Below are 114417 nucleotides of genomic sequence, written 5' to 3'. Positions count from 1 at the left end.
CCTGGCCAGTGCCGCCACGCCTTCGAGGTCGACGACGCGCAGCAGCGGGTTGGTCGGCGTCTCGACCCACAGCATCTTCGTCTCCGGCCGGATTGCCGCCTCGACGGCGGCGAGGTCGGTGAGGTCGACGAACGTCACCTGTAGCCCCGCCGAACGCTTGCGCACCCGCTCGAGCAGCCGGAACGTGCCGCCATAGATGTCGTCGGTGGCGACGATATGCGCGCCGCTGTCGAGCAGCTCGAACACCGTGCCGATCGCCGCCAGCCCGGAAGCGAAGGCGAAGCCGGCTGAACCGCTTTCAAGGTCGGCGATGGCGCGCTCGAAGGCGAAGCGCGTCGGGTTCTGGCTGCGGGCGTACTCAAAGCCCTTGTGCACGCCCGGGCTCTGCTGGCCATAGGTCGAGGTGGCGTAGATCGGCACCATGACCGCGCCGGTCGTCGGATCATGGCTCTGGCCGCCATGGATGGTGCGCGTCGAAAATGCCAGCCGGTTCTTTTGCGTCGTCATTTTGTCCGCCTGAGATGGTTGATGAGGTCGACCCGGGTGATCAGCCCGACGAATTCGTCACCGTCGAACACGATGGCCACTTCGTTCCGGTCGAAGATCGGCAGCAGGGCGTCGAGCGTCTGGTTGGCCTGCAGCGTGTGCAGGTCCTTGGTCATGGCAGTGGAAACGGGTGCGTTGAAGCGGTTCCAGCGGCCGTCATAAAGGCCTTCCACCTTGGACAGGATGTCGCCCTCGTCGATGATGCCGACAAGCTTGCCCTCCTCGAGGACGGGCAGTTGCGACACGTCCCCGCGCCGCATCCGCCCATAGGCTGTCAGCAAATTGTCGCCGGGACCGACGAACACCGTGCCGCCCTCGCGGTGCGAGCGGGCCACCAGGTCGCTGAGGTCGCCGTGCTGCTCGCGCTCGTCGAGGCCCTGTTCGGCCAGCCAGAAGTCGTCGAACACCTTGGACAGGTACTTGTTGCCGCTGTCGCAGACGAAGGTCACCACCCGTTTCGGCGTCTTTTGCTCGCGGCAGTAGCGCAGGGCGGCCGAAAGCAGCGTGCCCGACGACGAGCCGGCGAGGATGCCTTCCTTGGCGAGCAGGTCGCGCACCGCCAGCATGCTCGCCTTGTCGTTGACCGAATAGGCCTTCTTGACCAGCGACAGGTCGCAGTTCGGCGGCACGAAATCCTCGCCGATGCCTTCGACCGTCCAACTGCCGGCCTCCTCCATCTTGCCGGTCTTGACCAGCGGCGCCAACACCGAGCCGACAGGGTCGGCCAGAACCATTTCTGTCTTCGGCGATACCTTGGCGAAGAACCGCCCAAGCCCGGTCAGCGTGCCGCCGGAGCCGACGCCGACCACCACCGCTTCGACATCGCCTTTTAGCTGATCCCAGATCTCGGGGCCGGTGGTGGCCTCGTGCGCTTCCGGGTTGGCCGGATTGGCGAACTGGTTGACGTAGAACGAGCCGGGGATCTCGGCGGCGATCTTCTCGGCCATGTCCTGGTAATATTCGGCGTGGCCCTTGCCGACATCCGAGCGCGTCAGCCGGACCTCGGCGCCGAGCGCGCGCAGGTGCTGGATCTTCTCGCGGCTCATCTTGTCGGGCACGACAAGGATGATGCGATAACCCTTGGGGATGCCGACCTGCGCCAGGCCGAGACCCGTATTCCCGGCGGTCGCCTCGACGATGGTGCCGCCGCGCCTGAGCCTGCCGTCGCGCTCGGCCGCCGCGATCATCGACAGCGCGATGCGGTCCTTGATCGAGCCGCCGGGGTTCTGGCTCTCCAGCTTGATGAACAGCCGGCACGGGCCGGTGTCGAAACGCTTGAGCTCGACGACCGGCGTGTTGCCGATCAAATCGAGCACAGACCTGAAAGGCGGATGCAGGCGGCTCATGGCGGCGTCTCCCTCGTGCAGGTTGCCGGAACATATCGCATCTGGCCGGTCGGTTCATCCGCCGGTCCTCACTGGCCGCATTTACCGGCGGGGACCCAGGCGAACAAAGGCAAGCGATTTCGTTTCCGGTCTGTGCCTGAGAAGGAAATTCCTAAGGGGTGGCGAAGTTCCCTTTCGATGGCAAAGCGTTTTCGACGCAATTCTCCTGATTGCGCTGGATCGATGGGCGACGCCCGGCCGGGTCTTGCCGGCAGCTTGCGCGGCAAAAGAAAAAGGCCCGCAGTGCGGGTCTTTTGTTGTCCATTCGTGGCAGCTTACTCGAAGTTGCCGAGGTCGCGCACGGCACCGCGATCGGCCGAGGTGGCGAAGGCGGCGTACGCCTTCAGCGCCTTGGTCACCTTGCGCTTGCGCACTTCCATAGGCTTCCAGCCCTTGGCATCCTGCTTGGCGCGGCGAGCGCGACCTACAATGCGTGGCTACTGGTCTGAGGCTCGGCGTGGAATGGCATGGGCGAGGCAGTCGTCGGCCAGATCGACGCGATAAGGAAGATCACGCCGACTACCATCAAGGCCAATGAGGTTAGTGCGGTATGCGCAAAGACCTTCGGCGCCTTGTGGCTTCGGATGGTTCGCCAGGAAAGTTCACCCAAGGTAATCTTTTTGTGCAAGAAGTCCCGATGGTTTTTCTGCCACTCGCCTTGCCGAAAATAGGCGGTGTCCGTCTGCATTATCTTGAGGACGGCAACAAGCAAGAAGCTGAGCGTCAGGAGTACGGCTGAAATGATCACCAGAAGACTGATCTTCTCGGTCGAATTCGCAAAAAGGGTGGCAATGATTGCGAGGGCGCCACTTGAAGAAAGTGTCAGGAATTGCTCCGCGCGCCGCTCGTATTCTTCGACCCGCTCGCCCAGCTTCAGATCTAGCTCGGTGACGACATCCGCAACGGTCTTGCCCTCGTAATATTGATCCTCTGACAGACGTTCTGCTTCCGGCCTTTGAACGTATTCCGCGAGGTATACGGAACGGTTGCGGGCCCGTTTTGCTGAGTTGTAGAGCGGAATAAGGTTCAAGATTGGAATGTAGATAGACAAGACGTCCCCCTCAGGTGTCTTGCCCGACTGTGCCATCGGCGAAATGTAACTACAAGATGAACTGGTATATCCTGAGAACTGAGCTCGCGAGCGCGAGATGAGTATCTCTATGGGAGTTTTGCTTCTCCTTTAGCCGCTAAGCGGCTTTGACGACATACGCTTGATCGCCGTCCTCAGCGCGTCACTGCACTTCTGGCGCGGCCACAAGAGCCAGCTGTTCTCCTTGAATACCATGATGTGCAGCCAGATCCCCCACTGCAATGGGTCTGTCTCGCAGCGGTTTTCCAAAATCCTGTGACGGTTCGTGTAGCCTTCTCCCAAATGAAAAGGGCCCGCGATGCGGGCCCTTTGTTTTGGTCGTCCATTCGTGGCAGCTTACTCGAAGTCGCCAAGGTCGCGCACAGCACCCCGGTCGGCCGAGGTGGCGAAGGCCGCGTAAGCCTTCAGCGCCTTGGTCACCTTGCGCTTGCGCACTTCGACCGGCTTCCAGCCCTTGGCGTCCTGCTCGGTGCGGCGGGCGGCCAGCTCGGCCTCGTCGACGCGCAGGCTGATCGTGCGGTTGGGGATGTCGATGTCGATGAGGTCGCCTTCGCGCACCAGCCCGATCGTGCCGCCGTTTGCCGCTTCAGGCGAAACGTGGCCGATCGACAGGCCCGAAGTGCCGCCCGAGAAGCGGCCGTCGGTCAACAGCGCGCAGGCTTTGCCCAGGCCCTTCGACTTGAGGTAGCTGGTCGGGTAGAGCATTTCCTGCATGCCGGGGCCGCCCTTCGGGCCCTCGTAGCGGATGACCACCACGTCGCCGGCCTTGACCTCGTTGGCGAGGATCGCCTTGACCGAGGCGTCCTGGCTTTCGAACACGCGGGCCGGGCCGGAGAATTTCAGGATCGACTCGTCGACGCCGGCGGTCTTCACCACGCAGCCGTCGCGCGCGATGTTGCCCTTGAGTATGGCCAGGCCGCCATCCTTGGAGAAGGCATGTTCGGCCGAGCGGATGACGCCGTTTTCGCGGTCGAGGTCGAGATCGTCCCAGCGCCGGTCCTGGCTAAAAGCTGTCTGGGTCGGCACGCCGCCGGGAGCCGCGAGGTAGAAGTCGCGCACCGCCTGGCTCTTGGTCCGCGAGGTGTCCCAATGATCGATGGCTTCGCCGATCGTCGCCGTGTGCACCGTCGGCAGGTCGCGGTTGAGCAGGCCGGCTTTGTCGAGCTGGCCGAGGATGGCAAAAATGCCGCCGGCGCGGTGCACGTCTTCCATGTGCACGTCGGCCTTGGCGGGCGCGACCTTGCACAGCACCGGCACCTTGCGCGACAGCGCGTCGATGTCGTCCTGGTCGAAGTCGATCTCGCCTTCATGGGCCGTTGCCAGGATGTGCAGCACGGTGTTGGTCGACCCACCCATGGCGATGTCGAGAGCCATGGCGTTTTCGAATGCGCCCTTCGAGGCGATCGAGCGCGGCAGCACGCTCTCGTCGTCCTGCTCGTAGTAGCGCTGGGCGAGGTCGACGATCAGGTGTCCCGCCTCGACGAACAGGCGCTTGCGGTCGGCATGGGTTGCCAGCGTCGAGCCGTTGCCTGGCAGCGACAGGCCGAGCGCCTCGGTCAGGCAGTTCATCGAATTGGCAGTGAACATGCCCGAGCACGAGCCGCAGGTCGGGCAGGCCGAACGCTCGATGATCTTGACGTCTTCGTCCGAAACCTTGTCGTCGGCGGCAGCGACCATCGCGTCCACCAGGTCGAGCGCGACGTTCTTGCCGCCGAGCACCACCTTGCCGGCTTCCATCGGGCCGCCGGAGACGAACACCGCCGGGATGTTGAGGCGCATCGCGGCTATCAGCATGCCGGGCGTGATCTTGTCGCAGTTGGAGATGCAGACCATGGCGTCGGCGCAGTGCGCGTTGACCATGTATTCGACGCTGTCGGCGATGATCTCGCGGCTCGGCAGCGAATAGAGCATGCCGTCATGGCCCATGGCGATGCCGTCGTCGACGGCAATGGTGTTGAATTCCTTGGCCACGCCGCCGGCCGCCTCGATCTCGCGGGCGACCAGCTGACCGAGGTCCTTGAGGTGCACATGACCCGGCACGAACTGGGTGAAGGAGTTTACCACGGCAATGATCGGCTTGCCGAAATCGGTGTCTTTCATGCCGGTGGCGCGCCAAAGGCCACGCGCGCCCGCCATGTTGCGGCCGTGGGTGGTGGTGCGCGAACGATAAGCAGGCATGGGGGCTCTCTCATACAATAGATGGCTAACAGTGGGATTGAGCCACTATCGCCCCTGCGTCAACCATTTTTCGCCTGACTGGGCGCCTGGCATGACGACAGCGGGCAGCTGCCATGCATTTCGTGCAGCCCAGACGCGATTTCAACCCTTGGAATTGGCCAATTTCCGGCCCTTGCGGCCGCGCCTCAGTTCGGCCACGCCCACCGTCAGGCCCATTGCCAGCGCCATGGTGGCGGCGAGCGAGCGGAAGCCGCCGAAATCGGCTTCGGCCACCTCGAACCACACTTTGGCGAACTGCGCCAGGGGCGAGAACGCGCTGTCGGTGATGGCGATGACGGGCACGTTGTTGGCCGACAGGATTCGCGCTTCCTCGACGGTTGCCGAGGCATAGGGCGAGAAGCTGATGGCGATCACCGCGTCCTTCGACGAGGCAAACGAGATGATCTCCGGGCTGAGCCCGGAGGCGGATTCGATCAGCTGGCTGCGCACGCCGAGCTTGCCCAGCGCATAGGCGATGTAGCTGGCGACGGGATAGGAGCGCCGGCGCGCCAGGATGTAGATCGTCTCGGCGCCGTTGAGCAGATCGACGGCACGGTCCAGCGTCTCGTCGTCGAGATTGCGCGACATCACGTCGAGCGACTTGCTGGCGGCAGCGAGGAACCCGTCGACGATGCGGCGGTTGGAGGTGCCGTCGTCGGCGTCGCCGCGCACCACGGTCAGCCGCTCCTCATAGGAGGTCGTGCGCTCGCGCAGCCGTTCGCGGAAAACCTGCTGCAGGCTGGTGAAGCCGTCATAGCCGAGATGCTGGGCAAAGCGGATCAGCGTCGACGGCTGCACCCCGGCGGAGCTTGCGATGCTGGCGGCGGTGCCGAAGGCGATCTCGTCGGGATTGTCGAGCGAATAGGCCGCAACCTGGGCGATGCGCTTGGGCAGGCTATCCCTCCGGTCGAGGATCAGCCCCCTCAGCGCCTCGAAGTCGCGCGGCAGTGCCTCCGAAACAGTGTCCGCCATGTCGTCCATTCCGCCTCCGCCTATTCCACCATAGCGCCGGGGCGACCGGCTGTCCAAATAAAATGAACTGTATGTTCCATTTTTGCCAGAATTCGACTATTCAGTCCATAGGTCGCAATGCCCTATTCTATAAACCGGGAGAGCGTGAAGTGACAGGTGTAGGACTTATCGGAACCGGCTTCATGGGCAAGTGCCATGCGCTGGCGTGGAATTCGGTGCGCACGGTGTTCGGCGACGTCGACAAGGTCAGGCTCGTCCATCTCGGCGAGGCCAACGCCGACCTCGCCGCCCAGCGCGCTTCCGAGCTCGGTTTCGAGAAATCCTCGGGCGACTGGCGCACTGTTGTCGCCGACCCCGAGGTCGATGTCATCTCGCTGACCACACCCAACCAGTTCCACCCGGAGATGGCCATTGCCATCCTCGATGCCGGCAAGCACCTGTGGTGCGAAAAGCCGATGGCGCCGACGCTGGCCGAGGCCGAGGCCATGGCCGCCGCCGCGCGCAAGTCGGGCAAGGTGGCCGTGCTCGGCTACAACTATATCCAGAGCCCGGCAATCCGCCACATCCGCCAAATGCTCGACGAAAAGCTCATCGGCGAGGTCAACCATCTCCGCGTCGAGATGGACGAGGACTTCATGGCCGATCCCGACGCGCCGTTCTTCTGGAAGCACGAGGCGACTTCGGGCTACGGCGCCCTCGACGATTTCGCCGTTCACCCGCTGTCGCTGATTTCAGCGCTGTTCGGCCGGGTCGGCAGCGTCATGTGCGACATGGCAAAACCCTATCCCAACCGCCAGGTCTCGGGCGGCGGTCGTCGCGCTGTCGAGACCTACGACATCGCCTCCAGCCTGATCCATCTCGAAAACGGCGTCTCCGGCACGCTTCTGGTCAATCGTTCGGCCTGGGGCCGCAAGGGTCGCATCCAGGTGCAGATCTTCGGCTCCAGGGGCTCGATGGTCTTCGACCAGGAGCGCTTCAACGAGATCCAGCTTTATGTCACCTCCGACCGGCCGACCGAGCAGGGCTTTCGCACCATCCTCGCCGCCCCCGTGCATGCGCCCTACGAAAAGTTCATCCCCGCACCCGGCCATGGGCTGGGCTTCAACGACCTCAAGACCATCGAGTGCCGCGAACTGCTTGCCCGCATCGCCGGCGCGCGCGCCCGCGTCATCGACTTCGACGAGGGCCTGGAGATCGAGCGCACGGTGCACGCCATGGCGCAGTCGTTTGCGGAGCAGAAGTGGGTGAAGGTGAGGTAGGGGCAGGCTCTCCAGCTTGGGTTCCTCGCCCCCACGCAGTGGGGGAGAGGTGTCACGGCAAAGCCGTGACGGAGAGGGGCGTTTCAGCGTGCACCACGTCGCCGAGCGGCTTCCATCCACCCCATCTGCACCACATAAAACGCCAGCAATATCGCGGCGTTGAGCTCGAGCACCTCCTCGACGGCGGAAAGCGCGCGCGACGACGTCGCGATGTCGATGATCTGCGCCAGCCCGATAAAGCCGACATGCAGCAACAGCAGCACGTGGCCGGAGAGCCATGTCGTGGCTCCGGTCATGTTGCGCGCCATATGGCGCAAGGCAAGCAGTACAGCCCCGCCAGATAGCAACAGCAGCAGTGCGACCAGCAGCAAGGCAAGTCCGTGGCTGACGTCACCCAGCAGGCGGTAGGCGAGGATCAAAAGGTCATGGAAGCCGTCGAGCTGCCCGCCGCCATGAAGCGGCAGTGGCTGGAAGCCGAACAGGCGCGCGCCGAAGCTGGTCTCGTCAAGCAGTTCGGCAAGTCCGAGCAGGCCGGCCAGTATCACCGGGATGCTTGGTCCGCGCAGGAGCACCGATGCCCCGGCGCCAAGCACGACGGCAGCCAGGAACATCACGGTCCCCATTTCGACGATGCCGTCTTCCCGCAGCAGCAGGTGGCGGATGCCGGGCGCGAGGATCGCTGCAAGGGCTGCGGCCACGGTCACGACGCCGACAAGCGCCAGCGCCATGACGAGGAAGCGGAGCTGGCTGCTCCGGCGCAGGTCCGGTGCTGCGCCGGCAAATATCGGATATGCAAATTCTGCCACGGACCCCTCCTGTCGCAAGACCGTCACGCAAGCGTCACGGTAAGCTTCATTCCGGCGAAGCAAGGGCAAGGCCGATCACTCTTGGCGACCGTCTGTGACGGATGCTTGCGCATGCGGCTTGTCCCTCCTGCGCCCGTCGCCGGGGCAGCGATGTTGCGTCGTCCGTCCGGTAGCTGATATTGCCGGCCTGCCGCCCATGCGGCGCAAAAGGCCGGAACGTAACTGATGACCAAGCTCCCCGACCTGCCGGTGACGGCGGTGCTGCCGCAACTTGCCGAGGCGCTCACGTCCGGAAACAGCGCCGTGCTGGTCGCTCCGCCCGGCGCCGGCAAGACCACGCTTGTGCCGCTGGCGCTGCTCGACGCGCCCTGGCGCGGCGATGGCAAGATCATCCTGCTCGAACCGCGCCGGCTTGCCGCCCGGGCCGCCGCGCGGCGCATGGCCTCGTTGCTCGGCGAGGAGCCGGGTGCAACGGTCGGCTACGCCATGCGCATGGAAAACAAGGTCAGCGCGAAGACAAGGATCCTCGTCGTCACCGAGGGCGTGCTGGCCCGCATGATCCTCGACGATCCCGAACTGCCCGGCGTGTCAGCCGTGCTGTTCGACGAGTTCCACGAGCGTTCGCTCGACGGCGATTTCGGCCTCGCGCTGGCGCTCGACGTGCAGGGCGCCCTTCGCCCCGACCTCAGGCTGATCGTCATGTCTGCGACGCTCGACGGCGCCCGCGTGTCCAAGCTGCTCGACGGTGCTGCGTTCATTGAAAGTCAAGGTCGCAGCTTCCCCGTCGACATCCGCTATGACGAACGCCCGGCCGGCACGGCCATCGAGGACGCCATGGCCAAGGCGATCCGCTCGGCCCTTGCCGATGAGCCCGGTAGCGTGCTCGCCTTCCTGCCTGGCCAGCGCGAGATCGAGCGCACCGCCGAACGCCTCGACGGCCGCGTCGGCGCCGACACTGACATCGTGCCGCTCTATGGCATGCTCGACGGCAAGGCGCAGGACGCGGCGATCAAGCCGGCGCCATCGGGTCGCCGCAAGGTGGTGCTGGCGACGTCAATCGCCGAGACTTCGATCACCATCGACGGCGTCCGCGTCGTCATCGATTCCGGCCTGTCGCGGCAGCCCAGATACGAGCCGGCGAGCGGACTGACCCGGCTGGAGACGGTACGTGCCTCGCGTGCCGCCGCCGACCAGCGCGCCGGCCGCGCCGGCCGCACCAGCCCCGGCGTTGCCGTACGCCTGTGGCGCGCCGAGCAGACCGCGGCACTGCCCGCCTTTTCGCCGCCCGAGATCCTTGAGGCCGACTTGTCCGGCTTCCTGCTCGACTGTGCCGCCTTCGGTGTCGCCGACCCGATCACGCTGGCCTTCCTCGATCCGCCGCCAGCACCGGCCTTGGCCGAGGCGAAGGCACTTCTTGTCGAGCTCGACGCCATCGACGCCGATGGCCGCCTGACCGCGTCAGGCCAGGCGATGAGAAAACTGGCGCTGCCTGTGCGCCTCGCCCACATGGTCGCCGAAGCGGCGCATCAGGGTGCAGCGCTTGAGGCGGCACAGCTCGCCGTGCTGATGACCGAACGCGGTCTTGGCGGCGACAGCGCCGATCTTGAACGTCGCCTGCAGCGCTTCCGCAACGAGCGCTCGCCGCGCGCCAATGCCGCAAAACAGCTGGCGGAGCGGCTGGCGCGGCAGGCTTTACCCTCCCCCTTGTGGGGAGGGTCGACCCGCGAAGCGGGGCGGGGTGGGGGTGAGGGCGGAAAGTCTACCCCCACCCCGGACCTGCGGTCCGACCCTCCCCACAAGGGGGAGGGTGAGAGCGTCGGCGCCCTTCTCATCCTCGCCTGGCCCGACCGCGTCGCCAAGGCGCGCGGCGAGCGCGGCCGTTTCGTGCTGGCCAATGGCAGCGGCGCGTCGGTCGACGCCGCCGATCCGCTCGCCGGCGAACCCTTTCTCGTTGTCGCCGACCTGCAGGGCAAGGCCCAGAACGCCCGCATCTCGTCGGCCGCAGCGGTGAGCGAGGCCGACATCCGGGACATTCTTGCCAGCCATCTGGAGCGCAAGACCGAAGCCAGTTTCGACAAGGACAAGCGCTCCGTCCGCGTCCGCGAAACCGTCCGCATCGGCGCCGTCACCCTCTCCGAGCGCATGTTGCCGGCGCCGAAGGGCGAGGAAGCCGATCGCGCCATCCTTGAGGCGCTGCGCGCCCACGGGCTCGGCCTGCTCGACTGGGGCAAGGAGGCCGAGACGCTGCGCCAGCGCCTGACCTGGCTGCATCGCGGCTTGGGCGAACCCTGGCCCGACATGTCCGACGAGGCGCTGCTCGACCGCCTCGAGGACTGGTTGTTGCCCTTCCTGCGCGGCGAGGCGTCCTTCGCTCGCATCGGCAATAGTGCACTTCACGGTGGCCTGATGTCGCTCGTCCCGCACGACCTGCAGCGCAAGATCGGTTCGCTTGCGCCGACCCACTTCTCAGCACCTTCGGGCAGCCATGTGCCGATTCGCTACGATGGCGAGTGGCCGGTGCTGGCGGTGCGCGTGCAGGAGCTGTTCGGCATGGACAAGCATCCTTCGATCGCCGGCGGCACGGTGCCGCTCACGCTTGAACTGCTGTCGCCGGCGCATCGGCCGATCCAGACGACGCGCGACCTGCCCGGCTTCTGGCGCGGCTCATGGGCCGATGTGCGCTCCGACATGCGCGGCCGTTACCCCAGGCATGTCTGGCCCGACAACCCGCTGGGGGCTCAGGCCACCGCCCGCGCCAAGCCCAGGGGTACTTAACCCCTTGGCGGCGACCTGCGTCCGGCGCATATAGCGCAGATGAACTCGCTGACCCGCACGCCCGACCTACAGCACAGCCACAGGCTGCGCCTCAACACGCTGATCCGCCTGCGCTGGCTGGCGATCGTCGGCCAGAGCTTCACCGTCGTCATCGTCGCCTACTGGCTGCAGTTCCCGCTGCCGGTCAGCCTGTGTTTCGCGCTGATCGCCAGCTCCGCCTGGCTCAACCTCTTCCTCGCCTTCCGCTACCCGGCGACGCAGCGGCTCAATCCGTTCGCCGCCTTCGGCATTCTCACCTTCGACAGCCTGCAACTCGCCGGGCTGCTGTTCATGACCGGCGGGCTGACCAACCCGTTTTCGCTTCTGATGACTGTCCCCGTCGTCATTTCGGCCACGTCGCTGCCGCTGCGCCTGACCGCGATCCTGGCGGTGTTCGTCATTCTGATGGTCTCGATTCTCGCCTTCTTCCATTTGCCGCTGCCATGGTACGACGGCGTCGAGCTTGCCATGCCGTTCATCTACACGTCGGGTATCTGGATTGCGGTCTGCTGCTCGATCGCATTTACCGCCATGTATGCCTTCCGCGTCGCCGACGAGGCGCGCCTGCTTGCCAACGCGCTCGCCGCCACCGAGCTGGTGCTGCAGCGCGAGCAGCATCTGTCGGCGCTTGACGGTCTTGCCGCTGCCGCCGCGCATGAACTCGGCACGCCGCTCGCCACCATCGCCCTTGTCGCCAAGGAGATGGAGCGCGCGCTCGGCAACGATCCCAAATATGGCGAAGACGTCACCTTGCTGCGCAGCCAGAGCGAACGCTGCCGCGAGATTCTCAAGCGGCTGACCAGCCTGTCGTCGGAGGGCGAACAGCACCTTGCGCGGCTGCCGCTGACCTCTCTCGTCGAGGAGGTCATCGCCCCGCATCGGGATTTCGGCATCTCGATCAAGCTCGAACCCGGCGAGCGCATTGGGCCGGAGCCGGTCGGTCACCGCAATCCGGGCGTCATCTACGGCCTCGGAAACCTGATCGAGAACGCCGTCGATTTCGCCCGCACGCGCGTCACCATCCACTGGAGCTGGAACGACGACGACGTCACCTTCACCATTCTCGACGACGGTCCGGGCTTTCCCGCCGAGATCATCGACCGCATCGGCGAGCCCTATATGTCGACGCGCCAGGGCGCCGAGCCGGGCGGCGGCCTCGGTCTTGGCCTGTTCATCGCCAAAACCCTGCTGGAGCGTTCAGGTGCTGCGATCAGCTTCAGCAATTCGAGCGGACCGGGCGAAGGCGCGGTCGTCGAAGTGTCGTGGCCGCGGTCGATATTCCTCAATCCGGTGCCTGCCGGTTCCACGATGTTCGACATGGCGTGATCGGCACGGTTTGGGGCGCTGGCGCATGTGCGAAGCGCCTTGTCGAACAGTGCGTTTGACGCCGGCCATTGGACATCCGGGCCTAGCACCTATATCTGCTTGGAAAAACGACAAGAACGACTGGGATCAACGATAACAAAGGATCACGCGATGACCACCCAGGACATTGCAGGCGGGCTGCCGGGCGAAGACCATTCACTGTTGCTCGTCGACGACGACAAGCCTTTTCTGACACGTCTGGCGCGCGCCATGGAAAGCCGCGGCTTTGCCGTCGATACCGCCGAGAGCGTCGAGGAAGCCGTATCCAAGGTGCGTGCCAATCCACCGGCCTTTGCAGTGGTCGACATGCGCCTGGGCGACGGCAACGGCCTTGATGTCGTATTGGCCATCCGCGAGCGCCGCGAAGACACCCGCACCGTCATCCTGACCGGCTATGGCAACATCGCAACCGCCGTCACCGCAGTGAAGCTCGGCGCCATCGACTACCTGTCCAAGCCGGCCGATGCCGACGACGTCTACGCCGCGCTGACCAATTCGACGGGCGAGCGCGCCGCGCCGCCGGAAAATCCGATGTCGGCCGACCGTGTCCGCTGGGAGCATATCCAGCGCGTCTACGAGATGTGCGAACGCAACGTTTCCGAGACGGCGCGCCGCCTCAACATGCATCGCCGCACGTTGCAGCGAATCCTCGCCAAGCGGGCGCCGCGATAATCGAATAACGAGTGGCGAACAATGGACGGCGCCTGATCTTCAGGCGCCGTTTTTCGTTCTGCCATTCCTATTCGCTTTCCCCTTCCAGCGCCGGCACCGAAACGCCCGCGAGTTCGGCCGCCAGAAGGCGTGCCGCTCCGGCGCGCGCGATGCGCAGCATCAGTGCCTTGCGGGTGGCTGCCGCCATGCGGTGCTCAGGGGCCTCGCGCATGATCTCGGCGCCATAACCATCGGAGAGAATGAAGCCGCACTCCTCAGGGAAGATCTCGGCCGGCACTTCAGGGTGCGTGGCGAAGAAGAAACGGTCCGAATGCAGCCGGTAGTCGGGCCATTTTCGGTCGACGCGGAAGTCCTCGATCGAGGACTTGATCTCGATGATCCAGATGTCGCCCTGGCGTGTCATCGCCACAAGGTCGGCGCGGCGGCCCGTCGCCAGCGAAATCTCCGGCAGCACATGCGCTCCCATCTGCATCAGCAGACGCTGCACGCCACGCCGCACCAGCATGGCGCGTTCGGATTGGCGACCGTCAATGAGAGGGTTCTGGGCAAGCGGCGAAATGATCGGCATCTGGCGATCATCGCATGGTTTGTTCACGTTTTGAACCCGCTTGTTGGGCCTGCGTTCGAGACTGTCCCAGCAAGCAGGCAAAGAACCGTTGCAGCGAAGGGAACAACGCTAATTGTTACGGTTTTCCTGATAGTATTCGATCGCCCAACTTCCAATGAATTCGGACTGTTCGATACCAGAGCAGATCGCTGCTAAATGCCCCTCCAGCATGTCTACTCTAGGGACGAAAAGCCCTGCGTCTACAGCTTTTACAATCGAAGCGCTGCTTCGTTGTTCGGCAAGCCTATAATATACGTAAGTCGGCTTGTCGATGAAAGGATGCTCACCACCGTTGAACGTGCACGTTGGATCATGCGCTTTGCCGGGTTTGATGGATGTAAGTGATACCAACAGGTGAAACCCATTTTGGCATTGGTTAGTAACGATCACAAACAGGTGCATCCCGACCGGTCCGGACGGAACGAGCAAAGTTCCCCCTTTGTGGGGGATGTAACTCATTTGGCGGCGTTGAGGTATTGGTGAAGGCGACGGTATTCGTGGACTTCCTCAGACAGCGACAAGCTGTCGTCCTTTTTCAGATACCGAAAAACGTCCTCGTGATGAATGGGGCGTGACGACCCATTCGGATCTTGCCACTCCGGAAGGTTCTCTTTTTTGTGGGTCCAATCTCGCAAGGCGTACTTGTCGAGTTTGCCGAACTTTTCCCAAAGAGCCTCCAGCACTTTGACGTCTGCTTTACTGAGATGCTTCAAGCCTTCAGGCTTCGTGCCCGCAACTACCTTAATGTCAAAGCTATCTCGCTTGGCCACGAACTTCGACCAACGTTCATCCTCTAGGTTCCCGTTGATCAGATTGAGCGTGATCGACGCAACGGGGCCGTCCGGCATCGATACGAGCGTGTCATAAAACATCGGCTCGTCGTAGCGAGCCATAAATTCACGTTCCGCAAGGTACACAAGTTTTGAGAGCTTAAGGACGTTGATGCTGCCGCCGGACTTCAATGCCAAATACGCGACGGCTTCCGCAGCCTTGCTTACATCAAAACCAGCGAGTAGCATAAAATTCTCCAATCAGTCACCTTTTTTGCAGTAGCTACGCTAAGCGTAGCTACTATCTTTACCGGCTTGTCAATTAGAAAAATGTTCTACGACTAGCGTTTCAACCCGAAGTGCGGCCATTTGACGACTTACGGGTAGCTTTTCCGAATGTGGTGAGGTTCACCGTCCGCGGACGGCAAACAAACCGGTTCTAGGACTGTAGTCCTATGTTCGTTGATTTTGTCAACCCGAAGTCGACCGCTGGACTATTCCAGACACGTTCCCGTCAGCAGTAGTTCCCGCGCGCGGCCAAAATCCGCTCTTGCCGCCTACCGTTGAATCCATTGATTTTTCCCGCCATGCGTGTTGCCGAAATGCCATAACCCGTCCCTTACATTAACCCGGACGCGGCTTAACGGACACGCGAGGCTTGGCAAGCAAAACCCCTGCCCGGTAAGAATGGTGGCGAAAATGAGGCCGAATCGGTCCGGTCATGGCTCTTGTTTGGGAACACAGCATGCAATTGAAGTCCTTTGCCATCGCCGCTGCCCTGGCGCTTTCCACCGCACTGGCGGGCTGCTCGACCGATGGTGTGTCGCGCATGTTCTCCAACGACTATGGCGCGCGCGTCGATGCAGGCTATCAGCTGCCGGCCATTCCGATCAGCAAGGTGCCGCGCCAGTATCAGCGCCAGGTCGTGCGCTACGAGACCAACGAGCAGCCCGGCACCGTGGTTGTCGATACCGGGCAGAAATTCCTGTACCTGGTCCAGCCCGACGGCAAGGCGATCCGCTACGGTATCGGCGTTGGCCGCGAGGGTTTCGAGTGGCAGGGAACGGCCCGCATCGCCATGAAGCGCGAATGGCCGGTGTGGACCCCGCCGCCGGCGATGGTCAAGCGCCAGCCGGAACTCGCCAAGTGGTCGGGCGGCATGCCCGGCGGCCCCAAGAACGCCCTCGGCGCCCGTGCCCTGTACCTCTACAACAAGGGCGGCGACACCGGCTATCGCCTGCACGGCACGCCGGAATGGAACTCGATCGGCAAGGCCATGTCGTCAGGCTGCATCCGCCTGATGAACCAGGACATCATCGATCTCCACAACCGCGTCGATGTCGGCGCCAAGGTCATTGTGAAATAGCACTGCGGACCGTCCAGGCAACACGGACGACCCAAACGAAAAACCGGGCGCTTTGGCCCGGTTTTTTGTTTTTGCTCAGTGCTTTGAAGAGGTCAGGAAACCTGTTCGACCTGCTGCACCTCGGGCACGAAGTGACGAAGCAGGTTCTGGATGCCGTGCTTCAGCGTCGCCGTCGACGACGGGCAACCGGCGCAGGCGCCCTTCATGTGCAGGAACACGGTGCCGTTTTCGTAGCCGCGGAAGGTGATGTCGCCGCCGTCCTGGGCAACTGCCGGCCGCACGCGCGTGTCGAGCAATTCCTTGATCGTCACCACGATCTCGGCGTCGGCCTTGTCGAAGAATTCGTTCTCGTCGTCGTGGTGCCCACCACCGCCGACTTCCTGGCCAGCCATGACCGGTGCGCCCGACATGAAATGCTCCATGATCGAGCCGAGAATCGCCGGCTTCAGATGCTGCCAGTCGGGACCGTCCTTGCTCACGGTGATGAAATCATAGCCGAAGAACACGCCGGTCACGCCCGGAATGTCGAACAGCCGGCCGGCCAGCGGCGAGGCCGAGCGTGCCGATTCCGCGTCGCGGAAATCGGCCGTGCCCTCGAGCAGCACTTCCTTGCCCGGCAGGAACTTCAGCGTCGCCGGATTTGGGGTCGCTTCGGTCTGGATGAACATGGCGCATCTCCATGCCCGCGCGGGCGGGTCGTTAGTTTGGAATAGTTCTAATTAGGCTCATGACGGCCGACATTCAAGCCGCCGGCGCGCCTCCGCGCCAATATGTTGCGCCCAGTCTATTGGGCCAGGGTCCGTCAGGCCAGGCTGTCGATGTCCTCGTCGGACAGGTTCTGCGGCACGACGGTAACGGGAATCGGGAAGGCCGCGCCCTTGCCGGCAATCGAGGCGACAAGCGGCCCCGGACCTTCCTTGGCGGCGCCCGCCGCCAGCACGAGGATGGCGATGTCCTGGTCTTCCTCGATCAGCTTGTGGATCTCATCGGCGGGGCGGCCTTCGCGCACCACCAGTTCAGGCTCGATGCCCAGCGTCTCGCGCACCTTCGCGGCCTGGTTGTCGAGCGCGGCATTGGCCGCGGCGGTTGCTTCCTCGCGCATGATCTTTTCGACGCCCAGCCAGTGCTGGAAGTCGTCCGGCTCGATGACATAGAGCAGCACAAGCACGCCGTTCGTGCTTCGCGCCCGCTTGGAGGCGTAGGCGACGGCGCGCTCGCACTCCGGCGTATCGTCGATGATCGCCAGAAACTTGCGCCGGTGTCCGGCTTCCTTGCTGAGGCGTTTGGAGACCATGGGCTACCTGTGTTGAGTTGGTCACAATCTGCCACCAGCGCCGGCCGCCCGCAAGCAGCCGACGCCGAGACGGTTTAGTCGCCGAGCAGGCCGATGATGTCGCGCACGTCCTTCATCGTCGTTTCGGCGATGACGCGGGCGCGGTCGCCACCGTCGCGCAGGACCTCGTCGATATAGGCCGGGTCGGCGATCAGCCGGCGCATCTCGCCGGCGATCGGCGCCAGCTTCTCGACCGCGAGGTCGGCAAGTGCTGGCTTGAACACCGAGAACTGCTGGCCGGCAAACTGGCGCAGCACCTCTTCCTTGGTCATGTCGGCGAGGCCGGCATAGATGCCGACGAGGTTTTCCGCCTCAGGGCGTTCCTTGAGGCCTTCGAGCTCGCTCGGCAGCGGTGCCGGGTCGGTCTTGGCCTTGCGGATCTTCTTCGAGATCGTGTCGGCGTCGTCGGTCAGGTTGATGCGCGACAGGTCGGAGGGATCCGACTTCGACATCTTCTTCGAGCCATCGCGCAGCGACATGATGCGCGCCGCCGGCCCGCCGATCAGCGGCTCGGTGATCGGGAAGTAGCCGTTGACCGTCTCTTCGCCCACCTGCATCTCCACGCCGATGCCGAGATCGGCGATACGGGCGGAAAAGTCGTTGTTGAATTTCTGGGCGATGTCGCGCGTCAGCTCCAGATGCTGCTTCTGGTCGTCGCCGACAGGCACATGGGTGGCGCGGTAGAGCAGGATGTCAGCCGCCATCAGGCTCGGATAGGCAAGCAGTCCCAGCGAGGCGTTCTCGCGGTCCTTGCCGGCCTTGTCCTTGAACTGCGTCATCCGGTTCATCCAGCCGATGCGCGCCACGCAATTGAAGATCCATGCCAGCTCGGCGTGCTGCAGCACCCGCGCCTGGTTGAACACGATGTGCTTCTTGGGATCGATGCCGGCGGCCAGGAACGCCGCGGTGATCGAGCGCGTCTGGCTGGCCAGGTCGTCATGGACGAGCTGGGCGGTCAGCGAGTGCAGGTCGACGACGCAGTAGATGCAGTCGTTGGTGTCCTGCAGCGCGACAAACTTGCGGATGGCGCCGAGATAGTTGCCGAGATGGAGATTTCCGGTCGGCTGGACGCCGGAGAAGACGAGGGGTTTGAAGGCGGTCATGATTGATCCCGTGGCTTGTGGAGGGCCGTTTCGCGCGCGGCGAAATGCGAGAGGCGCTTATGAACGATGGCGCCTGGTCGATCAAGTGGTGCGCCAGCTGCGAAGCAGGTTCTCGATGCGCACGCCAAGCCGCTTCCCATGGCTGACAAGGCGAACGAGCACCGGGTCGGTGGGCGCTGTCCATCCCTTGTGCGCCTTGCGGATCGCCTCTTCCAGAGCGAGCCGCAGTGCGACGCTATTGCGGCGCTCGAAAAGGTCGTTCAGTTCGGTGATGCGCTCCTGTGCCGTCCAATCGGTGCGCAACGGCGAGGCGATATGGATGGAAGTGGCTTCCAGTCCCGAGCCGAAGCGCAAGCCTGGTTGGCGCATGAACTTTCGCCACATGAACTGGTCAGTGAAGACATCGGCAGGTGCCGGGCTCCAGCCGACCGGCAGTGCGCGATAAGCGCTCATGCGGTGACCACCAACCGTCAGGCCGAAGAAGGTTTTCTGGCCGTCGCGCACCTTTTGCCAGCAGTCGGGCTCGGCGAAGCTACCGCCGTAAACCACGAACTCGTTTCGGCCATGCACGTTGATCTGCACCATGTGGCCGAAGTCGTATCGCTTCAGCAGTTTGGCCAGGCTTGCAAGATGTCCGCGCAACCAAAGGTCGTCGTCGCCGCAATATGCAACGATCTCGCCGCGCGCTTGCTGCAGGACGACGTGCCTGTGGGCTTCGCCGTGGCGTTGTCCTTTCGGGAAATCGAAATAGCGGATACGCGGATCGTTGCGGGCAAGGTCCTCGACGACGTCGCGCGTCTCGGCCGATGCGCCGTCGCCGACCACGAACAGCTCGAAATCGGAAAAGGTCTGTTCCTGGATGCTCCGGATCGAATAGCCGATCAGGTGCGCATGATTGTGCGTCGGCATCAGCACGGTGGCGAAGGGTTTGTGGCTCACTCGGGCAGCCCTGCCTTGCGCCTGATCTCGCAAACGCGCTCGACAATCAAGGCGCCTTCAGCAACCGAACTCATCGGCGGCGGCCCGCCGCGCAAATGGCGCAGGAAGACTGCGAGTTCTGCCTTGAGCGGCATGTCGTTTTGAAACGGCACCTTGATCTCCGGCGCGTCCAGCTTGTCCGGCGTTCCCTGGCGCAGGATCAGATGATCGTCGAGACTGCCATTCAGCGTGACCGTGCCGCTGGTGCATGCCAGGATCACCGATCGCCGGTTGACCGGATGGTGAGCCGATGTCTCGATGACCACGCGTGGCCCGGCGGTGCGACCGAGCAGGGCGACGAGACCGCTGGATGCGGGACCCAGTCCGTCGGCGAACGCGACATCGACGGGCGGAATGTTGCCCAGAACGTGCAGGCAGATCGACAGGTCATGCGGCAACAGGTTCCAGATCGGGTCGACCTCGTTGTGGGTCATCGACCAGCCGAGCCGGTACAGCCTGAGTCCCAGGACGTCGCCGATCTCGCCGCTTCTTGCATATTGGGCAATGCGTTCGATGCCGGAGTGGTAACGCCACTTGTCCATGACGAAGATGCGATCCGGTGCGGTTCTGGCGAGCAGCTGCGCCGTCGCGAGATCGGATGTCAGCGGCTTTTCGACAAACAGCGGAATGTTGCGCGGCAACAGGCCGAGCAGAACCGCGCCATGGTTGTCGCTTGGGGTGGCCACGACGGCCCCCTCTACCGCGGGAAGCTCGGCCATCGTCGAGACAATGTGGTCGGCGCCATTGGCCATGGCGTTGGCGCGGGACCTCTCGCTTGGGGCCACGCACGTGACCCGGGCGCCGAGCGTTTTCAGGTCGCGCAGGATCAGCTTGCCCCAGCCGCCGCAGCCGATCAGCCCGACATGCGGCTTGTCAGTCACGGCTGGCCCTCAGTTGCTCGCGCACGGTAAGGTACTGCCGCGTCATTTCGGCGGCGCTGCCGGCGGTCGTGTCGCGCGGCGAAAGCGCGGGATCGCGAACCTGCCAGTCGAGGCCGAGGTCGGGATCGTCCCAGCGGCAGCCGATCTCGTCCACCGTGTTCCAGTAGTGCGATACCGAATAGCAAAGGCTGGAAGCTTCGGGGAAATGGAAGCCATGCGCGACACCGGGCGGGATCAGTGCAGCCTGCATCTTCGATCCCTTGAGGGTCACCGTCGTCGCAAGGCCATGCGTCGGCGATTCCGGGCGAACGTCCGAAAGCGCAAGGACGAGCGTGCCTTCGAGGCAAACGAGATAGTCTGAGTGAATCACGTGGACGTGCACGCCGCGCAGCACGTTCGGCTGGCTGCGCACGAAGTTCCACTGCACGGGCTCGATGCCGGATTTCCATTCCTGGCGGAAGATTTCGGTCAGGTTTCCGCGATCGTCGTTGTGGGTCGTCAGGTCGCGAACATCGCATCCTATCGGCAGTCTCATCGTGGATACTTCCCCCTATTGCACTTGGGCACATTCCCGGTGCGTCCGCTTCGCGGCATAAGTCCCTGTATCTGTGCAGGCGATGTCAAAGCAACGCCAAAAAGACACCGTTGGGTCCTCAGGTTTCGGCGGTCACAGGCCGGCTGCCGGCGGCGCGCGCGGCCTTCCTGGCCGGCAGGCCGACCAGCGTCCGGTAGGGCGCGGGCAGCCGGTCCGCAACGATCGCGAAGGCGAGTGACCAGAAGGTGGTGATCGTAACCACCAGGATCAGTTTGATCCAGAGGGGCTGGTTGAACGGAAGTACGTAAAACAGTGCCATCAGCACAAAGGTCTGGTGGACGATGTAAAGCGGAAAGATCTTGGCATTCAGCCAGGCAAGCGTCCTGCTCGGGCGATTGGCGTACAGCGCCCCGAAACCCACACAGGTCAGGATCACGCTCCAGGCGAGCGAAAAGGTCAGCAGCTTGTAGAGCAGCATCGGCATGCCGCCGTGCTCGCCGCCGACGCCGGCCACCTCGTCCATCCAGGCAAAGCGGTAAAGCGCGACGTTGAGCGCCAGCGCCAGTGCCAGGCTCCACCAGCGCCGGGCGACGATGCCGCCGATCACCGCCTGATGGTGCTTGGCGATGAGGAAGCCGAGGCCGAACCAACTGGCCCACGCGGCAAACCAGGCGCCGTCATTGTAGAGCACGTTGGTCGCGCGCGGGAAGAACGGCGACAGCAACAGGTTCAGCACCAGGGGTAACAGCATCAGCAGATAGACCGCTGGCGAGCGCGCGACAAGCTCGAACCGGTTCATGGCCGGCTGCATTCGGGGGGCGGTCACCAGCAGGAAAACGGGGGTGCAGATGACCGTCATGACCAGCAGGTAGGCGACGAACCACATGTGCGCCCACGAGAAATTGCCGGTCGGATAGCGCCCCTCTGTGAAATAGTTGAACACCCAGAACTCGAACAGCGATCCCGAAAAACGGCCATCGTGCATGCGCTCGTACCAGACCTGCGGCACGATGATGACGCACATCGCGAAGATCAGCGGCAGGAAGAGCCGGATGAACCGTCCGCGCAGGAACGCGATGCCACTCTCGGACCGGAATGCAAACCAGGTGCCCATGCCGGAAACGAAAAACAGCAGCGCCAGTCGCCAGCTGCGCGGCGACATCATGACGAGGGACAGCATTTCGCTACGCTCGGCGCTGCTGATCAACCAGTCCAGATCAGGGAAGAAGGCGACCGAGGAATGATAGACGATGAGCAAGGCAAACGCGCTGACCCGCAGCCAGTCGATGTAGTATAGCCGTACGTTTGGCTGCATCGGGCTTGGAGCCCCTGTCACCGCGAACCGCGCAGAACAAGACTTGCTACGGCCCAATATTGAACACGCGGAGCTTTATGGCCGGCAATTCTTAAGATTTCGAAACATCGTGCGTCAGTCGGGCTCTACCGTGCCCGGTGCCGGCTTGGCTCCGCCGCGCCGGACGTTGCGCCGGACCATGCCGAAATCGGCGCCACCGATGCCGAAGGCGACACCGAAATAGATGACCATCGCGCCGAAGACAATAACCGCGAGCGCTGCCGCCTGCGTGTAGAACGGGGCGGCGGAGCCGAGCCATTGGTCGGCACGGCCGGTGGCGTACCACAGCGCGCCCGCCATGACGGCCGTAGCCACCAGCAGTCGGGGAATCCGTCTCAACAGGGCGGCGTCGCGGTTCCAGTGGCCGCGCCAGACCAGCATGCCGAGCAGCATCGCGGCGTTGGCCCAGCCGGCGGCTGCCGCCGCAGCCGCGATGCCTGGCGCGCCCATCGACGGAAACAGCGTCAGCGCCACCGTGATGTTGATGGCGACGGAGATCGCCGCGAAATACATCGGCGTGCGGGTGTCCTCGCGGGCGAAAAAACCGGGCGTGAACGCCTTGATCAGCACGAACGCCGGCAGACCCAGTCCGAAGATGGCGAGGATCGAGGCCACCACGGGCGTGCTGTTCGACGCCGCGAAGGCGCCGCGCTCGTAGAGCACGCGCACGATCGGTTCGGAGATGACGAGCAGGGCCACTGCTGCAGGCAACGTCAGGAACAGCGTGAATTCCACCGACCGGTTCTGCAGATTGGCCGCCTCGATCATGTTGCCCGACTTCAGCGCCCGCGACAGCTCCGGCAACAGCACGATGGCGACGGCCACGCCGACTACCCCAAGCGGCAGCTGGTAGACGCGGTCGGCGAGGTTGAGCGACGAAACCGCGCTCTCCTGACCCGAGGCGATCGCGGTGCCGATCAGCGTGTTGATCTGGGTGATGCCGCCGGTGATCGCGGCGGGCAGGGCGAGCCACAGCAGGCGCTTGACGTTGGGCGTCAGTTTCGGGCGGCGAAAGCCGATCGAGATGCCGGCGTGGCGCACCGCGATCCAGACGATGCCGAGTTGCACGATGCCCGCCGCCAGAACGCCCCAGGCCAGCGCATAGCCGACGGTCAGGCCGTCATGGCCGCGATACCAGGCGTTGGCGAGCACGCCGACCAGGATGATGTTGAGGAAAACCGGCGCGACCGCGGCGGCGAAATAGCGGCGCAGCGAATTCAGCATGCCGCTCATCATCGCCGCCAGCGACATGCAGATCAGGTAGGGGAACATGATCGTGGCAAGTGCCACCGTCAGGTCATATTTCTCGGGGTCGGCGGTGAAGCCCGGCGCCACGACGAACCGCACGATCAGCGGCATCGCCAGTTCCATCACGATGGTCAGCGCCAGCAGCGCCGTGAACAGGACACCGAACACCTCTTCGGAAAACCGCTTGGCGCCCTCGACGCCGTTGGCCTCGATCTCCTTGGCAAACAGCGGCACGAAGGCCGCGTTGAACGCACCCTCGGCGAACAGCCGCCGGAACGTGTTGGGGAACTGGAAGGCGGCATAGAAGGCGTCCGCCACCGGCCCGGTGCCGAGCGCTGCCGCCATCAGCATCTCGCGCGCGAAACCGAGAATGCGGCTCATCAGCGTGCCCGACGCGACCGTCGCGAATTTCTTTACCAGTGACATGGGGCGCGACGATGCCTTGCGGATTTGGGCGGGATAATGGCTGCGGTCATTCGGCTGCCGCCGCCTTTGTTCTGGCGCGTTCGGCGGCCGGACCCTCGAGGGTGGCGATCAGGCGATTGCGGATGTTGTCGAGCCGGGTCGGGTTGTCGATCTTCTGGCCGGTCAGGTCGGTGACGTAGAATGTGTCGATGACCTTTTCGCCAAAGGTCGTGATATGCGCCGAGGCGATGTCGAGCGACAGGTCGGACAACGCACCCGTGATTTCCGAAAGGAAGCCGGGCCGGTCGAGGCCCTCGACCTCGACCACCGAGAACCGGTTGGACAAGGCGTTGCGGATTTCGGCGCGCGGCTGGATGCGGAAGGTCTTCTGGCCGCGTTTGGGCTTGGCGCGCTTGGCGATCATCTCCGGCAGCCAGCTCTTGCCCGAAAGCACGTCCTCGATCAGCTGGCCGACACGCTCGGCGCGCCGGCGTTCGTCCTCGTCGCGGTCGAACTCGCGGGAAATCAGGATGATGTCCAGCGCGCGCCCGTCGGCCGTCGTGAAGATCTGGGCATCGACGATGTTGCCGCCGGCAGCCGCACAGGCCCCCGCAATCACCGACAAGAGCCGCGGATGGTCCTGCGCCAGAACGGTGATTTCGGTCACCGCCTCGAACTCGCGGGTCCTGACCATCGTCGACAGGTGCTTGCCCGCCTCGTCGGCGGCGCGGATGAACTCGGCGTGGCGTTTCTGGTCGTCAAGATCGACCGTCAGCAGGTAGTTGTCGTAGTGCAGCTTGACGTACTTCTTGCGCGTCCGCTCCGGCCAGTCGGCGAGGGCCTCGCTCAGGACCTCGCGCGCCGCAGCCGTCCGCTCGGCCCGCGAGACTTCGGAGAAGCCGCCGGTCAGCAGCAATTCCGTTTCGTAATACAGGGTGCGCAGCAACTGGCCTTTCCAGCCGTTCCAGACGCCTGGCCCGACGCCTCGGATGTCGCAGACGGTCAGGATCAGCAAGAGCTTCAGCCGCTCCACCGACTGCACCACATCGGCGAAATCATCGATGGTCTTGCGGTCGTTGAGGTCGCGCGTCTGCGCCGTCATCGACATGACCAGGTGGTTCTCCACCAGCCAGGCCACCGTCTCGGTGTCGGCCGGCGACAGGCCCATATGCGGGCAGATGCGGCGGGCGATCTTGCCGCCGGCCTCCGAATGGTCTTCCGGGCGGCCCTTGGCGATGTCGTGCAGCAGCACCGCGACGTAGAGCACCTCGCGCTGCTTCTTCAGGCTGCCGATCAGCGAATGGCTGAGCGGGTGGATTTTCTCGCCGTCGCCATGCTCGATCTCCGACAGCACCCCGACGCAGCGCAGCAGATGCTCGTCCACCGTGTAGTGGTGGTACATCGAAAACTGCATCATCGCGACGATCTTGCCGAAGTCTGGGATCAGGCGTCCGAGCAGGCCCGCCTCGTTCATCCGCCGGAGATTGAGCTCGGGACTGCGGTCCGATGTCAGTATGTCGAGGAAGTAGCGATTGGCCTCCTCGTTCCGGCGCAGGGTGCGATCCACCAGCCCCAGCGAACGTGTCAGAAGCTTCAGCGCGTTCGGGTGCAGCTCGAGCCCGTGCCGGTCCGCAAACCAGAACAGCCGCAGCATGTTGACGGGGTCGCGCTCGTACACCTTGACGTCGGCGACATTGATGCGCTGGTTGTCGATGATGAAGTCGCTGGTGCCGGCGAGCTTGCGGCGGCGGCGCGAAAAACCCTGCAGCAGTCCGTGGAAGCCTGGCGCGTCCTTGGCCTGCTCCTCTTCGAGGGCGGCGCAGAAGATGCGCGTCAGGTCGCCCACTTCCTTGGCCACGAGGAAGTAGTCCTTCATGAAGCGCTCGACAGCCGAAAGCCCCGGCTGCGTCGTGTAGCCAAGCCGCTCGGCGATCTCGCGCTGGATGTCGAAATGCAGCCTTTCCTCCGGCTTGCCGGTCAGGAAGTGCATGTGGCAACGCACCGCCCAGAGGAAATCCTCGGCCTCGACGAACTGTCCGTACTCGCCTTGGGTGAAGACGCCCTTGTCGATAAGCTCGGCACCGGTCCGCACGCGGTAGTAATATTTGCCGATCCAAAACAGCGTATGCAGGTCGCGCAGGCCGCCTTTGCCGTCCTTGACGTTCGGCTCGACGAGGTAGCGGCTTTCGCCCGATTTGGCATGGCGGGCGTCACGTTCGGCAAGCTTGGCCTGCACGTATTCGGGGCCGGTGTCCTTGATCAGTTCCCGATCGAAGCGCTCGATCAGCTCGTCGCAGAGCGGCTTCTCGCCCCAGATGAAGCGCGCTTCGAGAATGGCGGTTCGGATGGTGATGTCGCTGCGCGACAGTCTGAGGCACTCGTCGATGTTGCGGGTGGCATGACCGACCTTCAGGCCCATGTCCCACAGCATGTAGAGCATGTATTCGACGATCTGTTCGCCCCACGGCGTCTGCTTGTAGGGCAGCAGGAACAACAGGTCGATGTCCGAGCCCGGCGCCAGCGTGCCGCGGCCATAGCCACCGACGGCGACGATCGCCATGCGCTCGGCCCGCGAGGGGTTCTTGGCGCGATAGACGTGGGTGGCGGCGAAGTCGTAGAGGACGCGGATCACCTCGTCCATCAGATGCGAGATACGGGTCGCGCAGGCCGTCCCGCCCTCGTCTTCCATCAGCATGCCCTCGGCGATCTTCTTGCCGGTGGCGATCCGCTCCTTGAAAAAGGCCAGCGCAGTCGCCCGGATGTCCGGATCGGCGCCGTTGCCGGTGTCGCCTGTCAGCGCGCTGAGGTCGCGCCGCAGCGCGTCCGCGTCGATCAGAAGATTCAGGTTGAGCGCAATATTCGTCATCTGCCCCTGTTGGCCTCGCCCTTGAGGCCGCGTCTATAGCGCGAAAACTCCGGCCTGTCTTCGCGGCGAAATCATCGTCCGGCCGCTGTTTTCGCCCTTGCCCGCGTTTCCGACGATTTGAGGACCTGGTGCCAGAAATCGGCGATGCGGCGTTCATCGAGGTAGGAACGCGTGTGCTCGGTCAGTGGGCTCTGCGCGAAGAACGCCTCGTAGATTGCAGGATCGCGGTCGGCCTTGATTGTACGCCGGACAACGGAGAGCAGCGTCAAGGGCGTCGCCAGCTTGCGGACAATGCGCGACCGCGCCAGCTTGTCGTTGCCAAGCGCAAGTACCCGGCAGATACGGGCTTCGTGGGCGTGCCAGTTGATGTAGCAGCGCTCGTCAAACTGCTCTGCAACCCTGGGATCGCCCCAATAGATCGGAACGCTTCCGGCCTGCATCGCATCGACGATCTTTTCGGTGGTGTATCCGGGGGCCGAACTGTTTTCGAAGGCGATGGTGAACCTGCGTTCCTTTAGGAAGTCGATCTTGGCCTTCCCCGTCGGACCAATCGGCAGGCAGTTGTTCTGCACGCGTCCCGGCGCATCGACACGGCGATAGAGCGACAGAGTCCTGAACAGCCAGCGGCGCAGCTTGGCGCGCTTGTTGCTGTAGATGAAGGCGCAGAAATGTCGGCGCGCAGCCCGTTCGGCCGGCGTCTCGGGAGCCTTCGCAACGAGCGCATGCAGGATTGAATCGCCATGGCCGCCCCAACTCCAGGCGTAGATGGGGTAGCGCATATAGTGGTCGTTGCCGATGTCCGGCTCAAAATCGAAGGCGAGCGCCCATTCGCAGACATCCATCACCGGCGTTGCGTTTTCACCGGTGATGAACACACGTTCGTAGCCGCCAGCCGGCACCATTGGCATGCGCGTTCCCGGAACATTTTCGTGCTTCGGTGCAAACGGGCCGATGAGCACCAGGTCGGCATCTGCCAGCTTGTCGCAGATCGTCACGCTCGACCCGAATACGTTCGCCCAAGGCGCGATCCATCGTTCCATGATGACGTCGGCGGTCATTCCTTCCCAGAAGTGGCAGCAATGCACCTTGATCGCCAGCCTGGCGTTGGACGTCTCGAGATCAGCACTGTTTCTGGTCGTCATCATCCACTGTTACCGAAGGCGGCGGCGTGGAACATCGCAAGCCGCAGAATGTTGAAGAGCTGCATTGAGATGAAGAAACTCAGGCCGGTTAGGGCTTGACCTTCCAGTAGGGGCAATCTGTACGCTCCTCTTTTTTCGCATGGACGGGATTCTGTCAAATGAAGCACAGTGACGACCACACCGACCACCATGCCGGGCATGCCCACGCCAAGCCGGCCGCCGAAGCGGTGGTCCGCGATCCCGTCTGCGGCATGCTGGTCGATCCCCGGGCCGGCAAGCCGACGCTCCAGCATGGCGGCCACCTCTATCACTTCTGCAGCGCTTCGTGCCGTGACAAGTTCCAGGCTGCGCCCGACAGATATGTCAGCGCCAAGGATCCCGTTTGCGGCATGGACGTTGCGCGCGACACGGCTCGGCATTTCCTCAAGTATGAAGGCACCGGCCACTACTTCTGCTCGTCGACCTGCGAGGGCAAGTTCACCGCCGAGCCGGCAAAGTACCTGTCCGGCAAGCCTGCGGTGCAGGCCATGCCGAAGGGCACGCAATACACCTGTCCGATGCACCCCGAGATCATCAGGGACAAGCCCGGCTCCTGCCCGATCTGCGGCATGGCGCTCGAGCCGCTTATGCCGAGCGCCGATGACGGCCCGAACCCCGAACTGGTCGACTTCACGCATCGCTTCTGGGTAAGCGCGGCCCTCTCCATTCCGCTGCTCGTCATCACCATGGGGCCCATGGTCGGCCTGCCCGTACGCGACTGGATCGGCGAGACGACAGCCGTGTGGCTCGAATTTCTGTTGGCAACGCCCGTCGTCCTGTGGGCGGCCTTGCCTTTCTTCCGGCGTGGCTGGGATTCGATCCTCAACCGCAGCCCAAACATGTGGACGCTGATCTCGCTCGGCGTCGGCGCGGCCTATCTCTACAGCGTCGTAGCGGTCCTGCTGCCGGACCTGTTCCCGCACGAGTTCCGCGGCCATGGCGGCTCGGTGCCGGTCTATTTCGAGGCCGCTGCGGTCATCGTGGCGCTGGTCTTCCTCGGCCAGGTGCTGGAACTGAGAGCCCGCGAGCGTACCGGGTCGGCCATTCGCGCGCTTCTCGATCTCGCGCCCAAGACGGCTCGGCGCATTGCCCAGGACGGATCCGAGAGCGATGTCCCGCTCGAACAGGTGGCCAGTGGCGAGCGTTTGCGCATTCGACCCGGCGATGCGGTGCCGGTCGACGGCGTCGTGCTCGAAGGCCGATCCTCGGTCGACGAATCGATGATCACGGGCGAGCCGCTGCCGGTCGAAAAGACCGAGGGCGACAAGCTGACCGGCGGCACGCTCAACAAGAATGGCGCGCTGATCATGCGCGCAGACAAGGTCGGCGCCGACACGGTGCTGTCGCAGATCGTCGACATGGTTGCCAAGGCCCAGCGCAGCCGCGCGCCCATCCAGGGGCTGGCCGACCGCGTCTCGTTCTATTTCGTGCCGACGGTGGTGCTGATCGCCATCGCCGCATTCATCGCCTGGGCGATCTTCGGTCCCGAGCCGAGCATGGTCTATGCCATCGTCTCGGCCGTCTCGGTGCTGATCATCGCCTGTCCCTGCGCGCTGGGCCTCGCCACGCCGATGTCGGTCATGACGGCGACCGGCCGCGGCGCCCAGGCAGGCGTGCTGATCAAGGATGCCGAAGCGCTCGAACGTTTCGCGCGTGTTCGCACCCTCATCGTCGACAAGACCGGCACCCTGACCGAAGGCCGGCCGCAGTTGACCGATGTTGTCACCACAGCGGGCATCTCCGATGACGAGTTGCTGGCCCTCGCGGCCGGTCTGGAAAAGGGTTCCGAGCATCCGCTCGCCGACGCGATCGTCGAAGGCGCCGGCAAGCGCGGCATCGCGGTGCCCGAGGTCCAGCACTTCGAGTCGGTCACCGGCAAGGGCGTCTCCGGCACAGTCTCTGGCCGCAAGGTGGCGCTCGGCAACGCCGCGATGATGACCGATCTCGGCATGGAGCTGGGCGATCTCGCAGCCGGCGCCGACGCGCTGCGCAGCGACGGCAAGACCGCAATGTTCGTCGCCGTCGACGGCAAGCCCGCCGGCATTGTCGCCGTCGCCGATCCGATCAAGGCGACTGCCGCCGAAGCCATCCGGGCGCTGCACGATCTTGGCCTCAAGATCATCATGGCGACCGGCGACAACGAGCGCACCGCCAGGGCCGTGGCCCAGAAGCTCGGCATCGACGAGGTTCGCGCCGACATGCTGCCGGAAAGCAAGAAGGCGCTGGTCGACGAGCTTTGCGCCAGGGGCCAGGGCGTCGCCATGGCCGGCGACGGCGTCAACGATGCGCCCGCCCTTGCAGCCGCCGATGTCGGCATCGCCATGGGCACCGGCGCCGACGTCGCCATGGAAAGTGCCGGCATCACGCTGCTCAAGGGTGACCTGACGGGCATCGTGCGTGCCCGCAAGCTCGCCCAGGCGACCATTGGCAACATCAAGCAGAACCTGTTTTTCGCCTTCGTCTACAACGTTCTGGGTGTCCCGGTCGCCGCAGGCGTTCTATATCCGGTCCTCGGCACGCTTTTGTCGCCGATGATTGCCGCCGCCGCGATGAGCCTGTCGTCGGTGTCGGTCATTGCCAATGCGCTGCGTCTCAGGGCGATCAAGCTGTGAGCGCGCGCCCCCAACAAGGAGCTAATCGATGAACCTGACCAAGAAGTTTGTGCTCGCCTTGATGGCGGCGGGCATGCTGGTTGCAGTGCTGCTCGAGACCGCGCCCGCCCAGACCGACCATAGCGCCCATATGGCGCCGGCGGTGGCAAACAGCGCCGCCACCGAGGCCTACAAGGCTGCGATGGACAAGATGCACGCGGACATGATGGCGGTCGAACATAGCGGCGATGCCGACATCGACTTTGTACGCGGCATGATCCCGCATCATCGGGCTGCCATCGACATGGCCAAGGTCCTGCTCGAGCAGGGCAAGGATCAGGAACTGCGCAAGCTCGCCGTGGAAGTCATCTCCGCGCAGGAGGCTGAAATCAAGCGGATGGAAGCCTGGCTGGCCGCGCATCCGGCCAAGTAACGTGTCGCTGCGTCGGGGCGGTGGCAAACCGCACCCGGCACTGTAAGCTGGCGGCAATCATCGGGAGGCCGCCATGCATGCAACCACAACCCTGCCTTCGGGCGAGCCTGTGCCGGTTCTCGGCCAGGGCACCTGGATGATGGGCGAGGACCGCAGTCGGGCAGCCGATGAGGTGGCAGCCCTCAGGCTGGGGCTCGATCTTGGCGTCACGCTGATCGACACCGCCGAGATGTATGGCAACGGCGGCGCCGAGAAGGTCGTCGGAGAAGCCATCGCGGGGCGCCGCGACGAGGTGTTCCTGGTCTCGAAGGTTCTGCCGTCCAATGCCTCGCGCAATGGCGTCATCCGGGCTTGCGAGGCAAGCCTGAAGCGCATGCACACAGACCGCATCGATCTTTATCTCTTGCACTGGCGCGGCGGTGTGCCGTTGTCCGAGACCATCGCGGTGTTCGAGGAGTTGCGCCAGTCCGGCAAGATCCGGCACTGGGGCGTCAGCAATTTCGACGCCGACGATATGGAGGAAATGGGCCGCCTGTCCAGGGGCAGCAACGCCCAGGCCAATCAGGTGCTCTACAACCTGACCCGGCGCGGTATCGAGTTCGACCTCGCGCCGATGTGCCGCAACGCGGGCATCCCGATCATGGCCTATTCCCCGGTCGAGCAGGGCGCATTGGCCGACAACGCAGGACTTCGCGGCATCGCAGCCCGCCACGACGCCACCGCGGCACAGGTAGCCCTTGCCTGGGTCCTATCCCAGCCCGGCGTCATCGCCATTCCCAAGGCAACACGGCTGGAGCATGTCAGGCAGAACGCCGCTGCGCGTGAAATCAGGCTGGCCCCACAAGACCTGGCCGAGCTCGACCGGCTTTTCCCGGCACCGTCGGACAGGCGTCCGCTGGAAATGATCTGATCGCCAAAAGGCGCCAAAGCTGCAGGCTGGACTTGAAAAATGGACCGGCGTCCGCTGCTATCGACGACAGAATCGAAAACAGGGACACGAAGATGCAGATTGGCCAGAACCCCGGTGGGATCAGCCATGGCGGCGAAAGCTGATGGCCCCGGTGTTTGTCGACCCCGGCAAGGTGCGCGAATTCGAGGACGCCGCGCGGTTCTACGACTGGCTGGCCGGCCACCACGACAAGGCTGACGAGGTCTGGATCAAGATCCACAAGCTTGGCTCGGGCCTGCCCTCGATCACGCCCAAGCAGGCGATCGATGTCGTGCTGTGCTGGGGCTGGATCGACGGCGTGCGCAAGGGCCTGGATGCCAGGAGCTTCCTGCAGCGCTATTCGCCGCGCGGCAAGAAGGGAACCTGGAGCCAGATCAATGTCGACAATGTCGCGCGCCTGATCGCCGAAGGCCGCATGACTGAACACGGGCTCCGCCAGGTGGACGCCGCCAAGGCCGACGGGCGCTGGGACCGCGCCTACAAGTCCGGCAAGGACATGAAGATACCCGACGATCTGCAGGCCGCCATCGACGCCGAGCCGGAGGCCAGGGCAATGCTGGCGAAGCTGAGCGAGCAGAACCGTTTCGCGCTGGCCTTCCGCACCCACAATATGAGGACCGAGGCCGGCCGCAGGAAGAAGATCGAAACCTTCGTCGAGATGCTCAGGCGCGGCGAAACGATCTATCCGCAGCGCGAAAAATAGGCCGCGCTGTTCAGGCCCGGTGGAGCCTGAGCGGCTTGGTCGGCTCGCGCCGGACGATGCCTTGCGCCTCAAGATCGAGTTGCGCTGCCTTCAGCCACCAGCCGGCCTTTTCGCCGCCGGGAAACAGCGCCTCCGGCAACAGCGGCAGCACGCTCGCCTTGGCGTCCGCCACCGTCAGTCCGGGCGCCTTGGCTGGCAGCACCGCAAGCAGCGCATCGCGCATGGCGGTGTACTTGGCCTTGTCGACGCGCACGACATGGCCCGGCGAAATGACGTTCCTGATCTCGATCTTATCGCCTGCCTTGGACATCGGTCCCTCCCTGCACATAGTCGATCCGGGGGCTGCGAAAGCCCATCATGGCCCAGGCCGACAACAACCGCCACATGAACAGGCCGGAATGCCTTGCATAGCTCGGCAGCCCGTCGGAGAACTCGACGCCTGCCCGGCGGTCCGCCGTCATCACCCGCATCTCGACCGGCGGCCGGTCTTGCGGCCGGAACCGCCTTCGGTAGACGGACAGCCAGTGGCCGTTCTTGAATTCGAGAAACATCGGCGCATTGCAGCAGGTGGCCAGCACGCGCCGCGTCGGCGAGCTTGCGGTCAGCCGATGTTCGCGCAACAGGTCCGCCCCGCGCGCGCAGCGCACCCGGTCCTTGCGATAGAGCGCGAAATCTGTGCCCCCGTCGCCTTCGAGCACATCAAGGCCGTCGGCCATGTCCTCGAACAGCTTGCCTGCCTTCTGGCAGCTCGAACAGTGGCATATCGCGCCGATGATCGGATCGCCGCTTGCTTCGAACTCCACCTGTCCGCATTGGCAGGTTGCGCGCCGTATTGCAGTCTCGGAACCAGACATGTCTGCACCTCTGACTTCGGTTCGAGAAATTAGACTGGACCGTCCAGTTTGATTTGTCAAACGCTTCGGCCTATCGTCTTTTTCGGGTTTCGGCCCGAGCCCAAGGAGGAAAGCCCACAATGAGCGGTGCCAGGACACGCCAGCAGCGCACGCGCGACACCATCGTCTCGGCTGCTGCCGGGCTGTTTCTCAGGAATGGCTTCCTCGGCGCCAACATGGACGAGATCGCGGCGGCCGCCGATGTCTCGAAGCAAACGGTCTACGCCCATTTCCACAGCAAGGAGGGGCTGTTCCTCGACGTCGTCAGGGGGCTGACCGGCGTCGCCGGCGACAGGCATCAGGAGCAGGTCGCCGACCCCGAGCCCGAGCGCCCGATCGGCGACTACCTGCTCGAATTCGCCGAACTCCAGCTGACCATCGTCATGACGCCGCGGCTGATGCAGCTCCGCCGCCTGGTCATCGGCGAGGCCGAGCGCTTTCCCGAATTGGGCAGGGCGCTGCACGCGCTCGGGCCGGGGCGGTCGATCGAGCGCCTGTCGCGCGCCTTCGTCCGCTATCGCGAAGCCGGGCAGCTTGTGGCCGGCGACATTCCGGCCGCGGCGTCGTTCTTCAACTGGCTGGTGATGGGCGCCCCGGTCAACGACGCCATGCTCCTCGGCGACGACGCCATCCTGCCCGCCAGCCAAGTCCGCAGCCATGCGGAGGAAAGCGTGCGGATCTTCCTGGCGGCATACGGCACGCGCTAGCTCCGCAAGCTCGCAAAGAACGCCGCGACCTCTTCCGCCCACACCACCGGCACTTCCATCGCGGCGAAGTGGCCGCCACAGGTCAGCTCCGTCCAGCGCACGATGGTGTTGCCTTCCTCGCCATAACCGCCTTCGGTAGACGGACAGCCAGTGGCCGTTCTTGAATTCGAGAAACATCGGCGCATTGCAGCAGGTGGCCAGCACGCGCCGCGTCGGCGAGCTTGCGGTCAGCCGATGTTCGCGCAACAGGTCCGCCCCGGCGGCAACCGCAATCCTGGATTTTCATCGCCATCCCCAAGGCTGTCAGGATCGACCATGTCCGCCAGAACGCCGCCGCGCGTGACATTGCGCTCTGCTTGCGCCGCGCGGGCGCACGCTGGAGATGGTCTGAGCGCTGCGGCGCCCGGCTTTGCGGTCGCCGCAGCGTTGCTGCCTCAGAAACGCTGGCTTGCGCCCAGCTTCGCCCCGACCGACTTGCCGCCCCCGCCCTCGAGGTTGAAGAGCAGCGCCGCGTCGATCGCCCAGCCATTGACGGTTTGCAGCGACAGGCTGGTCGAGGCCGATCCGAACAGGCCCGAGCCGTCGAGGCCGGAGAAGCCGGCCGTCGCGGCGAGCTTCGGCGTGAGTGTCGAGCCGTTTTCCAGCGTGAACGAGCGGGCGATCTCGGCTCCGAGGCTGACGCGCAATTGCTCCTGGGCGAAGCCGTCGAGTTCGATCCGGTCGCCGGCGCCGTTCTCGACCGCATAGTCCTCGACCTTCTCGGAGAAGTAGACCGCCCGCAGCCTTGGCGTCAGCACGGTAACGTCGTCGAGCTGCCATTGCCCGGAGATCGCGGTGTCGAAGAGCCAGCGGGTCGTGTCGAAGCTGCCGTCCCAGAACGGCGTGCCGATGTCGTTGGCCGAGCCGCCAAAAAGCAGGCTGGTGTCCCAGAACACGTCCTTGCCGAGCTCGAAGGAGGCGTAGGGGCCGACCAGCCAGCCATTGCCGGACAGCTCCGCGTCTTCGTCGGTCGGATCGGTCATGCGATCATAGTGGAAGGACAGGCCGACCAGCGCCTTTTCGGAGACCAGATAGTCGGCGCCAAGCGAGACCATGCCGAAGCTGCCCCACTTTCCGTCGTTGTCCTCGCGGCGATGCGCCAGAAACGCGCCGTCGACCCAGATGTTGAACGGCGGCGCGGCCACGTCGCCGCCGTCCGTCTTGCCTTGTGCCGCCTGCATCTGCGCCAGGCTGGTGGCATAGCCAAGGGTCAGGCCGTCGGCCGACGGCGTGAGCCGGGCGCTGGCGGGCGCAGCGGACGTCGCCATGCGGCGGCGCTCCTGCAGGCCGTGCAGCGCGATGGTCGAGGCGATCATGTTCTGGCGCGTCTGGACGAAGCCATGCACCAGAGTGTCGACTTCCTGCGCCACCTCGGCGGCGTCATAGCCGAGTGCATAGGTCACGGTTCCGATGTTGGAGCCGCCGACTGCATTAAACAGGCGGAAACGGACGCGCGCCTGCCCGGAATAGGCCGGGTTGGGCGTGAACTTCAGATACCAGCCGACCGGTGCGACCGGTCCGGAGGCGGCGTAGTCGCCCCAGGTGATCTCGGCCCGGCCGGCATTGGCCGGCTCCACCGAAACCAGTTCGGCACTCTCGAACGGCCCGCCGGTGGCGCCGGCGTCGAGCCGGACATCCGGAGGCGTCGTTCCACCCGCGACCACGACCGTCTGGTCCGGTACCACGGGTTGCCCGGCGGTCACCGCCAGCGAGTAGGCGGCAGCCGCCGTTGCGCCGTTGTCATCGGTGGCCGTGACGGTGAAGCTTGCAGTCTCGACCGTCGTCGGTGTGCCTGAGATGTCGCCAGTCGTGGCATTCAGGGCCAGGCCGTCCGGCAAGGCGCTTGAAGTCACGGCGTAGCTGTAGGGCGCGGTGCCGCCGGAGGTGGAGATCGTCACGCCGGGATAGACGACACCCGTCGTGCCGCCGGCCAAGGCACCATCCGTCGGCGACAGCGTCAGCGCTGGCAGGCTGACCGTCAGCGTGGCTGAATTCGACGTGGCGGCGGGCGTCGCCTGGCCGGTCGCGACGACGCGGTACTGATCGCCATTCATTGCGATGGTGGCGCCGGTGATGGTCAGGATGGCGGTGGTCGCACCGGAATAGCGCGCGCCGTTGCTGATGTCGGTGAAGCCGGAGCCGGTATTCACCTGCCACTGGTAGCCGGTGGCGTTCGAGGCCGTCACGCTGAACGTCGTGTTCGCTCCGGCGACGATGGCGGAGTTCGACGGATGGCCGGTGATGGCGGGCGGGCTGTTGACCGTCAGCGCGGCCGTGTTCGAGCCGGCGCTGGACGTAGGCAAGCCGGTTCCGACACGATACACGACGACACGATACAGGTAGCCGTTCATGCCGGCGGTCGCACCCGTGATGCTCAGCGTCGGGCTGGTCGCGCCGGAATAGGGAGCGACGTCGCTGATGTTGGTGAAGCCGGCGCCTTGGTCGACCTGCCACTGGTAGCCGGTGACGTTCGTGGCCGTCACGCTGAAGCTGGTGTTGCCGCCGGCGGCAACGGTCGAGGCGGATGGCTGTGCGGTGATGTCAGGCGGACTGTCGACGGTCAGCGTTGCTGGGCTCGAGGTGGCGTCCCCCCCGGCAGCGGTCACGACGACGCGATAGACATAGCCGTTCAAGCCGGCGGTGGCGCCGGTGATGGTCAGGGTTGCCGTGGTCGCGCCGGAATAGGGAGCGCCATTGCTGATGTCGGTGAAGCCGGAACCGGTGTCCACCTGCCACTGGTAGCCGGTGGCGTTGGAGGCCGTCACGCTGAACGTCGTGTCCGCGCCTGCGGCAATGGTCGAGGCGGATGGCTGTGCGGTGATCGCGGGCGGTGTGTTGACCGTCAGCGTCGCCGTGGCCGAGGTCGCGGCAGGTTCAACAGCGCCGGATGCGACGACGCGGTACTGATATCCGTTCATGCCGGCGGTCGCGCCGGTGATGGTCAGGGTTGCCGACGTCGCGCCGGAATAGGGAGCGCTGTCGCTGATGTCGGTGAAGCCGGAACCGGTGTCCACCTGCCACTGATAGCCGGTGACATCCGAGGCCGTCGCGCTGAAGCTGGTGTTGGCGCCGGCACCAATTGTCGAGTTGGACGGTTGTGCGGTTATGGCGGGCGGGGGGATGACCGTTAGCAAGGCCGCACTGGAGGTGGCGGCGGGTTCAGCAGCGCCGGTTACGACGATGCGGTACAGATAGCCGTTCATGTCGGCGGTCGCGCCCACGATGTGCAGGACTGCGGTTGTCGCGCCGGAATAGGGACCGCCATTGCTGATGTTGGTGAAGCCGGCGCCGGTGTTGACCTGCCACTGGTAGGCGGTGGCATTCGTGGCCGCCACATAGAAGAGTATGGCATCCCCGGCCGCGATGGTGGAGGCGAAAGGATCCTGGGTGATGGCGGGCGGGCCCATGACCGTTAGCAAGGCCGCACTGGAGGTGGCGTCGGGCGAAGCCAGGCCGGTTGCAACGACGCGGTACTGATAGCCGTTCATGTCGGCGGTCGCGCCGGCGATGGTCAGGGTCGCGGTTGTCGCGCCGGAATAGACGCCGCCGTTGCTGACGTAGGCGAAGCCGGCGCCTTTATTGACCTGCCACTGGTAGCCGGTGGCGTCCCAAGCGGTGACGCTGAAGGCGGTGTTCGCACCCACCGCGATCGTGGAGTTCGAAGGCTGCGCGGTGATGGCGGGGGGGCTGCGGACGGTCAGCGCCGCATTGTTCGACGTGGCGGCGGGCGTCGCCAGGCCGGTCACGACGACGCGGTAGAGATAGCCGCTCAAGCCGGCGGTGGCGCCGGTGATGGTCAGGGTCGCGGTGGTCGCGCCGGAATAGGGCGCGCCATTGCTGATGTTGGCGAAGCCGGCGCCTTGGTCGACCTGCCACTGGTAGTCGGTGGCGTTGGAGGCCGTCACGCTGAACGTCGTGTCCGCGCCGGCGGCAATGGTCGAGGCGGACGGCTGATCGGTGATGGCGGGCGGGCTGTTGACTATCAGCATGGCCTCACTGGAGGTGGCGGCGGGCGAAGCCAGGCCGGTTGCAACGACGCGGTACCGATTTCCGCTCATGCCGGCGGTCGCGCCGGTGAGGGTCAGGGCCGCCGTGGTCGCGCCGGAATAGGAGGCGCTGTTGGAGATGTTGTAGAAATTGGAGCCGCCGTCCGTGCTCACCTGCCACTGGTAGCCGGTGGCGTTTGTGGCCGTCACGCTGAACGTCGCGCTCCCGCCGACGGCAATGGCCGAGGCGGACGGCTGCGCGGTGATGGCGGGCGGACTGATGACCGTCAGCGTCGCCGAGCCCGAGACCGCGGCAGGTTCAGCAGCGCCGGTTGCGATGATGCGGTACTGATAGCCGTTCATGTCGGCGGTCGCGCCGGCGATGTTCAGGACTGCGGTTGTCGCGCCGGAATAGGGGGCGCCGTCGCTGATGTCGGTGAAGCCGATGCCGCCGTTCGTGCTCACCTGCCACTGGTAGCCGATGGCGTTCAAGGCCACCGCCTGGAAGTTGACGGTGCCGCCGACGTGACTAGCCTGGTTGTCCGGAGGGACCAGAAAGACGACAGGTTGCGCCCGGGCCGGCTGGGCTTGCCAAAGCAATCCCAGAGCAACGATCGCGAACAAGGCAAGAAGTGCCGCCCCGCGGCAGGCGCGCAACCTGGCGGCGGCCATGCCCGCGCCACGCAATGCGAGCCAAAGTCCGGCTTGAATGGAATACATCGTTCCCCCCTGAGCATCATGGGGAACGATAGTCCCTGCTGCATGCCGAAAATGAATCAGAGGTATTGTCTACGCGTTATTCTACGAACTGCAAGTCGTCGCAAAGCACAGTCCAGTCGAGCCGCCCGCGCTGGCACAAGGCTGGCGCAAGGATGCGAGCTGAATTACTTGATTTGCGTGTCATTCGGCTCGAATGAGTAACTTTGAGTTGCGCTTCCTGAGCAAGAACAACCGGGCAGGACTGGCCGTTGTGCTCAGCTCCCGGCCAGCCCCTTCAGCCGGTACAGCGCATCCAGCGCCTCGCGCGGGGTCATTTCGTCGGGGCTCAGGCCCTTGAGCGCCTCGCTCAGCGCGTCGAAGGCCGCGGGTTTCGCCGCCTCGCGTTTCACCGCGACCGAAAACAGCGGCAGGTCGTCGACCAGCCGGTTGGCCTTGCCTGACGTCTCGCCTTCCTCGAGCTGGTGCAGCACCTCCTTGGCGCGCGCCACGACAGCATCGGGCAGGCCGGCGAGGCGGGCCACCTGCACGCCGTAGGAGCGGTCGGCGGCACCCTTGCCGACCTCGTGCAGGAACACCACTTCGCCTTCCCACTCCTTCACCCGCATCGTCACGTTGTGCAGGCGTTCGAGCTTGCCCGAAAGGGCCGTCAGCTCGTGGAAATGGGTGGCGAAGACGGCGCGGCAGCGGTTCTTTTCGTGCAGATATTCGACCGCCGCCCAGGCGATCGACAGGCCGTCGAAAGTGGCGGTGCCGCGTCCGATCTCGTCGAGGATGACCAGCGACCGTTCGCTCGCCTGGTTCAGGATGGCGGCGGTCTCGACCATCTCGACCATGAAGGTCGAGCGCCCGCGCGCCAGGTCGTCGGAGGCGCCGACACGGGAGAACAGCCGATCGACGACGCCGACATGCGCACTCTCGGCAGGGACAAAAGAACCCATCTGGGCGAGGATGGCGATCAGCGCGTTCTGGCGCAGGAAGGTCGACTTACCGCCCATGTTCGGGCCGGTGAGCAACCAGATGGCGCCGTTGCGTCCGTTTGCGGCGGGCGACAGGTCACAGTCATTGGCAACGAAGGGCGCCGAAGCTGTCCGCCTGAGCGACTGCTCGACGACGGGATGGCGGCCGCCCCTGACGTCGAAGGCCAGGCTCTGGTCGACCTGCGGCCGGCACCAGGCTTCGCCAGCGGCCAGCACGGCGAGCGATGCCGACACGTCGAGCACCGACAGCGCGTTGGCGCCGGCGCGGATCGTGTCGGCATGCGTGACCGCCTCCTCGACGAGCGCGTCGAAGGCTGACAGTTCGATGGTCAGCGCCCGGTCGGCGGCGTTGGCAATCCTGGTCTCGAGCCCGGCAAGCTCTGTCGTGGTGAAGCGCATCGCGCTCGCCATGGTCTGGCGGTGGATGAAGCGCGCCTTGGCCTCGTCGCTGCCGTTCAGCGCCGCCTGGTTGTTGGCCGTCACCTCGATGTAGTAGCCGAGCACGTTGTTGTGGCGGATCTTGAGCGAGCGGATGCCCGTTTCCTCGATCAGGTCGCGCTCCATGCCGGCGATCACCCGCCGCGACTGGTCGCGCAGCGCACGCATCTCGTCGAGCTCGGCATGATAGTTGGCGCGGACAAAGCCGCCGTCGCGCTTGAGCAGCGGCAGTTCCTCGCCCAGTGCGGCGTCGAGATGTTCGGCAAACGCGGTGGGCAGGGCTGATATCGCCTCCAGCGCGGCCCCGAGCTCACGCGGCACCGCCATTTCGGCAAACAGCCCGGCAATCGTTTGCGCCGCCGAAAAGCCCGAGCGCAGCGCGCCGAGGTCGCGCGGCCCGCCACGGTTGAGCGTCAGCCGCGACAGCGCGCGCGGCATGTCGGCGACGCCCTTGAGGCTGAGCCTGAGCGCGTCGGCAAGCCTTGTCTCGCCCATGAAGAACGACACCGCGTCGAGCCGTGCGCCGATGGCCTCGGGATCGGTCAGCGGCGACATCAGCCGGTCGGCGAGCAGGCGCGCGCCGCCGCCCGTCACCGTGCGGTCGATGGCGCGGAACAGCGAGCCGTCGCGGCCGCCCGACAGCGTACGCAACAGTTCGAGATTGGCGCGCGTCGCCGGATCGATGAACAGCGTCGAGCCTTCCTGCTCGCGCTCGGGATGCGACAAAGGCGGCCGCTCGGCCTTCTGGGTCTTTTCGACATAGGCGATGATACCGGAGATCGCCGACAGCTCGGCACGCGAGAACGCGCCAAAACTGTCCGGCGTCGCCACCTCGTAGAAACGCGCGATGCGCCCCGGCGCCGAGCTCGAGTCGAACAGGGACGGCGGCTGCGGATTGACGATGCGCCCGATCAGGTCGAACGTCGGCTTGAGGTCCTCGTCATGAAACGCCGGTTCCGCGACGATCAGCTCGCGCGGGTCGATGCGGAAGATGTCGGCGGCGAGCTTGTCCGGCGTCGTCTCGGCGACGCGGAACACACCCGTCGAGATATCGATCCAGGCCAGCGCGAGGGAAGCTTCGCCCGAACCCTTGACCCGCCCCAACGCCATCAGGAAGCTCGATTCCTGCGGCGCGAGCAGCTTGTCCTCGGTGATCGTGCCCGGCGTCACCAGCCGCACGACGTCGCGCTTGACCACCGACTTCGAGCCGCGCTTCTTGGCCTCGGCCGGGTCCTCGATCTGCTCGCACACGGCAACGCGAAATCCCTGGCCGATCAGCTTCTGCAGGTAGTCGTCGGCGGCATGGATCGGCACCCCGCACATCGGGATGTCCATGCCCTGGTGTTTGCCGCGCCTGGTCAGCACGATTCCGAGCGCCCGGCTCGCCTTCTCCGCGTCGTCGAAGAACAGCTCGTAGAAGTCGCCCATGCGGTAGAACAGCAGCGAATCCGGGTTCGCCGCCTTGATCTCGATATACTGCTCCATCATCGGCGTCGCGCCGGCCGTGGTCAGCAAGGTGCTGTCAGCGGTGATGGTGGGGAGGTCGTTCACGCCAGGCCCTTCGAAAAAAGCAAATCCACCGCTCTGCTTGGCGGTTTACAGCGCCGATGTGTAGCCTTAATCCAAAACGCTCCACAAAAAGAATATTTCACGGGTAGGGACGCTTACAGCCATGGCATCGAACAGGAAACCGGAGAACACAGGCCCCTCGGTCAGCCCCGAGGAGGCGCTCGAGTTCCACGCCATGGGCCGCCCCGGCAAGCTGGAAGTCGTGCCGACCAAGCCGATGGCCACCCAGCGCGACCTGTCGCTTGCCTATTCGCCCGGCGTCGCGGTCCCGGTGAAGGCCATCGCCGAGGATCCTTCCCGCGCCTACGACTACACCACCAGGGGCAACATGGTCGCCGTCATCTCCAACGGCACCGCGATCCTGGGCCTCGGCAATCTCGGCGCGCTTGCCTCCAAGCCCGTCATGGAAGGCAAGGCGGTGCTGTTCAAGCGCTTCGCCGACGTCGATTCCATCGATCTCGAGGTCGACACCGAGGACGCCGACGAGTTCATCAACTGCGTGCGTTTCCTCGGGCCGTCCTTCGGTGGCATCAACCTTGAGGACATCAAGGCGCCCGAGTGCTTCATCATCGAGCAGCGCCTGCGCGAACTGATGGACATCCCGGTCTTCCATGACGACCAGCACGGCACCGCCATCATCGCCGCCGCCGGCCTGATCAACGCGCTTGCCATCACCGGCCGCGACATGAAGACAGCCAAGCTCGTCTGCAACGGTGCCGGTTCCGCCGGCATCGCCTGCATCGAGCTGATCAAGTCGATGGGCTTCACCGCTGAAAACGTCATCCTGTGCGACACCAAGGGCGTCGTCTACCAGGGCCGCACCGAAGGCATGAACCAGTGGAAGTCGGCGCACGCGGTCAAGACCGAGGCGCGCACGCTGGCGGATGCCATGGACGGCGCCGACATCGTCTTCGGCCTCTCGGCCAAGGGAGCGCTCACCCCGGCCATGATCCAGTCCATGGCCAAGAACCCGATCATCTTCGCCATGGCCAATCCCGATCCGGAGATCACGCCCGAGGAGGTCGCCGAGATCCGCACCGACGCCATCATGGCGACCGGCCGTTCGGACTATCCGAACCAGGTCAACAACGTGCTCGGCTTCCCCTACATCTTCCGCGGCGCGCTCGACGTCCGCGCCACCACCATCAACGACGCGATGAAGGTCGCCGCCGCCAACGCGCTGGCCGAGCTTGCCCGCCAGGACGTGCCCGACGACGTCGCCGCCGCCTACCAGGGCAACCGGCCGAAATTCGGCCCCAACTACATCATCCCGGTGCCGTTCGACCCGCGCCTGATCTCGGCGATCCCGATCGCCGTCGCCAAGGCCGCCATGGAATCGGGCGTCGCCGGCCGGCCGATCCTCGATCTCGACAAATACGCCAACGAGCTCTCCGCCCGCCGCGACCCGATCGCCTCGACCTTGCAGCGCATCTACGACCGCGTGCGGCGCCAGCCCAAGCGCATCGTCTTCGCCGAGGGCGAGGAGGAGCAGGTCATGCGCGCCGCCGTCTCCTATGTGAACCAGAAGCTCGGCACCGCCATCCTGCTCGGCCGCGACGACATCATCAAGGAAAACGCCCGCCACGCCGGCATCGACCTCAACAAGCCGGGCCTCGAGATCATCAATGCGCGCCTGTCGCGCCGCAACGGCATCTATGCCGACTTCCTCTACGAGCGCATGCAGCGCAAGGGCTACCTTTTGCGCGACTGCCAGCGCCTGATCAACAACGACCGCAACCACTTCGCCGCCTGCATGGTCGCCCTTGGCGATGCCGACGGCGTGGTGACAGGCGTCACCCGCAACTATTCGACGGTGCTCGAAGACGTCCGCCGCGTCATCGACGAAAAACCCGGCCACCGCGTCATCGGCGTGTCGATCGTTCTGGCGCGCGGCCGCACCGTGATTGTCGCCGACACCGCCGTCCACGACATGCCCAATGCCGAGCAGATCGCCGACATCGCCGAGGAAGCCGCCCACTTCGCCCGCCGCATGGGCTACGAGCCCCGCGTCGCCATGCTCGCCTACTCGACCTTCGGCAATCCGCCCGGCGAGCGTTCCGAGCGCGTCCAAGAAGCGGTCAAGATCCTCGACAAGCGCCGCGTCGATTTCGAATATGACGGCGAAATGGCCGCCGACGTCGCCCTCAACCACCGCCTGATGCAGCAGCAATACCCCTTCTGCCGCCTCTCGGGTGCTGCCAACGTGCTGGTCATGCCGGCCTTCCACTCCGCCGCCATCTCGACCAAGATGCTGCAGGAACTCGGCGGCTCCACCGTCATCGGCCCGCTGCTCGTCGGCCTCAACAAGCCGGTGCAGATCGTCTCGCTCAACGCCAAGGACTCCGACATCGTCAACATGGCGGCGATCGCGGCGTACAACGCGGGGACTTGAGAAGCGGTTCGCGAAGCGAACGAAAAGCCCCCAAATGGGCTTTTCGAGCGCCTCAAGGCCCTGAGCCGTAGCGAAGGGCATGGCGCTGCCGCCCTCCTTGCGCCGCTAGCCGATTAGGCGAGGCGTCAAAGCTGCCAATCTCCCTCCTTGTGGGGGAGATGCCCGGCAGGGCAGAGGGGGGTGCGAAGGATCGCAGCACCACCGCCGTTCCGCGCCCGCGCGTGGCATCGGAACTGCTGGGGTCTCGCCTCGGCGCGTTCCATCAGCGCCTTCCGAAATCATAACTCTAAGGCGATACAATATTCATCCGGTATTTTTCTACATCCATATGGCCTGCAGCATTACCGCTCTCATTCTTCGAACCGTAGCCTCGCCAACCATGTCTATCTTAAGAAGTGAATCGTCGGTCGTGTCTGCCAATTCCTGAACAGTATTTATCCCGGATGACTTTAATCTATTAATTTTGTCAGCAGTCAGGCCATAAGGGTATGCCTTGGATTTCGCTAAAACATCGATCTCTTTCCCTAGAATTCCGAGTCCATGCTCGTCAGCTAGCTGTGGGGTAGAGATAGCGCTAAACGTAGATCCGGATGAATGAATCTCCGCCAAATCGGGTTTGGCTTCGATCCATTCGTCGATCATCTCTATAGTCAGGCGCTTGTTTGGGACTTGCTCTAATAGACTACATAGATTTATTGCGTATACGGGGCCGCGACCGCCAGATTTCATCCCGCGAGAGGCCTCTCGTTTTGCCACAAACCCAAGGTACTCCAATATCTCAAAAATCTTGGCGTACTGGCCGACAATATTTCTATGTATTGTGACACGATCTTGAGCGATGCCTCTGCCGCCACTTTTGAGTGGTCTGCAGAGGTGGTCTACAATTGCCTCGAAAATATTCGTGGCGGGTTCAATAAGCGGCTCGTAAACACCTAGCTTAGGCGCAACCTCTTCCATAAGTGGCCAGTAGTAATCTGTAGCCATATCCAGAAGGCAGGTATTTACATCTGGGATGCTTATTTTTGATTGATCATCGAATCGGTTGCAAGCGAGAATAAATCCTCTCATGTTGCCTACTACCGATCGACCCAAGAGATTTGCAAATTGATCGGACGTAAGTCTGTCTGAGAAAATCTCTCGGTCAGCCAAACGAGGATAGCGCGCCTTGATTACCTCCAAAAAATAATTTTTGTCGGTCGACACATCCGACCGGCTGATGTCTATCACAGTAGAATCGTTAAATACATCAAATCTAATGCCAAATTTTGTTACACCTGGATAGATAGATGCTTTACACGAAGTAGTATTACTGGAAAGAGTCCTGAATAGGTCAAAAAACACCTCAAGGGGCTTTTCTCGACCAATGTGCGCGGCATCGTCAAACAAGATGACAATTCGTTTATCTAGCCCTTGCGCCAGCCGGCTAAGTGAAAGTTGTAAATCTACCTCATCTTCAACTTCTTCAAAGTCATACTCATAATTTTGATTCTCCAGCTCCTTAATAATTGCTTTCGAGAGCAACAGGCAAAAATGACCTATATACTCGTCGCCGTCTGATTGCAGGAGTGGCAGGTAGCGCAAGCTCATGTACACGGAGAATACGCTCTTGGCCGCCTGCATGCGTCGATGAGACTCTATTAACAGCGCACTCTTTCCACTTCCGCGGCCGCCGCGAAGAAGAACCGGTCCATGTGCTGTTAGTTTGCGAATAATGACATCGTCGAAAGACGAAAACGAGTGGTACTTCTCGAATTTATCTTGTGGGCATTCCTCCGCGGCGAGGATCAATCCAGCGTCGGTGTCTTCGTTTGGTTCGTTCACTGGAAGGACCCCCTGAATGACTGATATGTGTCGAGCACGATCTCTCGACTATGCGAACGGTACGCTGTTGGGACGAAATGCGAAATGAAGCCCATATTGGCCAAATTTATGAAACAATCGCGTATCGCGTCTTTCACGGTTCCTTCGTCCATAACTACAGATGATACAAAGAATTCCCAGTGTACACCTTTGGAAAGTGTTGAGTATAGAGACGCACATTTACCTTTGGTCGTCGAGACAAAAGTCTCAGGGTCAATTCTTTGCAAATCTGGAAAAGAATCTGAACGTCCGGTTCCAGAGAGATAATCTAATGCGGTCTCTATGGCCGGTTTCCAGTAGATGTGGTCAGCATGAGACGAAAAAAGAGCGCGGCTTATCTTGGAAATGTCATGGTCAATATTCCAGAGACCGTTTGCAGCCTTCTCTTCAGCAAGTACGTCTCCTGTCCATTTGAATCCCGATTTCGCAGGGCGTCCGTACTCGAAGCCACCTTGTGCCTGAAACTCAGCCAGGTAGAGCATTCGAAACGGGTCTAGGCGTCCCACTAGGGCAGCGCATGCATTTTCCAGCACAACCCTCGCGCAGAATGCGCCAAAGCTCTGAGCGTCGTCCGAAAAATCGTCGTTCAAATACTTGATAGCTTTGTCCGAAAATCGATCAATAGAGCGACTCAAATGATCAAGAGTTGTATTTGCCACACATTGAGTCCCCGTAGACCCACAAATTAGTATGCCTAACGTCACAAAAATCCCCCCTAGACGCGCCGGTAGAGAATACGTTTTGAACGCCATGCCTCGCAAGTCTAAATGGGACGATGGTATGTCGGTTAAGCCAAAATACAGTTCGTAGTGAAAGTTCCACAGGGTCTCATTGTGACTGGAGAGTTTCTCGGTTGTCACCATCTGTCAGCAATCCGCGTGGATAGCCGCGCCCCGCTTCCCGGATTTTTCATGAGCAATGGCCAGACCGGAAACGGGGCGTGGCGCGGATGAAGCGCGCCGCGCTCTTGTCGAAGGGCGGGCAACTCAAGATGATGGTGGCGCTCAATACCCCTCTCCGCCTCGCTTCGCTCGGCACCTCTCCCCAGAGGGGCGAGGAACCCCAGAATGGAGAGGAAACGCCAATTGCCGACGCCGCGCCGTCACAGGACATCTGAAATGCAGGAGTGCCAGAAATGCGGAAGATGCGGGAGTGAAAGCGGTAGGCACGGCCCCGTGCCTCGCTTCCCGTGTTTTCACACGCAATGGCCAGACCGGAGAGCGGGCGTGGCGATGAAAAAGCTGGCTTCTTCTCCCCGTTCACGGGGAGAAGGTCCCGGCAGGGGGATGAGGGGCAGCGCAAACGCCGCCGTCATCCTTGCCGAGCGCAGCGAGCCGGGACGACGAAGAGGGAAGCGAAGCTCGGCTTGCCGGGAGAGGCAGAGGCAGCGGAAACGGAGATAAGGGCGCAACGCTTGCGCCGCCCCTCATCCGCCCCTTCGGGGCACCTTCTCCCCGTAAACGGGGCGAAGGAAAAAGAGCCCTACAGCAACCCCGCCTGCTCGGCCTCGCGCTTCAGATTCTGGCGCGGGCGCGGGCCGATCTGCTGGATGACCAGGCCGGCGGCGAGGGAGCCGAGGTCGCCGCAATCCTTGAGCGAGCGGCCTTGCGTGTAGCCGAACAGGAAACCGGCGGCGTAGAGGTCGCCCGCACCTGTCGTGTCGACGAGCTCGCGGATTTCGGTCGCCTTAATCACCACCGTCTCGTCGCCGCGCACGATGACCGAGCCCTTCTCGGAGCGGGTGATGGCGGCGATCTTGCAATCCCTACGGATCAGCGACAGCGCTTCGTCAAACGACGACTCGTAGAGCGACTTGATCTCGTGGCTGTTGGCAAAGACGATGTCGACGGTGCCCGAGCGCATCAGCTCGAGGAACTCGGCGCGGTAGCGGTCGACGCAGAAGGAATCCGACAGCGTCATCGACACTTCGCGGCCCGCCGCATGGGCGTGCGCGGCGGTCATGCGGATCGCTTCCTTGGCCAGCGGCGGGTCCCACAGATAGCCTTCGAAATAGGTGACCTTGGCCCCGCTCGCCTTGTCGGCCTCGACGTCGTCAGGCCCGAGCTCGACGCAGGCGCCGAGATAGGTGTTCATCGAGCGCTCGCCGTCGGGCGTGACGAAGATCATCGAGCGCGCCGTCGGCGGCACACCATCAAGTGGTTTGGTGTCGAAGGCGACGCCCTGGGCGTGGATGTCGTGGCTGAAGATCTCGCCGAGATGGTCGCGGGAGACCTTGCCGAAATAGGCCGAGCGGCCGCCGAAGCTGGCGATGCCGGCGGCCGTATTGCCGGCCGAGCCGCCCGAAGCTTCGATCGCCGGGCCCATGCGGGAATAGAGCAGTTCGGCGCGCTCGGCGTCGATCAGGTTCATCGCGCCCTTGATGATGCCGTTGTCGGTGAGAAAGGCCTCGTCGCATTGCGCGATGATGTCGACGATGGCGTTGCCGATGCACAGCACGTCATATTGGCTCATCAGGGTCTCCGCGGCAGTTTGCTGTTGCTGGCGCCGACGGGTCGGCAAACGGATTGCGTTTAGCGGCTCGCGCAGCGTTTGCCTACCGGCAAATTGCCAAGAGCCGCTTGAGGCCGGCCCCGCGGCGCCTTATCTCAGGACGCAAACAGGGAGCGACCTCACCACGATGATCCTCGACGCCGCCCGCACCGCTGCAAGCCAGCTCTTTACATCAGAGTTCCGCACGGTGTTTTTGAAGACGCTGGGGCTGACGCTGCTGGCGCTCGTCGCGTTGTGGTTTGGCATCCGCGAGGTCTTCGACTGGCTCGCCTGGCCGTGGATCGACGCCATGCTGCCCGGCTTGCCCGCCTGGACCGGTTGGCTCGGCCTGATCGCCGCCATCATTGCCGGCATCGGCCTGGCGCTGGGACTGGCGTTGCTGATCGCCCCGGTGACGGCGATCGTCGCCGGCCTGTTTTTGGACGACGTCGCCGACGTGGTCGAGAAGACCAACTATCCCACGGAGCGCCCGGGCCAGCCGGTGCCGGCCTTGCGCTCGCTGGTGCTGGCCATAAGATTCTTCGGCATCGTCATCCTGGGCAATCTGCTGGCGCTGTTGTTGATGTTCATCCCCGTCGTCAACATCGGCGCTTTCTTCCTGGTCAACGGCTATTTGCTCGGCCGCGAGTTCTTCGAATTCGCCGCCATGCGCTTCCGCTCCGAGCAGGACGCCAGGGATTTGCGCCGCCGCAACGCCGGCACGGTGTTCATGGCCGGCCTCGTCATCGCGGCCTTCCTCACGGTTCCGATCCTCAACCTTTTGACCCCGCTCTTCGCCGCGGCGATGATGGTGCACCTGCACAAGAGCGTGTCGGCGGCGGAGCGCCGGCCGGCCATGGCGCGGGCGTGACGAGCGCTCAGCCGTCGCGGCCGAACATCGCCTGCAGCTTGGCATAGGAGATGCCGTCGCGGGCGAATTCGAACGTGCCCTGGCCCAGCATCTCGCGCGACGCCCGCTCCATCATGCCGAAGGCATAAGCCGTCAGCTTGGAGCCGAGCGAGATGCGCTTGGCGCCGGCCTCGACCAGCACCGCGACCGAAAACCCCGGCACGGCCAGCACGTTGACCGGCTTCGAAACCGCGCCGCACAGCGTCCGGATCATCTCGACGTCGGTAATCCCGGGCGCATAAAGCACGTCGGCGCCGGCCTTCTCGAAGGCCTGCAGCCGCCGGATCGTGTCGTCGAGGTCGGGCCGGTCCCACAGGAAGTTCTCCGACCGTGCCGTCAGCACGAAGTCGCCCTTCAGCGCCCGCGCCGCCTCGGCGGCCGCGGTCACCCGCTCCACCGCATGCGAGAACTCGTAGATCGGCTTGTCGGCGTCGCCGGTGTGGTCCTCGATGGAGCAGCCGGCAAGGCCTGCGGCCTCCGCCGCGAAGATCGTCTCGCCTGAACTTTCGGGGCTGTCTCCCTTGCCCTTCTCGAGGTCGGCAGAAACCGGCAGGCCGGTGGCATGCGCCATCTCGCGGCAGTGGTGGATCATCGCCTCGAAGCCGACGTCGCCGTCGCGAAGGCCGCGCGAAAACGCGTAGCCGGCACTTGTCGTCGCCAGTGCCTCGAAGCCGAAGGAGGCGAGCAGCTTGGCGGTGCCGATGTCCCACGGATTGGGGATGATGAAGGCGCCCGGCGCCTCGTGAAGTTTCCGGAAGACCGCGCCCTTGTCCATGCCATCGCCCTCGATATGAACCGACTGATGGAGTGTAGACCGGAGCGCGATAGGGCTCAAACCCTGTTTCAGGCGATCGGGATCAGTCCTGCCAGCTTGCGCATGTCGTCGAACAGCACCGCACCTGCGGCAATCAGCCCGTCGCGGTCGGAGTGCGGGTCGGCGTGGTAGCCGAACACGCGCATGCCCGCCGCAGCGCCTGCCTGGGCACCCGCAACGCTGTCTTCGATGACGATGCAGTCGGAGGGCTCAAAGCCCATCGTGCCGGCGGCATGCAGGAACAGATCGGGGAACGGCTTGCCGCGCTCGACCATGGTGGCCGAGAACAGGACGTCGCGGAAATGCTGGAGAAGTCCGGTCTGGCCGAGCGTCATGTGCATCTTGTTGACGCGCGCCGACGAGGCGACGCAATAGGCGATGCCGGCGGTTTGCACAGCAGCGACGAAGGTCTCGATATGCGGGATCGCCTGCACGCCGGTCTCGAACAGGTCCGGCAACTCGCGATACCAGCGCTCGACGAAGTCGGGGCCGAGGCTGACGCCGGTCGCTTCGACTTCCTTCTGCACCGACACCAGGCTGCGGCCGACGAACTGGCGGCGGCACTCTTCGTAGCTGACGGGATAGCCGGCTTCGCTCAGCCAGGACGACAGCCGCCGGTTGGCCAGCGGCTCGGTGTCGACGAGCACGCCGTCACAGTCGAAGATGACGAGCTTGGGATTGCTCACGCTGTGCCCGTCGAGCCGAAGCCGCCTGCGCCGCGCGACGTCTCGCCGGCCAGCGTGCGCTCCTCGACCGCGGCGCGGGTCACCGTAGCGATCACCATCTGGGCGATGCGCATGCCGCGTTCGACGTAGAAGTCCTCGTCGCCGTGGTTGATCAGCAGCACCTTGACCTCGCCGCGATAGTCGTTGTCGATGGTGCCGGGCGTGTTGAGGCAGGTGATGCCGTGCTTGAAGGCGAGGCCGGAGCGCGGTCGGATCTGGCCTTCGAAGCCTTCGGGGATCTCGAAGACGAGGCCGGTCGGCACCAGCGCGCGCCTGCCCGGCAGGATCAGCATCGGCCGATCCTCGGGGACCGCGGCGCGCAGGTCCATCCCGGCCGAACCCGATGTCTCGTAGGACGGCAGGGCCAGGTCGCCGGCATGCGGCAAGCGGACGATCCCGATGACGGGGGCGGAAGTGGTTTCGCTGTCGGATTTCATGGCGGCGATCCTATGGGACGGCTTCCGGAGAACGTCAATCCCGATATCTTCAGCTGAGCCAGACGGCAATGCCAGTGTGCGTTTTTCGCATGGCTCGTGAACCTAATGGGCCGACCGGCGCACATAATCGGCGTGGCGCTCGCCGTCACCATGGACAAGAGTTTACCGTTTGTTATCCATGTTGTCCGAGGCTGGGGTTTGTCTACGCCCGCTCGGCGCGCAGATTTGGGGTCAACGAGCCATGTGCAGATGGGCTGCCTATTTTGGGGATGAGGTCTTTCTCGAAGACATCGTGACCGCGCCCTGCCATTCGCTGATCGCCCAGAGCCACCGCGCCGAAGAGGCGAAATCGCCGACCAATGGCGACGGCTTCGGTCTTGCCTGGTATGGCGACCGGCCGGAGCCTGGGCTCTATCGCGATATCCTGCCGGCGTGGTCGGATCCCAATCTCAAGAGCCTGTGCCGGCAGATCAAGTCGAGCCTGTTTTTGGCCCATGTGCGCGCCTCGACCGGCGGCGCCACCAGCAGGGCCAATTGCCATCCATTCGTTTCGGGCCGCTGGAGCTTCATGCACAACGGCCAGATCTCCGGCTTCGAGCGCATCCGCCGCCGGCTTGAGGCGAGCATCGGCGACGCTCTCTACGACCAGCGCGAGGGCACCACCGATTCCGAGCTGTTTTTCCTGCTGATGCTGGAGGAAGGGCTCGGTGCCGATCCGCAACGTGCGGTGGCGCGGGCCACGGCCCGCGTCCTCGAGGCGTCGGAACAGGCCGGCGTCGATTCCGCGCTGAAGCTGACCGCCGCATTCAGCGACGGCGAGCGGCTGTTTGCGGTACGCTACGCCACCGACGGGCAGGCCCCGACGCTCTACACCCGAGATGGCGCCACCGGTCGCTGCATCGTTTCGGAACCTTTCGATCGCGAAGGCCAGAGCTGGCATGCGGTGCCGCCATCAAGCTTCGTCACCCTGACGCGGGACGAAATGACAGTCCTCCCGTTCCAGCCGCCAAGTATCGAGATGCTTGCCGCCGAATAGCCGCGCTGGCCATCAATGATGGGTCAGCGCTCGGTTCATCGGCTCCCAGTACATTTTCTGCCAGCCGTCTTCGAGCGTATGGTGCGTCGACCTGGGGTAGCCGTTCTGGTCGAAGACAAGCCTGGTGCCGGTGCCGTCGGCCTGCAGTTCGAAGCGAACGATGGAAAAGATGCCTTCCGGCCAGGCGCGCGAACGCCAAGTCTGGACGATGCGGCGGTTGGGCACCAGCTCGACGTTCCGGGCTTCGATGTCGCCGCCAAACATCGAAACCTCGCCGCCCTCATGGGGCGAGATGTGGGCCGCGCGTCCGCCTGTCATCGCCTGGAAACGGGAGGAATTGAGCAGCAGGTCGTAGATGTCCTTCGGCGTGCCTTTGAAATGAACTTCCTGATGGATGGTCATGGCGACCTCCTGGATCGCTAAAACAGCAGCGTCGCATTGATCGACGCTGTTGCCGATATTTTCCGCCCGCCAGTTGTAGCCGTCAACGACAACATGCGGCCCGGCGCGATGCCGAGCCGCATTCCGGGTGGAAGTCGTCCAGTTTCAGGCCGCAGAGTCCACCGCCGCACCGAAGCCTTGGAGGATTCCGCCCCATCCGCCCTCGGAATCGAGCATGACGGCCGTTTCTTCGGCCTTCGGCCCCATGTTCTCAAGCAGTCGGTGTTCGAGATCGACGCGGGTTCCGCCGCCGGCGACCGGAACGAACCTGACCTCGACTTCGGTGTGAAGGTCGGGGTCGAATTTCCAGTTCGCGCCGATGCTCCAGGCGAGCACGATGCGCCGCGGCGGCTCCCAGGCGATGACATCGCCCCATGGGCATTCGCTGCCATCTTCGCCGGTCTCGTACCAGCGTCCGCCGGCCCGTGGCTCGATGGTTGCGGTCTTGAGCGGAGCTGTGCCGATGCTATTGGTTTTGGGCCACCAACTCGAAAAGCCTGATGTGAAGATGTCGAAAGCCCGAATGGGGTTTGCCTTGACGGTGACCGAGCGGCGCACCGGCGACGGCGAAATCGTGACTGTCATGTCTCGTTCTCCTTATCTGCATCCAGCCTGTCGGCCTGCGATTTGAATTCGTCGAGCGCGTCGCCCCAGAACTGGTCGAGCCAGGCTCGCATGCGGCCGAGCCCGGCCGGGTCGAGGTGGTAGATGTTGCGCGCGCCCCGCGGTTCCAGGCGCACCAGCTGCGCCTCCTTCAGCACCTTGAGGTGCTGCGACACCGCAGACTGCGACACGGGAAGTCCGCGGGTCAGTTCCGCCACCGAACAGGGCCTGGCGGCAACCTGTTGGAAGATCGTGCGGCGCGTCGGGTCGGCGAGAGCCGTGATCTGGGAATAATCATAAGTCATAAATAATAATAAGTGTGAGCTAATGATTAGTCAACGGCGACCTGCGACGCTCGAAAGCGTCTCGGTCGCCAGTCTCCTGACAGCCCCTTGGCAGGAGAGGGATTGTAGTTGCGAGGTTCGATTCACATCTGCGCTGCAAGCCCTTCGTCCGAATGGATGCCCAAGGGCCAGTGCGGGGGGCGCCATGCAGGACGAAAATCGATGACGGAAGACCCAACGCTAGCCGCCCCGGCACTCAAGGAAATCTTCGACCGGGACCGCCTTCGCCACATCGCCACCGAGACGGCTTCCATCTCGGCTGCCTTCGACGCGGAGAAATTCATGGTGGCGGCGACCGCCAATCTCGACGACCTCGGCATCATGCAACGCCTGCGGCAGACGGCGACGAGCCTGCATGGCGCCTTGCCTGGCAGTTTCGAGCGTGCTTTGGGCGTGCTGCACGAACTGGCGCCGCGCATCCAGCATGGCTTCGCCTCGATCGTGCTTTCCGAATATGTCGCGCTCTACGGCAAGGGCAATTTCGACCTGTCGATGCAGGCGCTGGGCCACTTCACCCGCTTCGGCTCGGCCGAGTTCGCCGTCCGTCATTTCCTGGCCAGGGATTTCGACAGGACGCTTCAGGTGATGCGTGGCTGGGCGCTCGACGACAACGAGCATGTGCGCCGCCTCGCCAGCGAGGGTTCGCGCCCGCGGCTGCCGTGGTCGTTCCAGCTCAAGCAACTGGTCAAGGATCCGTCGCCGACAGCACCCATCCTCGAGTCGCTCAGGAGCGACCCCAGCCTTTATGTGCGCAAGTCTGTGGCCAACCACCTCAATGACATCTCCAAGGACCATCCCGACCGGGTGATCGACCGCGTCTCTGCCTGGGACATGGAAGACAAAAACACCGCCTGGATCGTCAGGCACGCGCTGCGCACGATGATCAAGAAGGGCGATCCGCGCGCTTTGGGTGCGATAGGCACGACGGGCAAGCCGATGGTGCGTGTCGAGACCTTCGCGGTCCAGCCGGCCGCCATCCCGCTCGGTGGCCGCATCACGCTCAAGGCCAACATCGCCTCGACCGCCGAGACAGTGCAGCAGCTGGTGGTCGACTATGCCGTCCACTACGTCAAGAAGAGCGGCGGCACATCCAAGAAGGTGTTCAAGCTCAAGGAGATCGGCTTGCCGCCACGCGGCCGCAAGGAGCTTTCGATCAGCCAGGCGGTGCGCGACTTCACCACACGCAAGCACTATCCCGGCCATCACCTGATCGAGCTGATCGTCAATGGGGAGACGGTGGCCGAAGGCGGGTTCGAGCTGAAGGGGTGAAGGCAGGCGGAAACGTTCACGACCCCCTCCCCCTTGTGGGGAGGGGTAAGGGGTGGGGGTAGGGTCGCAAACAGCTCTGCTCTACGAGGCACCCCCACCCTCTATCCCTCCCCACAAGGGGGAGGGAGGGCATCAACGCCCCGTCTCGTTCCAATTCCTCGACAGGCGCGGCATCGGCTGTTAGAAGCCCGCCATCACAAGGAATCCCCCGATGGCTGAAGACATCGAAAAGGCGGTGGCGCGCCGCCGCACCTTCGCGATCATCGCGCACCCTGACGCGGGCAAGACCACGCTGACCGAAAAGCTGCTTTTGTTCGGCGGCGCGATCCAGCTCGCCGGCGAGGTCAAGGCCAAGAAGGACAAGATCCAGACCCGTTCGGACTGGATGAAGATCGAGCGCGAGCGCGGCATCTCGGTCGTCACCTCGGTGATGACATTCGAGTATGGCGACAACGTCTTCAACCTGCTCGACACGCCGGGCCACGAGGACTTTGCCGACGACACCTATCGCACGCTTTCCGCGGTCGATAGCGCGGTCATGGTCATCGACGCCGCCAAGGGTATCGAGCCGCGCACGCTCAAGCTGTTCGAGGTCTGCCGCCTGCGCGACATCCCGATCATCACCTTCGTCAACAAGATGGACCGCGAGGCCCGCAATACCTTCGAGATCCTCGACGAGATCGAGGAGAAGCTGGCGCTCGACACCGCGCCGATCACCTGGCCGATCGGCCAGGGCAAGACCTTTGCCGGCACCTACCATCTCGCCCAGAACGCGGTGCGCCGCGGTGATGCGGAGGCTGAACGCACGCCGGTGCACGGCCCCGATTCCAATCGCGCCGCCGGCCTGCTGCCCGACAACGAGCGTCCGGCCTTCATCGAGGAACTCGAGCTTGCGCGCGAGGCCTGCCGGCCGTTTGATCTCCAGGCATTCCGCGAAGGTCATTTGACGCCGGTCTATTTCGGCTCGGCGCTGCGCAATTTCGGCGTCCGCGACCTGATCGAGGCGCTTGGCGATTTTGGCCCGGCACCCCGCGCCCAGGAAGCCGACACGCGCAAGGTCGAGGCGACGGAAGAGAAGATGACGTCGTTCGTCTTCAAGATCCAGGCCAACATGGATCCCAACCACCGCGACCGCATCGCCTTCGTGCGCGTCTGCTCGGGCGAGCTCAAGCGCGGCATGAAGGCCAAGCTGGTGCGCACCGGCAAGCAGATGAGCCTGTCGGCGCCGCAGTTCTTCTTCGCCCGCTCGCGCATCACCGCCGACGAGGCCTATGCCGGCGACGTGGTCGGCATCCCCAACCACGGCACGCTGCGCATCGGCGACACGCTGACCGAGGGCGAGGACATCCTGTTCCGCGGCGTGCCCAACTTCGCGCCGGAAATCCTGCGCCGTGTCCGCCTCGGCGACGCGATGAAGGCCAAGAAGCTCAAGGAAGCGCTGCACCAGATGGCCGAAGAGGGCGTGGTCCAGCTCTTCCAGCCCGAGGACGGCTCGCCGGCCATCGTCGGCGTCGTCGGCGCGCTGCAGATCGACGTGCTCAAGGAGCGCCTGTCGGTGGAATACACGTTGCCGGTTGACTTCGAGATGGCGCGGTTTTCGATCTGCCGCTGGATCGATGCCGACGACAAGGCCGACCTGCACCGCTTCATCGAGAGCCATCGCGGCGACATCGCCCGCGATCTCGACAACGATCCGGTTTTCCTCGCCCAGCATGAGTTCTCGCTCAACTACGAGGCCGAGCGCTGGAAGATGATCCGTTTTGCCGCGATCAAGGACTACCAGGTCCGCGATATCGCCAGTTGACCGCAATCGACGGAGCGGCAATGCCGCTCCGTTTCGTCATTCCGTCATGTAAATCGCCTAATGGCATCGCAGCGGTGGCGTTCGTCCGTGGTCCAACCCTAGGGACGTGACAGTGCGGCGGTTGAGATGTTCAATGCACCAGCCCTGCTGCAAGGTTGGCGGTTGCAGCCGGCTTGAAGCCGGCATGGAGGATGTGGCGTCGCATGATGGTTTCTGCATTGATCGAGCGTGAGCTGACCCGGATCGGCTCGCCCGTCCGCAACGGCGTCTTCGTCGCCGTCGTCGGCCCCAGCGGTGCCGGCAAGGACACGCTGATCGCCTATGTCCGCGAGCGCCTGAGCGAAGAAGATCACGTCGAGTTCGCCCGCCGGGTGATCACGCGCCACAGCGATGGCGCCACTGAGGATCACGATACGCTCGCCGATGCCGCCTTTGTCGAGGCCGAAGCCGCCGGTGCCTTCGCCCTGTCGTGGGAAGCGCATGGCCTGCGTTACGGCATTCCTGCGTCGGTCGACGACGCCATCTCGGTTGGCCATGTCGTCGTCGCCAACACCTCGCGCGGGGTTATCCCGGCGCTGCGCCGGCGCTATGCCAATGTCGCCGTGGTCGAAATCACCGCAGCACCCGAAATCCTCGCCGAGCGGCTTGCCGCACGTGGCCGTGAATCGCGCGGCGAAGTGCTGGCGCGGTTGGCGCGCACCGCACCGCATGATCTCTCAGGCCCCGGCCATGTCGCCATCGACAACAGCGGCGCTGCTGGCATCGCCGGCGAGCGCTTCCTTGCCGTGCTGCGCAAGGCCGTCGCCTTCTCGGACGTATCTGGTCTCATATAGGTAAGTAACAACTTACGTATTTTGCAGGTCGATGCGCAGCATGTGATTATCCCAGACATGCTCGGGATCGTCGGTCTGCTTGCCGTCGGGCTCGACGACCTTGCCGGCGCCTGTCGTGGCAAGAAAGCCGTCGCGGTCGGGCGCGAGCCCGCACACCTCGACCAGATCGTTCCTCGCCACAACCTTGCCGCTTGCTGCCTCGATCGTCGCCCAGATGTTGCCCTGCGGCGAGGACACGGCGATCAGGCCGGCCTCGCGATTGGCGGCCACCGAACCGATATAGTTGCGGAAACCGCCGAGCAGGTCCTCCGGCATGTCGAGCATTTCCAGCTCCTTGCCGCGCACGGCGCGGCCGACCAACAGCGGCGTTTCGCTGGCCGGGCCCTCGTGCTGGCAGCCGAACCAGACTGTGCCCTGAGCGTCGATGTCCATGTGGCGGATCGACAATTGGTGAAGCTTTTCAGGCAGTTCGTGCTTCTCGAGCAGGTCGCCTGATATGCGGTCGACCAGCACGAAGGATGGCTTCATCGTCGGGATGTTGAGCTTGGCGCGGCCGAAATCGGGATGGGTCTCGATGCCGCCGTTGCAGATCGCAAGCGTCTTGCCGTCGCCGAGCAGGATCAGTTCATGCGGGCCGACGCCATGGGTCGGGAACTCGCTGAGGCGGCGGAAGCCGTCGCGGGCGTCGTAGACGCCGACCATGCCGGCAGCGTTGTCGAAGTCGTTTTCGGTGACATAGAGCAGCGCGCCGTCGGGCGAGAATACGCCGTGGCCGTAATAGTGGCGGCCGGCGATGCTCGGGATGGTCAGCGGCTTGCCCCTGCCAGTGTGGTCGAACACCATCATGAAAGTGCCCGGCTGGCGGGCGAACACCACCGACTTGCGCGAGATCGGATCGAAGGTGACGTCATGGCCTCGTTCGGGCAGGATGACGCTGTGCAGGATCTTGCCCGCCTCGGACAGCACGGCGACGCCGTATTCACCCGTTCTTGCTTGGTAAGCGGTGGCGAACATTGCGTCGGTTTCGAGCGCCAGTGCGCGCTTGGCCGGGGTAAGCGACAACAGGAAGGTCGCGCCTGCCGCCTTGAGGAAGTCGCGGCGGTCGAACAGGGGCGTGCGCATGGTAGCTCTCAGTCGCCGTCGAGTGACGAGAACCCGGCGGTCAGGCCGAGCGCGCCGGCCAGCCGCGTGCCGAACAGCTCCGACAGGCTGGAGGTGACGACGCCGAAATAGGAAAGCTTGCCGCGCTTGATTTGGTTGCCGAGCACGTCCTCGATGGGGCCGGTGGCGCCAGCCGCCGCGGTCTTGGCGTTGGTGAATTCGAAGTCGATGGACTGCGCGATCCACGCAGAATCGGTCGGCAGCAGGCTGCCGAACTGCGACGCGTCGAACAGCGCCGACATGCCAGATATGTTGCCGCCGAGCGAAGCGCCGGTGCCGGCGGAGCGCCAGTAGAGCGCTTGCCTGGGCTTGTCGGCGGCAGGTTCCGTGCCGAGGAAGCTGTTGACGCGGACGTCGCGCACCAGTTCCAGTCCGTTGACATAGACCTCAAGCAGTTCGGTGACCGCCTCGGTCGCGTTGCGGTAGAACGGGTTGCTGGCGCCGGGGGTCTTCCACTGCGCGGCAAAACCCTTGTCGTCATGCCAGGCGGCGTCGACCTCGGCCGCGATGATGCCGATGTTGCCCGATATCGCCTCGCCAAAGGCGCAGCGATAGCTGGGGTGCGGGCCGGAGAGGTCGTCGGAGCCGGTGCCGAACAGCACGAATTCGAGTGCTCCCAGTCCCTGCATGGCAACGCTCTTGCCGGCCAGCCTGGTGGCGTCGGTGGCGGTGGCATCCTCGTTGGCGATGGCGGCCTGGACCTGCTTCAGGCCGGTGCCCTTGCGGTCGGGCCAGAACAGCATGCGCTCCAGCCGGTTGTGTTCGGTGATCGGCCCGAAGCGGATGATCTCGATCTCCGACCACGTTAGCGCAGTCTTCGAGAAAGCCTCGCGCGCGGCCTCGAGGTGATCGGTGGAGGGCGCCTCGCATAGTTTCTGCATCGCGGCGCTCATCGCGCCGGTCGAATGGACCAGCTCACGGTAGGCCGGGCGGATGAAGCCGTCGATTGCGTTGCCGATGACCTTTTCGGACGCCTCGTTGGCAAGGGCTGCCGTGGCGGGCAGGGACAGCCCGATGGCCAGGGCAACTGCAAGCGTTTGTCTGGTCATCACAGCGACTCCAGGAATTTGATGAGTGCGGCGCGGTCGTCGGCGGCAAGATTGGCAAAGCGATCCCGCGCGGCCCGCGCTTCGCCGCCATGCCACAGGATGGCCTCGGTCAGGTTACGCGCCCGCCCGTCGTGCAGGAAGAAGGTGTGGCCATTGACGGTTTCCGTCAGGCCGACGCCCCACAGCGGCGGCGTGCGCCATTCGTTGCCCGAGGCGTCTCCGACCTGCTGGCCATCGGCCAGTCCGTCGCCCATGTCATGCAGCAAGAAGTCGGTATACGGCCAGATCAGCTGGAACTTCTGCGCCTTGTTGGGCGCGTCGCGGCGGGTGACGAACTTTGGCGTGTGGCACGAGGCGCAGCCGGCTTCGTAGAACATCTGCTTGCCGAGCAGCACCCGCGGGTCGTCGATGTCGCGCCGCGCCGGAACGGCCAGGTTCTGCGAATAGAAGGTGACGAGGTCCATGATCGGATCGGGCGCCTCGACAGGCCCGAGCCGGTCCTGCACGCCATTCGGCATCGCCAGGCAATCGGCCTGCGCTTCGGTGCAGTCGCCCCAGTGGTGGACGACGTCAGGCGTCGAGATGCCGATGTCGCCGGCAAAGGCGTCGGCCGACTGCTGGCGGATCGACGGTGTCTGCGCCTTCCAGCCGAAGCGGCCAAGCGTCAGCCCGCCGCTCTTGCCGTCGCGCACGATCGAGGCCTTGCCGGAGATACCGTCGCCGTCCCTGTCGTTCGGATCGGCTTTGGCAAGAATGTCGGCGGGGTGGATCTGCTCGACAAGGCCGAGCCCGATCATCTGTGGCGTGACGCGTGGCGACAGCGTTGTCCTGGGATCCATCGGCCCGTAGCCGAGATCAGCGACTGAATAGCTTGGCTTGCGCAGCGACAATATGGTGCCGTCGCCCAGCGTGACCGGCACCTCTTCATAGGAGATGACCATGCGGCCTTCGCCGGCCAGCCCGGGCACGGCCAGGTCCTGGAACTGCGCGCCATAGACCGGGTCGGGGAAGTTTCGCGCCTTGCGGTCGGCGACTGCGGCTTTCTCCTCTTCGGTCTCGGCTGCGCGGGCGAGCCTGAAGAACATCGAGGTCGCATCGGGGTTGCCTTCCGGCGGATGGCCACGGCCGTCCTTCAGATGGCAGCTCTGGCAGGCGCGCGCGTTGAACAGCGGGCCGAGCCCGTCGGAGGCCTGCGTCGAGGAGGGCGATGACACCCACAGCTTGCGGAACATGCCGTTGCCGAGCTTGAAGGTGCCTTCTTCCTCGAAGGTGATGTTGGCTGAGGAGTGCGAGAACGCGTCCTGGTTGACGCGCTTTTGCGACGTGCCGGCGCCGCCCTGCATGCGCTCGAACTGTTCCGGCTTGGTGAAGTCGGTGGTCGGCCTGACGATCTTTTCGACGCGCGCCTTGTCCTTGGGGATCAGGTCGCTGCGTTCGGTGGGAAGCGCGAGCACGTCATTGGCGAAGGCGTGGCCCGTGGCCAACAGCGTGAGCGTGGTCGCGAACAGACCCCAAACTGCGAGGCGCGCAGTACCCGGCAGGATACCCCCACCCCTAGCCCCTCCCCACAAGGGGGAGGGGGATCCCGTGGCGACGCCTTTAGGTGACGTGTACGTACTGGTTCGGTCGGACGTGTCGAAAACCTGTCGCCCTCCCCCTTGTGGGGAGGGGTTAGGGGTGGGGGTGCCTTCAGAGGCAATGGCCGGAATGTCGAGGGCGGGCGCACCCGCCAAGGCGCGGCGCAGAGTCAGAAAAGTGCGCCGCATTCCGGCATGTCCTATTCGGCCTTGTCAGCGGTCTCGGCGTTGAGCTGGCCGTACTTCTCTTCGCCGATCTCGTTGAGCAGCTGCAACTGGGTCTCGAGGAAGTCGATATGGCCTTCCTCGTCGGCGAGCAGCTCCTCGAAGAGCTTCATGGTGACGTAGTCGCCATGCTGGGAGCAGATGTCCCGTGATTTCTTGTAGGAGGTGCGGGCGTCATACTCGCCTGCGAGATCGCTCTCGAGCACTTCCTTGACGTTCTGGCCGATGCGCAGCGGCGATACGGACTGGAGGTTCGGGTGGCCTTCAAGGAAGATGATGCGCGCGACAAGCTTGTCGGCGTGGTGCATTTCTTCGATGGATTCCTCGCGTTCCTTCTTCGCGAGCTTGCCGTAGCCCCAGTCCTCAAGCAGGCGATAGTGCAACCAATACTGGTTTACAGCGCCAAGTTCGAGGAACAGAGCCTCGTTAAGCCGCTCGATGACCTGTTTTTCGCCCTTCATTTGCCTTGCTCCCAAATTGAACGCGCAACTCTCTGACGCGGTCCAGGTGTGAAACGACATCCATGCCACCCGCTTCCGAACGAGCGTGGTAGGCTTCGGTGACCCGAATGATCGTTTCGACCACATTTGGGAAGCAGCCGCAACAACGTCCTCGCTTCTGAAGCGTATGATAAACCTTCGCGGGCACGATCAGTGTCCACGGGTCCCGGTCCAAAAGCTCGACGATTGTGTCTTCGATCTCCTTTTGGGTGATGAGATTGCAATGGCAAATAAGCATGGTTTCGAATGACCGTGGCTGACGGCGCGCTCCCTTTTGGCGCGCCGTTTGGCTAGAGAAATTTAGGCGTTGCGCGCCCTCACTGGAAGACCTTGTCGGGCGAATCGAGGCTGTCCGAGCCCTCGAAGGCGATTGCATCGAGCTTGAGGGCAGCAACCGCGCGTTCGATCGACTTGGTCTGGTCGACCAGTGCGTCGATTGCCGCCTGCACGGTGGCATTGCCCTCGGCATTGCCTTCGCCGATCTGCTGGTCGTAGGCCTCGCCGGCAACGGCGCGGGCCTGGATCGCTTCCATCTTCGAGACGGTGGCGTCCAGCTTGCCCGACAGCTCGGTGTCGAGCGCAGCGTCCGCTTCCTTGGCCATGTCGGAGACCGAAGGACCCGAGACGGTCGAACCGTCGACGCGCTTGTAGCTGCCCTTGTAGGCGTTGCGGATACCTACAGCGTCATACAGGTGCGAGATGTGCGTGTTGTCGGAGAAGCAGTCGTGCTCTTCTTCCGGATCGTGCAGCAAAAGGCCGAGCTTCATGCGCTCACCCGCCAGCTCGCCATAAGACAGCGAGCCCATGCCGGTCAGGATGGTAGCGATGCCGGTCTTGGCGTCGCCCTCGAGCAGCGCCTTGCGGGCGGCGCCGTCGGCCGTCCAGTTGCCGACCATCTCTTCGAGATCGGCGACCAGCAGGTCGGAAGCGGCATTCAGATACTGGGCGCGGCGGTCGCAATTGCCGCCGGTGCAGTTGGCGGTGTCGTAATCGGTGAAGGGACGGTTGCCAGCACCGGCGCCCGTGCCGTTCAGGTCCTGGCCCCACAGCAGAAACTCGATCGCGTGATAGCCGGTCGCCACATTGGCCTCGATGCCACCTGCTTCCTGCAGCGTGCCGGAGAGGAACTCGGGCGTGATCCTGGAGGCGTCGACCTTCTGGCCGTTGATCTCGATCGACGGGTTGGCGATCACATTGGCCGTGTAGAGCGTGTTCTCGTCCGACTCGGTGCCGTAGCTCTTGTCGACATAGTCGATCAGGCCTTCATCGAGCGGCCATGCGTTGACGCGGCCTTCCCAGTCGTCGACGATCGAGTTGCCGAAGCGGTAGACTTCGGTCTGCTGGTAAGGGATGCGCGCCGCCTTCCACGCATCGCGCGCCGCATTCAGCGTCTCGGCCGAGGGCTTGGCGGTCAGCGCCTCGATCGCAGCATCCAGCGCCTTGGCGGTGGACAGCGAGTCTTCGTACTTGGCCAGCGCGATGTCGGAATAGGTGGTCAGAACGGCCTTCGGATCGCTCTCGGCCTTGGCCGGCAGCACGAAGATCGCCGCGGTCAGCGCTGTCGTCGCGGCAATGGCGCTGAGCCTGCCGAGATGCCGCGAGCGCGAAAAGGTTGAAGGCATGGGCGTCTCCTCAGTAAGCCAATGGCGCGACATCGCGCGAAAAACCGTAGCGCAGGCATTGATAACCGGGCCGGCCGCACAAGATTCGAAGGGAAGCTCAGGGGACGTCCTGCTGTTTCGCTGCGCCAACCGCACGACCCCGCTCGGGACGCCGCGACCAGCTGCACTGTGTCCACGCCACCGCGCGGTTCGACGAAAGCAGGCACCCGGTAGGCTCCAATCGAAAGGGTTAAAGGCCCAGACATCAAAGACAGGTGCTCTAAGCACGAGGCCATAAAAGCGTTGTGACTGCAAAAGTCAACGCGATTCCGCTGAAAAGTGTAGTGGGATCAATCATTTAGAATTATTCTAAACTGATTTTATCCAGTTTGATGGCAGCCAACTCATTGATTTGTCGAGCAGCGACGGCGCACACGTGCGCATGGCGCTCGCCGATGCCTGCGACAACGCGTACCGGCCGATCGTCCGGTCCGGATCCGCCAGACGCAAGGGGCGCTTGACAGCCCGGCGTCTGGCTGTCACCCAAAAATCAATCCTTGGCCCTTGTGGCGGCAGGGGCCAGCGGCCATCTGCCAGGGGACGTCCCAACAGTGAGGCTGGCATGAAGAACGGTGTGGTTATTGTCGGCGCGGGCCATGCCGGGGTGCAAGCCGCAGCGAGCTTGCGCGAGGAGGGCTATGACGGCCCGGTGCTGCTCGTTGGCGACGAAAAGGAACTGCCGTACCACAAGCCGCCGCTGTCGAAGACCTTCATCAAGGACGGCGCCGCCCAGCCGCAGCTGCTGCGCGGCGAAGTATTCTACACCGGCCATTCCATCGATTTCCGCCCGGGAACGCTGGTCGAGCGCATCGATGCCACGGCACGGCGCCTGGCGCTTTCCGGCGGCGGCGAGCTGGCCTACGACCACCTGATCCTGGCCACCGGCTCGCGCCCGCGCGCCCTGCCGCTCCCTGGCGCTGACCTCACCGGCGTGCTGTCGCTGCGCTCGGTGGCCGATGCCCGCCTGATCCGCGAGCACAGCGCCGCCTGCGAGGACGTCGTCGTCATCGGCGGCGGCTTCATCGGCCTTGAGATCGCCGCAACGCTTGCCGCCGGCGGCCGCCGCGTCACCGTGGTCGAGGCGCTCGATCGCCTGCTTGGCCGCGCCGTTGCGCCGCTGATCGCCGAGCATGTCCGCAAGCGCCTGGAGGCCACTGGCATCCGCATCCTGCTCAAGACCACGATCGAGCGGATCGAGGGCGAAAATGGTCATGTCGCCGGCGTGCTGACCTCGACGGGAGAGCGTTTGCCGGCTGGCATGGTGATCGTCGGCATCGGCGTGGTGCCCAATGTCGAGCTCGCCGAAGCCGCCGGCATCGCCATCGCCAACGGCATCCGGGTCGACACTGCGATGCGCAGTTCGGCACCGGACATTCTCGCCGTCGGCGACAACGCCAGCTACTGCCACTGGCAGACCGGCGCCGACGTGCGCCTTGAATCCGTGCAGAACGCCACCGACCAGTCCAAGCTTGCCGCCCGCACCATCGTCGGTCACCCCGGTGACTATGCCGCGGTGCCGTGGTTCTGGTCAGACATCGGCGACATGAAGCTGCAGATGGTTGGTCTTACCACCGGCAGTGACCGCCAGATCCTGTCGGGCGACCCGTCGGAAAACCGCTTCTCGGTGTTCCATTTTGCCGGTGACCGGCTGGCGGCGATCGAATCCGTCAACCGCCCGGCCGACCACATGCTTGGCCGCAAGATGCTCGGCCTCGGCTTCTCGCCGACCGCCGAGATGGTTGCCAGCGGAGCGGAGGCGCTGAAGGCCGCACTTGCCGCGCTGCCGCAGCAAGGCTGAAGGCGGCTTCGGGTTCAAGCGCGGACGCGATACCCCCACCCCTGGCCCCTGCCCACAAGGAGGAGGGGATGCCGTCGTCGCATGATCCCAGACTGCTGAAAGTTCGAACTCAACGCAGTCAGGTCCCCGCCCCCTTGTAGGGGTGGGGTATGCCAGTCTCAGCGATAAAAGGTTGGGGGTGCCTGCCCCGACGTCAAAGTTGGCCACGCCCGCGACAAAAAAATTGCCGATGGTCTGTCGGCAATGCACATATCTGTTCGTCCTAGACATGAAGGAAACGAACAGATGCTCTACGCCATCCTTTGCTACAACAACGAAGACGTCGTCTGCGCCTGGTCCAAGGAGCAGGACGACGAGGTGATGGCCCGTCTCCAGGTGGTGACCGGCAAGCTGCGCGACCAGGGCAGGCTCGGACCGGTGGCCAGGCTAATGCCGACGACCGCCGCGACCACCCTGCGCAAGACCAGCGACGAGCCGCTGGTCATCGACGGTCCCTTCGCCGAAACCAAGGAACAGTTCCTTGGTTTCTATGTCGTCGACTGCGAGACGCTCGACGACGCCGTCGCCGTGGCCAAGGACCTGGCGGACGCCAATCCTGGTGGCGGCTCTTACGAATTGCGTCCGATTGGCGCATTTTTCCCCGGAAAAGAGGCAGCATGACCGACCCGGCCTGGATCAACACGGCTCTCTCCTCCGCCCGGCCGCAGGCCGTGGCGGCCCTGCTGCGCTACTTCCGCGACCTCGACACCGCGGAAGAGGCGTTCCAGGAGGCCTGCCTGCGTGCGCTCCGCACCTGGCCGGAGAAGGGACCGCCGCGCGATCCGGCCGCCTGGCTGATCTTTGTCGGCCGCAACTCCGGCATCGACGCCGCCCGCCGCCGCAGCAAGCAGGCACCGCTGCCGGCGGAAGAGCTGCTGTCCGACCTCGACGACGTCGAGGACGACATGGCCGACCGCCTCGATGGCGCGCATTATCGCGACGACATCCTGCGGCTGCTGTTCATCTGCTGCCATCCCGACCTGCCGGCGACCCAGCAGATCGCGGTCGCGCTGCGCATCGTCTCGGGCCTCTCGGTCAAGCAGATCGCCCGCGCCTTCCTGGTCGGCGAGAGCGCCATGGAACAGCGCATCACCCGCGCCAAGGCGCGCATCGCCAACGCCAACGTGCCCTTCGAGGTGCCCGGGCCGGTGGAGCGCTCCGAGCGGCTGGCGGCGGTGCTGGCCATGGTCTACCTCGTCTTCAACGAGGGCTATTCGGCGGGTGCGACCGAGATCGCCAACCGCGCGCCGCTGTGCGAGGAGGCGATCCGGCTGGCGCGGCTGTTGCTGCGCCTGTTCCAGACAGAGCCGGAGGTGATGGGGCTGACGGCGCTGCTGCTGCTCCAGCATGCCCGCGCCGCCGCCCGCTTCGACGCCAATGGCGAGCTGGTGCTGATGGACGACCAGGATCGCGCGCTGTGGAACAGGGCGCTGATCGACGAGGGGCTGGCGCTGATCGACAAGGCGATGCGCCATCGCCGGCCCGGCCCCTACCTGATCCAGTCGGCGATCGCCGCGCTGCATTCACGCGCCGCCCGGCCCGAGGACACCGACTGGGCAGAGATCGACCTGCTCTATTCGGTGCTGGAATCGATGACGCCGTCGCCCGTGGTAACCCTCAACCGCGCCGTTGCCTTCGCCAAGCTGCGCGGTCCGGAAGCCGCGCTCAAGCTGATCGAGCCGCTGGAGCCCAAGCTCCAGGGCTATTTCCACTTTTTCGGCGTCAAGGGCGGGCTGCTGATGCAGCTCGGCCGCGACGAGGAAGCGCGCGAGGCCTTCGGCCGGGCGATAGCGCTCGCCAATACGCCGGCCGAGGCAGCCCATATCCGCATGCATCTCGACCGGCTTTCCGCGCCCTCCGCACTCCCGGCCAAGTCTGCTGCGCTAAACACGGAGCGTCAGCTGCAGTAACGGCGCGGGAAGGTCGAGATCGTCTGCGCCGCCCCCGTTCGGCTTGGCTTCGTCGGCTACCAGCGAAGCCAATATGGGAAGTGTCGATCGTCGCCCTCGCCGGTGGAAGGTGGCAGGGGCGTCTTCTTGTCGGCCGGGACGTCCACGACCTTGCGATAGAGGTGCCACGTCGCGTGGCCGAGCACCGGGATGACGATGGCAAGGCCCGCCAGGAACGGCAGGGACCCGATCAGCAGCGCGACCGCGACGATCAGGCCCCACATCAGCATCGGCACCGGGTTGCTGCGCACCGCCCGGACCGAGGTCTCGACCGCAGCGTAGGCGCCGATATCGCAGTCGAGCAGCAGCGGAAAGGCGATGACTGTGGTGCAGAGAACCACCAGGGCGAACAGGAATCCGATCAGATTGCCGAGGATGATCAGTGTCCAGCCGCGCTGGGTGGTGAAGAGATCGCCGAAGAACGCTGCCGTCGACTGCGGGGCGTCCGGCCCGTAAAGCCAGGTGTACAGCCCCTGCGCGACCAGAAGCCAGGCGACGAAAAGCACGAGCAGCATGATGCCGATGGCCACCATCGCGGGAATGGCCGGCGAATGCCTGACATCGAAGGCATGCCTCCAGGATGTGTCGAGGTTCTGTTCGCGCCTTCGGCTGATCTCGTAGAGGCCGATGCCGGCGAAGGGTCCGAGCAGGGCAAAGCCGGACATCAGCGGGAAAATGAGCTGCAGGGCGTTGCCGCCCGATGTCCATGTGATCAGAAGCACCCCGACGATCGGATAGATCAGGCACAGGAAAACGTAATGCGACGGCTTGTCCCAAAAATCGTCGAAGCCACGTCGCAATGCGTCAAACACATCCGCGACCGTTATCCGGCGGATGGCGGGATGCTCGAGCGTATTGGTGGCACTTGCGTACACATGGAAGCTTGCCATGACCACTCCTCCTTGGGGTGGGTCGCGGCCCGGGCTCGGCATGAGTGGTCACACCAAAACCGCGACCTTCACCATGCCAAAAATATAGCGTGCTTCGCGCGGTTTGACGACTCCGCCGACCATATCAGGGGAGCCCGCGAAAGCACCCGCCAGCGAGATGCTCAACTCCGCAGTAAAGGCGCGGGAAGTTCGAGATCGCCCGCGCGGCGCTGTCGGTGCCGCAAGCAAGCGCTTCGGCGAGCGTTCGGCCCTTGGTCAGGGGGCCAGGAACGCTGCATTGAAGGTGTCGCCGGCACCGACGCCATGGTGTCTGGGTGGCCGAAGGATCAGGCGCCGCGGCGGGCCACCAGCGGCACGTAGTGCTCCAGCTCGGGCGCTGGGAAGCTGACCGTGCCGTTCGTCTCGGCCGAGCGGTACAGCCCCATCAGGATCTCGACCACGGCGAGGCCGTCATGGAAGGTTTCCAGCGGCGTCTCGCCCTTGCGGAAGCACTCGACCATATGGCGGTTCTCGTCGGTGTAGCCATAGACGCCGGCTTCGTCTTCCAGCACCGGCATCAGGCCCTGCTCGGCGTTCTGCTTTTCGACCAGGTCCTCTCCTTCCTCGCCCTTGACCTCGCGCGACATGAAGATCTTGAGGCCGGTGTTCAGCGAGTTGAACTCCATCGCATATTCCGGGCCGAGCAACTCGAGCTGGATGCGCAGGCCCGCGCCGACATAGGCCCAGGAGGTCGTCGCCTCGATGACCAGTTCGTTGCCGTCCTCGTCCTCGAGCAGGATCGTGCCGCGGGCGAAATCCTCCGACGGGCGGTTGCGGTAGTCGACCTCGGCGCCGAAGCGCGAGCGCAGCTGGTCGGCATAGTTGGGCCGGCTCCACTTGAGCGTCGCGACGGTGCCGCTGACCTGCTTGACCGTCAGCGACTTGCGCGCGGCACCGGGCTTGGTCAGCAGGTGGCGGGCCACTTCGACGCTGTGGCACATCATGTCGGACAAGACGCCGCCGCCCTGCTTGTCGCCCTGCCAGAACCATGGCTCGTGCGGACCCGAGTGCTCTTCCGCCGCACGTGCCAGATAGGGGCGCCCGGTGGTCGAGGCGGCGCGGCGCCAGATGATGTCCTTGCCGCGGATGACCGGCGTGCAGAACACCTGGTTTTCGAGATAGCCGTGGTTGAGCCCGGCGTCCTCGGCGAGCCTTAGCATTTCGCGCGCTTCGGCGACGGTGCGGGCCAGCGGCTTCTCGCAGGCCACCGCGATGACCTTGCTGCTCCCGGTCTTCACCTGGGCATGGATGGTCTGCATCACGTCGAGGCGCGTGTAGTTGGGCGACAGGATCCAGATCGCGTCGACATTGTCGGCGTTGACGAGCGATTCCAGGCTGTCGTGGCTGGTGCAGTCGCCAAGGCCGAGCTCGGCGACGCGGGCGGCGAAGCGGGCGCGGTTCTCGGGCTTGCGGCTGAACACGCCGGTGACGTCGACATTGCGCACGCCCAGCATGCCCTTGAGGTGGAATTCCGCGATGAAGCCGCTTCCGACGAAGCCGACGCGCAGCCGCTGTTTGGGCAATCCGGTCATGTGAGGTCCCTCATTCTGAAGCCATCTTGGCTGAAAATCATTTCGGCGCGGGCGCTGTCGTGCCGCGTATCTTGAGCGTCGTTGGCAGCATGGCCGGCTTGCGCGGCGTAAGCCCGCCCGCCAGCATGTCGAGCAGCATGGTCATGGCGGCGCGGCCGATGTCGGTGCGCGGTTGGCTGACGGTGGTCAGCGGCGGATAGAAAGCCTCGCTCAGGAACAGGTCGTCGAAGCCGACGACCGACACCTCACCCGGCACGTCCACGCCGAGCCGGCGCAATTCGTGAATGACGCCGAACGCCATTTCGTCGTTGGCGACGAAGATCGCGGTGGGTGGTTGCGGCAGCTCGAACAAGGCGTGGCACAGCCTTGTGCCGGTGTGCAGCAGATAGTCACCGATCTGTTCATATCCGTCGGCGATCTCAAGGCCGGCCGCCGCCATTGCGGCGCGATAGCCGTCGCGCCGGCTGACGCTCATGATTTCGGGCACCGGCCCGGCGATATGGGCGATGCGCTTGTGGCCAAGGCCGATCAGGTGTTCGACGGCATCGCGTGCCGCCCCTTCATTGTCGACCATGACATGGGGAAAGCCGGCATTGCGGATTTCCTCCAACGCAACGACGATCGGCGCGTCGGCGACGGAGGCCAGAAAGCCTTCGCGTTCCGGCAGCTTTCCGGTCATCAGGATCATACCGTCGGCATGGCCGTCGCGCAGCATGTCGAAATATTCGATCTCGCGGTCGGAGTCGTTTTCGGTGTTACCCATCAGCACCGAGTAGCCGGCGGCGCGGGCAGTGGCTTCGACACCCTTGAGGATTTCGAGATAGAACGGGTTGCCGACGTCGCGGACGACCATCAGCACGGCCATCGCCTTCTGCGTGCGCAGGTTGCGGGCGCTGACATTGGGCCGGTAATTCATCTCACGCGCCAGGTCGCGGATGCGGCTGAGCGTCGGCTCGGCCACCAGCCCGCTGTCGGAAAGCGCGCGCGACACGGTGGCTGCCGAAACGCCAAGCCGCTCGGCGATGTCCTTGATCTTGGGCCGATCGTTCATCCGCGCATCGCCCTTCCGCGCCCGTAGAACAGCATCAACAGCAGCAGCGTCGCGCCGAACACCATCTGCCGGCCGGATTCGTCGATATGAACAGTGGTCAGGATGCCCTGCAGGATGACCAGCAGGAGCGCGCCCGCCATGGTGCCGGTGTAGCCGCCCTTGCCGCCGGACAACGGCGTGCCGCCGAAGACGACCGCGATGATCGAGGCCAGCATGTACTGCTCGCCGACATTGGCGAAGGACGAGCCGGAATAGCCGAGCAGGCAGATGCCGGTGATGGCGGCGAAGACGCCCGACAGCATGAACAGCGAGATGCGCATCGCCTTGACCGGGACGCCGGCCATGTAGGCCGCCTGCTCGTTGGAGCCGATGGCATAGATGCGGTGGCCGTAGACGGTGCGGGTCAGCATGAAGGCCATCAGAAGCCCGATCGCCACCCACAGCCAGATGATGCCGGGCAGGCCGAGCAGGAAGGGCTGGGTGACGAAGCGCGACAGGGCAGGGGCTGCGAGGCCCGAGGGAATTCCGTTGCGCACCACCACAAGCAGGCCCTGCAGCACGCCAAGCATGCCAAGTGTCATGACAAGCGGCGGGATACGCAACAAGGTCACGCCAAGGCCGTTGAACAGCCCGATCAGCGCACCGACCGCCATGCAGGCGAGCACGGCGGGAACGATGGCGCTGTCCGAGCCGCTCATGACGTTGCCGGCGACGATGGCGCTAAGCGAGATGACGCCGCCGACGGACAGGTCGATGCCCTCGCGGCCGCCGAGGATGACAAGGTTCTGGCCGGCGGCGACGATGCCGAGCAGTGCCGCGACGATCAGCAGCCTGAGGATCTGTTGCACCGATGCGAAGCCCGGCGACAGCGTCTCGCCTAGCAGCAACAGCGCCACGATCAGGATCAGGGCGACGACCAGCGGCTGCTTCAGGAATGCAAGCACCGGAGACGGCCTGGGCGCTGACGCCGATTGCGTTGTGGCGCTCATGCGCGTGCCCTCCGTCCGACGAGAACGCCGGCCATCAGCGCCACCAGGATGGCGAGGCCCTGGACGAGGTTCTGCCATTCCGAAGGCGTGCCGACGAAAAACACCAGCGAATTGATGAGGCCGATGATCAGCGCGCCGACGATCGAGCCGACAACGGTGCCGAAACCGCCCGACAGGGCGCTGCCGCCGAGGACTACGGCTGCCACCGAAAACAGGGTCATCTTGCCGCCGACCAGCGGGTCGCCGCTGGCCGTGTCGCCGGTGATGCAGAAGGCGGCGAGTGCGGCGAACAGGCCGCACAGCGCGTAGCCCTGGATGCGGATCCTCGTCACCGGCAGGCCGCTCTGGAAGGCGGCCTGTGCGTCGTCACCGACGGCGAGCAACTGGGTGGTCAGCCGCGTGCGGGCAAGAACGTAGAGCACGACGGCCAGCAGCATGGCGGCGAAATAGACGAACGGGATCTCCAGGAAGCGGCCGCCATAGGTGCGCCAGAAGGCAGCGGGCGCCGGCGTGCCGGCGACCGGCATGACATAGAGCGCCAGGCCGGTGAAGAAGATGCTGGTGGCGAAGGTGGCGACGATCGCCTGCAGCCTGAGTGCCGCCACCACGATGCCGTTGACGATGCCGCAGGCAAGCCCGGTCAAAAGCCCGACGGCGAGGGCCGCAACGACCGAGAAGCCGCTGCCGCCCATCTTTTCCATCATTACGACGATGACGACATTGACCAGCGAGACGATGGCGCCGGCGGAAAGGTCGATGTCCCCGGCATAGACGACATAGGTCTGGGCGACCGCGAGCAACATCAGCGCCAGATAGGTCTTGGTCAGCCCGGTGATGCCGACGAAGCTGATGCTGCGCGGCTGGTAGAAGCCGTTGAGCGCCAGAAGCACCAGCGCGATCAGCAGCGCCGGCAGGAACGGATAGCGCTCGACGAGCCGCTTCAGCCCGCCGGGCCTTTGGGTGGAAATGGTCGCGGCTGTCATCACGCGGCCTCGTAAGCTGCCTGGTAGAGATTGTAGCGCGTTCGGTCCGCGCCGGTGAGTTCGCGCCGCACCTGGCCGCCGTTGAAGACGAGGATGCGGTCGGCATTGTTGAGCAGCTCGGCGTCCTCGGACGAATAGAGCACGATGCCCATGCCCTCGGCGGCGAGCTTTCGGATCAGCGCGAACAGGTCCGCCTTGGCCGACAGGTCGATGCCCTTGGTCGGGTCGTCGAGCAGCAGCACGTCGGGCCGGTCGATGAGCCAGCGTGCGATAACGATCTTCTGCTGGTTGCCGCCCGACAGCGAGTTGATCGGATGCGAAAGCCCGCCGAACTTGGTGTGCAGCGCCTCGAGGGCCGGCTTGACCCGCCAGGCCAGCGTCGATGGCCGGGCAAGCTTGAGCTTCTGGCGCAGATAGTGGATCGGCGTGACGTTCTCGAGGATCGGCCGGCCGGAGATGACGCCGTCGCGGCCGCGGTCGCCGGAGACATAGGCGCAGCCGCGGCGGATGGCCTCGCGCGGATTGCTGGCGGCATAGGCCTTGCCGTCGAGCACGATCTCGCCCGAGGCAATCGGGTTGACGCCGAAGATGGCGCGCAGCACCGACGACTGGCCCTGGCCGTGCAGGCCGCCGAAGCCGAGAATTTCGCCCTTGGCGACCTCGAAGCCGACATTGGAAAAACCCTTGCCGCTGAGATTCCTGACGGACAGCACCGGCGCGCGGATGGAACTGGCGGCGGCCGGCGGGGCGGTGTTGCCGGCGGCGAGTTCGTCCTGGCCGCCGACCATCATGCGGATCACTGCTGCCGGATTGGTCTCCGATATCTTCTCGGTGCCGACGGTCTCGCCGTCGCGGATGACGGTGACGCGGTCGCCAATGGCGAAGATCTCGTCCATGCGGTGCGAGATGAAGATGACGCTGCGGCCCTGGCCCTTCAGGTCGCGCAGGATTTCAAAGAAGCGGTCGACCTGGGCCCGGTCGAGCGCCGAGGTTGGCTCGTCGAAGATGATGACCGGCGCCTCGGTTGCCAGCGCCTTCATGATCTCGACAAGCTGGCGCTGGTCGGCGCGCAGGTTCTCGACCGGTGCGTCGGCGGAAAAACCATCGCCCGACACCTTGTCGAACAGGGCGATGTAGCGGGCGGCCCGGGCCGCGAGCGCGGCGCGGTCGACGAAGCCGGTGCGCGTGGCCGGCAGGTCGGGCAGGCAGATGTTCTCGGCCACCGTGCGGTGCCCGGCCAGGCTGAGCTCCTGGTAGAAGATGCCGATGCCGTGGTCGCGCGCCGAGCGCGGCCCGGTGATGGTGACCGGCTTGCCGTCGATCAGGATCTCGCCGCCGTCGGGGCGGACGCTGCCGGCCAGGATCTTGCACAGCGTGCTCTTGCCCGAGCCGTTCGACCCGATCAGCACATGGACCTCGCCGGCGTCGATCGAAAGGTCGCCGCGGCGCAAGGCAAGGGTGGCGCCGTAAGCCTTGCTTACGCCGCGGAGCTCGATTTTGGACATGGTGGGGGCTTCCCTGGGCAACGTCGGTCCGGGGACGCGGGCTCGATGAGCGGCGCGTCCCCGGCTTGGGAGGAAGCTTACTTGAAGAGCTTCTCGGCGTCTTCGATCGAAAGCTGGCTGGTGAAGGAATAGTAGCCAGGCTTGCCGTCGACGGCCTTGGCCGCGTCAGCCAGGTTCTTGGAGTCGATGAACGGGATCGGCAGGTACATGGCGTTCTTGTACTGCCCGGCCGTTGCCGGCTCCTTCAGTTCCTTGCCCTGCAGCATCAGCACGGCGACGTTGAGCGCCGAGGCCATGACGCCGGGAGGGTTGACCGAGGCACCCGAGTTCAGCTTGTCCTTGGTCCACAGATCGATGAAGTCCTTGCGGATTTCGCCGGTGGCGGCGATCGACGACTGCTTGTTGGCGTCGATGATCGACTTCCATGCGCCGGCGGCCATGCCGTCCTGCACCCACACGCCGTTGATGTCGGGGTTGGTGGCGAGCAGGTTCTGCATGGCCTGCTGGCCCTGCGCCTGATCCCAGTTGGCGTTGACTTCGTTGACGATCTTGATGTCCGGATACTGGCCGAACACTTCCTTGTAGCCTGCGACGCGCATTTCGTTGGCCGGATGGCCGGCGACGCCGTTGATGGCGACGACATTGCCCTTGCCGCCGAGCGTCTCGGCCAGCCACTTGGCACCCGCCGCACCCCAGGCCTTCTGGTCGATGCCGACATAGGTGGCGTCGGGCGACGACACTTCGGCGTCGGTCGAGATCACCAGGATGCCGGCTTCCTTGGCCTGCGCGAAGACCGGATCGAACGCGGTCGGGCTGTTCGGGTTGATGATGATGGCGTTGACGCCCTCATTGATGAAGTTGCGGACATGCGCGATCTGGCCGGGCACGTCGACATTGGCGCTCTGCACCACGACCTCGACATTGACACCCTTGTCCTTCCAGGCCGCCGCGGCCGCCTGTGCCTCCTCGATCATCTGCGTGCGCCATTCAGAGCCGACCCAGCCGTTGGACAGACCGATCTTGTAGTCGGCGGCCTGGGTCGAAAACGCCGACACGGCCAGCGCCGCGACGGTGGTCAGCGCCAATGCTGCAAATTTCTTCATGAATTCCTCCCGATGCAAAACTGCTGCAAAACATCATAGGCAGATTATGTAATCGATTTCAATCGTCATTTTCCGCGCTTTTTGAGTCAGGATCGCTGCCGTTTTCAGGCAAACCAGGAAAAATGCCGGACTGCTGAACCTTTTCCGCGCCCACGACACTCAAGCAGGCGTCGCATGTTGCGCCGTGAAGCCGTTGGGAGTGCCATGAGAACTGCAATTTCGCGCGGCGCGATCCGGGCGCTTGCCGCCGGTCGCGTTGCGTTGACCCGGCCGGAGGCCCGACATATCGTTGCGGAGAGGGGCAATCGCGAGGCTGCCGCGGAAGGACATGCCCGTTGGCCACGCCCTGCCCTGGCCGGCGAGACGGCAATTCCTTCCATGGGATCGGGCCATGAGAACGGGAGGCGTTTGATGCAGCGCTGTCGTGACGGTGGTGGGCGCGTGCTTCTTGCCGTTGTTGCGCCATCGCAGCAGTGGCTTCATGCGCTCGCCGCCTCCGTGCTCGTGACCTTGATGGCGTTGGCGACGCAGGCCTCGGCGCAGGACAGGAGCATCATCCGCCCCGGCTCAGCGGCGGTGTCAGCATTCTCCGGCACGGCAAAAGGCGCTGCCGCGGAGCCCGGAGAAACTATCGACCTCGACGGCGCCAGCCTCCGCATCTTCGACCTGTCGTCGCTCGACGGTCCGGCAGCGGGAAAACCGGTCGAGGCGCGCCAGCCGTTCGAGGTACTCGCCGCACAGATCGGGCAGGTCTTCGGTCTGGCCTATGACGACGGCTTGCGCGACGATGCGCCCTCCGGCACGCCAAACCTCTACGCCGGCGCAACTTCTCTGCACGGCATCCGCGTCGTCGTGCCCGGCGCTGATGGCGTGGCGCAAGCCTTGCAGCGCGGCGCTCCCGGCGCGGCCTTCATGCCCGGCCAGTTCGGTGAAGAGGCCGGCGGCGGCCCCGGCGCCATCTGGCGAATCGACGGGATTTCGGGAGCGGTTTCCAAATTTGCCGAGATACCCAACAGCGGCCCCGGCGTCGCCGACATCGCCTTCGACAAGGCGCATCGGCAGTTCTTCGCCTCCGACCTCGATAGCGGCCTGATCCATCGCGTCGACGCTTCGGGCCGCCTCGTCGACAGTTTCGACCATGGCGTTGCCGCACGGCCGAAAGCCGGTCTCGCGGAGGTCAAGGACGACGGCAAGACGATGGACATTTCCGCCGCCGGCTTCGACAGCGACAATCCGAACAGTTGGGGCTACACCCAGGATGCGCGTCGCGTCTGGGCGCTCGCCGTTCATGGCGAGCGGCTCTATTACGCGGTCGGCGACAAGGCCGACATCTGGTCGGTCGGCATCGAAGCACCGGGCGCGCTTGGCGGCGCCGCGCGCCGCGAACTGGAGATCGGCGCCGAAAGCCCCGTCACCGACATGGTCTTTGACACAAGTGGCGGCATGTATCTTTCGAGCATGGCCCGCAGCGGCGCGGCGGCGGGCAGGGCGGAAGTGCTGCACTTTGGCCGCGATACGGCGACTCGCGGCTGGAAACGGCTGCCGGCGGTCGTGGCCGAGGGCAGGTCCGGCGGCGGCATCGACCTGCATTACGGTTATGACGGCAGCGGCAGGATCGACCCGGAAGCCTGCACGGCGACTTTGATCGCGACCGGCGATGCGGCTGACGCCGGGGCATTGCTGCTGCTTATGCCGGCCAAGCCGGGGCAGGCTTCCACGCCAGCACGCATCGCGATCGGCAAGGGCACGGCAGGCATGGGCGCAACGGGCACGGCAGCGGACGCCGCGCCGCTGGCCGACGTCGAGCTGTGGCGCCCTTGCGGCCGCCAGGCGGTTGCCGCCGCAAGCGCCGTCAGGGCCAAGGTCGAGGCCGCTGCGCCCGGCATCAGCGGCGCGCCGGCCGGTGGCACTGTCGTATCGGCTGGTTCCGCTGCCGGGTCCGCGACGCCTGCGTTGCTCAACATCCGCCAGACCGGGGACGCGACCTGCCGCGCCGGCCAGCCCTGTACCTTCGAGATCACCATCGAAAACCCGTCCGCGATGCCCTTTGACGGCCCCGTCCGGCTTGCCGACGCCATCGGCGTCGACGGCCTCGGCCGCCTCGCCGGCGTCGAAGTCACCGGGATCGATCCGCCGCTGGCCTGTCCGCCGGGTGCGTTGCCGCTGTCCTGCGTCGCCGGAGTCAGTCTCGCCGGCGGCGCGAGCCAGTCGCACAAGATGAAGGTGGTCATCCCGACCGGCGGCGGCCTTGCCGGCGTCACCGCGCCCGTCATGGCGCAGAACTGCTTTGCCGCCGTGCCGCCGGACCACCAGGTCAGCGGCCTGAACGGCGGCGGCGGCCCCGGCGGTTCCAGTGGCGGCGGGCCGTTCGCCTGCCACCGCTTCACCATCAGCTTCCCGCAGGGCGGCGGCTGCACGCTGCTGCCCGGGCAGGTCAAGACCAAGGACGGACGTTGCGTCTGCCGCAAGGGTTCGTCGCTGGCCAACGGCAAATGCGTGGCCGCGCGGCAGCCGGCCTGCAAGGTCTCCGGCCAGGTGCGCGGCAAGAACGGCGTCTGCGCCTGCCCGCGCGGCACCCAGTCGGTCAATGGCGTTTGCCGCAAGCCGCCGCGCGGCTGCCCGGCCGGCACGACGGCGGTGCGTGGCCGCTGCGTTCCCAACACCGGCAATGGCGGCTGCATCGCCGGCGAGCTGTTCGTCAACGGCCAGTGCATGATCGTCGAAGGCTGCCCGAGCGGCACGGTCGGCAAGTTCCCCAACTGCCGCCCGGCGCGCCGTACATTTCACCAGCCCTCCAACGGCAGCGATCGCCCTGACTCGCCCGGTCGCCAGGGCGGCGGCCGCGACCCGACCGGCGGCGGCGGCAGCACGCCGGGCGGCCCGAACGGGCCATAGCGGCGAGCTCTGCGCGCCGCCTGCCGACAGTGGGATTTCACCGATGCTGCGGCGATGTGCCGGGATTCTCGGCTCGACAAGGGCTGCGGCTGATATTAGGCAGTCCCCAACATCGCCCTTCCGGAAAGGCCTGAACGTGAGCCACAAAACCCTGATCGCCCCGTCGGTGCTGTCGTCCGATTTCTCCAAGCTCGGCGACGAGGTCGAGGCGATCGTCGCCGCCGGCGCCGACTGGATCCATCTCGACGTCATGGACGGTCATTTCGTCCCCAACATCACCTTCGGCCCGCCGGTCATCAAGGCGATCCGCAACCGCACCGACAAGGTGTTCGACTGCCATCTGATGATCGCGCCGACCGATCCTTATCTGGCGGCCTTCGCTGACGCCGGTTGCGACATCATCACGGTTCACGCCGAGGCCGGCCCGCATCTCGACCGCTCGCTGCAGACGATCCGCAATCTCGGCAAGAAGGCCGGCGTGTCGCTCAATCCGTCGACGCCTGAATCGGTGATCGAATATGTGCTCGACCGCCTCGACCTGGTGCTCTTGATGACGGTCAATCCGGGCTTCGGCGGCCAGGCCTTCATTCCGGCGGTCATCGACAAGGTCAAACGCGTCAAGGCGATGATCGGCAACCGCCCGATCGACATCGAGATCGACGGCGGCGTGACACCGGAGACCGCGCCGCTGGTCACCGCCGCCGGCGCCAATGTGCTGGTCGCCGGCAACGCCGTGTTCAAGGGTGGGCCTGCGGCCTATGCCGCAAACATCGAGGCGATCCGGGCCGCCGCCGACAAGGCTGCGATCTGAGCTAGAGAATTTGCCCCTCACCCTTACCCTCTCCCCGTGAAAGACGGGGAGAGGGGGGCGTCAACGTAGCCGCTCGTTCCTTCTCCCCGTCATTACGGGGAGAAGGTGCCGGCAGGCGGATGAGGGGCAGCTCCAACGTTGGATCAGGTCGGCTTCCTCGCCCCCACGCAGTGGGGGAGAGGTGGCACGGCGAAGCCGTGACAGTGAGGGGGCTTTTGCGGAGACTTGCCCCGCGGCCGCCTAAGCGGAAAACACCTTCTTGCCGTCGATCCAGGTGCCCGACACGTCGAGGTCGTCGGTCAACTGCACGGCGTTGGCCACATAACCCCTGGCAAGCCGGCCGAGACGCCCGTCCTGCTTGACGGCCTGGGCCGGATAGAGCGAGGCCATGCGAATGGCTTCGTCGAGCTCGAAACCCATTTTTTCGTGCATGAAGCGCACCGCCGAGATCATGTCGAGATCGGCGCCGGCAAGCGTGCCGTTCTCCAGCGTCAGGCGGCCGTTCTCGCGCTTGATCGTCCGGCCATTGAGCGTGAACGACTTGAGGTCGGTGCCGATGGTCGCCATCGCGTCGCTGACCAGGAAGATGCGCGCCGGACCGGTCTTGGCCTTGAGCGCGATCTGCATCGTCGCCGGATCGACATGGAAGCCATCGGCGATGAGTCCGGCCCAGAGGGCGCCGCTGTCGACCGCGGCGCCGGCCAGGCCCGGTTCACGATTGCCGATCTGGCTCATCGCGTTGAACAGGTGCGTCGCCATCGAGGCGCCTACCTCGGCGTATTCCCTGGCCGTGCGATAGCTGGTGTCGGTGTGACCGAGGCTGACGACGATGCCGGCATCGGCCAGCGCCTTGACCTGCTCTGCCTTGACCGACTCCGGCGCGACGGTGGTCAGCAGCACCGGCATCGACGGACGCGCTGCGATGAGCGCTGCCTCGTCGTCGGCGTCCATCGGGCGGATCAGCTGCGGATCGTGGGCGCCCTTGCGGGCGAGCGAAAGATGCGGCCCTTCGAGATGCAGGCCGAGGAAACCCGGCATCCTGCGGCTGTATGCTTCCGCGCCAGCCGCCATGGTGGCGCGGGTGATCTCGCGGGTGTCGGTGATCAGCGTCGGCAGCACCGCCGTCGTGCCGAAAGGCATCTGCGCCCGGCAGATCACCTCCAGCGTGTCGACGTCGGGCTTGTCGTTGAGCATCAGCCCGCCGCCGCCATTGACCTGCAGGTCGATGAAGCCGGGCACCAGCATCGCGCCGCCATCGCGGACGGTTGCACCGGAGGGAATGTCGCGCCGCGCGACGATGCCCTCGACCAGCCCGTCGGCGACCTGAAGTGCGGCATCCTCGTGCCAGGCGTCACCGTCGAAGATGCGCCCGGCAGTTATGGCTAGACGTTCGCTCATATCGTTTCGGTCACTTTCCGCAGGTTTGGCGGGCTGTCGGGGTTGAGGCCACGGTGGCGGGCGAAGGCCTCGACGAAACCGTAGAACGAGGCGATCAGCATCAGCGGATCGGTCAGCGGGTGGCCGGTGGCGACATGCGGCAGAACCTTGGCCTTCCTGGCCAGCGACGAGGTGATGTGGATCGCGGCACCGCGGTCGGCGAGTCCGTCGGCAGCTTCGGCAATGGACGGCTCGGAAGCATCGCGCGCCGCCAGCGCCAGCACCGGGAAGCCGGGCCGGACGAGCGCCAGCGGGCCGTGCATGACCTCGGCTGCGCTGTAGGACTCGGCATGCATGGCGCAGGTTTCCTTGAACTTCAGCGCCGCCTCGTTGGCGATGGCATACGATGGGCCGCGGCCGAGGATGAACAGCGAATTGCCGTCGGTCAGCTCGCCGGCTATGCCCATCCAGTCGCAGTCGACGGCCTTGGCGAAGTGCTCGGGCAGCGCCTTGAGCGCGGCCAAAAGCTTGTCGTCGCCGGTCCAGTGGGCGAGCACGGCGAGGCCGGCGACCGCCGAATTGACGAAGGTCTTGGTCGCGGCGACGCTCTTTTCGACCCCGGCGCGGATATCGATGGCGTGGTCGGAGGCTTCCGCCAGCGGCGAGCCGGCGGTGTTGGTCAGCGCGATCGTCAGTGCGCCGCCGGCGCGGGCACCCTCGGCCATGGCGACGATGTCGGGGCTCTTGCCCGACTGCGAGATGGCCAGGCAGGCGGAATCGGCGAGCTTCAGCCTGGCGCCATAGATCGACGAGATCGACGGGCCGATGGAGGCGACCGGCAGGCCGGCGTTGAGCTCGATGGCGTATTTGAGGAAAGAGGCGGCGTGGTCGGAGGAGCCGCGGGCGACGGTGGTGACGAAGCGTGGGTTGGCGCGCTTGAGGTGTTCGCCCGTCTCGGCGAGTTCCTTGGCCGAACCTTCCAGCAGGCGAGTTGTCGCCTCGGGGATTTCGGCGATTTCGCGCCGCATATGGGTAATCGCGTTCAAGTACTTTCTCCTTCTTGCCCATCCGGGCCGGGCAGTCTCAGTTCGGCGACGAAATCATAGGCGTCGCCGCGATAGATCGACTTGGTGAACTCGATCACCTTGCCGGTGCCGAGATACGAAATGCGCTCGATCTGCAGGCAGGCCGAGCCGACCGGCACAGCCAGAAGTGCTGCATCGGCCTCGCTGAGATTGACAGCCGAAATGCGCTGCACCGCGCGCACCGGCCTGTGGCCTGTCTTGCCCAATGCCATATAGAGCGAAGATGTGACTTCACGAGGGTCGGGCAGCACGGAAGCCGAAATAGTTGCACGTTCGATGGCGAGCGGCGTGTCGTCGGCGATGCGCAGGCGGCTGAGCCGCGAGACGAGCTCGCTCGACGACAGCCCAAGCACCATCATTTCGTCGGGCGAGGCGCTGTAGATGCCGCGGTCGAGCCATTGCGAGCGGGCGGTCATGCCGCGCCGCGCCATGTCTTCGGTGAACGAGGTCAGCCGCGACAGCGACTGCTCGACGCGCTCCATGCGCGGGGCGACGAAGGTGCCGGAGCCGTGGCGCTGGATCAGCACGCCCGACTTGACCAGGTCTTGCACCGCCTTGCGCACGGTGACGCGGGAAATGTCGGCCTGGGCGGCGATGTCGCGCTCCGAGGGCAGGGCATCGCCAGGCCCGATCAGGCCGCGCTTGACGGCGTCCTCGATGTTCTTCTTGAGCTGCAGGTAGAGCGGCGCGCCGCTTTGGCTGACGTCGCGCAGGGCGGCGAAAATCCTTTCGGCAGTTTCATCCATGGCCGCCTCCCGCAGGGCCGAAGCGTTTCGCCGCCATCGCCACCGCGCCGCCGAGCGCGTCTTGCAGCGGTGCATGCAGGATGGTGCGGTAGCGTTCGCCAAGCCGTGGCGCGTAGAGGCCTGCGAGACCGCCAAGCAGGCACAGCCGCTGCGACGGCGACAGGTCGAAGACCGCGAGCGTTTCCTCGACGTCGGCGACAGCACGATCAACGAGGCGGGCGCCGATGGCATCGCCCGTTGCCGCATGCTCGAACACCATCGGCGCAAAGGCGCCATAGTCGGCAGGCTTGGCCGAGGTGGTGAATTCGACGATCTCGCCGGGATCGTTGTTGAAGCGCTCGAGCATGATGCTGGTCAGCGGCGAACCGGCATGGATGCCGTCATGGACAAGGAGCGTTTCCTGCAGCAGGTCGCGCCCGATGCGCGCGCCGCTGCCGAGGTCGCCGACCTGGAAGCCCCAGCCGCCGAGCGGGCGCAGCCGACCGTTCTGGCGAGCCAGGTAGACGGTGCCGGTGCCGAGCGCGGCGATGGCGCCGTCATGCGCGCCAAGCGCGCCTTCCAGCGAAATGGTGGAATCGTTTTCGACGTCGCTCTGGCTGAACGGCAACACAGCGATCAGCCGCTGCCTGTAGTCGCCGACATTGGCGCCGGCGAGGCCAAGCACGGCGGGCGTCGAGCCGATCAGGGCCGGGTCGCGGCCGGCATCTGCGAAGGCCATGCGGGCGGCTTCGACGATGTTGTGGCTGGCGCCTGCGAGGTCCGTGCGGATATTGGCCGGTCCGCCGCGGCCGCGACCAAGAATGTCGCCGGATGCGGTCGCCACGGCAGCCCGACACCCGGTGCCGCCGCCATCTATCCCGAGCACTAGATCCACGGTGTTGTCTCCTTGGCGTGATGATACCAATAAAATACCAATATCCAAGCGCTAAATTCCCGCCACTGGTATTGCCCGGCTGATTTGTTGAATTTTATGGATTTTTCGAACTGCCTTGCATTGCAGCAAAGGAATTTGTTAACGCCTATGGACAAGTGGTATTTTTTTGGTATTGTCAATTCAAGGGAGATACAGGATGGCGCCACGGCGTACGGAAGCGGTGCATAAAGACGCCCAGGGCATTGATGCCCAGGCGCCCGAGTCCATTCTGCGCCTGCTTGCCGACGCCCAGGCCGACGCGGCCCGTTCTGTCCATGCTGCCATCCCCGAAATTGCCGAAGCCGCCGAGAAGGTTGCTGCCAGCCTCGCCGCCGGCGGACGGCTGGTCTATGCCGCGGCTGGAAGCTCCGGACTGATGGCGCTTGCCGATGCGCTCGAACTGCCCGGCACCTTTGGCATCCCGCGCGAACGCGTGTTCATCCTGCTTGCCGGCGGCGCCGAGGCGCTGGTCAATCTGGCCGGCGCGCCCGAGGACGACAGCGCCCAGGCGGTCCGGGATGTCGCCGCGACCGGGCTCGGCAAGGGCGACTGCCTGATTGCCATTTCGGCCAGTGGCTCGACGCCTTTCGCCATGGGCGCGCTGGAGGAAGCGCGACGCCGCGGCGCCGCGACTATTGCCATCGCCAACAATTCCGGCGCGCCGATGTTCGGTCTCGCCGAGACGTCGGTGTTGCTGGCGACGCCGCCCGAAGTGGTCGCCGGCTCGACCCGCATGGGCGCCGGCACGGCTCAGAAGATTGCCCTCAACATGATGTCGACGCTGGCCGCCATCCGGCTTGGCCACGTCCATGACGGCTACATGGTCAATCTCGTCGCCGACAACATCAAGCTGCACGAGCGCGCCGCCCGCATTGTCGCGGCGGTTGCCGGTTGCGAGCCGGGCGAAGCGCAGGCGCTGCTCGAACGGAGCGGCGGCTCGGTCAAGATTGCGATCCTGCTGGCGGCGGGGGCCGCCAGCCTGGAGGCGGCAAACAGACTTCTTGAAGGGACGGACCACAAGCTCAGGCCGGCCCTTTCGAAGCTCGAGGGGAGCAGAGGCTCTCATCAGTAGAGGCCCGAGAGAATTAACTGGGAGAATGGAAATGACAAACAGGTTGCTTACAGGACTTCTGATGGCGTCCAGCATCCTCGGCTCCGCCGGGATCGCGCTCGCCCAGGACACCACGCTGACGATCGAAAGCTGGCGCAACGACGACCTCGCCATCTGGCAGGAGAAGCTGATCCCGGCGTTCGAAGCCAAGAACCCCGGCATCAAGGTCGTGTTCTCGCCTTCGGCTCCGACCGAATACAACGCGGCGCTGAACGCCAAGCTCGACGCCGGCTCGGCGGGTGACCTCATCACCTGCCGCCCGTTTGACGCGTCGCTCGAGCTCTTCAACAAGGGCCATCTCGCCGACCTGACGACGCTCGCCGGCATGGAAAACTTCTCGCCGGTGGCCAAGTCCGCCTGGCAGACCGACGACGGCAAGGCCAGCTTCTGCGTGCCGATGGCCTCCGTCATCCATGGCTTCATCTACAACCAGGAAGCCTTCGACAAGCTCGGCATCACCCCGCCGGCGACCGAGGCCGAGTTCTACGCCGCACTCGACAAGATCAAGGCCGACGGCACCTACATCCCGATGGCGATGGGCACCAAGGATCTCTGGGAAGCCGCGACCATGGGCTACCAGAACATCGGCCCGAACTACTGGAAGGGCGAAGAAGGCCGTCTCGCGCTGATCAAGGGCGAGCAGAAGCTGACCGATCCGCAGTGGGTTGCCCCGTTCACCGAGCTCGCCAAGTGGAAGCCGTATCTCGGCGACGGCTTCGAGGCGCAGACCTACCCGGACAGCCAGAACCTGTTCACGCTCGGCCGCGCCGCCATCTATCCGGCCGGCTCGTGGGAAATCGCCACCTTCAACACCCAGGCGCAGTTCAAGATGGGCGCCTTCCCGCCGCCGGTGAAGGCTGCCGGCGACACCTGCTACATCTCCGACCACAACGACATCGGCGTCGGCCTGAATGCCAAGAGCAAGAACCCGGAAGCAGCGAAGAAGCTGCTGTCCTGGATTGCCTCGCCGGAATTCGCGACCATCTACGCCAACGCGCTGCCGGGCTTCTTCAGCCTGAATTCGGCTGCGGTGAAGATGGAGGACCCGCTGGCCCAGGAATTCGTCTCCTGGCGCGAGAAGTGCAAGCCGACCATCCGCTCGACCTATCAGGTCCTGTCGCGCGGCACCCCGAACCTCGAAAACGAAACCTGGGTCAAGTCGGCCAACGTCATCAACGGCACCGAAACCCCGGAAGCCGCTGCGGCCGAACTGCAGAAGGGTCTCGACAGCTGGTTCAAGCCGGCCAAGTGATCGTCCGGATTTGATCCTTGCGAAGTTGGAAGCGCCGCGTCGCGGCGCTTCCTGCCCCTCAGGCGGCGCCGAATGCGGCACAGCCGAAATCAGGGGTTGAATGCAGGCGCCGGAAGGTGCGCTACTGCTTCCGTCGGCCGACGCCGGGAAGCGCCCAAGAAGCTATCCTCGCCAGTCCGTTCAACGGCCATCCCGGCCGGACCAGGGAATTTGAAATGTCGCAGCAAAGCCTAGAGCAAAGCCCAGAGCTAAGCCGGGACAAGCGCCCCATACGCTGGCACATCGCGGTGTTCCTGGCGCCGGCGGTGCTGATTTACACTGCCGTGATGATCCTGCCGCTGTTCGGCACGCTGCAGCTGTCGCTGTTCCGCGATGTCGCCAACAACCAGGTCTTTGTTGGGCTGGAGAATTTCCGCACGCTGTTTGGCGATCCGCGCTGGTCGGCGTCGTTCTGGAACGCGCTCGGCAACAACACCTGGTTCTTCGTCGTTCACATGCTGGTGCAGAACCCCATCGGTGTCGTGCTCGCAGCCCTTTTGTCGAGCCCGAAGCTGCGCTTTTCGGCTTTCTACCGAACCGCGATCTTCATCCCGACCATCCTGTCCTTCGTCATCGTCGGCTTTGCGTGGAAGCTGATCCTCAGCCCGCTGTGGGGCGTGGCGCCGAGCCTGCTCGACATGGTCGGCCTCAAGAGCCTGTTCGTGCCGTGGCTGGGCAAGGAAGAATATGCGCTGACCGCGCTCAGCCTGATCTCGGTCTGGCAGTTCGTCGGCATTCCGATGATGCTGATCTATGCCGCCATGCTGTCGATCCCCGACGAGGTGATCGAGGCCGCCGAATGCGACGGCGTCACCGGCATGTCGCAGTTCTGGAAGATCAAGCTGCCGCTGATCCTGCCCTCCATCGGCATCATCTCGATCCTGACCTTCGTCGGCAATTTCAACGCCTTCGACCTGATCTACTCGGCGCAGGGGGCGCTCGCCGGCCCGAACTATTCGACCGACATCCTGGGCACCTTCCTCTATCGCACGTTCTTCGGCTTCCAGCTGCAGATCGGCGACCCGAACATGGGCGCGACCATCGCCTCGATGATGTTCTTCATCATCCTCACAGGCGTTTGCGTCTACCTGTTCCTCATCCAGACGCGGCTGCGCCGCTACCAGTTCTGAGGGCGTCATGAGCAAGGCTGCCACTTCTTCCCTGCCCCGCACCATCGGCGCCCATGCGGTGCTTCTGGCCTACACCGTGATTGCGCTGTTTCCGGTGCTGGTCATCGTCGTCAATTCGTTCAAGTCGCGCAACGCCATCTTCCGTTCGCCGCTGGCGCTGCCGACATCCGAGACGTTCGACCTGATCGGCTACAAGACGGTCATGGCCCAGGGCGATTTCGTCCAGTATTTCCAGAACAGCCTGACGGTTACGGTCGTGTCGCTGTTTCTGGTGCTGCTGTTCGGTGCGATGGCGGCGTTTGCGCTGTCGGAATACCGCTTCAAGGGCAACACCATGATGGGGCTCTATCTGGCCCTCGGCATCATGATCCCGATCCGCCTCGGCACGGTGGCCATCCTGCAGCTGATGGTGGCCTCGGGCCTGGTCAACACGCTGACCGCGCTGATCCTGGTCTACACCGCGCAAGGCCTGCCGCTGGCCGTCTTCATCCTGTCTGAATTCATGAAGCAGGTGTCGGACGACCTGAAGAACGCCGGCCGCATCGACGGGCTCTCGGAATACCGCATCTTCTTCCGCCTCGTGCTGCCGCTGGTGCGTCCGGCCATGGCGACGGTCGCGGTGTTCACCATGATCCCGATCTGGAACGATTTGTGGTTCCCGCTGATCCTGGCGCCATCCGAACAGACCAAGACGGTGACGCTGGGCGCCCAGGTGTTCATCGGCCAGTTCGTCACCAACTGGAACGCCGTGCTGGCGGCCCTGTCGCTGGCCATCCTGCCGGTGCTTGTCCTTTACCTCTTCTTCTCGCGGCAGCTCATCCGCGGCATCACTTCCGGAGCAGTCAAGTGACCACTGAAAAACCCCTTCGTGTCGTCGTCGCCGGTCTCGGCAACATGGGTCGCAGCCACGCGCTGGCCTATCACAACAACCCTGGCTTCGAGATTGCCGCGCTGGTCAACCGTTCCGACGTGCCGCTGCCTGATGGCATGGAAGGCTATGGCATCCAGCGCTCGTTCGAAGGCACGATCCGCGAGCTGAAGCCCGACGTCGCCTCGATCAACACCTACTCCGACAGTCACGCCGACTATGCGGTGATGGCGATGGAGGCCGGCTGCCACGTCTTCCTCGAAAAGCCGCTGGCGACCACTGTCGCCGATGCCGAGCGCGTCGTCGCCTGCGCCAAGGCCAACGGCCGCAAGCTGGTGATCGGCTATATCCTGCGTCACCATCCCTCATGGATGAGGATGATCGGCGAAGCGCGTGCCCTTGGCGGCCCCTATGTCTTCCGCATGAACCTCAACCAGCAGTCTTCCGGCCACAAGTGGGACACCCACAAGCAGCTGATGAAGACGACCTCGCCGATCGTCGACTGCGGCGTGCACTATCTCGACGTCATGTGCCAGATCACCGACGCCGAGCCGGTTGAGGTGCGTGGCATGGGCCTGCGCATGACCGACGATATCGATCCGGCGATGTACAATTACGGCCACCTCCAGGTGCTGTTCGCCGATGGTTCGGTCGGCTGGTACGAGGCCGGTTGGGGACCGATGATGTCGGAGACCGCCTTTTTCGTGAAGGATGTGATCTCGCCGAAGGGCAGCGTTTCGATCGTCGTCAACGAGGCTGCGACCAAGTCCGACGACGTCGATTCCCACACCAAGACCAGCATGATCCGCGTCCACCGCGCCGAACTCGGCGCCGACGGCAACTTCGTCCACGCCGACGAGGACCTGTCGATGAAGGACGAGCCCGGCCATCAGGGGCTCTGTGACCGCGAGCAGGCCTTCGTGCTGAAGGCCATCCGCGAAGACATCGACCTCACCCGCCACATGGCGGACGCTGTCAAATCGCTGCGCGTCTGCCTGGCTGCGGACGAAAGCGTCCGCACCGGTCTCGCCGTCAAGCTTTAGAGCATGGCCCCGGAAGGCTCGACACCTTCCGGCTGGCATCGTGCGCAGGGAACATCGAAAAGGAAGAGCCTGTGGGATCTCTCAAGATCGAAAACGTCAAGAAGTCCTTCGGCCCGGTCGAGGTGCTCCAGGGCATCGACCTCGACGTCAGGGACGGTGAATTCGTCGTGTTCGTCGGCCCGTCGGGCTGCGGAAAGTCGACGCTTCTGCGCATCATCGCCGGGCTCGAGGACCTTTCCTCCGGCAACGTGCTGATCGACGGGAAGCGGGTCAACAACGTGCCGCCGTCGAACCGCGGCATCGCCATGGTGTTCCAGACCTATGCGCTCTATCCGCATCTCACCGTGCGCGACAACATGGCGCTCGGCCTCAAGCAGGCCGGCACGCCGGCGGCCGAGATCGACAAGCGCATTGCCGCCTCCTCGGCCATGCTGTCGCTGGAGCCCTATCTCAAGCGCCGTCCGGCCGAGCTGTCCGGCGGCCAGCGTCAGCGCGTCGCCATCGGCCGCGCTCTGGTCCGCGAGCCCAAGCTGTTCCTGTTCGACGAGCCGCTGTCGAACCTCGACGCGGCGCTGCGCGTCAACACCCGGCTCGAGATCGCCCAGCTGCACAACAGGCTGAAGGCGACGATGATCTACGTCACTCACGACCAGGTCGAGGCGATGACGCTGGCCGACCGCATCGTGGTGCTCAATGCCGGCAAGGTCGAGCAGGTCGGCGCGCCGATGGAGCTCTACAACAAGCCGGCGAACCTGTTTGTCGCCGGTTTCATCGGCTCGCCGAAGATGAACTTCATCGACGGCGAGCGGCTGGGTGAAACCGCCAGGACCATCGGCGTACGCCCTGAGCACATCGCGGTCAGCCAGACGGAGGGTGCGTGGAAGGGAACCGTCATCCACGCCGAGCATCTTGGAGCCGACACCAACGTTTTCCTGGAAACAGAAAAGGCCGGCCTCGTCACCATCCGCCTGTTTGGCGAATACCAGACCGGGCCGGGCGCCACGCTCTATGCCACGCCCGATGCGGCGCGGACCTATCGCTTTGGCGAGGACGGCAAGCTTCTGGGCTGATTGCCCAAGCCTACGGGCGGGGGTGGTTTCCAGTGCAGGGAAGGCGGTGAGGCGCAATTTCAACGCAGCCTCAACCGCTCCGTCTCCGCGGCGTCCACGCCGCCATCTCCAACCACCACCCCGAACATCTCAGCCGCCTGCTCGGGCGTGTAGTAGCCGAGCTCGACATCGCGCAGCACCAGCGCCGGGTCGCGCGTCAGCGGATCGCCATAACCGCCGCCGCCCGGCGTGCCGACCTTCACCCGGTCGCCGGCCTTCAGCGCTATGTCCTGTTCCTTGGACAGATGCGGCGGCACATGCGCCTTGCCGTCGCGGATGACCGTCACGGAATTGACCGCGCCGTCGCCGCCGCCGAGCGCGCCCTGGGGGCCGAAGCGGCCATGATCCATGACGAAGGAGGCGCGCGCCTCGCCGCGCAGCAGCTCGATCTCGTAGTCGAGGCCAAAGCCGCCGCGCTGTTTGCCCGCGCCGCCCGACCCCTCGCGCAGCGCATAGCGCCGGTACAGCACCGGGAAGGCCTGCTCCATGATCTCGACCGGCGGCGACTTCGAGATGCCGATGGTCGAGCAGCCGTTGGACAGGCCGTCGTGATCGGCGTTGCCGCCGTAACCGCCGCCGGAAATCTGGTACATGACGTAGTCGCGGCCGCGCGCCGGGTCGTTGCCGCCCAGCGCAAAATTGCCGCTCGAACCGGCGGGTGCGGCCGTCACCTTGTCGGGTGCGGCCTGGACCATCGCGGCAAACACCGCCTCGGCGATACGTTGCGAAACCTCGGCGGCGCAGCCCGAGACCGGACGCGGGTAGCGCGCGTCGAGAAAGGTCCCCTCGGGGCGCTTCACCGTCAGCGGCTCAAAGGCGCCGGCGCTGATCGGCACGTCGGGGAAGATATGGCGCATGGCGAGATAGACCGATGACAAGGTCGTCGCCAGCACGCTGTTCATCGGTCCCGCGCACGGCTTCGACGAGCCGGCGAAATCGAAGGTCAGCGTGTCGCCGCGCTTGTCGACCGATAGCGCGATCGTCAGCGGCTCGTCGACGACCCCGTCGGAATCGACGAATGCCGTGGCGCGGTAGACGCCGTCGGGAAGGGCAAAAATGTGCGCCCGCATCTGGTCGGCGGCGCGCCTTCGAAGCTCCGCAATCGCCTCGGTCACCGTTTCGTCACCGTAACGGTCCAGGATCTGGAACAGTCTCTCCTGGCCGACGTGAAGTGCCGCTGCCTGGGCGCGGATATCTCCGATGCGCTGGTCGGCGACGCGGATGTTGGAGCAGATGATGGCGTAGATCTCGGGATCCATCACGCCCTTCTTGAACAGCTTGACCGGCGGCAGGCGCAGGCCTTCCTGCTCGACTGCAGTCGCCGAAGCCGAGAACCCGCCGGGTACCGCGCCACCGATGTCGGGCCAATGGCCGGTGTTGGACAGCCAGCAAAATATCGTTCCGCCGCGCCACACCGGCATGGCGAAACGCACGTCCATCAGATGCGTGCCGCCGAGATAGGGGTCGTTGACGATGTAGATGTCGCCGTCTTCCGGCGGCAGGCAGCGTCCGTCCGATATCATCTCGATGATCGTCCTGGTCGAGTGCTGCATCACCCCGACGAACACCGGCAGGCCTTGCGACCCCTGTGCGATCAGCGCGCCATCGACGGCGGAGTAGATGCCGTCCGAGCGGTCGTTGGCCTCGGCGATGACAGGCGAGAAGGCGGCGCGCGAGAACGTCAGGTCCATCTCGTCGCAGGTCTGCTGCAGCGCCGCCTGGATGACGGAGAGGGTGATGGCATCGAGGCTCATGGGGTAGCCTCGCGGGGTGTTGGAGAGGTTTGCGCTTGAGACGTCGACCCCCACTCCGCCTCGCTGCGCTCGGCACCTCTCCCCCGTTCGACGGGGGAGTGGAAAGGAGCTGGTTCGACGGATGAGATGACGAGAGGCCGGATCGCCGCCGGTCTTTCCTCTCCCCCGGGCAGGGGGAGAGGTGCCGAGCGCAGCGAGGCGGAGTGGGGGTGCTTGCGTGGCATCATCCCTGTCCCACCTCGACGATGATGTTCCCGTCCTTGTCCGACCAGGCACTGTCGCCGGGCTCCAGCACGGTCGTGGCGTCCATCTGCTCGAGGATCGCCGGCCCAGTGAATCGCGCCTCGAGCGGCAGCTTTTCCCTGAGATAGACCGGGGTGTCCAGCCAGGCGCCGTCGAACCACACCGGGCGGACCTCGCGCAGCGCGCCGTCGAGCGTCGCCGCCCGGCCGGCGGGATCGATGAGCCGGCTAAGATCGATGTCGGGGCGGACACCAGTGACCGACGTATTGAGGTTGACGAGGTTGGCGCGGATTTCCGGCAGCTCGACCCTGAAGCGGGCGAAATAGGCCTTCTCGAACAGCGCCTGCAGCGTCGCGCGTTCGACCTCGGCCGACGGCAGCGGCACGTTGATGATGTGCGTTTGCCCGACAAACTGCATGTCGGCGGAATGGCTGACGCGGATGCTCTGCGGCCGGATCGCCTCCTTGGCGATGAGCGCCTCGCCATCCGCCCTGTGGCGCGCCAGGATATCGCGCGCGCGTTGTTCGTCGAGGACTGCCACCGGCTGGTTGACGGTGTTGACGAAGTCGTGCCGCATGTCGGCGACGACACAGCCAAGCGCGTTGGTGATGCCGGGCCTTGCCGGGACAAGCACGCGCGGCAGTCCGAGTTCGCGGGCCAGCGCCGAGGCATGCAGCGGTCCCGCGCCGCCGAAGGCGAAGAGCGTGAAATCGCGCGGATCGTGGCCACGCGCCACCGAGACCATGCGGATGGCGCCGGCCATCTTGATGTTGCCGAGCCGCAGCACAGCGCCGGCGGCGGCCGTGCCGTCGAGCCCGGTCGTCTTGCCGATCCGGTGCTCGAATATCTCGCGCACCGCCGCCACCGTCGTCGGGTTCGCGACCGACAGCAGCTTCTTCGGATCGAGCCGGCCAAGCACCAGATTGGCGTCGGTGATCGTCGGGTCCGAGCCGCCGCGGCCATAGCAGATCGGCCCGGGATCGGCCCCGGCGCTCTCGGGACCGAGCTGGATCAGGCCGGAGGCATCGACGCGCGCGATCGAGCCGCCGCCGGCGCCGACCGTATGAACCGCGACCATCGGCACATGGATCGGCATCGCATATTCGATCTCGATCTCGTTTGACACTGCCGGCTCGGCATGGCGGATCAGCGCGACATCGGTCGACGTGCCACCCATGTCGTAGGTGACGAGGTTTTCGAACCCCGCCCGCTTGCCGGTATAGGCGGCGGCGATCACCCCGGAAGCCGGGCCGGACATCACCGTCTTGGCCGCCTCGCGCGTCACGAAGCGCGCCGAGATCATGCCGCCATTGCCGTTCATGACGAGGAAGTCGCGGTCGTAGCCGCGCGCTGCAAGCTCGTCGCGCAGGCGCGCAACATAGCGCTCGAGGATCGGCTGCACGGCGGCGTTGACCGAGGCGGTGACGCCGCGCTCGAACTCGCGCGCTTCCGACAGCAGCGAATGGCCAGTCGTGATGTGCCCGTTCGGCCAGGTCTCGGCGGCGATCTCGGCGGCGCGGCGCTCGTGATCGGGGTTGGCGTAGGCGTGCAGGAAGTGGATCACCAGGGACTCGCATCCGGCGGCGACAAGCGCCGCCACAGCGGCCCGCAGTTCGATCTCGTCGAGCGGCTCGCGCACCCGGCCTGACGCCTCGACGCGTTCCGTCACCTCTAGCCTCAGATTGCGCGGGATCACCGGCACGAACACCCCGGTCATGCCGTAGGGCTGGGGCCGCGTGCGCCGCCCGAGTTCGATCACGTCGCGAAAGCCGCGCGTGGTGATCATGCCGGTGCGGGCGAGGCGGCGTTCCAGTACAGCGTTGGTGGTGGTAGTGGTGCCGTGGACGATGAGGTCGATTTCGGCAATCGGAAAGCCCGTCGCCGCAAGGGCCGCGACCACGCCATGCGCCTGGTTGTCGACCGTCGTCGGGGTCTTGGCGATGCGCACCGCATTGTCGCGGTCGAGAAGCAGCAAGTCGGTGAACGTTCCCCCGACGTCGATGCCTGCCACAACGTCTCCCGCCAATGCGGGAATTTTCTCGACCATGGACTAAACCCGAAACAAGCGGACTACGTTCATGTGCCAGTTTAGAAAGGCGTTTTATGCCACAATCTTGACGATCATATCATTTGTATACTAATTAATATGCTCGACAAGGCCCCATGAATTGCCTGTTTTTCCGCAGCGTGCCGGATCAAAAAACTGCCGACGCGCCGACGAGCATGACTACCGCCAGATGGCGAGAGGTTTGATCGATGAACACCGCAGCAGCGCTGAACACGGCGGAAGCCAAGCCGCTTCAGTTTCCGATTCCGGCCAATGTCTACGCCGAAACCGTGGTTTCGGTGAAGCATTACACCGATCGCCTGTTCGCCTTCCGCGTGACCCGTCCCCAGTCGCTGCGCTTCCGCTCCGGCGAGTTCGTCATGATCGGCCTGCCCAATGCCGAGAAGCCGGTCTACCGCGCCTACTCGGTCGCCAGCCCGTCCTGGGATGACGAGCTCGAATTCTTCTCGATCAAGGTGCCGGATGGTCCACTGACCTCGGAGCTGCAGAAGATCGAGCCGGGCGACACCATCCTGATCCGCCAGAAGGCAACGGGCACGCTGGTGCTCGACGCGCTGACCCCGGGCAAGCGCCTGTTCATGATCTCGACCGGCACGGGCGTCGCACCTTTCGCCAGCCTGCTGCGTGACCCCGACACCTATGAACGCTATGAGCACGTTTTCCTCACCCACACCTGCCGCGATGTCGCCGAACTGGTTTACGGCAAGGAACTGGTCGCCAATCTCGAGAGCGATCCGCTGATCGGCGAGCTGACCCATGGTCGCGTCACGCTGTACAATTCGACGACGCGTGAGGAATCCGAGCGGATGGGCCGCATCACCGCGCTGATCTCGTCGGGCAAGTTCTATAGCGATCTCGGCATCGACAAGCTCGATCCTGAAACCGACCGCATCATGATCTGCGGCTCGATGCACATGCTGAAGGACGTCAAGGAACTGGCCGAGAGCCTGGGCTTCGTCGAAGGCTCGCTGCACGAACCGGGAACCTTCGTCGTCGAACGCGCCTTCGTCGGCTGAAGCCGCCGTCAAAGCCGGATCGCCAGGCGGTCCGGCGCTTGACCATCTGGTCAAAATAACGCTGCGCCGTTCCAGAATTTCGTCTATCTTCCACCCGGGGACTCGTGGAGCCTAGCTACACGGGCTATTCTTTGTCGTGCCGCGCCAAGCGGCGCCTAAGATGTTACGCCGGCCACAGCATTGCTGAAGGCCAGGCATCGGGAGGAAAGGCAGTCAGATGAGCGGCAATCCGCGCGAAGCAGAGACGTCGGCCACCATCACGCCTTTGCCGACGCGCCAGGCTGCCAACGCGGCCGACACGCACGCGATTGCGCGCAATCCCGGCATGGCGCTGGACATGGGCTTTCTGGAATCGATGCGCAGCGTCAACCGCTCGGCCTTGGAGCGGCGGGTCGGCACGCTGACCAAGCGGCGTTCGATCAAGGCCGACAACCAGGCTGCCTGGCTGCTCAGGTCGATCTCGCTGATGGACCTGACGACGCTCAACTCCAACGACACCGACGAGCGCGTGCGCCGGCTCTGCGCCAAGGCGCTGAACCCGCTGCGGCGCGACCTGACCGAGGCGCTCGGGCTTGGCGACACGGTGATCCGGCCGGCCGCCGTCTGCGTCTATCATCCGTTTGTCGCGACTGCCGTCGATGCGGTGAAGGGATCGGGCATCCATGTCGCGGCCGTCTCGACGGCCTTTCCGCATGGCCTTGCGCCGCTGCCGACGCGTCTCGCCGAGATCGAGGCGTCTGTCGCCGACGGTGCCGACGAGATCGACGTCGTCATTCCGCGCGGGCTGGTGTTCGGCGCGAAGTGGCAGGAGCTCTACGACGAGATCAAGGCGATGCGCGCCGCCTGTGGCGAGGCGCATCTCAAGGTCATCCTCGGCACCGGCGATCTCGCGACCTTGCGCAATGTCACGCTCGCCTCGATGGTGGCGATGATGGCGGGCGCCGACTTCATCAAGACCTCGACCGGCAAGGAAAGCGTCAACGCGACGCTGCCCGTTGGCCTCGCCATGGTCCGCGCCATCCGCGCCTATCACGAGCAGACCGGCACCCTCATCGGCTTCAAGCCGGCAGGCGGCATCTCGACGGCGAAGGTCTCGCTCGACTGGCTTATCCTGATGAAGGAAGAGCTCGGCCGGCCCTGGCTGGAACCGGAGCTGTTCCGCTTCGGCGCGTCCAGTTTGCTGACCGACATCGAGCGCCAGCTCGAACACCATGTCAGCGGCCGCTACTCGGCCAACCACCGCCACGCCATGGCGTGAGGCTGCGCCCCCTTACCCTCCTTGTGGGGAGGATCGCGCCGCAGGCGCGGGGTGGGGGTGAAGCTCGACAGCAGACCTAGTTTCGACCGCGTAACGATCAACGACCCCCACCCGGCCCTTCGGGCCACCCTCCCCGAAGATTGGTTTGGATCTTGGGGGGAGGGTAAGGGAGAGCCTCTCATGAACATCCTCGAACGATATCACGCCATGGACTACGCCCCGGCCCCCGAGGCCCGCAACGAAGCCGATACCTGGCTCGCAGCCCGCGACTTCTCGAAGTCGCTGTTCATTGCGGGCGATTGGCGCGCGGCTGTTGGCGACAAGACTTTCGACACCGAAGATCCATCCAGTGGCAAGCTTCTGGCCAAGGTCTCCGATGCCGGTGCTGCCGACATCGAGGCCGCCGTTGCCGCCGCGCGCAAAGCGCTGCCCAAGTGGAGCGCCGCGTCAGGCTATGAGCGTGCAAAAGTGCTCTATGCCATCGGCCGCGCCATGCAGCGCCACCAGCGCCTGCTTGCCGTGCTGGAAACCCTCGACAACGGCAAGCCGATCCGTGAGAGCCGCGACATCGACGTGCCGCTGGCGATCCGCCACTTCATCCACCATGCCGGCTGGGCCCAATCGCTGGACAAGGAATTCCCCGGCCGCAAGCCAGCCGGTGTCGTCGGCCAGATCATCCCGTGGAATTTTCCGCTGCTGATGCTGGCCTGGAAGATCGCCCCGGCGCTCGCCACCGGCTGTACCGTTGTGCTGAAGCCGGCCGAGTTCACGCCGCTGACGGCGATCCTGTTTGCCGAGATCTGCGAACGCGCGGGCGTGCCCAAGGGCGTGGTCAACATCGTCCAGGGCGGACCCGAGGCGGGGGCGGCGATCGTCAACCATGCCGGCATCGACAAGATCGCCTTCACCGGCTCGTCGGAGGTCGGCAAGATCATCCGCAAGGCGACCGCAGGTTCGGGCAAGAAGCTGTCCCTGGAGCTTGGTGGCAAGTCGGCCTTCATCGTCTTCGAGGACGCCGATCTCGACAGCGCCGTCGAGGGACTTGTCGACGGCATCTGGTTCAACCAGGGCCAGGTCTGCTGCGCCGGCTCACGCCTTTTGGTGCAGGAGAGTGTTGCCGAGGCCTTCATCGCCAAGGTCAAGACACGCATGAGCCGGCTGCGCGTCGGCACACCGCTCGACAAGAACACCGACATCGGCCCGCTGGTCGACAGGACCCAGCTCGACCGCGTCAGGCGCATGGTCGAGGAGGGCGCGAAGCAGGGCGCCGTCTGCTGGCAGCCGGACCAGGACGTGCCAACGTCCGGCTACTACCACCTGCCGACCTTGGCGACCGGCGTCGCGCCCGCCAACATCCTCGCCCAGGAGGAAGTATTCGGACCGGTGCTCGCCACCATGAGCTTCCGCAACACCGAGGAGGCTGTCGAGCTCGCCAACAACACGCGCTATGGCCTCGCCGCCTCGGTGTGGAGCGAAAACGTCAACCTGGCGCTGCATGTCGCGCCGCAGCTCAAGGCCGGTGTCGTCTGGGTCAACGGCACCAACATGTTCGACGCCGCCTGCGGCTTCGGCGGTTATCGCGAGAGCGGCTTTGGTCGCGAGGGCGGACGCGAGGGGCTGGAGGAATATCTGGCACCGAGCGAGCCGCATGGCCCGGTCATCAAGCCGGCGGCGGCCCCCAAGCAGGCGGCGCGCGACGCTGGCGAAAGCCATGGCATCGACCGCACCGCAAAAATATTCATCGGCGGCAAGCAGGTGCGCCCGGACGGCAACTATTCGCTCCCCGTTCTGACGCCGAAGGGCAAGCTTGCGGGCGAAGTCGGCCTAGGCAGCCGCAAGGACATCCGCGATGCGGTCTCGGCGGCGCGCGCCTGCAAGGCCTGGCCGGAGGCGACCGCCTACAACCGCAGCCAGGTGCTCTATTATCTCGCCGAGAATCTTTCGGGCCGCGCCGAAGAGTTCGCCACCCGCATCGTTGAGCTGACCGGCGCCAGCCACAAGGCCGCGAAGGCCGAGGTAGAGGCATCGATCGAGCGGCTGTTCTACTACGCCGGCACGGCCGACAAGTTCGAGGGCAGGGTGCACCAGCCGCCGGCGCGTACAGTGACCTTGGCGCTGCACGAACCGGTCGGCGTCATCGGCATCGTCGCGCCTGACGAGGCGCCGCTGCTCGGGCTGATCTCGCTGGTCGCCCCTGCACTTGCCATGGGCAACACGGTGGTGCTGGTGCCTTCGACGACGGCGCCGCTTGTCGCCACCGATCTCTACCAGGTGATCGAATATTCCGACGTTCCGGCGGGCGCGATCAACATCGTCACCGGCCACACCGCCGAGCTTTCGGCAGTGCTCGCCAAGCACGACGACGTCGACGGTCTGTGGGTCGTCGCCGAGGCCGAAATCTGTGCGAAAGCCGAGGCGGAATCGATAGGCAATCTCAAGCGCGTCTGGACCGGCCACGGCCGCAGTCTCGACTGGCAGACAGCCCAAGGCGACGCCTTCCTGCGCCGCGCCGTCGAGGTCAAGAACGTCTGGGTGCCGTACGGGGACTGAGGGAATAGGGCAGTAGGGCAGTCGAAAACAAACTGCCTTGCTGCCTCAGCTTATCCGCGACAGCAGCGCCACCAGCGTTTCCGCATCCTTTGGCGACAGCGGCTCCAGGGTCTGGTCGCTGATCGCCTTTGCCAGCGGCACAAGCTGTTCTATGGCGCGGCGCCCCTCGTCGGTCAGGTTGACCTGGAGCCGCCGCTTGTCGAGCTCATGCTTGCTGAGCCGCACCAGTCCGCGCGCCGCCAGTCGGTCGATGACACCTTTGACCGTCGCCGCGTCCATGGCGATCATGTTTCCGAGCTGATTTTGCGACGTCTCGCCGACGTCATGCAGCTTGGCCAGCGCGGCAAACTGCGGCGGCGTCAGATCGCTTATGTGCGAGGCGAAGATCGCGACATGGCGCTGGTGAGCCTTGCGCAGAATGAAGCCGATCTGCTCCTGCAGGCGATAGCCGTCGCCCAAGCCGTCCGGGCTCATCGCAGGCCGTCCCAGGCCGCTATGTCTTCGGCCTTCAGTCCGCCCATACGGTTGTGGATGCGCGGTCCGCAGGTCATGACCAGCGCAAAGACGATCTCGTCAGGTCGCGGTCCGTCCGGCACGCCGACCTCCATGGCGTCGAAATGGCTGCGCACATAGGCCGCGTTGATATGCCCGATCGGCACGTCCATGCGCGCGCCGAAACCACCGAGCTTCTTGGCCGACGGTACGATGGCCTTGGCCTCGCCGAGACGCTCGCGCATGGCGTAGCCGCCGGGCACATGCCACAGCGCGCCATGCTCCAGCTCGCCTGACGTTCCGACGATCGCCCCCTTGCCGTAGCCATCGATCGCCCCGGCACCGCCACCCAAGGCCGCGATCAGGCGGTCGGACAGCATCAGCCCGAGCGGCTTGAGATCGTCCATCGCGCTTTGCAGGTCCTCGACGTAGCGGCCGGCGAACGGGTTCTTCACCACCGCGAGCGCTGCCGCTCGTCGTCGCGGGATCTGCGCCGGCGGACCGCCATCGTGGAAGATCTCTTCGACTGTCACGGCGATCTTGCGGATCGGAAATTCAGGCATCGACCAGTCCCCCTCTTGTCGCAACGGCGGAAACGTCAAGCTCGAGCGCGCCACAAATGCGATATCGACCACCAAGGAATAGCGCCGCGGACTGGATCGACCCTTGCCGTCGGAACTTATCCGCGACGAGCGTTCCAGCGCAAAGCGCCGCATCGATTTCCGGGTCCAGCAATGGACCGACGCCGGTCGTGACAGGCCGCGCGCCAAGATCGCTGTCGGGCGCAAGCTCGCGGGCCGGCCGGCGCGTGATCGAGCGATGGCCGGGCAGGTCGACCGCATTGGCGATCAGCGTCGCCGCGGCGTCGGCCGCCGCGCCCGTAGTCGCCAGCACCGTCACCGCGTCGGCGATGCCGAGCGAAAAGCTGCGGCCGCGCCAGCCGCTGGTGGCGATGCCGCGCACAGGGTCGCTGGCAGCGATCGTCAGGCGATCTGCGAGCCCGTGCCCCGTGCCGGCGATCGCCACGCTGATCCGCTGGCCGGGCGCGACGTGCAGCGCGATGTCGCCGCCATTGTTGACATAGGCGCGGTCGAGCGTGCGCCCCGCCACCATCGCAGCCATCACCTCGTCGGCGACCGAACCGGCGACGGCGGCCATGGGCGTGATGAACACCTCGGCGAGCGGGGCGACGGCGTTCTCCATCCGCTGCGCCGTCGTCCCGGCAAACCGGCGTGGCGAAGGGCGCGAAGGCCGGCGCAATTCGCCAAGCTCCGCGACCAGTTCCGGCAGCACGGTCTCAAATCTTGACGCGGCCTGGCGATACGCCGCCGCGACCTCATCGGCCTGTCCATACGCCCGGACGATCAGGTCGATCGGACCGTGATTGAGATGCAGGCGCCGTCCGTCCGGCAGCCAGTTGACCTCCGGCCCGTTCATGGCCGGGCGCCTTGCGATCGCCGCAACTGCGCCAGGGGCGGCCAGGGATTGCGCGCCGGTGCCGCGCCGGCGCTCCGCTCGTTGAAATATTCGCCGCCACGGGCCACGACGTCGTCGACACTGCGTATCTCGGCCGCGAAGCCGCCCAGCGCCAGATAGTCGTCCTTGCGCAGCGTAAACTCGATCGGTGCAACCAGCGCAGGCGTCGGCACATAGCCGAAAGCGCCATCGGGCACGTTCAGCACGTCTACCATCAAGGTGATGCCGCCGCCCGGCCAGACGTAGACCGGCGCGCCGCCGACGGTGACGTAGGTCTTCAGCCCCTGCACCGATCTGGTCAGGTTGACCGGGTTCTCGGTGACGCCGGCGCGCAGCGAACCGCCGGCGCCGCCAACGAAGAGCACCGTGCACAAAGCCGGCTCACAATTTTCCTCGATCAGCTTGACGGACTTCCCCAGGCGTTCGGGAAACGGCTTCGCCACCGGCGCCAGCGCCTCGTCGAGCTCGTAATAGGCAAACTGTTCTCCCGTCGTCGAGACCATCAACAGCGACAGGCCCGGCCGTGCACCCTTCTTGGGGTTCCATTCGCCCAGGATGGCGAGCGGGTCGGATATTGTCGTGCCGCCCCAGCCGAGACCCGGCTCCGATACCTTGAAATAGCGGCCCGGCGTCGAACGGCGCCCGATGATCCTGATCCCGGTTTCTTCCCAGCCGAGCACCTTGCCGGCCTGATGTTCGGAAACCACGCCGGTGATGTGGTCGTCGACGACGACGACCTCGTCGACCAGACCACGCCATTGCGAGGCAAACATGCCAATGGTCGCGGAGCCGCAGCCGACGCGCATGCGGTTCTCGACTGTCCCGTCGATGACAGGCGGCTGGCCCGCCTGCACGACAACCTTGGCGCCGCCCTCGATCTCGAGCTCGACCGCCTTCTTGTTGCAGAGTTCGAGCAAGGTGTCGCAGGTCACCCGTCCCTCCGACTTGGACCCGCCGGTCAGGTGGTGCACGCCGCCGAGCGACAGCATCTGCGAGCCATATTCGCCCGTCGTCACATGGCCGACCGCCTCGCCCTGCGACCGCACGATGGCCGTTTCCGCGCCGAGATGGCGGTCGGTGTCGATCTTCACCTTGACGCCGCAATAGGAGAAGATGCCCTCGGTGACCACCGTCACCAGGTCGACGCCCTCGACCTCCTGGCTGACGATAAAGGGGGCCGGCTTGTAGTCGGGATAGGTGGTGCCGGCGCCGATGGCGGTGACGAAGCGCCTGGTGGTGTTGACCAGTTCGCCGTCCCATCCGTCGCCGCCGAAGGGCACCACGGCTGCGCCGCTCTCGACGGCGTAGTCGAGCAGGCGCACGGGATCGCATCGCACGATCCTGCCGCCGAAATTGCCGTAGCGGTCGCAGGCGCCGGTGCGGCCTTCGGCGATGTAGCACATCACGGGGCAGGCATCGCAGCGCAGCTTGTCGCCGGCCAGCTTGTCGCCGGGCGCGTGCGTTTCGAAGCGTTCGGACAACTCGCTCATGCCGGGCCTGCCTCGGCCAGCGCCGCCAGGATGCGCGACGGCGTCGCCGGAACCTTGCGCACCGAAACGCCGGTCGCGTGACGGATGGCATTGAGGATCGCCGGCGCGGTCGGTATCAGCACATGTTCGCCCAAACCCTTGGCGCCAAAGGGTCCTTCCGGGTCCGGAACCTCCACGAGGATGGTTTCGATCGGCGGCACGTCGCCCGCCGTCGGGATCAGGTAGTCGTGCAGGTTCTCGGTTCGGCCGGGGATATATTCTTCCATCAGCGCCATGCCGATGCCCTGGGCGATGCCGCCCTCGATCTGGCCGGCAGCCAGCAGCGGATTGATCGCCTTGCCGACATCGTGGGCGGCGGTGATCTTGAGCAGCCTGACCGTGCCGAGCTTCAGATCCACCTCCAGTTCGGCAATCTGCGCGCCGTAGCCATAAACGGCATAGGGCGTGCCCTGGCCCTTGGCGTCGAGAGGTGCGGTCGGCGGGTCGTAGCTTTCCTCGGCGCTGAAGACGAGGCCGTCGCCGTCCTCGGCCATGCGGTCGAGCTCGATATGGCGGCGCACCTCGCCCTCCCACACCGTCAGCACGCTGCTTTCCAGATGGAATTGCGCGGCCGGCGAGGCATTGGCGAAGCGCAGGATGTTGTCGCGCAGCGTCCGGGCCGCCTTCTCCGCCGCCTTGCCTGAAACGTAGGTCTGGCGCGAGGCGGAGGTCTTGCCGGCATCGGGCGTTATCGCGGTGTCGGCGGAGCGCAAGACGATATCGCCCAGCGGCAGGCCAAGCGCATCCGCCGCGATTTGGGCGATCACGGTGTTCGAGCCCTGGCCGATGTCGACGGCGCCCTGATGCAGCACGACCTTGCCTTGGCGAGACAGGCCGAGCTTTATCGTCGAAGGATTTGGCAGCGAGGTGTTGCCGCAGCCATACCAGCATGAGGCGATACCGACGCCACGCCTGACCCCGGACGCCCGCGCGTTGTGCGCCTCGGCGTCGGCCAAGGCGCGCGCCCAGGGCGGCGACAGCGCCTCGAGGCAAGCGCCGATGCCCACACCGGCCTCAAGTCGCTGTCCTGTCACCGTTTCGTTGCCGTTACGAAGCGCGTTGCGCAAGCGCAGTTGCAGCCTGTCGATGCCTAGCCGCTCGGCCAACTCATCGAACAACGTCTCTTGCATGAGCGTCGCCTGGGGCACGCCGAAGCCGCGAAACGCGCCCGAGACCGGCCCGTTTGTGTGGATGGCGCGGGCCGTGGCGCGATAGTTCGGCGTGAGATACGGGCCCGAGGCATGCACCGGCACGCGATTGGCGACGGTCGGACCGAAGCTGGCATAGGCGCCGGTGTTGAACGCGCCGTCGAACACCATCGCGACAACCCGGCCGTCGGCATCGGCGGCGATGGAGGCGGTCATTGCTGCCGGGTGACGCTTGGTCGTCGACATCATCGATTCCGCCCGCGTGTAGGCGAGCGCGGCCGGTCGGCCCGTCTTCAGTGCCACAAGGCCGATCAGCGGCTGCAGCGAGATGTCGATCTTCGAGCCGAAGCCACCGCCAGTCGCCGCCGGCACGATGCGCACCTTGTCGGGCGCTAGTCCCAGGATCGCGGCAGTATCCTCGAGATCCATATGCGGAGCCTGGGTACAGGCGACGATGGTCAGTATGCCGTGTTCCACAAATGCATAGCCGGCTTCCGGTTCGACGTAGGCGTGCTCGACATAGGCCGTGTCGCAATGGCCGGTGACAACGCATGCCGCCTGTTCCAGCGCGCGGTCCGGCTCGCCACGCTCGACAAAGCCGCGGACCAGAATGTTGCCGGGCCGGCCGGCATGCAGCAAGGCTGCTTGTTCCGCCTGGGCTGCTTCCGGCTCAAGCGCCGCCGACAGCGGCTGCCAGGCGACCGGGAAATCCGCGAGGTCCAGTTGCGTCGCAGCCCAGCCCTCGCAGGCCACCAGCGCCACCGCTTCGCCGCGAAACCGTGTCTCGTGTTCAGCAAGCGCCGGCTGGTCGGCGAAGGGAGGAATGACGCCGAAGCGGTTCACGCCCGGGATGTCGTCCGCGGTGAAAACCGCTGCCACGCCCGGAGTGTTGGCGGCATAGGCCTTGAGGTCGCCGAAGGAAAACGCGGCGCGATGATGCGGCGAGCGGACCACCAGCACGGACAGGGATTCTTTCGGAAAGGAATCCGCACCGAATTTTTCCGCACCCGTCACCTTCGGCAGGCCATCGAGCCTGACAGGCGAGGCGCCGACGGCATTGCCGGAAGCCGGCAGGCGGAAATCGAAACGCGAGGGCGGCTCGCCTTCGAGATACCGGTGCGCCTCCATCACCGCCTCGATGATCTTGTGATAGCCCGTGCAGCGGCAGAGCACGCCGCCGATCGCATCCTGGACTGCGGCCTCGTTCGGCCGCGGGTTGCATTCGAGCAGCGCTGTCGCGGCCATCAGCATGCCCGGCGTGCAGATGCCGCATTGAGCGGCGCCGTGGGCCAGGAACGAGGCCTGCAAGGCGCTCAGCGAGCCATTGCCGAGCCCTTCGACCGTGCGCACGGCGCAACCTTCCAGAGCCGAGGCGGGCACCAGGCAAGCGCAGACTGGATCGCCTTCGAGCAACACCGTGCAGGCGCCGCAGTCGCCGGCGTCGCAGCCGACCTTGGTGCCAGTCAGGCCGAGGTCGTCGCGCAGAACCGAAGACAGCCGGCGCATCGGCGCGATGGACAGCGCCACCGGCGCGCCATTCACGTTGAAGCTGATTGGCGCGCGCTCGGTTTTCATGCGGCTGCCCGCCTTTGCGGATCGCCCGCCGCCGTCTGCAGCGCCCTGACCACGATCTCGCGCACTGCCTGCAAGCGGTAAGCTGCCGTGCCGCGGACATCATCGATCGGCGACAGCTCGTCCAGCGCCGACGCCGCCACCAAGGCAGCGATTGCCGCCGTATGCTGGCCCGTGAGGGCCTGTTCGAGGCCCGCCAAACGCCGTGCCACGGCCGAGCAAGACCCAACGGCCACGGATGCTTCCGCCATGCGGCCGTCGGCGTCGACCACGATCCGCGTCGCCGCCATGGCGATGGAGATCACCAGGTAGCGCCGCGCGCCAAGTTTGATGAAGGCGGAGTTTCCACGTGCCGCGCGCTCCGGGATGAGGATCGCGGTCAAAAGTTCGTCGCGGCGCAGCGCCGTCTTGCGGTTGCCCAGGACAAACTCCCGCAAAGGCAAAACGCGCACACCGCTGCGGGCGCTGAGTTCCACCTCGGCATCGAGCGCCAGAAGCGGCGGCACGCCATCCGCAGCGGGCGACGCGTTGCAGATGTTGCCGGCTATCGAAGCGACATTCTGGATCTGGATTGCGCCGACCTCGCGCGCCGCCTGCTTCAGCGCGTCGAAGGCCGGCGGCAGGTCGGCGTGCTGGATCTCGGTCCAGCTCGTCCTTGCGCCGATGACGAAATGGCCGCCGGTTCTGGCGATGCCGCGCAGCCCGGTCAGTCCGTTGATGTCGAGGATGTCCTCTGTGAGCGGGCGATTGCCGAGCGAGGGATAGAAGTCGGTGGCGCCAGCCACCACCCGCCAGTGCCCTTCGCCGAGAAGGGACAGTGCTTCGTCGAGCGTCTTGGGTCTCGCGTAGCGAGTCACGCAATGCCTCCCGGCGGCCTGCCGGTCAAATCGTTCGCATGCAAATGATAGACCTCCACAACCTTTTGTCAAAGCCGGCTTTGCTGATCCTGAACTTGCCGTTGTTGAAGGTAGTCGAAGTTGCAGGTTGACCTCGCCGCGCATCTGACCCAGTTTCGGCGGCCTTAAGACCCAGACCTCAAGGAGGCTCCATGGCCGCGGACGCGCTTATCGTCATCGACCTGCAGAACGATTTCTGCCCCGGAGGCGCGCTGGCCGTCGCAGGCGGCGACGAAGTCGTTCCACTGGTCAACGATCTCATCCGCAACACCGAACATGTCATCCTGACCCAGGATTGGCACCCGGCGGGGCATTCGAGCTTTGCATCGACCCACCACGGCAAGCAGCCGTTCGAGGCCATCGACATGCCCTACGGCACACAGGCGCTCTGGCCGGACCACTGCATCCAGGGGTCGAGGGGCGCCGACTTCCACACCGGGCTAGCGTGGAGCAAGGCCGAACTGGTCATCCGCAAGGGCTTTCGCTCGGGCATCGACAGCTACTCGGCCTTCTTCGAGAACGACCGCCTGACGCCGACCGGACTTGCCGGCTATCTGCGCGAACGCGGAATCGGCGAGATCATGCTGGTTGGACTTGCCACGGATTTCTGCGTCGCCTATTCGGCGCTCGATGCGGTGAAGCAGGGCTTCGCGACGTCGGTCAGGCTCGACGGATGCCGTGCCATCGATCTCAACGGCTCGCTTGACGCGATGATGGGGGCGATGCGCGACGCGGGCGTCAAGCTGCTCTAGGCGTTTGCCTTGGCGCATTGGAATTGGGCAAGCCGGCGTTCGGCCGGTCTGGGGACTGAATGAAACTTCTGCATTTCGCGGCACCGCCCTTGGCGCTTTCAGGGCTGCTTGTTTCGATGAATCCGGCGCTCGCCGCCGAAAGCGGACTGCCGGGCGCGCTCATGTCGTTGTGGTGGGCGCTGCCCTTCGCCGGTCTGCTGCTCTCCATCGCCACCGGCCCACTGTTGTTTCCGCATGTCTGGGAGCATCACTACGGCAAGATTTCGGCCGGCTGGGCGGCGCTGGTCATCGTGCCGATGGCGCTCGCCTTCGGGCCGCATGTCTCGGCCGAGGCCGTGCTGCACACGCTGCTGCTCGAATACATGTCCTTCATCATCCTGCTGCTCGGCCTGTTCACCATTTCCGGCGGCATCCTCGTGGCCGGCAACATTTCGGGCACGCCGCTGGTCAATGCCGGCCTGCTTTTGATCGGCGCGCTGCTCGCTTCGGTGGTCGGCACGACGGGCGCATCGATGATCATGATCCGGCCGGTGATCCGCGCCAACGACAACCGGCGCTTCAACGCCCATGTGATCGTGTTCTTCATCTTCCTGGTGTCCAACATCGGGGGATCGCTAACCCCGCTGGGCGATCCGCCGCTGTTCGTCGGCTTCCTGCGCGGCGTCGATTTCTTCTGGACGACCGGCAATCTGTGGCGCGAAACCCTCTTCGTCGGCGGCATGGTGCTGGCGGCGTTCGTCGCGGTCGACTGGTACTTTCACGGCCGCGAGGCGGGCGAGCCCAAGATAAAGGATCCGACGCCGCACTCGAAAGTCCGTATCCGCGGCCTTGCCAACCTGCCGCTGCTGGCTGGCGTCATTGCAGCCATTCTGCTTTCGGCGGCATGGAAACCCGGTGTCGCCTTCACCATCCAGGGTGTTGCGGTCGAACTGCAGAATCTCGTTCGCGACGGCATCATCCTGGTGCTGGCGCTGGTTTCGCTCGTCGTCACGCGCCAGGAATATCGCGCCGCCAACGGTTTTGCCTGGGGACCGATCCTCGAGGTAGCGAAACTGTTCGCCGGCATCTTCATCTGCATCGTTCCGGTCATCGCCATCCTGCGTGCCGGTCCCGATGGCGCCTTTGCGCCGCTCGTCGCCCTGGTCAGCGGCCCCGACGGCGCGCCCAACGACCTGGCCTATTTCTGGCTCACCGGGGCGCTGTCGTCGTTCCTCGACAATGCGCCGACCTATCTGGTGTTCTTCGAACTGGCGGGCGGCGACCCCAAGGTGCTGATGACACAGCTGGCAAGCACGCTGGTGGCGATTTCGGCCGGCGCGGTGTTCATGGGCGCCAACACCTATATCGGCAACGCGCCGAATTTCATGGTCTACGCCATCGCCAGGGAGCGCGGCGTCAACATGCCGGGCTTCTTCGGCTACATGCTGTGGTCGGGCGCGGTGCTGATCCCGACGTTCCTGGTCGCCGGCTTCCTGTTCTTCGGGTGAGGGGTCCCCTCATCCGGCCGCTGCGCGGCCACCTTCTCCCCGTTGGGGAGAAGAGGTAGACGGCGCTGTCTCAAGCCTCCTCTCCCCAGCGGGGAGAGGTCTGCCGAGCGGAGCGGAGGCAGGGTGAGGGGGCCTACCCCACGCCGACATAGCGACGGATCATGCCGAGATCTTCGCGCAACTTCGCCACGTCCACAGTCTCGCGGTTGCGGCCATTTTCGATGAAGGCGACGCGATCGGCGACCGAGAGAACGGCATCGACGCGCTGCTCGACCAGAATGGTCGAAACGCCGCGCTCGCGCAGCTTCGCCACCGTCTCGCGGATTCTGGCGATCATCGATGGCATCAGGCCTTCGGTTGGTTCGTCGAGCAGCAGCACGTCGGGTTCGAGGCAAAGCGCGCGCGCCATCGCAAGCATCTGCTGCTCGCCGCCCGACAGCGTACCGGACCGCTGCTTCATCCGGTCGCGCAGCAGCGGAAACAGGTCGAGCACGGCCTCACGCACCGCACTGCCCTTGCCGCGCGCCATCAGTCCGATCTCGATGTTCTCGGCCACTGTCAGCTCGGCAAACAGCCTGCGGCCCTGCGGCACATAGGCGACTCCCGCCTTTGGCACCTCATGCGCCGGCAGGGCCGTCAGTTCCCGCCCGCCGAGCCGGATCGAGCCGGCACGTGCCGGCACCAGTCCCATGATCGCCTTCAGCGTCGTCGTCTTGCCGGCGCCGTTGCGTCCGAGCAGGCACAGCACTTCGCCCTTGCGCAATTCGAGGCCGAGCCCGTGCAGCACCTGGACTTCGCCGTAGAAGCAGTCGAGCCCCGACAGCGTCAGCGCGGCGCTCATGTGCCGGCTTCCGTCGCGGTGCCGAGATAAGCGGCCTGCACCGCCGCGTCGGCGCGGATTTCGGCCGGCGTGCCTTCGGCGAGCACCTTGCCCGCGTTGAGGACGGTGATGCGGTGGGCGAGTTCCATGACGACCTGCATGTTGTGCTCGATCAGGAGCACGGTCGCATCAGAGGCGATCTCCCGGACCAGGGCGATGAAATTCTCGATCTCGCCATCAGACAGGCCTTGCGTCGGTTCGTCGAGGATCAGAAGCCGCGGCTTCAGCGCCAGCCCCATCGCCACCTCGAGCAGGCGCTGGTGGCCGTAGGCCAGCGCGCCGGCCTGTTCATGTGCCCGGCTGGCCAGGCCGACGCGCTGCAGCGCGTCCATGGCGCCGTGATGCACTGCGCCGCGCGACCGGCCATCAGTCAGGGTGCGCTGTACCGGCAGGGCGACGTTGTCGTAGACGCTGAGTTTGGCAAAGACGCTGGTGATCTGGAAGGTGTAGGCGATGCCGCGCCGGACTCTCAGATGCGCCGGCATGTCGGTGATGTCCTCGCCGTCGAAGACGATGCGTCCCGAGCTCGGCGGGTAGCGGCCGCAGATGAGGCTGACGAAGGTCGTCTTGCCGGCGCCATTGGGGCCTATGACGGCCCGGATCTCGCCGGCATCGAGCGCGAGATCGACGCCATCGACGGCGCGCAGGCCGCCAAAATGACGCGACAGGCCCTTGGTCGTCAGCAGCGCCGTCATGGCAGCCACCTGACCCAACGCTCGCGCACGGTGCCGAGAACGCCCTTGCGGAACCAGATCACCAGCAGGATCAGCACGAGGCCCACGACGAGCATGTAGGCGGAGGTGTAGCTGCTGGTGATGTCGATGACGTAATACATGAACACCGTGCCCACCAGCGGCCCGAGCGTGGTGGCGGCCCCGCCGAGCAGCACCCACAGCAGCGGCAGGATCGAATATTGCACCGAGGCGAAGGTCGAGCCGATATAGCCGAACAACAGCGCGTAGGCCGCACCCGCGGCGGCGCAGATTATGCCCGACGTCACCACCGCCGCCAGCTTGTTGGCGAAGGTGTCATAGCCGAGCATCCTGGTCCGCTCTTCGTTTTCGCGGATCGCGACCAGCACGCGGCCGTGGCGTGAGCGGACGATGGCCAGCGTGGCGAACAGGGCGGCGGCGAACAGCGCCACCGCCATTAGATAGCGGGTCGTCGGGTTGGTCAGGTCCAGCGTCCCGGCGCCGAGAGCGACCTGCCGCGACTGCTGCTGCAGCACGAGCCCTTCGTCGCCGCGCGTCCATTCGCCGAAATAGAGCGTGGTGAGGTAAAAGACCTGGGCGAACATCATGGTCACGATCATGAAGGCGACGCCCGATGTGCGCAGCGCCAGCAGCCCGATGACCAGCGACACGAGGATGCCCGCACCGATGCCACCGGCGAAGGCCGCCGGCACGCCCCAGCCGAGGTGGTAGAGCGGCAGGCCGGCGCCGTAGAGCCCGGCGGAAAAGAACATCGCGTGGCCGAGGCTGAGCAGGCCGACATAGCCGAACAGGAGATTGTAGCCCATGGCGAACACGGCCAGCACCAGCACGCGCGCCAGCACGCCGTGGTGGTACTCCGGCAGGATGAAATTGAGCGCGACCAGCAGGGCAACGACCGCCGCATGCAACGTGTAGACCTTTGCCGTTTCCCCGTCTCCGCTCATTTCGTCGCCGTCCCGAACAGGCCCTGCGGGCGGAACACCAGCACCATGGCGACGACGAGCGTGGCGATGATCTTGGCCAGCGTCGGCGAGAAGAACACCGAGATGATGCCGTCGGAAACGCCGATCAGCAGAGCGGCGATGACGGTGCCACGCAGCGAGCCGAGCCCGCCGATGATGACGACGATGAACGACAAAAGCAGCGGGTCGAGCCCCATAAGGTAATGCGCCTGCTGGATCGGCACGATCAGCACGGCGGCGACTGCCGCCAGCATGGCGCCGAGCGCGAAGACCGCGCCATAGACGCGGCCGACCGGAATGCCGAAGGCAAGGGCTGTCTCGCGGTCATATTGCGTGGCGCGCATGACGAGGCCGATGCGCGTCCGCGTCAGCACGAACCACGTCGCGAGCAGCAACAGGGCGGACGCCGCTATCACAGCGAGCTTGTAGCCGGAATAGCCGAACCACGGCAGCTGGATGCGGACGTTGAACGGCGGCGTCACAGGCCGCGCCTCCGGTCCGTAGAAGGTCAGCGCCAGCTGCTGGATGATGTAGAGCAGGCCGATGGTGGCGACGATCGTCGCTTCCGGATCATATTCGATGCGGCGCAGCACCAGTCGCTCGGCGGTCCAGGCGATGGCGCCGACGATCAGCGGCGACAGCACCAGCGCGAGTGCAAAGCCGATTGCCGGATTGCCGGAGACCGCCGAAGTGATCGCCCAGGCGAGCACCGCACCGAGCATGAAAAACTCGCCATGGGCGACATTGACGATGCGCATGACGCCAAACACCAGCGACAGGCCAAGCGCCGTCAGCGCCAGTACCGACGAGGTGACCAGGCCTTCGAGGGTGGCGAGCAGGAGATGCGGGAAGAAGGCCATTCAGGTGCGGCATCCTTACCCTCCCCCTTGTGGGGAGGGTGACCGCGAAGCGGTCGGGTGGGGGTAAAAAGGCTCAGTTCCAGGTTTGGCGACCCCCACCCCGGCGCTCCGCGCCGACCCTCCCCACAAGGGGGAGGGTGGGGTGCCGCACGCTCACAGCGGCTGCGTCGTGTAGTCCGCCTCGGGCTCGTACAGGCCGTCCTCGATCGAGGTGCGGTGCACGACGTTGAGCTTGCCGCCTTCGACCTTGGAGATGTTCTGGTGGCCGAAGACCTGGTGGATCTTGCCATTGAACTTCTTGTCGCCCTGCGGATGCTCGGGGCCTTCCTTGAATTCGGCCAGCGCCTCGGTCGCCTCGACCAGCTTGGCGCGGTCCTCCGGTCCCTTGTAGCCCGAATCCTCCATCGCCTTCTTGATGACGTAGAGCGTTTCCCAGCAGCCGAACATGTGGGCCGCGGTCGACACGTCCTTGGAGTCGGTCGTCGACGCACCGTTGTCGTCGATGCCGACAGCCGTTCGGTAGGCCTTCTGCGCCTCGCTGTCATTGGCCTGGGCGTAGCGCGGCGACCCCTCCCAGAAATGGCTGCCGTCGAGGAATTCGAGGCCCGGGCTGTTGATGTCGACGGCCTCGAGCGAGTCGATGAAGCCGAACAGCTGCGGTTTGTTCGAGCCGTAGAACTCGCCGAGTTCCTTGACGAAGGTCAGCACGCCCGGCCCGACCATGACGTGGTACAGCACCTCGGTGTCGGCAGGGATCTGCGGCAGGTATTTGGTAAACGAGCTCTCCGTCGGCGGGATCGGGATCTGCGCCACGACCTCGCCGCCCTGCGCCTTGATGGCGGGCGCGAAGTAGTCGCGGTGATCGTAGCCGAAGGCGTAGTCCGGATAGATCATCGTCACCTTCTTGCCGAGGTTGCCGGCAATCCACGGGGCGACGGAGGTGACCTGCGCGCGCACGTCGGTGATGCCGGGCTGGAACACCCAGCGGTTCAGCTTGCCCGAGGCGACGTGATAGCCTTCGCTGACCACGTAATAGGGGATCTTGAGCTCGCCGGCGGTCGGCGCCGAGCCGACGACGACATGCGAAAACAGCGTGCCGAAGACGATGTCGGTCTTATGCTGGGAGGCGAACTTGGCGACCACTTCGGCGCCGCGTTTGGGGTCGGTGCCGTCATCCTCGACGATGATCTCGACCGGCCGGCCGTTGATGCCACCGGCGTCGTTGATCAGCTTGACCGCGGCGGCTGTGGTCTTCTCGTACCAGCGACCATAGGCGGCACCGATGCCGGTGCGGTGCGCCTGGAACCCGATCTTGATCGGCGCCGACGACTGGGCCTGCGAATAACGCACGAAGCCGGGCGCCGCCATCAGGCCCGAGCCGGCCGCAAGACCCTTGAGCGCCGAGCGCCGGGTGATGCCTGTCTTTGCGAAAATGCGTTTGCTGTCAGTCATGCCCTGTCCCCTTGCCGTGTCAATTGACCAACGATCTTGCGGATTGGCAGCCCTTCCGCGAGGGCGAAAAATTGCATGTATACAAACTAGATCATCAATCCCACGAGGTAGCAATAGCCACTTCCCCTGGGTCAAATCGCCCCCTGTTTGAACTATCCGGCTGTTGCTGTCGAGAGCAGCCAAAGGCCAAAAACCGTGTAGCCGATCATCAGCAATGTCAGCGGCATCTGGCTCAGCGAGGCGCTCGTCGCGACCGGGTGCAGGCGCCAGGCGAGCAGGTGCGCAACGAGCACGGCCAGCACGTGACCGCCGACGATCGCCAGTGCCTGCAGGTTCCACAGCATCCACGCGGCCCCAGCGCCCATGACGATGCCGGCCTCGATCGGCATATGGGCAGTGCCGAACAGGTTCCAGCCAAGCGCGAACGGGTCCGACAGGGCGACAAGCGCATACTGGCCGTTGACCAAAAGCGAGGTCAGGTAGTGCGAGAAATGGTAGGCAAGCGCAATCGGCACGATCGACCAGACCATCAGCCCGGCGCTATGGCACAGCGGCTGGTTGCTGCGCACCAACCGTTCGCCGGCAAGGATGGCCATTAATCCGATGCCGGCCAGAATGCCGAACACGGCGACGAGGCCGAGGCTGTTGATGGCCATGAGCGCCGAACGGCCGGGCAGTTCGAGCGGATTGACGCCGTTCAGCCCGAGCCAGAGAAAGGTCTTGGAAAAGCCGTCGAAGGACACCGAGGCCAGCGCCAGCAGCAGGAACAGCGCGCCCGACGGCGGCAGCGGCTCGGCACTGACGAGCTTGGCTCCCGGCCAGCACAGCCGGAGGCGCAGGCGAGAGCCGTCCTGTTTGGCCTCGACGATGCCAAAGCGCGCGATCATCGCAAAGAACGCCGAGAGGAATTCGCCCTGCCGGCTCCAGCGGTCGAAACCGAAAGCCAGCATGGCAACAAGCGACAAGAGCCAGTAGATGCCGGCCGCCATCGCCAGACGGGCCGGATCGTCCGGCGCCGGATAGATCAGCTCGAACCAGGCGAAGGCAACAAACAGGATGAACGCCGGCCAGTAGCTCACCCGGTCCGGCAGATGGAACGGCGCTCCATTGGCACTCAGGCCAAGCAGGCGAGTGGCCAACCGATATGGCCCGTACCAAGGGTT

Annotated in this window: 97 protein-coding genes and 1 pseudogene (2 of these 98 only partly in view); 33 read left to right on the top strand and 65 right to left on the bottom strand. The window is 64.9% G+C overall.

Annotation, left to right across the window (positions count from 1 at the left end; genetic code table 11):
• The 5 genes from PCJ21_RS17750 to PCJ21_RS17730 all read right to left on the bottom strand — a co-directional run.
• Positions 1 to 507 carry the start of a cystathionine gamma-synthase gene (locus PCJ21_RS17750; RefSeq protein ID WP_269932752.1) on the bottom strand. The gene continues 660 nt to the left of window position 1, outside the view, so only the first 507 of its 1167 coding nucleotides appear in the window; its start codon is at positions 505 to 507; the stop codon falls past the left edge of the window.
• Positions 504 to 1892, bottom strand: coding sequence for a pyridoxal-phosphate dependent enzyme (locus tag PCJ21_RS17745; RefSeq protein ID WP_269932751.1), 1389 nt, complete (start codon positions 1890 to 1892; stop codon positions 504 to 506). Before PCJ21_RS17745 ends, PCJ21_RS17750 begins: the two co-directional genes overlap by 4 nt.
• 463 nt (positions 1893 to 2355) lie before the next feature.
• A complete protein-coding gene (locus PCJ21_RS17740) occupies positions 2356 to 2982 on the bottom strand; it encodes a hypothetical protein (RefSeq protein ID WP_269932750.1) in 627 nt (208 codons plus the stop codon).
• A gap of 375 nt (positions 2983 to 3357) precedes the next feature.
• The gene (ilvD, locus tag PCJ21_RS17735) at positions 3358 to 5199 is read right to left on the bottom strand and encodes a dihydroxy-acid dehydratase (protein WP_269932749.1); all 1842 of its coding nucleotides are present in this window, start codon (positions 5197 to 5199) and stop codon (positions 3358 to 3360) included.
• 141 nt (positions 5200 to 5340) lie between these two features.
• Positions 5341 to 6219: a MurR/RpiR family transcriptional regulator gene (locus PCJ21_RS17730; RefSeq protein WP_269932748.1), complete on the bottom strand. Its 879-nt coding sequence runs from the start codon at positions 6217 to 6219 to the stop codon at positions 5341 to 5343.
• Positions 6220 to 6359: 140 nt separating this feature from the next.
• Here PCJ21_RS17730 and PCJ21_RS17725 point away from each other — a divergent pair, with 140 nt between their 5' ends.
• The gene (locus tag PCJ21_RS17725) at positions 6360 to 7469 is read left to right on the top strand and encodes a Gfo/Idh/MocA family protein (RefSeq protein ID WP_269932747.1); all 1110 of its coding nucleotides are present in this window, start codon (positions 6360 to 6362) and stop codon (positions 7467 to 7469) included.
• A gap of 83 nt (positions 7470 to 7552) precedes the next feature.
• Here PCJ21_RS17725 and PCJ21_RS17720 read toward each other — a convergent pair whose 3' ends face one another.
• Entirely contained in the window at positions 7553 to 8275 is a 723-nt protein-coding gene (locus PCJ21_RS17720; RefSeq protein WP_269932746.1) for a hypothetical protein, read from the bottom strand.
• A gap of 225 nt (positions 8276 to 8500) precedes the next feature.
• On the opposite strand from PCJ21_RS17720, the gene hrpB reads away from it, so the two are divergent.
• From hrpB to PCJ21_RS17705, 3 genes are all read left to right on the top strand, one after another.
• Entirely contained in the window at positions 8501 to 11050 is a 2550-nt protein-coding gene (hrpB, locus tag PCJ21_RS17715; protein WP_269932745.1) for an ATP-dependent helicase HrpB, read from the top strand.
• Positions 11051 to 11089: 39 nt separating this feature from the next.
• The gene (locus PCJ21_RS17710; protein ID WP_269932744.1) at positions 11090 to 12415 is read left to right on the top strand and encodes an ActS/PrrB/RegB family redox-sensitive histidine kinase; all 1326 of its coding nucleotides are present in this window, start codon (positions 11090 to 11092) and stop codon (positions 12413 to 12415) included.
• A gap of 150 nt (positions 12416 to 12565) precedes the next feature.
• On the top strand, positions 12566 to 13126 hold the full coding sequence (locus PCJ21_RS17705; protein ID WP_269932743.1) for an ActR/PrrA/RegA family redox response regulator transcription factor: 561 nt from the start codon (positions 12566 to 12568) through the stop codon (positions 13124 to 13126).
• Between the two features lie 67 nt (positions 13127 to 13193).
• Here the strand turns inward: PCJ21_RS17705 and PCJ21_RS17700 are convergent, their stop codons facing one another.
• The 3 genes from PCJ21_RS17700 to PCJ21_RS17690 all read right to left on the bottom strand — a co-directional run bounded on the left by PCJ21_RS17700 (position 13194) and on the right by PCJ21_RS17690 (position 14752).
• Positions 13194 to 13694, bottom strand: coding sequence for an MmcB family DNA repair protein (locus tag PCJ21_RS17700; protein WP_269932742.1), 501 nt, complete (start codon positions 13692 to 13694; stop codon positions 13194 to 13196).
• Positions 13695 to 13802: 108 nt separating this feature from the next.
• The gene (locus tag PCJ21_RS17695; protein WP_269932741.1) at positions 13803 to 14135 is read right to left on the bottom strand and encodes a hypothetical protein; all 333 of its coding nucleotides are present in this window, start codon (positions 14133 to 14135) and stop codon (positions 13803 to 13805) included.
• Positions 14136 to 14188: 53 nt separating this feature from the next.
• A complete protein-coding gene (locus PCJ21_RS17690; RefSeq protein ID WP_269932740.1) occupies positions 14189 to 14752 on the bottom strand; it encodes a Panacea domain-containing protein in 564 nt (187 codons plus the stop codon).
• A 496-nt stretch (positions 14753 to 15248) separates the two neighbouring features.
• Between PCJ21_RS17690 and PCJ21_RS17685 the strand changes: the two genes are divergently transcribed.
• A complete protein-coding gene (locus PCJ21_RS17685) occupies positions 15249 to 15869 on the top strand; it encodes a L,D-transpeptidase (RefSeq protein ID WP_269932739.1) in 621 nt (206 codons plus the stop codon).
• A 92-nt stretch (positions 15870 to 15961) separates the two neighbouring features.
• Here the strand turns inward: PCJ21_RS17685 and PCJ21_RS17680 are convergent, their stop codons facing one another.
• The 10 genes from PCJ21_RS17680 to PCJ21_RS17635 all read right to left on the bottom strand — a co-directional run bounded on the left by PCJ21_RS17680 (position 15962) and on the right by PCJ21_RS17635 (position 27717).
• Positions 15962 to 16537 (bottom strand): NifU family protein, encoded by a 576-nt coding sequence (locus PCJ21_RS17680; RefSeq protein ID WP_269932738.1) that lies wholly within the window; start codon positions 16535 to 16537, stop codon positions 15962 to 15964.
• A 134-nt stretch (positions 16538 to 16671) separates the two neighbouring features.
• Positions 16672 to 17163, bottom strand: a complete 492-nt coding sequence (locus PCJ21_RS17675; RefSeq protein WP_269932737.1) for a universal stress protein — start codon at positions 17161 to 17163, stop codon at positions 16672 to 16674.
• A gap of 74 nt (positions 17164 to 17237) precedes the next feature.
• Complete coding sequence (trpS, locus tag PCJ21_RS17670; RefSeq protein WP_269932736.1) at positions 17238 to 18305, bottom strand: tryptophan--tRNA ligase; 1068 nt, start codon at positions 18303 to 18305, stop codon at positions 17238 to 17240.
• An 81-nt stretch (positions 18306 to 18386) separates the two neighbouring features.
• The gene (locus PCJ21_RS17665) at positions 18387 to 19244 is read right to left on the bottom strand and encodes a glycosyltransferase family 2 protein (protein ID WP_269932735.1); all 858 of its coding nucleotides are present in this window, start codon (positions 19242 to 19244) and stop codon (positions 18387 to 18389) included.
• Positions 19241 to 20164 (bottom strand): Gfo/Idh/MocA family protein, encoded by a 924-nt coding sequence (locus PCJ21_RS17660; protein ID WP_269932734.1) that lies wholly within the window; start codon positions 20162 to 20164, stop codon positions 19241 to 19243. The genes PCJ21_RS17665 and PCJ21_RS17660 overlap by 4 nt, the downstream gene beginning before the upstream one ends.
• A complete protein-coding gene (locus tag PCJ21_RS17655) occupies positions 20157 to 20699 on the bottom strand; it encodes a dTDP-4-dehydrorhamnose 3,5-epimerase family protein (RefSeq protein ID WP_269932733.1) in 543 nt (180 codons plus the stop codon). Before PCJ21_RS17655 ends, PCJ21_RS17660 begins: the two co-directional genes overlap by 8 nt.
• A 118-nt stretch (positions 20700 to 20817) precedes the next feature.
• Positions 20818 to 22014, bottom strand: a complete 1197-nt coding sequence (locus tag PCJ21_RS17650; protein ID WP_269932732.1) for an acyltransferase family protein — start codon at positions 22012 to 22014, stop codon at positions 20818 to 20820.
• A gap of 114 nt (positions 22015 to 22128) precedes the next feature.
• Entirely contained in the window at positions 22129 to 23727 is a 1599-nt protein-coding gene (murJ, locus tag PCJ21_RS17645; protein ID WP_269932731.1) for a murein biosynthesis integral membrane protein MurJ, read from the bottom strand.
• 46 nt (positions 23728 to 23773) lie between these two features.
• On the bottom strand, positions 23774 to 26572 hold the full coding sequence (locus PCJ21_RS17640) for a [protein-PII] uridylyltransferase (protein ID WP_269932730.1): 2799 nt from the start codon (positions 26570 to 26572) through the stop codon (positions 23774 to 23776).
• A 71-nt stretch (positions 26573 to 26643) separates the two neighbouring features.
• Entirely contained in the window at positions 26644 to 27717 is a 1074-nt protein-coding gene (locus PCJ21_RS17635; RefSeq protein WP_269932729.1) for a glycosyltransferase family 10 domain-containing protein, read from the bottom strand.
• A 155-nt stretch (positions 27718 to 27872) separates the two neighbouring features.
• On the opposite strand from PCJ21_RS17635, the gene PCJ21_RS17630 reads away from it, so the two are divergent.
• From PCJ21_RS17630 to PCJ21_RS17615, 4 genes are all read left to right on the top strand, one after another.
• Complete coding sequence (locus tag PCJ21_RS17630; RefSeq protein ID WP_269932728.1) at positions 27873 to 30365, top strand: heavy metal translocating P-type ATPase; 2493 nt, start codon at positions 27873 to 27875, stop codon at positions 30363 to 30365.
• 28 nt (positions 30366 to 30393) lie between these two features.
• The gene (gene copM, locus PCJ21_RS17625) at positions 30394 to 30777 is read left to right on the top strand and encodes a CopM family metallochaperone (RefSeq protein WP_269932727.1); all 384 of its coding nucleotides are present in this window, start codon (positions 30394 to 30396) and stop codon (positions 30775 to 30777) included.
• Between the two features lie 73 nt (positions 30778 to 30850).
• Positions 30851 to 31687: an aldo/keto reductase gene (locus PCJ21_RS17620; RefSeq protein ID WP_269932726.1), complete on the top strand. Its 837-nt coding sequence runs from the start codon at positions 30851 to 30853 to the stop codon at positions 31685 to 31687.
• Between the two features lie 142 nt (positions 31688 to 31829).
• Positions 31830 to 32429: a YdeI/OmpD-associated family protein gene (locus tag PCJ21_RS17615; protein WP_269932725.1), complete on the top strand. Its 600-nt coding sequence runs from the start codon at positions 31830 to 31832 to the stop codon at positions 32427 to 32429.
• A 10-nt stretch (positions 32430 to 32439) separates the two neighbouring features.
• Here PCJ21_RS17615 and PCJ21_RS17610 read toward each other — a convergent pair whose 3' ends face one another.
• The 3 genes and pseudogenes from PCJ21_RS17610 to PCJ21_RS22120 form a co-directional block, all read right to left on the bottom strand.
• The gene (locus PCJ21_RS17610; RefSeq protein WP_269932724.1) at positions 32440 to 32739 is read right to left on the bottom strand and encodes a DUF6958 family protein; all 300 of its coding nucleotides are present in this window, start codon (positions 32737 to 32739) and stop codon (positions 32440 to 32442) included.
• Positions 32720 to 33145: a hypothetical protein gene (locus PCJ21_RS17605; RefSeq protein WP_269932723.1), complete on the bottom strand. Its 426-nt coding sequence runs from the start codon at positions 33143 to 33145 to the stop codon at positions 32720 to 32722. The genes PCJ21_RS17610 and PCJ21_RS17605 overlap by 20 nt, the downstream gene beginning before the upstream one ends.
• A 30-nt stretch (positions 33146 to 33175) precedes the next feature.
• Positions 33176 to 33283, bottom strand: a pseudogene (locus tag PCJ21_RS22120) (GFA family protein); the annotation flags it as partial.
• A gap of 119 nt (positions 33284 to 33402) precedes the next feature.
• Here PCJ21_RS22120 and PCJ21_RS17600 point away from each other — a divergent pair.
• Positions 33403 to 34029 (top strand): TetR/AcrR family transcriptional regulator, encoded by a 627-nt coding sequence (locus PCJ21_RS17600; RefSeq protein ID WP_269932722.1) that lies wholly within the window; start codon positions 33403 to 33405, stop codon positions 34027 to 34029.
• Here the strand turns inward: PCJ21_RS17600 and PCJ21_RS17595 are convergent.
• The 3 genes from PCJ21_RS17595 to mutS all read right to left on the bottom strand — a co-directional run bounded on the left by PCJ21_RS17595 (position 34026) and on the right by mutS (position 41677).
• Positions 34026 to 34214, bottom strand: coding sequence for a hypothetical protein (locus PCJ21_RS17595; protein WP_269932721.1), 189 nt, complete (start codon positions 34212 to 34214; stop codon positions 34026 to 34028). The genes PCJ21_RS17600 and PCJ21_RS17595 overlap by 4 nt on opposite strands.
• Before the next feature lie 249 nt (positions 34215 to 34463).
• A complete protein-coding gene (locus PCJ21_RS17590) occupies positions 34464 to 38774 on the bottom strand; it encodes a putative Ig domain-containing protein (RefSeq protein WP_269932720.1) in 4311 nt (1436 codons plus the stop codon).
• 254 nt (positions 38775 to 39028) lie between these two features.
• The gene (mutS, locus tag PCJ21_RS17585; protein WP_269932785.1) at positions 39029 to 41677 is read right to left on the bottom strand and encodes a DNA mismatch repair protein MutS; all 2649 of its coding nucleotides are present in this window, start codon (positions 41675 to 41677) and stop codon (positions 39029 to 39031) included.
• A 184-nt stretch (positions 41678 to 41861) separates the two neighbouring features.
• Here mutS and PCJ21_RS17580 point away from each other — a divergent pair, with 184 nt between their 5' ends.
• Entirely contained in the window at positions 41862 to 44150 is a 2289-nt protein-coding gene (locus PCJ21_RS17580; RefSeq protein WP_269932719.1) for an NADP-dependent malic enzyme, read from the top strand.
• Between the two features lie 318 nt (positions 44151 to 44468).
• Here the strand turns inward: PCJ21_RS17580 and PCJ21_RS17575 are convergent, their stop codons facing one another.
• Both PCJ21_RS17575 and PCJ21_RS17570 read right to left on the bottom strand, forming a co-directional pair.
• Positions 44469 to 45971, bottom strand: coding sequence for a hypothetical protein (locus tag PCJ21_RS17575; protein ID WP_269932718.1), 1503 nt, complete (start codon positions 45969 to 45971; stop codon positions 44469 to 44471).
• Entirely contained in the window at positions 45968 to 46669 is a 702-nt protein-coding gene (locus PCJ21_RS17570) for a hypothetical protein (RefSeq protein WP_269932717.1), read from the bottom strand. Before PCJ21_RS17570 ends, PCJ21_RS17575 begins: the two co-directional genes overlap by 4 nt.
• A gap of 281 nt (positions 46670 to 46950) precedes the next feature.
• Between PCJ21_RS17570 and PCJ21_RS17565 the strand changes: the two genes are divergently transcribed.
• Positions 46951 to 47127, top strand: a complete 177-nt coding sequence (locus PCJ21_RS17565; protein WP_269932716.1) for a hypothetical protein — start codon at positions 46951 to 46953, stop codon at positions 47125 to 47127.
• 365 nt (positions 47128 to 47492) lie between these two features.
• On the opposite strand, the gene PCJ21_RS17560 is transcribed toward PCJ21_RS17565, so the two are convergent.
• On the bottom strand, positions 47493 to 48482 hold the full coding sequence (locus PCJ21_RS17560; protein ID WP_269932715.1) for an adenosine kinase: 990 nt from the start codon (positions 48480 to 48482) through the stop codon (positions 47493 to 47495).
• A 166-nt stretch (positions 48483 to 48648) separates the two neighbouring features.
• Here PCJ21_RS17560 and PCJ21_RS17555 point away from each other — a divergent pair, with 166 nt between their 5' ends.
• Positions 48649 to 49371 carry a sulfate transporter family protein gene (locus PCJ21_RS17555; RefSeq protein ID WP_269932714.1) on the top strand — a complete coding sequence of 241 codons (723 nt, stop codon included), beginning with the start codon at positions 48649 to 48651 and terminating at the stop codon, positions 49369 to 49371.
• Between the two features lie 7 nt (positions 49372 to 49378).
• Here the strand turns inward: PCJ21_RS17555 and PCJ21_RS17550 are convergent, their stop codons facing one another.
• From PCJ21_RS17550 to dut, 3 genes are all read right to left on the bottom strand, one after another.
• Entirely contained in the window at positions 49379 to 50185 is an 807-nt protein-coding gene (locus PCJ21_RS17550) for an isocitrate lyase/PEP mutase family protein (protein ID WP_269932713.1), read from the bottom strand.
• 68 nt (positions 50186 to 50253) lie between these two features.
• Positions 50254 to 50910: an HAD family hydrolase gene (locus tag PCJ21_RS17545; protein WP_269932712.1), complete on the bottom strand. Its 657-nt coding sequence runs from the start codon at positions 50908 to 50910 to the stop codon at positions 50254 to 50256.
• Positions 50907 to 51386 (bottom strand): dUTP diphosphatase, encoded by a 480-nt coding sequence (gene dut / locus PCJ21_RS17540; RefSeq protein WP_269932711.1) that lies wholly within the window; start codon positions 51384 to 51386, stop codon positions 50907 to 50909. Before dut ends, PCJ21_RS17545 begins: the two co-directional genes overlap by 4 nt.
• A 241-nt stretch (positions 51387 to 51627) precedes the next feature.
• On the opposite strand from dut, the gene PCJ21_RS17535 reads away from it, so the two are divergent.
• Positions 51628 to 52422, top strand: coding sequence for a class II glutamine amidotransferase (locus PCJ21_RS17535; RefSeq protein WP_269932710.1), 795 nt, complete (start codon positions 51628 to 51630; stop codon positions 52420 to 52422).
• A gap of 12 nt (positions 52423 to 52434) precedes the next feature.
• On the opposite strand, the gene PCJ21_RS17530 is transcribed toward PCJ21_RS17535, so the two are convergent.
• From PCJ21_RS17530 to PCJ21_RS17520, 3 genes are all read right to left on the bottom strand, one after another.
• Complete coding sequence (locus tag PCJ21_RS17530) at positions 52435 to 52824, bottom strand: SRPBCC domain-containing protein (RefSeq protein WP_269932709.1); 390 nt, start codon at positions 52822 to 52824, stop codon at positions 52435 to 52437.
• A 144-nt stretch (positions 52825 to 52968) separates the two neighbouring features.
• A complete protein-coding gene (locus PCJ21_RS17525; RefSeq protein WP_269932708.1) occupies positions 52969 to 53448 on the bottom strand; it encodes an SRPBCC family protein in 480 nt (159 codons plus the stop codon).
• Positions 53445 to 53771: an ArsR/SmtB family transcription factor gene (locus PCJ21_RS17520; protein ID WP_269932707.1), complete on the bottom strand. Its 327-nt coding sequence runs from the start codon at positions 53769 to 53771 to the stop codon at positions 53445 to 53447. The genes PCJ21_RS17525 and PCJ21_RS17520 overlap by 4 nt, the downstream gene beginning before the upstream one ends.
• A 201-nt stretch (positions 53772 to 53972) precedes the next feature.
• Between PCJ21_RS17520 and PCJ21_RS17515 the strand changes: the two genes are divergently transcribed.
• The 3 genes from PCJ21_RS17515 to phnN all read left to right on the top strand — a co-directional run bounded on the left by PCJ21_RS17515 (position 53973) and on the right by phnN (position 57716).
• Positions 53973 to 55079 (top strand): DNA alkylation repair protein, encoded by a 1107-nt coding sequence (locus PCJ21_RS17515; protein ID WP_269932706.1) that lies wholly within the window; start codon positions 53973 to 53975, stop codon positions 55077 to 55079.
• Positions 55080 to 55290: 211 nt separating this feature from the next.
• Entirely contained in the window at positions 55291 to 56883 is a 1593-nt protein-coding gene (locus PCJ21_RS17510; RefSeq protein ID WP_269932705.1) for a peptide chain release factor 3, read from the top strand.
• 203 nt (positions 56884 to 57086) lie between these two features.
• Entirely contained in the window at positions 57087 to 57716 is a 630-nt protein-coding gene (gene phnN / locus PCJ21_RS17505; RefSeq protein ID WP_269932704.1) for a phosphonate metabolism protein/1,5-bisphosphokinase (PRPP-forming) PhnN, read from the top strand.
• 12 nt (positions 57717 to 57728) lie between these two features.
• Here the strand turns inward: phnN and PCJ21_RS17500 are convergent, their stop codons facing one another.
• The 6 genes from PCJ21_RS17500 to PCJ21_RS17475 form a co-directional block, all read right to left on the bottom strand.
• The gene (locus PCJ21_RS17500; RefSeq protein ID WP_269932703.1) at positions 57729 to 58838 is read right to left on the bottom strand and encodes a DUF1513 domain-containing protein; all 1110 of its coding nucleotides are present in this window, start codon (positions 58836 to 58838) and stop codon (positions 57729 to 57731) included.
• An 8-nt stretch (positions 58839 to 58846) separates the two neighbouring features.
• The gene (locus PCJ21_RS17495; protein WP_269932702.1) at positions 58847 to 59926 is read right to left on the bottom strand and encodes an imelysin family protein; all 1080 of its coding nucleotides are present in this window, start codon (positions 59924 to 59926) and stop codon (positions 58847 to 58849) included.
• Complete coding sequence (locus PCJ21_RS17490) at positions 59926 to 61413, bottom strand: di-heme oxidoreductase family protein (RefSeq protein WP_269932784.1); 1488 nt, start codon at positions 61411 to 61413, stop codon at positions 59926 to 59928. Before PCJ21_RS17490 ends, PCJ21_RS17495 begins: the two co-directional genes overlap by 1 nt.
• A 290-nt stretch (positions 61414 to 61703) precedes the next feature.
• Positions 61704 to 62189 carry a bacterioferritin gene (bfr, locus tag PCJ21_RS17485; RefSeq protein WP_269932701.1) on the bottom strand — a complete coding sequence of 162 codons (486 nt, stop codon included), beginning with the start codon at positions 62187 to 62189 and terminating at the stop codon, positions 61704 to 61706.
• Positions 62155 to 62466, bottom strand: coding sequence for a (2Fe-2S)-binding protein (locus PCJ21_RS17480; RefSeq protein ID WP_269932700.1), 312 nt, complete (start codon positions 62464 to 62466; stop codon positions 62155 to 62157). Before PCJ21_RS17480 ends, bfr begins: the two co-directional genes overlap by 35 nt.
• Before the next feature lie 79 nt (positions 62467 to 62545).
• On the bottom strand, positions 62546 to 63850 hold the full coding sequence (locus tag PCJ21_RS17475) for an imelysin family protein (protein WP_269932699.1): 1305 nt from the start codon (positions 63848 to 63850) through the stop codon (positions 62546 to 62548).
• Between the two features lie 601 nt (positions 63851 to 64451).
• Between PCJ21_RS17475 and PCJ21_RS17470 the strand changes: the two genes are divergently transcribed.
• The 3 genes from PCJ21_RS17470 to PCJ21_RS17460 all read left to right on the top strand — a co-directional run bounded on the left by PCJ21_RS17470 (position 64452) and on the right by PCJ21_RS17460 (position 67636).
• Positions 64452 to 65687, top strand: a complete 1236-nt coding sequence (locus PCJ21_RS17470) for an NAD(P)/FAD-dependent oxidoreductase (RefSeq protein ID WP_269932698.1) — start codon at positions 64452 to 64454, stop codon at positions 65685 to 65687.
• A 285-nt stretch (positions 65688 to 65972) separates the two neighbouring features.
• Positions 65973 to 66347 (top strand): YciI family protein, encoded by a 375-nt coding sequence (locus PCJ21_RS17465; protein WP_269932697.1) that lies wholly within the window; start codon positions 65973 to 65975, stop codon positions 66345 to 66347.
• A complete protein-coding gene (locus PCJ21_RS17460; protein ID WP_269932696.1) occupies positions 66344 to 67636 on the top strand; it encodes an RNA polymerase sigma factor in 1293 nt (430 codons plus the stop codon). Before PCJ21_RS17465 ends, PCJ21_RS17460 begins: the two co-directional genes overlap by 4 nt.
• Before the next feature lie 56 nt (positions 67637 to 67692).
• Here the strand turns inward: PCJ21_RS17460 and PCJ21_RS17455 are convergent, their stop codons facing one another.
• The 7 genes from PCJ21_RS17455 to PCJ21_RS17425 all read right to left on the bottom strand — a co-directional run bounded on the left by PCJ21_RS17455 (position 67693) and on the right by PCJ21_RS17425 (position 75767).
• Entirely contained in the window at positions 67693 to 68565 is an 873-nt protein-coding gene (locus tag PCJ21_RS17455) for a DUF2189 domain-containing protein (protein ID WP_269932695.1), read from the bottom strand.
• 326 nt (positions 68566 to 68891) lie between these two features.
• Positions 68892 to 70136, bottom strand: a complete 1245-nt coding sequence (locus PCJ21_RS17450; RefSeq protein ID WP_269932694.1) for a Gfo/Idh/MocA family protein — start codon at positions 70134 to 70136, stop codon at positions 68892 to 68894.
• Positions 70137 to 70173: 37 nt separating this feature from the next.
• The gene (locus PCJ21_RS17445; protein WP_269932693.1) at positions 70174 to 71187 is read right to left on the bottom strand and encodes a LacI family DNA-binding transcriptional regulator; all 1014 of its coding nucleotides are present in this window, start codon (positions 71185 to 71187) and stop codon (positions 70174 to 70176) included.
• The gene (locus PCJ21_RS17440; RefSeq protein ID WP_269932692.1) at positions 71184 to 72176 is read right to left on the bottom strand and encodes an ABC transporter permease; all 993 of its coding nucleotides are present in this window, start codon (positions 72174 to 72176) and stop codon (positions 71184 to 71186) included. Before PCJ21_RS17440 ends, PCJ21_RS17445 begins: the two co-directional genes overlap by 4 nt.
• On the bottom strand, positions 72173 to 73159 hold the full coding sequence (locus PCJ21_RS17435; RefSeq protein WP_269932691.1) for an ABC transporter permease: 987 nt from the start codon (positions 73157 to 73159) through the stop codon (positions 72173 to 72175). Before PCJ21_RS17435 ends, PCJ21_RS17440 begins: the two co-directional genes overlap by 4 nt.
• Positions 73159 to 74664, bottom strand: coding sequence for a sugar ABC transporter ATP-binding protein (locus tag PCJ21_RS17430; protein WP_269932690.1), 1506 nt, complete (start codon positions 74662 to 74664; stop codon positions 73159 to 73161). Before PCJ21_RS17430 ends, PCJ21_RS17435 begins: the two co-directional genes overlap by 1 nt.
• A gap of 77 nt (positions 74665 to 74741) precedes the next feature.
• Positions 74742 to 75767 carry an ABC transporter substrate-binding protein gene (locus PCJ21_RS17425; RefSeq protein WP_269932689.1) on the bottom strand — a complete coding sequence of 342 codons (1026 nt, stop codon included), beginning with the start codon at positions 75765 to 75767 and terminating at the stop codon, positions 74742 to 74744.
• 411 nt (positions 75768 to 76178) lie between these two features.
• On the opposite strand from PCJ21_RS17425, the gene PCJ21_RS17420 reads away from it, so the two are divergent.
• Positions 76179 to 78662 (top strand): EB domain-containing protein, encoded by a 2484-nt coding sequence (locus PCJ21_RS17420; protein WP_269932688.1) that lies wholly within the window; start codon positions 76179 to 76181, stop codon positions 78660 to 78662.
• A 136-nt stretch (positions 78663 to 78798) separates the two neighbouring features.
• Positions 78799 to 79473, top strand: a complete 675-nt coding sequence (gene rpe / locus PCJ21_RS17415) for a ribulose-phosphate 3-epimerase (protein ID WP_269932687.1) — start codon at positions 78799 to 78801, stop codon at positions 79471 to 79473.
• 240 nt (positions 79474 to 79713) lie between these two features.
• On the opposite strand, the gene nagA is transcribed toward rpe, so the two are convergent.
• From nagA to PCJ21_RS17395, 4 genes are read right to left on the bottom strand one after another with little or no spacing between them, the layout of a single operon-like run.
• The gene (nagA, locus tag PCJ21_RS17410) at positions 79714 to 80871 is read right to left on the bottom strand and encodes an N-acetylglucosamine-6-phosphate deacetylase (RefSeq protein ID WP_269932686.1); all 1158 of its coding nucleotides are present in this window, start codon (positions 80869 to 80871) and stop codon (positions 79714 to 79716) included.
• Entirely contained in the window at positions 80868 to 81878 is a 1011-nt protein-coding gene (locus PCJ21_RS17405; protein ID WP_269932783.1) for an SIS domain-containing protein, read from the bottom strand. Before PCJ21_RS17405 ends, nagA begins: the two co-directional genes overlap by 4 nt.
• 14 nt (positions 81879 to 81892) lie before the next feature.
• Positions 81893 to 82681 carry a GntR family transcriptional regulator gene (locus tag PCJ21_RS17400; RefSeq protein WP_269932685.1) on the bottom strand — a complete coding sequence of 263 codons (789 nt, stop codon included), beginning with the start codon at positions 82679 to 82681 and terminating at the stop codon, positions 81893 to 81895.
• A complete protein-coding gene (locus tag PCJ21_RS17395) occupies positions 82674 to 83555 on the bottom strand; it encodes an N-acetylglucosamine kinase (protein WP_269932684.1) in 882 nt (293 codons plus the stop codon). Before PCJ21_RS17395 ends, PCJ21_RS17400 begins: the two co-directional genes overlap by 8 nt.
• A 196-nt stretch (positions 83556 to 83751) precedes the next feature.
• Here PCJ21_RS17395 and PCJ21_RS17390 point away from each other — a divergent pair, with 196 nt between their 5' ends.
• The 6 genes from PCJ21_RS17390 (at position 83752) to PCJ21_RS17365 (ending at position 90107) form a co-directional block, all read left to right on the top strand.
• The gene (locus PCJ21_RS17390) at positions 83752 to 84666 is read left to right on the top strand and encodes an N-acetylmuramic acid 6-phosphate etherase (RefSeq protein ID WP_269932683.1); all 915 of its coding nucleotides are present in this window, start codon (positions 83752 to 83754) and stop codon (positions 84664 to 84666) included.
• A 31-nt stretch (positions 84667 to 84697) separates the two neighbouring features.
• The gene (locus tag PCJ21_RS17385; protein ID WP_269932682.1) at positions 84698 to 85957 is read left to right on the top strand and encodes an ABC transporter substrate-binding protein; all 1260 of its coding nucleotides are present in this window, start codon (positions 84698 to 84700) and stop codon (positions 85955 to 85957) included.
• Between the two features lie 215 nt (positions 85958 to 86172).
• Positions 86173 to 87126, top strand: coding sequence for a carbohydrate ABC transporter permease (locus PCJ21_RS17380; protein WP_269932681.1), 954 nt, complete (start codon positions 86173 to 86175; stop codon positions 87124 to 87126).
• Positions 87127 to 87133: 7 nt separating this feature from the next.
• Positions 87134 to 87976, top strand: a complete 843-nt coding sequence (locus PCJ21_RS17375) for a carbohydrate ABC transporter permease (protein ID WP_269932680.1) — start codon at positions 87134 to 87136, stop codon at positions 87974 to 87976.
• The gene (locus tag PCJ21_RS17370) at positions 87973 to 89037 is read left to right on the top strand and encodes a Gfo/Idh/MocA family protein (protein WP_269932679.1); all 1065 of its coding nucleotides are present in this window, start codon (positions 87973 to 87975) and stop codon (positions 89035 to 89037) included. The genes PCJ21_RS17375 and PCJ21_RS17370 overlap by 4 nt, the downstream gene beginning before the upstream one ends.
• Positions 89038 to 89108: 71 nt before the next feature.
• Positions 89109 to 90107: an ABC transporter ATP-binding protein gene (locus tag PCJ21_RS17365; RefSeq protein ID WP_269932678.1), complete on the top strand. Its 999-nt coding sequence runs from the start codon at positions 89109 to 89111 to the stop codon at positions 90105 to 90107.
• Between the two features lie 59 nt (positions 90108 to 90166).
• Here the strand turns inward: PCJ21_RS17365 and PCJ21_RS17360 are convergent, their stop codons facing one another.
• Both PCJ21_RS17360 and PCJ21_RS17355 read right to left on the bottom strand, forming a co-directional pair.
• Positions 90167 to 91900, bottom strand: a complete 1734-nt coding sequence (locus PCJ21_RS17360; RefSeq protein ID WP_269932677.1) for a hydantoinase B/oxoprolinase family protein — start codon at positions 91898 to 91900, stop codon at positions 90167 to 90169.
• Between the two features lie 223 nt (positions 91901 to 92123).
• On the bottom strand, positions 92124 to 94190 hold the full coding sequence (locus PCJ21_RS17355) for a hydantoinase/oxoprolinase family protein (RefSeq protein WP_269932676.1): 2067 nt from the start codon (positions 94188 to 94190) through the stop codon (positions 92124 to 92126).
• 209 nt (positions 94191 to 94399) lie between these two features.
• On the opposite strand from PCJ21_RS17355, the gene PCJ21_RS17350 reads away from it, so the two are divergent.
• The 3 genes from PCJ21_RS17350 (at position 94400) to PCJ21_RS17340 (ending at position 99035) form a co-directional block, all read left to right on the top strand.
• Positions 94400 to 95227, top strand: coding sequence for a ferredoxin--NADP reductase (locus PCJ21_RS17350; RefSeq protein ID WP_269932675.1), 828 nt, complete (start codon positions 94400 to 94402; stop codon positions 95225 to 95227).
• A 217-nt stretch (positions 95228 to 95444) separates the two neighbouring features.
• The gene (gene deoC / locus PCJ21_RS17345; protein WP_269932674.1) at positions 95445 to 96485 is read left to right on the top strand and encodes a deoxyribose-phosphate aldolase; all 1041 of its coding nucleotides are present in this window, start codon (positions 95445 to 95447) and stop codon (positions 96483 to 96485) included.
• A gap of 180 nt (positions 96486 to 96665) precedes the next feature.
• Positions 96666 to 99035, top strand: a complete 2370-nt coding sequence (locus PCJ21_RS17340) for an aldehyde dehydrogenase family protein (RefSeq protein WP_269932673.1) — start codon at positions 96666 to 96668, stop codon at positions 99033 to 99035.
• Positions 99036 to 99080: 45 nt separating this feature from the next.
• Here the strand turns inward: PCJ21_RS17340 and PCJ21_RS17335 are convergent, their stop codons facing one another.
• Genes PCJ21_RS17335 through PCJ21_RS17310 form a run of 6 tightly spaced genes read right to left on the bottom strand, consistent with a single transcriptional unit; the run spans position 99081 to position 106109 of the window.
• A complete protein-coding gene (locus tag PCJ21_RS17335; RefSeq protein ID WP_269932672.1) occupies positions 99081 to 99509 on the bottom strand; it encodes a MarR family winged helix-turn-helix transcriptional regulator in 429 nt (142 codons plus the stop codon).
• A complete protein-coding gene (locus PCJ21_RS17330) occupies positions 99506 to 100090 on the bottom strand; it encodes an amino acid synthesis family protein (RefSeq protein WP_269932671.1) in 585 nt (194 codons plus the stop codon). Before PCJ21_RS17330 ends, PCJ21_RS17335 begins: the two co-directional genes overlap by 4 nt.
• Positions 100083 to 100964, bottom strand: a complete 882-nt coding sequence (locus PCJ21_RS17325) for a UPF0280 family protein (protein WP_269932670.1) — start codon at positions 100962 to 100964, stop codon at positions 100083 to 100085. The genes PCJ21_RS17330 and PCJ21_RS17325 overlap by 8 nt, the downstream gene beginning before the upstream one ends.
• Entirely contained in the window at positions 100961 to 102493 is a 1533-nt protein-coding gene (locus PCJ21_RS17320) for a 6-hydroxynicotinate reductase (RefSeq protein ID WP_269932669.1), read from the bottom strand. Before PCJ21_RS17320 ends, PCJ21_RS17325 begins: the two co-directional genes overlap by 4 nt.
• Entirely contained in the window at positions 102490 to 105255 is a 2766-nt protein-coding gene (locus tag PCJ21_RS17315; protein WP_269932668.1) for a molybdopterin-dependent oxidoreductase, read from the bottom strand. Before PCJ21_RS17315 ends, PCJ21_RS17320 begins: the two co-directional genes overlap by 4 nt.
• Positions 105252 to 106109 (bottom strand): FAD binding domain-containing protein, encoded by an 858-nt coding sequence (locus PCJ21_RS17310; protein WP_269932667.1) that lies wholly within the window; start codon positions 106107 to 106109, stop codon positions 105252 to 105254. Before PCJ21_RS17310 ends, PCJ21_RS17315 begins: the two co-directional genes overlap by 4 nt.
• A 191-nt stretch (positions 106110 to 106300) precedes the next feature.
• Here PCJ21_RS17310 and pncA point away from each other — a divergent pair, with 191 nt between their 5' ends.
• Both pncA and PCJ21_RS17300 read left to right on the top strand, forming a co-directional pair.
• Entirely contained in the window at positions 106301 to 106900 is a 600-nt protein-coding gene (gene pncA / locus PCJ21_RS17305; protein ID WP_269932666.1) for a bifunctional nicotinamidase/pyrazinamidase, read from the top strand.
• Between the two features lie 116 nt (positions 106901 to 107016).
• Positions 107017 to 108387 carry a sodium:proton antiporter gene (locus PCJ21_RS17300; RefSeq protein ID WP_269932782.1) on the top strand — a complete coding sequence of 457 codons (1371 nt, stop codon included), beginning with the start codon at positions 107017 to 107019 and terminating at the stop codon, positions 108385 to 108387.
• A gap of 133 nt (positions 108388 to 108520) precedes the next feature.
• On the opposite strand, the gene PCJ21_RS17295 is transcribed toward PCJ21_RS17300, so the two are convergent.
• From PCJ21_RS17295 to PCJ21_RS17270, 6 genes are all read right to left on the bottom strand, one after another.
• Complete coding sequence (locus PCJ21_RS17295; RefSeq protein WP_269932665.1) at positions 108521 to 109228, bottom strand: ABC transporter ATP-binding protein; 708 nt, start codon at positions 109226 to 109228, stop codon at positions 108521 to 108523.
• Positions 109225 to 109962, bottom strand: coding sequence for an ABC transporter ATP-binding protein (locus PCJ21_RS17290; protein WP_269932664.1), 738 nt, complete (start codon positions 109960 to 109962; stop codon positions 109225 to 109227). The genes PCJ21_RS17295 and PCJ21_RS17290 overlap by 4 nt, the downstream gene beginning before the upstream one ends.
• Complete coding sequence (locus PCJ21_RS17285; protein WP_269932663.1) at positions 109959 to 110924, bottom strand: branched-chain amino acid ABC transporter permease; 966 nt, start codon at positions 110922 to 110924, stop codon at positions 109959 to 109961. Before PCJ21_RS17285 ends, PCJ21_RS17290 begins: the two co-directional genes overlap by 4 nt.
• Entirely contained in the window at positions 110921 to 111802 is an 882-nt protein-coding gene (locus PCJ21_RS17280) for a branched-chain amino acid ABC transporter permease (protein ID WP_269932662.1), read from the bottom strand. The genes PCJ21_RS17285 and PCJ21_RS17280 overlap by 4 nt, the downstream gene beginning before the upstream one ends.
• Before the next feature lie 153 nt (positions 111803 to 111955).
• Complete coding sequence (locus PCJ21_RS17275; RefSeq protein ID WP_269932661.1) at positions 111956 to 113254, bottom strand: ABC transporter substrate-binding protein; 1299 nt, start codon at positions 113252 to 113254, stop codon at positions 111956 to 111958.
• A 152-nt stretch (positions 113255 to 113406) separates the two neighbouring features.
• Positions 113407 to 114417: the 3' portion of a hypothetical protein gene (locus tag PCJ21_RS17270; protein WP_442866036.1), read on the bottom strand. The gene runs 444 nt beyond the window's last position; the window shows 1011 of its 1455 coding nt (coding positions 445–1455); its start codon lies beyond the right edge, outside the window; it ends in the stop codon at positions 113407 to 113409.

The organism is Aminobacter sp. HY435, from assembly GCF_027568395.1.
Lineage (GTDB): Bacteria > Pseudomonadota > Alphaproteobacteria > Rhizobiales > Rhizobiaceae > Aminobacter.
This window is presented reverse-complemented; position numbering and strand designations above follow the sequence as displayed.

What these genes read in the sequence shown, in the direction of transcription:
- PCJ21_RS17745 (WP_269932751.1), bottom strand. Translation starts at nt 1,892, where the DNA reads ATGAGCCGCCTGCATCCGCCTTTCAGGTCTGTGCTCGATTTGATCGGC.
- ilvD (WP_269932749.1), bottom strand. Translation starts at nt 5,199, where the DNA reads ATGCCTGCTTATCGTTCGCGCACCACCACCCACGGCCGCAACATGGCG.
- PCJ21_RS17730 (WP_269932748.1), bottom strand. Translation starts at nt 6,219, where the DNA reads ATGGACGACATGGCGGACACTGTTTCGGAGGCACTGCCGCGCGACTTC.
- hrpB (WP_269932745.1), top strand. Translation starts at nt 8,501, where the DNA reads ATGACCAAGCTCCCCGACCTGCCGGTGACGGCGGTGCTGCCGCAACTT.
- PCJ21_RS17710 (WP_269932744.1), top strand. Translation starts at nt 11,090, where the DNA reads ATGAACTCGCTGACCCGCACGCCCGACCTACAGCACAGCCACAGGCTG.
- PCJ21_RS17705 (WP_269932743.1), top strand. Translation starts at nt 12,566, where the DNA reads ATGACCACCCAGGACATTGCAGGCGGGCTGCCGGGCGAAGACCATTCA.
- PCJ21_RS17700 (WP_269932742.1), bottom strand. Translation starts at nt 13,694, where the DNA reads ATGCCGATCATTTCGCCGCTTGCCCAGAACCCTCTCATTGACGGTCGC.
- PCJ21_RS17695 (WP_269932741.1), bottom strand. Translation starts at nt 14,135, where the DNA reads ATGCACCTGTTTGTGATCGTTACTAACCAATGCCAAAATGGGTTTCAC.
- PCJ21_RS17690 (WP_269932740.1), bottom strand. Translation starts at nt 14,752, where the DNA reads ATGCTACTCGCTGGTTTTGATGTAAGCAAGGCTGCGGAAGCCGTCGCG.
- PCJ21_RS17685 (WP_269932739.1), top strand. Translation starts at nt 15,249, where the DNA reads ATGCAATTGAAGTCCTTTGCCATCGCCGCTGCCCTGGCGCTTTCCACC.
- PCJ21_RS17680 (WP_269932738.1), bottom strand. Translation starts at nt 16,537, where the DNA reads ATGTTCATCCAGACCGAAGCGACCCCAAATCCGGCGACGCTGAAGTTC.
- PCJ21_RS17675 (WP_269932737.1), bottom strand. Translation starts at nt 17,163, where the DNA reads ATGGTCTCCAAACGCCTCAGCAAGGAAGCCGGACACCGGCGCAAGTTT.
- trpS (WP_269932736.1), bottom strand. Translation starts at nt 18,305, where the DNA reads ATGACCGCCTTCAAACCCCTCGTCTTCTCCGGCGTCCAGCCGACCGGA.
- PCJ21_RS17655 (WP_269932733.1), bottom strand. Translation starts at nt 20,699, where the DNA reads ATGAGACTGCCGATAGGATGCGATGTTCGCGACCTGACGACCCACAAC.
- PCJ21_RS17650 (WP_269932732.1), bottom strand. Translation starts at nt 22,014, where the DNA reads ATGCAGCCAAACGTACGGCTATACTACATCGACTGGCTGCGGGTCAGC.
- murJ (WP_269932731.1), bottom strand. Translation starts at nt 23,727, where the DNA reads ATGTCACTGGTAAAGAAATTCGCGACGGTCGCGTCGGGCACGCTGATG.
- PCJ21_RS17640 (WP_269932730.1), bottom strand. Translation starts at nt 26,572, where the DNA reads ATGACGAATATTGCGCTCAACCTGAATCTTCTGATCGACGCGGACGCG.
- PCJ21_RS17635 (WP_269932729.1), bottom strand. Translation starts at nt 27,717, where the DNA reads ATGATGACGACCAGAAACAGTGCTGATCTCGAGACGTCCAACGCCAGG.
- PCJ21_RS17630 (WP_269932728.1), top strand. Translation starts at nt 27,873, where the DNA reads ATGAAGCACAGTGACGACCACACCGACCACCATGCCGGGCATGCCCAC.
- copM (WP_269932727.1), top strand. Translation starts at nt 30,394, where the DNA reads ATGAACCTGACCAAGAAGTTTGTGCTCGCCTTGATGGCGGCGGGCATG.
- PCJ21_RS17620 (WP_269932726.1), top strand. Translation starts at nt 30,851, where the DNA reads ATGCATGCAACCACAACCCTGCCTTCGGGCGAGCCTGTGCCGGTTCTC.
- PCJ21_RS17615 (WP_269932725.1), top strand. Translation starts at nt 31,830, where the DNA reads ATGGCCCCGGTGTTTGTCGACCCCGGCAAGGTGCGCGAATTCGAGGAC.
- PCJ21_RS17610 (WP_269932724.1), bottom strand. Translation starts at nt 32,739, where the DNA reads ATGTCCAAGGCAGGCGATAAGATCGAGATCAGGAACGTCATTTCGCCG.
- PCJ21_RS17605 (WP_269932723.1), bottom strand. Translation starts at nt 33,145, where the DNA reads ATGGCCGACGGCCTTGATGTGCTCGAAGGCGACGGGGGCACAGATTTC.
- PCJ21_RS17600 (WP_269932722.1), top strand. Translation starts at nt 33,403, where the DNA reads ATGAGCGGTGCCAGGACACGCCAGCAGCGCACGCGCGACACCATCGTC.
- PCJ21_RS17595 (WP_269932721.1), bottom strand. Translation starts at nt 34,214, where the DNA reads ATGCGCCGATGTTTCTCGAATTCAAGAACGGCCACTGGCTGTCCGTCT.
- PCJ21_RS17590 (WP_269932720.1), bottom strand. Translation starts at nt 38,774, where the DNA reads ATGTATTCCATTCAAGCCGGACTTTGGCTCGCATTGCGTGGCGCGGGC.
- mutS (WP_269932785.1), bottom strand. Translation starts at nt 41,677, where the DNA reads ATGATGGAGCAGTATATCGAGATCAAGGCGGCGAACCCGGATTCGCTG.
- PCJ21_RS17580 (WP_269932719.1), top strand. Translation starts at nt 41,862, where the DNA reads ATGGCATCGAACAGGAAACCGGAGAACACAGGCCCCTCGGTCAGCCCC.
- PCJ21_RS17560 (WP_269932715.1), bottom strand. Translation starts at nt 48,482, where the DNA reads ATGAGCCAATATGACGTGCTGTGCATCGGCAACGCCATCGTCGACATC.
- PCJ21_RS17555 (WP_269932714.1), top strand. Translation starts at nt 48,649, where the DNA reads ATGATCCTCGACGCCGCCCGCACCGCTGCAAGCCAGCTCTTTACATCA.
- PCJ21_RS17550 (WP_269932713.1), bottom strand. Translation starts at nt 50,185, where the DNA reads ATGGACAAGGGCGCGGTCTTCCGGAAACTTCACGAGGCGCCGGGCGCC.
- dut (WP_269932711.1), bottom strand. Translation starts at nt 51,386, where the DNA reads ATGAAATCCGACAGCGAAACCACTTCCGCCCCCGTCATCGGGATCGTC.
- PCJ21_RS17535 (WP_269932710.1), top strand. Translation starts at nt 51,628, where the DNA reads ATGTGCAGATGGGCTGCCTATTTTGGGGATGAGGTCTTTCTCGAAGAC.
- PCJ21_RS17530 (WP_269932709.1), bottom strand. Translation starts at nt 52,824, where the DNA reads ATGACCATCCATCAGGAAGTTCATTTCAAAGGCACGCCGAAGGACATC.
- PCJ21_RS17525 (WP_269932708.1), bottom strand. Translation starts at nt 53,448, where the DNA reads ATGACAGTCACGATTTCGCCGTCGCCGGTGCGCCGCTCGGTCACCGTC.
- PCJ21_RS17520 (WP_269932707.1), bottom strand. Translation starts at nt 53,771, where the DNA reads ATGACTTATGATTATTCCCAGATCACGGCTCTCGCCGACCCGACGCGC.
- PCJ21_RS17515 (WP_269932706.1), top strand. Translation starts at nt 53,973, where the DNA reads ATGACGGAAGACCCAACGCTAGCCGCCCCGGCACTCAAGGAAATCTTC.
- PCJ21_RS17510 (WP_269932705.1), top strand. Translation starts at nt 55,291, where the DNA reads ATGGCTGAAGACATCGAAAAGGCGGTGGCGCGCCGCCGCACCTTCGCG.
- phnN (WP_269932704.1), top strand. Translation starts at nt 57,087, where the DNA reads ATGATGGTTTCTGCATTGATCGAGCGTGAGCTGACCCGGATCGGCTCG.
- PCJ21_RS17500 (WP_269932703.1), bottom strand. Translation starts at nt 58,838, where the DNA reads ATGCGCACGCCCCTGTTCGACCGCCGCGACTTCCTCAAGGCGGCAGGC.
- PCJ21_RS17495 (WP_269932702.1), bottom strand. Translation starts at nt 59,926, where the DNA reads ATGACCAGACAAACGCTTGCAGTTGCCCTGGCCATCGGGCTGTCCCTG.
- bfr (WP_269932701.1), bottom strand. Translation starts at nt 62,189, where the DNA reads ATGAAGGGCGAAAAACAGGTCATCGAGCGGCTTAACGAGGCTCTGTTC.
- PCJ21_RS17480 (WP_269932700.1), bottom strand. Translation starts at nt 62,466, where the DNA reads ATGCTTATTTGCCATTGCAATCTCATCACCCAAAAGGAGATCGAAGAC.
- PCJ21_RS17475 (WP_269932699.1), bottom strand. Translation starts at nt 63,850, where the DNA reads ATGCCTTCAACCTTTTCGCGCTCGCGGCATCTCGGCAGGCTCAGCGCC.
- PCJ21_RS17470 (WP_269932698.1), top strand. Translation starts at nt 64,452, where the DNA reads ATGAAGAACGGTGTGGTTATTGTCGGCGCGGGCCATGCCGGGGTGCAA.
- PCJ21_RS17465 (WP_269932697.1), top strand. Translation starts at nt 65,973, where the DNA reads ATGCTCTACGCCATCCTTTGCTACAACAACGAAGACGTCGTCTGCGCC.
- PCJ21_RS17460 (WP_269932696.1), top strand. Translation starts at nt 66,344, where the DNA reads ATGACCGACCCGGCCTGGATCAACACGGCTCTCTCCTCCGCCCGGCCG.
- PCJ21_RS17455 (WP_269932695.1), bottom strand. Translation starts at nt 68,565, where the DNA reads ATGGCAAGCTTCCATGTGTACGCAAGTGCCACCAATACGCTCGAGCAT.
- PCJ21_RS17450 (WP_269932694.1), bottom strand. Translation starts at nt 70,136, where the DNA reads ATGACCGGATTGCCCAAACAGCGGCTGCGCGTCGGCTTCGTCGGAAGC.
- PCJ21_RS17445 (WP_269932693.1), bottom strand. Translation starts at nt 71,187, where the DNA reads ATGAACGATCGGCCCAAGATCAAGGACATCGCCGAGCGGCTTGGCGTT.
- PCJ21_RS17440 (WP_269932692.1), bottom strand. Translation starts at nt 72,176, where the DNA reads ATGAGCGCCACAACGCAATCGGCGTCAGCGCCCAGGCCGTCTCCGGTG.
- PCJ21_RS17435 (WP_269932691.1), bottom strand. Translation starts at nt 73,159, where the DNA reads ATGACAGCCGCGACCATTTCCACCCAAAGGCCCGGCGGGCTGAAGCGG.
- PCJ21_RS17430 (WP_269932690.1), bottom strand. Translation starts at nt 74,664, where the DNA reads ATGTCCAAAATCGAGCTCCGCGGCGTAAGCAAGGCTTACGGCGCCACC.
- PCJ21_RS17425 (WP_269932689.1), bottom strand. Translation starts at nt 75,767, where the DNA reads ATGAAGAAATTTGCAGCATTGGCGCTGACCACCGTCGCGGCGCTGGCC.
- PCJ21_RS17420 (WP_269932688.1), top strand. Translation starts at nt 76,179, where the DNA reads ATGCAGCGCTGTCGTGACGGTGGTGGGCGCGTGCTTCTTGCCGTTGTT.
- nagA (WP_269932686.1), bottom strand. Translation starts at nt 80,871, where the DNA reads ATGAGCGAACGTCTAGCCATAACTGCCGGGCGCATCTTCGACGGTGAC.
- PCJ21_RS17405 (WP_269932783.1), bottom strand. Translation starts at nt 81,878, where the DNA reads ATGCGGCGCGAAATCGCCGAAATCCCCGAGGCGACAACTCGCCTGCTG.
- PCJ21_RS17400 (WP_269932685.1), bottom strand. Translation starts at nt 82,681, where the DNA reads ATGGATGAAACTGCCGAAAGGATTTTCGCCGCCCTGCGCGACGTCAGC.
- PCJ21_RS17390 (WP_269932683.1), top strand. Translation starts at nt 83,752, where the DNA reads ATGGCGCCACGGCGTACGGAAGCGGTGCATAAAGACGCCCAGGGCATT.
- PCJ21_RS17385 (WP_269932682.1), top strand. Translation starts at nt 84,698, where the DNA reads ATGACAAACAGGTTGCTTACAGGACTTCTGATGGCGTCCAGCATCCTC.
- PCJ21_RS17380 (WP_269932681.1), top strand. Translation starts at nt 86,173, where the DNA reads ATGTCGCAGCAAAGCCTAGAGCAAAGCCCAGAGCTAAGCCGGGACAAG.
- PCJ21_RS17375 (WP_269932680.1), top strand. Translation starts at nt 87,134, where the DNA reads ATGAGCAAGGCTGCCACTTCTTCCCTGCCCCGCACCATCGGCGCCCAT.
- PCJ21_RS17360 (WP_269932677.1), bottom strand. Translation starts at nt 91,900, where the DNA reads ATGAGCCTCGATGCCATCACCCTCTCCGTCATCCAGGCGGCGCTGCAG.
- PCJ21_RS17355 (WP_269932676.1), bottom strand. Translation starts at nt 94,190, where the DNA reads ATGGTCGAGAAAATTCCCGCATTGGCGGGAGACGTTGTGGCAGGCATC.
- PCJ21_RS17350 (WP_269932675.1), top strand. Translation starts at nt 94,400, where the DNA reads ATGAACACCGCAGCAGCGCTGAACACGGCGGAAGCCAAGCCGCTTCAG.
- deoC (WP_269932674.1), top strand. Translation starts at nt 95,445, where the DNA reads ATGAGCGGCAATCCGCGCGAAGCAGAGACGTCGGCCACCATCACGCCT.
- PCJ21_RS17340 (WP_269932673.1), top strand. Translation starts at nt 96,666, where the DNA reads ATGAACATCCTCGAACGATATCACGCCATGGACTACGCCCCGGCCCCC.
- PCJ21_RS17335 (WP_269932672.1), bottom strand. Translation starts at nt 99,509, where the DNA reads ATGAGCCCGGACGGCTTGGGCGACGGCTATCGCCTGCAGGAGCAGATC.
- PCJ21_RS17330 (WP_269932671.1), bottom strand. Translation starts at nt 100,090, where the DNA reads ATGCCTGAATTTCCGATCCGCAAGATCGCCGTGACAGTCGAAGAGATC.
- PCJ21_RS17325 (WP_269932670.1), bottom strand. Translation starts at nt 100,964, where the DNA reads ATGAACGGGCCGGAGGTCAACTGGCTGCCGGACGGACGGCGCCTGCAT.
- PCJ21_RS17320 (WP_269932669.1), bottom strand. Translation starts at nt 102,493, where the DNA reads ATGAGCGAGTTGTCCGAACGCTTCGAAACGCACGCGCCCGGCGACAAG.
- PCJ21_RS17315 (WP_269932668.1), bottom strand. Translation starts at nt 105,255, where the DNA reads ATGAAAACCGAGCGCGCGCCAATCAGCTTCAACGTGAATGGCGCGCCG.
- pncA (WP_269932666.1), top strand. Translation starts at nt 106,301, where the DNA reads ATGGCCGCGGACGCGCTTATCGTCATCGACCTGCAGAACGATTTCTGC.
- PCJ21_RS17300 (WP_269932782.1), top strand. Translation starts at nt 107,017, where the DNA reads ATGAATCCGGCGCTCGCCGCCGAAAGCGGACTGCCGGGCGCGCTCATG.
- PCJ21_RS17295 (WP_269932665.1), bottom strand. Translation starts at nt 109,228, where the DNA reads ATGAGCGCCGCGCTGACGCTGTCGGGGCTCGACTGCTTCTACGGCGAA.
- PCJ21_RS17290 (WP_269932664.1), bottom strand. Translation starts at nt 109,962, where the DNA reads ATGACGGCGCTGCTGACGACCAAGGGCCTGTCGCGTCATTTTGGCGGC.
- PCJ21_RS17285 (WP_269932663.1), bottom strand. Translation starts at nt 110,924, where the DNA reads ATGAGCGGAGACGGGGAAACGGCAAAGGTCTACACGTTGCATGCGGCG.
- PCJ21_RS17280 (WP_269932662.1), bottom strand. Translation starts at nt 111,802, where the DNA reads ATGGCCTTCTTCCCGCATCTCCTGCTCGCCACCCTCGAAGGCCTGGTC.
- PCJ21_RS17275 (WP_269932661.1), bottom strand. Translation starts at nt 113,254, where the DNA reads ATGACTGACAGCAAACGCATTTTCGCAAAGACAGGCATCACCCGGCGC.